At 42.2% G+C, this 115343-nt stretch carries 105 protein-coding genes, 1 tRNA gene and 3 pseudogenes (1 of these 109 cut by a window edge); 46 read left to right on the top strand and 63 right to left on the bottom strand.

Features of this window, described 5'->3' with window-relative positions; translation table 11 throughout:
* A protein-coding gene (locus HCR01_RS12600; protein ID WP_193196501.1) for a PPC domain-containing protein crosses the window boundary here: on the top strand, positions 1-475 show its final stretch. 1013 nt of this gene lie to the left of the window's left edge; only the last 475 of its 1488 coding nucleotides appear in the window; the start codon falls outside the window, past its left edge; its stop codon occupies positions 473-475.
* Between the two features lie 236 nt (positions 476-711).
* On the opposite strand, the gene HCR01_RS12595 is transcribed toward HCR01_RS12600, so the two are convergent.
* The 5 genes from HCR01_RS12595 to HCR01_RS12575 form a co-directional block, all read right to left on the bottom strand.
* Positions 712-2745, bottom strand: a complete 2034-nt coding sequence (locus HCR01_RS12595; protein WP_193196500.1) for a serine/threonine-protein kinase — start codon at positions 2743-2745, stop codon at positions 712-714.
* 480 nt (positions 2746-3225) lie between these two features.
* Entirely contained in the window at positions 3226-4263 is a 1038-nt protein-coding gene (locus HCR01_RS12590) for a serine/threonine-protein kinase (protein WP_193196499.1), read from the bottom strand.
* A 651-nt stretch (positions 4264-4914) separates the two neighbouring features.
* Entirely contained in the window at positions 4915-7149 is a 2235-nt protein-coding gene (locus tag HCR01_RS12585) for a glycoside hydrolase (protein ID WP_193196498.1), read from the bottom strand.
* Positions 7150-7350: 201 nt separating this feature from the next.
* On the bottom strand, positions 7351-7581 hold the full coding sequence (locus HCR01_RS12580; RefSeq protein WP_193196497.1) for a NifU family protein: 231 nt from the start codon (positions 7579-7581) through the stop codon (positions 7351-7353).
* A 190-nt stretch (positions 7582-7771) separates the two neighbouring features.
* Positions 7772-8482, bottom strand: coding sequence for a DUF3386 domain-containing protein (locus HCR01_RS12575; protein ID WP_193196496.1), 711 nt, complete (start codon positions 8480-8482; stop codon positions 7772-7774).
* Between the two features lie 421 nt (positions 8483-8903).
* Between HCR01_RS12575 and HCR01_RS12570 the strand changes: the two genes are divergently transcribed.
* Entirely contained in the window at positions 8904-9731 is an 828-nt protein-coding gene (locus HCR01_RS12570; protein ID WP_193196495.1) for a Uma2 family endonuclease, read from the top strand.
* A 179-nt stretch (positions 9732-9910) separates the two neighbouring features.
* On the opposite strand, the gene HCR01_RS12565 is transcribed toward HCR01_RS12570, so the two are convergent.
* Together HCR01_RS12565 and HCR01_RS12560 are read right to left on the bottom strand one after the other, a co-directional pair.
* Positions 9911-11668, bottom strand: coding sequence for a sensor histidine kinase (locus HCR01_RS12565; protein ID WP_193196494.1), 1758 nt, complete (start codon positions 11666-11668; stop codon positions 9911-9913).
* A gap of 175 nt (positions 11669-11843) precedes the next feature.
* Positions 11844-12077, bottom strand: coding sequence for a hypothetical protein (locus HCR01_RS12560; RefSeq protein WP_193196493.1), 234 nt, complete (start codon positions 12075-12077; stop codon positions 11844-11846).
* Positions 12078-12669: 592 nt separating this feature from the next.
* Here HCR01_RS12560 and lepA point away from each other — a divergent pair.
* From lepA to HCR01_RS12540, 4 genes are all read left to right on the top strand, one after another.
* The gene (gene lepA / locus HCR01_RS12555) at positions 12670-14481 is read left to right on the top strand and encodes a translation elongation factor 4 (RefSeq protein ID WP_193196492.1); all 1812 of its coding nucleotides are present in this window, start codon (positions 12670-12672) and stop codon (positions 14479-14481) included.
* 510 nt (positions 14482-14991) lie between these two features.
* Positions 14992-16179: a glycosyltransferase family 4 protein gene (locus tag HCR01_RS12550; RefSeq protein ID WP_193196491.1), complete on the top strand. Its 1188-nt coding sequence runs from the start codon at positions 14992-14994 to the stop codon at positions 16177-16179.
* A gap of 327 nt (positions 16180-16506) precedes the next feature.
* A complete protein-coding gene (locus tag HCR01_RS12545; protein ID WP_193196490.1) occupies positions 16507-18360 on the top strand; it encodes an alpha-amylase family glycosyl hydrolase in 1854 nt (617 codons plus the stop codon).
* A gap of 190 nt (positions 18361-18550) precedes the next feature.
* Positions 18551-19591, top strand: coding sequence for a cyanophycinase (locus HCR01_RS12540; RefSeq protein WP_413773939.1), 1041 nt, complete (start codon positions 18551-18553; stop codon positions 19589-19591).
* A 76-nt stretch (positions 19592-19667) separates the two neighbouring features.
* Here the strand turns inward: HCR01_RS12540 and HCR01_RS12535 are convergent, their stop codons facing one another.
* The 7 genes and pseudogenes from HCR01_RS12535 to HCR01_RS12505 form a co-directional block, all read right to left on the bottom strand.
* Positions 19668-20834, bottom strand: a complete 1167-nt coding sequence (locus HCR01_RS12535) for a cysteine desulfurase family protein (RefSeq protein ID WP_193196489.1) — start codon at positions 20832-20834, stop codon at positions 19668-19670.
* 7 nt (positions 20835-20841) lie between these two features.
* Complete coding sequence (locus HCR01_RS12530) at positions 20842-21468, bottom strand: type I restriction endonuclease (protein ID WP_193196488.1); 627 nt, start codon at positions 21466-21468, stop codon at positions 20842-20844.
* A gap of 12 nt (positions 21469-21480) precedes the next feature.
* Positions 21481-21696 (bottom strand): hypothetical protein, encoded by a 216-nt coding sequence (locus HCR01_RS12525; protein WP_193196487.1) that lies wholly within the window; start codon positions 21694-21696, stop codon positions 21481-21483.
* Between the two features lie 54 nt (positions 21697-21750).
* Complete coding sequence (gene bcp / locus HCR01_RS12520) at positions 21751-22230, bottom strand: thioredoxin-dependent thiol peroxidase (RefSeq protein ID WP_193196532.1); 480 nt, start codon at positions 22228-22230, stop codon at positions 21751-21753.
* A 104-nt stretch (positions 22231-22334) separates the two neighbouring features.
* Positions 22335-22535: pseudogene (locus HCR01_RS12515) on the bottom strand (IS1 family transposase); the annotation flags it as partial.
* Positions 22536-22638: 103 nt separating this feature from the next.
* Positions 22639-22977 carry a hypothetical protein gene (locus HCR01_RS12510; protein WP_193196486.1) on the bottom strand — a complete coding sequence of 113 codons (339 nt, stop codon included), beginning with the start codon at positions 22975-22977 and terminating at the stop codon, positions 22639-22641.
* 72 nt (positions 22978-23049) lie between these two features.
* Entirely contained in the window at positions 23050-23241 is a 192-nt protein-coding gene (locus tag HCR01_RS12505; protein WP_193196485.1) for a hypothetical protein, read from the bottom strand.
* Positions 23242-23453: 212 nt separating this feature from the next.
* On the opposite strand from HCR01_RS12505, the gene HCR01_RS12500 reads away from it, so the two are divergent.
* Complete coding sequence (locus HCR01_RS12500; protein ID WP_193196484.1) at positions 23454-24290, top strand: alpha/beta hydrolase family protein; 837 nt, start codon at positions 23454-23456, stop codon at positions 24288-24290.
* A 63-nt stretch (positions 24291-24353) separates the two neighbouring features.
* On the opposite strand, the gene HCR01_RS12495 is transcribed toward HCR01_RS12500, so the two are convergent.
* From HCR01_RS12495 to HCR01_RS12445, 11 genes are all read right to left on the bottom strand, one after another.
* A complete protein-coding gene (locus tag HCR01_RS12495; protein WP_193196483.1) occupies positions 24354-25421 on the bottom strand; it encodes an aliphatic sulfonate ABC transporter substrate-binding protein in 1068 nt (355 codons plus the stop codon).
* Between the two features lie 220 nt (positions 25422-25641).
* On the bottom strand, positions 25642-27492 hold the full coding sequence (locus HCR01_RS12490; RefSeq protein ID WP_193196531.1) for an ABC transporter ATP-binding protein: 1851 nt from the start codon (positions 27490-27492) through the stop codon (positions 25642-25644).
* Between the two features lie 34 nt (positions 27493-27526).
* Entirely contained in the window at positions 27527-28525 is a 999-nt protein-coding gene (locus tag HCR01_RS12485) for an aldo/keto reductase (RefSeq protein ID WP_193196482.1), read from the bottom strand.
* A 63-nt stretch (positions 28526-28588) separates the two neighbouring features.
* Positions 28589-29230, bottom strand: coding sequence for a DsbA family protein (locus HCR01_RS12480; RefSeq protein WP_193196481.1), 642 nt, complete (start codon positions 29228-29230; stop codon positions 28589-28591).
* A gap of 93 nt (positions 29231-29323) precedes the next feature.
* On the bottom strand, positions 29324-29989 hold the full coding sequence (locus tag HCR01_RS12475) for a dienelactone hydrolase family protein (RefSeq protein ID WP_193196480.1): 666 nt from the start codon (positions 29987-29989) through the stop codon (positions 29324-29326).
* Positions 29990-30080: 91 nt separating this feature from the next.
* On the bottom strand, positions 30081-30896 hold the full coding sequence (locus HCR01_RS12470; protein WP_193196479.1) for a class I SAM-dependent methyltransferase: 816 nt from the start codon (positions 30894-30896) through the stop codon (positions 30081-30083).
* A 101-nt stretch (positions 30897-30997) separates the two neighbouring features.
* The gene (locus tag HCR01_RS12465; protein ID WP_193196478.1) at positions 30998-32224 is read right to left on the bottom strand and encodes an MFS transporter; all 1227 of its coding nucleotides are present in this window, start codon (positions 32222-32224) and stop codon (positions 30998-31000) included.
* A gap of 272 nt (positions 32225-32496) precedes the next feature.
* Positions 32497-33465 carry a TauD/TfdA dioxygenase family protein gene (locus HCR01_RS12460; protein ID WP_193196477.1) on the bottom strand — a complete coding sequence of 323 codons (969 nt, stop codon included), beginning with the start codon at positions 33463-33465 and terminating at the stop codon, positions 32497-32499.
* 105 nt (positions 33466-33570) lie between these two features.
* Positions 33571-35109 carry an amidohydrolase family protein gene (locus tag HCR01_RS12455; protein ID WP_193196476.1) on the bottom strand — a complete coding sequence of 513 codons (1539 nt, stop codon included), beginning with the start codon at positions 35107-35109 and terminating at the stop codon, positions 33571-33573.
* 59 nt (positions 35110-35168) lie between these two features.
* A complete protein-coding gene (locus HCR01_RS12450; protein WP_193196475.1) occupies positions 35169-36533 on the bottom strand; it encodes an LLM class flavin-dependent oxidoreductase in 1365 nt (454 codons plus the stop codon).
* Positions 36534-36761: 228 nt separating this feature from the next.
* Entirely contained in the window at positions 36762-37583 is an 822-nt protein-coding gene (locus HCR01_RS12445; protein ID WP_193196474.1) for a class I SAM-dependent methyltransferase, read from the bottom strand.
* A gap of 738 nt (positions 37584-38321) precedes the next feature.
* Here HCR01_RS12445 and HCR01_RS12440 point away from each other — a divergent pair.
* The 3 genes from HCR01_RS12440 to HCR01_RS12430 all read left to right on the top strand — a co-directional run bounded on the left by HCR01_RS12440 (position 38322) and on the right by HCR01_RS12430 (position 42219).
* Positions 38322-40121: an iron uptake porin gene (locus tag HCR01_RS12440; RefSeq protein ID WP_193196473.1), complete on the top strand. Its 1800-nt coding sequence runs from the start codon at positions 38322-38324 to the stop codon at positions 40119-40121.
* A 385-nt stretch (positions 40122-40506) separates the two neighbouring features.
* On the top strand, positions 40507-41334 hold the full coding sequence (locus HCR01_RS12435; RefSeq protein WP_193196472.1) for an ABC transporter permease subunit: 828 nt from the start codon (positions 40507-40509) through the stop codon (positions 41332-41334).
* 117 nt (positions 41335-41451) lie between these two features.
* Positions 41452-42219, top strand: coding sequence for an ATP-binding cassette domain-containing protein (locus HCR01_RS12430; protein WP_193196471.1), 768 nt, complete (start codon positions 41452-41454; stop codon positions 42217-42219).
* Positions 42220-42342: 123 nt separating this feature from the next.
* On the opposite strand, the gene HCR01_RS38605 is transcribed toward HCR01_RS12430, so the two are convergent.
* A complete protein-coding gene (locus HCR01_RS38605; protein WP_226889281.1) occupies positions 42343-42534 on the bottom strand; it encodes a pentapeptide repeat-containing protein in 192 nt (63 codons plus the stop codon).
* 39 nt (positions 42535-42573) lie between these two features.
* A complete protein-coding gene (locus tag HCR01_RS38600; RefSeq protein WP_413773943.1) occupies positions 42574-42636 on the bottom strand; it encodes a pentapeptide repeat-containing protein in 63 nt (20 codons plus the stop codon).
* Between the two features lie 369 nt (positions 42637-43005).
* Here HCR01_RS38600 and HCR01_RS12420 point away from each other — a divergent pair, with 369 nt between their 5' ends.
* Positions 43006-43170 carry a hypothetical protein gene (locus tag HCR01_RS12420; RefSeq protein WP_193196470.1) on the top strand — a complete coding sequence of 55 codons (165 nt, stop codon included), beginning with the start codon at positions 43006-43008 and terminating at the stop codon, positions 43168-43170.
* A 121-nt stretch (positions 43171-43291) separates the two neighbouring features.
* Here the strand turns inward: HCR01_RS12420 and ssuD are convergent, their stop codons facing one another.
* Positions 43292-44437, bottom strand: coding sequence for an FMNH2-dependent alkanesulfonate monooxygenase (ssuD, locus tag HCR01_RS12415; protein WP_193196469.1), 1146 nt, complete (start codon positions 44435-44437; stop codon positions 43292-43294).
* A 603-nt stretch (positions 44438-45040) separates the two neighbouring features.
* Here ssuD and HCR01_RS40420 point away from each other — a divergent pair.
* A complete protein-coding gene (locus tag HCR01_RS40420; protein WP_320073108.1) occupies positions 45041-45187 on the top strand; it encodes a hypothetical protein in 147 nt (48 codons plus the stop codon).
* Positions 45188-45335: 148 nt separating this feature from the next.
* Here HCR01_RS40420 and HCR01_RS12405 read toward each other — a convergent pair whose 3' ends face one another.
* From HCR01_RS12405 to HCR01_RS12370, 8 genes are all read right to left on the bottom strand, one after another.
* On the bottom strand, positions 45336-45581 hold the full coding sequence (locus HCR01_RS12405; protein ID WP_193196468.1) for a hypothetical protein: 246 nt from the start codon (positions 45579-45581) through the stop codon (positions 45336-45338).
* A 255-nt stretch (positions 45582-45836) separates the two neighbouring features.
* On the bottom strand, positions 45837-46700 hold the full coding sequence (locus HCR01_RS12400; RefSeq protein WP_193196467.1) for a TauD/TfdA dioxygenase family protein: 864 nt from the start codon (positions 46698-46700) through the stop codon (positions 45837-45839).
* A 61-nt stretch (positions 46701-46761) separates the two neighbouring features.
* On the bottom strand, positions 46762-47865 hold the full coding sequence (locus tag HCR01_RS12395; RefSeq protein ID WP_193196466.1) for an aliphatic sulfonate ABC transporter substrate-binding protein: 1104 nt from the start codon (positions 47863-47865) through the stop codon (positions 46762-46764).
* 46 nt (positions 47866-47911) lie between these two features.
* A complete protein-coding gene (locus tag HCR01_RS12390; protein ID WP_193196465.1) occupies positions 47912-49657 on the bottom strand; it encodes a vanadium-dependent haloperoxidase in 1746 nt (581 codons plus the stop codon).
* A 159-nt stretch (positions 49658-49816) separates the two neighbouring features.
* Complete coding sequence (locus HCR01_RS12385; RefSeq protein ID WP_193196464.1) at positions 49817-51004, bottom strand: acyl-CoA dehydrogenase family protein; 1188 nt, start codon at positions 51002-51004, stop codon at positions 49817-49819.
* Positions 50985-51134: a hypothetical protein gene (locus HCR01_RS12380; protein ID WP_193196463.1), complete on the bottom strand. Its 150-nt coding sequence runs from the start codon at positions 51132-51134 to the stop codon at positions 50985-50987. The genes HCR01_RS12385 and HCR01_RS12380 overlap by 20 nt, the downstream gene beginning before the upstream one ends.
* Before the next feature lie 878 nt (positions 51135-52012).
* Positions 52013-52537: a Rieske (2Fe-2S) protein gene (locus HCR01_RS12375; RefSeq protein WP_226889280.1), complete on the bottom strand. Its 525-nt coding sequence runs from the start codon at positions 52535-52537 to the stop codon at positions 52013-52015.
* A gap of 309 nt (positions 52538-52846) precedes the next feature.
* Positions 52847-53887, bottom strand: a complete 1041-nt coding sequence (locus tag HCR01_RS12370; protein WP_193196462.1) for a hypothetical protein — start codon at positions 53885-53887, stop codon at positions 52847-52849.
* Between the two features lie 90 nt (positions 53888-53977).
* Here HCR01_RS12370 and HCR01_RS12365 point away from each other — a divergent pair, with 90 nt between their 5' ends.
* Positions 53978-54568, top strand: a complete 591-nt coding sequence (locus HCR01_RS12365; protein ID WP_320073107.1) for a Yip1 family protein — start codon at positions 53978-53980, stop codon at positions 54566-54568.
* Positions 54569-54891: 323 nt separating this feature from the next.
* On the opposite strand, the gene HCR01_RS12360 is transcribed toward HCR01_RS12365, so the two are convergent.
* Complete coding sequence (locus tag HCR01_RS12360; protein WP_193196460.1) at positions 54892-55206, bottom strand: hypothetical protein; 315 nt, start codon at positions 55204-55206, stop codon at positions 54892-54894.
* 33 nt (positions 55207-55239) lie between these two features.
* Positions 55240-55710, bottom strand: a complete 471-nt coding sequence (locus tag HCR01_RS12355) for a tetratricopeptide repeat protein (protein ID WP_193196459.1) — start codon at positions 55708-55710, stop codon at positions 55240-55242.
* Positions 55711-55998: 288 nt separating this feature from the next.
* On the opposite strand from HCR01_RS12355, the gene HCR01_RS12350 reads away from it, so the two are divergent.
* From HCR01_RS12350 to HCR01_RS12335, 4 genes are all read left to right on the top strand, one after another.
* Positions 55999-57258 (top strand): GTP cyclohydrolase II, encoded by a 1260-nt coding sequence (locus HCR01_RS12350; RefSeq protein WP_193196458.1) that lies wholly within the window; start codon positions 55999-56001, stop codon positions 57256-57258.
* Positions 57259-57291: 33 nt separating this feature from the next.
* On the top strand, positions 57292-58530 hold the full coding sequence (locus HCR01_RS12345; RefSeq protein WP_193196457.1) for a URC4/urg3 family protein: 1239 nt from the start codon (positions 57292-57294) through the stop codon (positions 58528-58530).
* Positions 58531-58671: 141 nt separating this feature from the next.
* Positions 58672-59307, top strand: coding sequence for a uracil phosphoribosyltransferase (upp, locus tag HCR01_RS12340; protein ID WP_193196456.1), 636 nt, complete (start codon positions 58672-58674; stop codon positions 59305-59307).
* Positions 59308-59643: 336 nt separating this feature from the next.
* The gene (locus tag HCR01_RS12335; RefSeq protein WP_193196455.1) at positions 59644-60048 is read left to right on the top strand and encodes a DUF2294 domain-containing protein; all 405 of its coding nucleotides are present in this window, start codon (positions 59644-59646) and stop codon (positions 60046-60048) included.
* Here the strand turns inward: HCR01_RS12335 and HCR01_RS12330 are convergent.
* From HCR01_RS12330 to HCR01_RS12325, 3 genes and pseudogenes are all read right to left on the bottom strand, one after another.
* Positions 60017-60412: a response regulator gene (locus HCR01_RS12330; protein WP_193196454.1), complete on the bottom strand. Its 396-nt coding sequence runs from the start codon at positions 60410-60412 to the stop codon at positions 60017-60019. The two genes, HCR01_RS12335 and HCR01_RS12330, sit on opposite strands and share 32 nt — an antisense overlap.
* A gap of 255 nt (positions 60413-60667) precedes the next feature.
* Positions 60668-60841 (bottom strand): annotated as a pseudogene (locus HCR01_RS40765) (ABC transporter permease); the annotation flags it as partial.
* Between the two features lie 218 nt (positions 60842-61059).
* Positions 61060-61569: a pentapeptide repeat-containing protein gene (locus tag HCR01_RS12325; protein ID WP_226889292.1), complete on the bottom strand. Its 510-nt coding sequence runs from the start codon at positions 61567-61569 to the stop codon at positions 61060-61062.
* Positions 61570-61655: 86 nt separating this feature from the next.
* Here HCR01_RS12325 and HCR01_RS12320 point away from each other — a divergent pair, with 86 nt between their 5' ends.
* On the top strand, positions 61656-62174 hold the full coding sequence (locus HCR01_RS12320; protein ID WP_193196453.1) for a YraN family protein: 519 nt from the start codon (positions 61656-61658) through the stop codon (positions 62172-62174).
* Between the two features lie 224 nt (positions 62175-62398).
* Here the strand turns inward: HCR01_RS12320 and HCR01_RS12315 are convergent, their stop codons facing one another.
* Positions 62399-62788, bottom strand: coding sequence for a hypothetical protein (locus HCR01_RS12315; protein ID WP_193196452.1), 390 nt, complete (start codon positions 62786-62788; stop codon positions 62399-62401).
* 443 nt (positions 62789-63231) lie between these two features.
* On the opposite strand from HCR01_RS12315, the gene queA reads away from it, so the two are divergent.
* Positions 63232-64482 carry a tRNA preQ1(34) S-adenosylmethionine ribosyltransferase-isomerase QueA gene (queA, locus tag HCR01_RS12310; RefSeq protein ID WP_193196451.1) on the top strand — a complete coding sequence of 417 codons (1251 nt, stop codon included), beginning with the start codon at positions 63232-63234 and terminating at the stop codon, positions 64480-64482.
* Here queA and HCR01_RS12305 read toward each other — a convergent pair.
* Positions 64425-65183 carry a LuxR C-terminal-related transcriptional regulator gene (locus HCR01_RS12305; protein ID WP_193196450.1) on the bottom strand — a complete coding sequence of 253 codons (759 nt, stop codon included), beginning with the start codon at positions 65181-65183 and terminating at the stop codon, positions 64425-64427. The two genes, queA and HCR01_RS12305, sit on opposite strands and share 58 nt — an antisense overlap.
* Before the next feature lie 105 nt (positions 65184-65288).
* Between HCR01_RS12305 and HCR01_RS12300 the strand changes: the two genes are divergently transcribed.
* Together HCR01_RS12300 and HCR01_RS12295 are read left to right on the top strand one after the other, a co-directional pair.
* The gene (locus tag HCR01_RS12300) at positions 65289-66122 is read left to right on the top strand and encodes a sulfurtransferase (RefSeq protein WP_193196449.1); all 834 of its coding nucleotides are present in this window, start codon (positions 65289-65291) and stop codon (positions 66120-66122) included.
* A gap of 228 nt (positions 66123-66350) precedes the next feature.
* A complete protein-coding gene (locus HCR01_RS12295) occupies positions 66351-67457 on the top strand; it encodes a tetratricopeptide repeat protein (RefSeq protein WP_193196448.1) in 1107 nt (368 codons plus the stop codon).
* Positions 67458-67512: 55 nt separating this feature from the next.
* Here the strand turns inward: HCR01_RS12295 and HCR01_RS12290 are convergent, their stop codons facing one another.
* Positions 67513-68208 carry a potassium channel family protein gene (locus HCR01_RS12290; RefSeq protein ID WP_193196447.1) on the bottom strand — a complete coding sequence of 232 codons (696 nt, stop codon included), beginning with the start codon at positions 68206-68208 and terminating at the stop codon, positions 67513-67515.
* A gap of 171 nt (positions 68209-68379) precedes the next feature.
* Positions 68380-69714, bottom strand: a complete 1335-nt coding sequence (locus tag HCR01_RS12285; RefSeq protein WP_193196446.1) for a TrkH family potassium uptake protein — start codon at positions 69712-69714, stop codon at positions 68380-68382.
* 243 nt (positions 69715-69957) lie between these two features.
* On the opposite strand from HCR01_RS12285, the gene HCR01_RS12280 reads away from it, so the two are divergent.
* Positions 69958-70800 carry a methyltransferase domain-containing protein gene (locus tag HCR01_RS12280; protein WP_193196445.1) on the top strand — a complete coding sequence of 281 codons (843 nt, stop codon included), beginning with the start codon at positions 69958-69960 and terminating at the stop codon, positions 70798-70800.
* Between the two features lies 1 nt (position 70801).
* Here HCR01_RS12280 and HCR01_RS40415 read toward each other — a convergent pair whose 3' ends face one another.
* From HCR01_RS40415 to HCR01_RS12260, 4 genes are all read right to left on the bottom strand, one after another.
* A complete protein-coding gene (locus tag HCR01_RS40415; RefSeq protein ID WP_320073109.1) occupies positions 70802-70870 on the bottom strand; it encodes a helix-turn-helix domain-containing protein in 69 nt (22 codons plus the stop codon).
* Positions 70871-70976: 106 nt separating this feature from the next.
* Complete coding sequence (locus tag HCR01_RS12270; protein WP_193196444.1) at positions 70977-71477, bottom strand: fatty acid hydroxylase; 501 nt, start codon at positions 71475-71477, stop codon at positions 70977-70979.
* A gap of 817 nt (positions 71478-72294) precedes the next feature.
* Positions 72295-73497 (bottom strand): PLP-dependent aminotransferase family protein, encoded by a 1203-nt coding sequence (locus tag HCR01_RS12265; protein WP_193196443.1) that lies wholly within the window; start codon positions 73495-73497, stop codon positions 72295-72297.
* Between the two features lie 181 nt (positions 73498-73678).
* Positions 73679-74215: a PadR family transcriptional regulator gene (locus tag HCR01_RS12260; protein ID WP_193196442.1), complete on the bottom strand. Its 537-nt coding sequence runs from the start codon at positions 74213-74215 to the stop codon at positions 73679-73681.
* Positions 74216-74380: 165 nt separating this feature from the next.
* Between HCR01_RS12260 and HCR01_RS12255 the strand changes: the two genes are divergently transcribed.
* A complete protein-coding gene (locus tag HCR01_RS12255) occupies positions 74381-74614 on the top strand; it encodes a pirin-like C-terminal cupin domain-containing protein (protein ID WP_226889279.1) in 234 nt (77 codons plus the stop codon).
* Positions 74604-75014, top strand: a complete 411-nt coding sequence (locus HCR01_RS12250; protein WP_226889278.1) for a hypothetical protein — start codon at positions 74604-74606, stop codon at positions 75012-75014. Before HCR01_RS12255 ends, HCR01_RS12250 begins: the two co-directional genes overlap by 11 nt.
* Positions 75015-75072: 58 nt before the next feature.
* Here HCR01_RS12250 and HCR01_RS12245 read toward each other — a convergent pair whose 3' ends face one another.
* A complete protein-coding gene (locus HCR01_RS12245) occupies positions 75073-76209 on the bottom strand; it encodes a cob(I)yrinic acid a,c-diamide adenosyltransferase (RefSeq protein ID WP_193196527.1) in 1137 nt (378 codons plus the stop codon).
* 195 nt (positions 76210-76404) lie between these two features.
* Between HCR01_RS12245 and fraC the strand changes: the two genes are divergently transcribed.
* The 3 genes from fraC to HCR01_RS12230 all read left to right on the top strand — a co-directional run bounded on the left by fraC (position 76405) and on the right by HCR01_RS12230 (position 78854).
* Positions 76405-76941 (top strand): filament integrity protein FraC, encoded by a 537-nt coding sequence (gene fraC / locus HCR01_RS12240; RefSeq protein WP_193196441.1) that lies wholly within the window; start codon positions 76405-76407, stop codon positions 76939-76941.
* A gap of 66 nt (positions 76942-77007) precedes the next feature.
* Positions 77008-78015 (top strand): septal junction protein FraD, encoded by a 1008-nt coding sequence (fraD, locus tag HCR01_RS12235; protein WP_193196440.1) that lies wholly within the window; start codon positions 77008-77010, stop codon positions 78013-78015.
* Between the two features lie 59 nt (positions 78016-78074).
* Positions 78075-78854, top strand: a complete 780-nt coding sequence (locus HCR01_RS12230; RefSeq protein WP_193196526.1) for an ABC transporter permease — start codon at positions 78075-78077, stop codon at positions 78852-78854.
* Between the two features lie 88 nt (positions 78855-78942).
* Here the strand turns inward: HCR01_RS12230 and HCR01_RS12225 are convergent, their stop codons facing one another.
* Positions 78943-79599 carry a pentapeptide repeat-containing protein gene (locus HCR01_RS12225; protein ID WP_193196439.1) on the bottom strand — a complete coding sequence of 219 codons (657 nt, stop codon included), beginning with the start codon at positions 79597-79599 and terminating at the stop codon, positions 78943-78945.
* Between the two features lie 247 nt (positions 79600-79846).
* Between HCR01_RS12225 and HCR01_RS12220 the strand changes: the two are divergent.
* Positions 79847-80824: pseudogene (locus HCR01_RS12220) on the top strand (ATP-binding protein); the annotation flags it as partial.
* Between the two features lie 31 nt (positions 80825-80855).
* Here HCR01_RS12220 and HCR01_RS12215 read toward each other — a convergent pair.
* From HCR01_RS12215 to HCR01_RS12195, 5 genes are all read right to left on the bottom strand, one after another.
* Positions 80856-82310 (bottom strand): TolC family protein, encoded by a 1455-nt coding sequence (locus tag HCR01_RS12215; protein ID WP_193196438.1) that lies wholly within the window; start codon positions 82308-82310, stop codon positions 80856-80858.
* 79 nt (positions 82311-82389) lie between these two features.
* A complete protein-coding gene (locus HCR01_RS12210) occupies positions 82390-83061 on the bottom strand; it encodes an ABC transporter ATP-binding protein (RefSeq protein ID WP_320073106.1) in 672 nt (223 codons plus the stop codon).
* A gap of 329 nt (positions 83062-83390) precedes the next feature.
* Positions 83391-84662, bottom strand: coding sequence for an ABC transporter permease (locus HCR01_RS12205; protein ID WP_193196437.1), 1272 nt, complete (start codon positions 84660-84662; stop codon positions 83391-83393).
* A gap of 23 nt (positions 84663-84685) precedes the next feature.
* Complete coding sequence (locus tag HCR01_RS12200; RefSeq protein WP_193196523.1) at positions 84686-86245, bottom strand: efflux RND transporter periplasmic adaptor subunit; 1560 nt, start codon at positions 86243-86245, stop codon at positions 84686-84688.
* Between the two features lie 112 nt (positions 86246-86357).
* Entirely contained in the window at positions 86358-86783 is a 426-nt protein-coding gene (locus HCR01_RS12195) for a hypothetical protein (RefSeq protein ID WP_193196436.1), read from the bottom strand.
* Between the two features lie 623 nt (positions 86784-87406).
* Between HCR01_RS12195 and HCR01_RS12190 the strand changes: the two genes are divergently transcribed.
* Positions 87407-88294 (top strand): tetratricopeptide repeat protein, encoded by an 888-nt coding sequence (locus HCR01_RS12190; protein ID WP_193196435.1) that lies wholly within the window; start codon positions 87407-87409, stop codon positions 88292-88294.
* Between the two features lie 177 nt (positions 88295-88471).
* Here HCR01_RS12190 and HCR01_RS12185 read toward each other — a convergent pair whose 3' ends face one another.
* Positions 88472-88876 (bottom strand): response regulator, encoded by a 405-nt coding sequence (locus HCR01_RS12185; RefSeq protein ID WP_191756405.1) that lies wholly within the window; start codon positions 88874-88876, stop codon positions 88472-88474.
* A 464-nt stretch (positions 88877-89340) separates the two neighbouring features.
* Here HCR01_RS12185 and gyrA point away from each other — a divergent pair, with 464 nt between their 5' ends.
* The 3 genes from gyrA to HCR01_RS12170 all read left to right on the top strand — a co-directional run bounded on the left by gyrA (position 89341) and on the right by HCR01_RS12170 (position 92886).
* Positions 89341-91857, top strand: a complete 2517-nt coding sequence (gene gyrA, locus HCR01_RS12180) for a DNA gyrase subunit A (RefSeq protein ID WP_193196434.1) — start codon at positions 89341-89343, stop codon at positions 91855-91857.
* 8 nt (positions 91858-91865) lie between these two features.
* Entirely contained in the window at positions 91866-92324 is a 459-nt protein-coding gene (locus HCR01_RS12175) for a GNAT family N-acetyltransferase (RefSeq protein WP_193196433.1), read from the top strand.
* Between the two features lie 376 nt (positions 92325-92700).
* A complete protein-coding gene (locus tag HCR01_RS12170; protein ID WP_191756402.1) occupies positions 92701-92886 on the top strand; it encodes a chlorophyll a/b-binding protein in 186 nt (61 codons plus the stop codon).
* Between the two features lie 138 nt (positions 92887-93024).
* Here HCR01_RS12170 and rpoD read toward each other — a convergent pair whose 3' ends face one another.
* The 3 genes from rpoD to gyrB form a co-directional block, all read right to left on the bottom strand.
* Positions 93025-94197 carry an RNA polymerase sigma factor RpoD gene (gene rpoD, locus HCR01_RS12165; RefSeq protein WP_191756401.1) on the bottom strand — a complete coding sequence of 391 codons (1173 nt, stop codon included), beginning with the start codon at positions 94195-94197 and terminating at the stop codon, positions 93025-93027.
* Positions 94198-95826: 1629 nt separating this feature from the next.
* Positions 95827-96474, bottom strand: coding sequence for a fasciclin domain-containing protein (locus HCR01_RS12160; protein WP_193196432.1), 648 nt, complete (start codon positions 96472-96474; stop codon positions 95827-95829).
* A gap of 702 nt (positions 96475-97176) precedes the next feature.
* Positions 97177-99117: a DNA topoisomerase (ATP-hydrolyzing) subunit B gene (gyrB, locus tag HCR01_RS12155; protein ID WP_193196431.1), complete on the bottom strand. Its 1941-nt coding sequence runs from the start codon at positions 99115-99117 to the stop codon at positions 97177-97179.
* Here gyrB and HCR01_RS12150 point away from each other — a divergent pair.
* The 11 genes from HCR01_RS12150 (at position 99116) to HCR01_RS12100 (ending at position 108661) form a co-directional block, all read left to right on the top strand.
* A complete protein-coding gene (locus HCR01_RS12150) occupies positions 99116-99331 on the top strand; it encodes a hypothetical protein (protein WP_193196430.1) in 216 nt (71 codons plus the stop codon). The two genes, gyrB and HCR01_RS12150, sit on opposite strands and share 2 nt — an antisense overlap.
* Positions 99332-99369: 38 nt before the next feature.
* Positions 99370-100284, top strand: coding sequence for a tRNA (adenosine(37)-N6)-dimethylallyltransferase MiaA (gene miaA, locus HCR01_RS12145; RefSeq protein WP_193196429.1), 915 nt, complete (start codon positions 99370-99372; stop codon positions 100282-100284).
* Between the two features lie 416 nt (positions 100285-100700).
* A complete protein-coding gene (gene glcD / locus HCR01_RS12140; protein WP_193196428.1) occupies positions 100701-102173 on the top strand; it encodes a glycolate oxidase subunit GlcD in 1473 nt (490 codons plus the stop codon).
* Positions 102174-102459: 286 nt separating this feature from the next.
* The gene (locus tag HCR01_RS12135; RefSeq protein WP_193196427.1) at positions 102460-103695 is read left to right on the top strand and encodes a glycoside hydrolase family 10 protein; all 1236 of its coding nucleotides are present in this window, start codon (positions 102460-102462) and stop codon (positions 103693-103695) included.
* The gene (locus HCR01_RS12130) at positions 103695-104264 is read left to right on the top strand and encodes a hypothetical protein (protein ID WP_193196426.1); all 570 of its coding nucleotides are present in this window, start codon (positions 103695-103697) and stop codon (positions 104262-104264) included. The genes HCR01_RS12135 and HCR01_RS12130 overlap by 1 nt, the downstream gene beginning before the upstream one ends.
* A gap of 375 nt (positions 104265-104639) precedes the next feature.
* Entirely contained in the window at positions 104640-106907 is a 2268-nt protein-coding gene (locus HCR01_RS12125) for a GAF domain-containing protein (protein WP_193196425.1), read from the top strand.
* Positions 106908-106967: 60 nt separating this feature from the next.
* Positions 106968-107039 (top strand) — tRNA-Lys (locus HCR01_RS12120).
* A gap of 334 nt (positions 107040-107373) precedes the next feature.
* Positions 107374-107598: an N-6 DNA methylase gene (locus HCR01_RS12115; protein WP_193196424.1), complete on the top strand. Its 225-nt coding sequence runs from the start codon at positions 107374-107376 to the stop codon at positions 107596-107598.
* Positions 107599-107705: 107 nt separating this feature from the next.
* Positions 107706-107933: a DUF2281 domain-containing protein gene (locus HCR01_RS12110; protein ID WP_320073105.1), complete on the top strand. Its 228-nt coding sequence runs from the start codon at positions 107706-107708 to the stop codon at positions 107931-107933.
* Positions 107933-108085, top strand: a complete 153-nt coding sequence (locus HCR01_RS12105; RefSeq protein ID WP_193196423.1) for a PIN domain nuclease — start codon at positions 107933-107935, stop codon at positions 108083-108085. The genes HCR01_RS12110 and HCR01_RS12105 overlap by 1 nt, the downstream gene beginning before the upstream one ends.
* Before the next feature lie 312 nt (positions 108086-108397).
* Positions 108398-108661: a DUF3146 family protein gene (locus tag HCR01_RS12100; RefSeq protein WP_191756390.1), complete on the top strand. Its 264-nt coding sequence runs from the start codon at positions 108398-108400 to the stop codon at positions 108659-108661.
* Between the two features lie 2 nt (positions 108662-108663).
* Here HCR01_RS12100 and HCR01_RS12095 read toward each other — a convergent pair whose 3' ends face one another.
* From HCR01_RS12095 to ntcA, 3 genes are all read right to left on the bottom strand, one after another.
* Complete coding sequence (locus HCR01_RS12095; protein WP_193196422.1) at positions 108664-109110, bottom strand: pre-16S rRNA-processing nuclease YqgF; 447 nt, start codon at positions 109108-109110, stop codon at positions 108664-108666.
* A gap of 72 nt (positions 109111-109182) precedes the next feature.
* Positions 109183-110673, bottom strand: a complete 1491-nt coding sequence (locus HCR01_RS12090; protein ID WP_193196421.1) for a DUF3084 domain-containing protein — start codon at positions 110671-110673, stop codon at positions 109183-109185.
* 167 nt (positions 110674-110840) lie between these two features.
* Entirely contained in the window at positions 110841-111512 is a 672-nt protein-coding gene (gene ntcA / locus HCR01_RS12085; RefSeq protein WP_010998529.1) for a global nitrogen regulator NtcA, read from the bottom strand.
* Positions 111513-111891: 379 nt separating this feature from the next.
* Here ntcA and fabI point away from each other — a divergent pair, with 379 nt between their 5' ends.
* From fabI to HCR01_RS12070, 3 genes are all read left to right on the top strand, one after another.
* Positions 111892-112668 carry an enoyl-ACP reductase FabI gene (gene fabI / locus HCR01_RS12080; RefSeq protein WP_193196420.1) on the top strand — a complete coding sequence of 259 codons (777 nt, stop codon included), beginning with the start codon at positions 111892-111894 and terminating at the stop codon, positions 112666-112668.
* 87 nt (positions 112669-112755) lie between these two features.
* Entirely contained in the window at positions 112756-113400 is a 645-nt protein-coding gene (hisB, locus tag HCR01_RS12075; protein WP_193196419.1) for an imidazoleglycerol-phosphate dehydratase HisB, read from the top strand.
* Between the two features lie 251 nt (positions 113401-113651).
* Complete coding sequence (locus HCR01_RS12070; RefSeq protein ID WP_193196418.1) at positions 113652-114617, top strand: ABC transporter ATP-binding protein; 966 nt, start codon at positions 113652-113654, stop codon at positions 114615-114617.
* Positions 114618-115343: the final 726 nt, after the last annotated feature.

Below are 115343 nucleotides of genomic sequence, written 5' to 3'. Positions count from 1 at the left end.
AAAAAGAGGTAGTGTGGGGGCAAACAGTACAATTAGAGATGCATTTATATTTGCTCGATTGCCTGTTAAAGGTACTTACACGATCGCAGTAACTAGTCGCAATCCCAAAGATATCGGTCGCTATAGTCTGGCTCTGCGGAATGATAGAGCCAGCTATGCTCTAGACGAAGCAGGCGAACTGACTGCCCAAAGCTCAACTCTCAAACAAAATGGCAGCCCTTACAATGTTTCTCAGTTTCAAGGTAAAAAAAATCAGCTTGTGAGCATTCGTGCAGACAGTATCAATGAGGAGTTTACGCCTTATATAGTTTTGCTAAATTCTCAAGGTCAGAGAATCGCAGCTAATAATGACAAAGATGGAATGTACAGCGCTCTCATTGACAGAGTTAAGTTACCTGAAGATGACACTTACTATATAGTTGTCACTTCAAATAACCCACGGGAACGCGGTACATATCGATTGACTATTTTCTGAGTAGAGACGTTGCAATGCATTGTAGAGACGTTGCAATGCAACGTCTCTACAGGGTTTCGGGTTTTATTTATGTACTTCATTTACCTGAAATCTGCTGTATATAAATAAGACTCAGAACTCCATTAACGAGTCTTTGATACTCATTAATCCACCTTTGAACTCCGTTAGGTTAAAGGGTGAGGAGTAAATTTTCCCCTTTCCCCCTTAACCGAAAGGTATTGCGGCAGCACTCCCCCTCACTGAGACAATCGCCAAATCTTAATAGTATTATCCTCACTACTGCTGACAAGGGTCTTACCATCGGGACTGAAGGTTACAGATGTGATTGTGTTGCTACGCCCCGCCAATTTGACAATTTCCTCGCCTGTTGCTAAATTCCAAAGTCTGATTGTGCGATCGCGACTACCACTAGCAAGAATTTTGCCATCTGGGCTAATGGCTACAGATGTAACTGTGTTGCGATGTCCAACTAATGTTAGAATTTCCTCGCCTGTTGCTAAATTCCAAAGTTTGATTGTGCGATCGCGACTACCACTAGCAAAAGTTGCACCATCTGGGCTAATGGCTACAGCTGTCACTGTTTGAGCATTTCCCATCAGTGTGCGAATTGGGTTTCCATTGCCCATATTCCATAGTTTGATGGTCTTGTCAAAACTGCCACTGACAAGGGTTGCACCATCTGGGCTGATGGCGACAGACCGCACCCAGAATGTATGTCCTGGCAAAGTACGGATTTGTCGTCCAGTTGCCAGATTCCAGACTTTGATGTTGTTATCATCACTACCACTAACCAGGGTTCTGCCGTCTGGGCTAATTGCTAGAGCATGAACAGAGTCGGAATGTCCAATCAAATTACGGATTTGTTGTCCGCTTGCTAAATTCCAGACTTTGATGGTGTTGTCATCACTACTGCTAACCAAGGTTTTGCCATCTGGGCTAAAGGCTACAATATTTACTTGCTGGGAATTCCCGTTGAGTGAAGAGATTTGCTTTCCGGTTGCTAAATTCCACAGTTTGATTGTGCGATCGCCACTGCTAGCAATTATCTGTCCATCTGGGCTGATGGCAACAGATGAAACCGAGTTTTCATGACCTTTAATAGTGTGAGATAAGGTAATATTTCTCAAAGTAGTTTTTGGTGTTTGCCCCAAAACTCCCTCACGGTCTGGTCTATGATTGTGCTGATTCAACCTAGCAGACAAACTGGCGTAAATCCGGCGAGATTGCTGATACCAAGTTTCGCTAAATCCGAATAATAAAATGAAAGCGCTTACTAAAACTAAACTTTTGAGTAAGGTATATTTTATTGGTAAATCTGGTGCTTGTGTTGGTGGGATTTTTCTTGTCAATTGACCAGCTGGTGGTAGTGCCAGTGGTTGTTTGTAAGTCAAGTCTTTAATTACTTCATCGGCTGATTGATAGCGTTCTTGGATATCTTTTTTCAAAAGCTTTTCCAGAACAATTTCTAACTCAGTACTCAATGGAGTTCGCAAATATTGCCGCCAATTTCCTACCCAGGCATAGCCATTTTCCATCCACAATTGAAAGGGAGAAATTCCTGTTAGCAGATGAAAGCAGGTAGCTCCTAAACCAAATAAATCACTGGCTGGATAAGCTTTGCCATCTCTAATTTGTTCAATTGGAGAATATCCATGTGAGCCGATTGATGTGCCAACTTTATTCTGAACTCTAGCTGTAAATTGCTTTGAGGAGCCAAAATCAATCAGGTTTAATCTCCCATCACTTTTACGCCGGATAATATTTTCTGGCTTGATGTCTCGATGAATGACGCCGCGATCATGGATAAATTTGAGTATAGGCAATAAATCTAATAAAATTGCCTGAACTTCCTTAGCAGTATATCCTTTACGTTGCTGCAATTCCTTTAATAAATTCTGCCCATTGATAAACTGTTGCACTAAATACAGACAGCCGTCTTGCTCAAAGTAAGCCAATAGTGTGGGAATTTGGGGATTGACTCCAAGTTCTTGTAGTCGCTTTGCTTCTTCGGCAAACAACTCCATTGCCTTTTTTTGTGACCAAGTTCCTTGAAATTTAGGCGCTAATTGTTTGATAACGCAGTGTTCATTTAGTTTATCTGTATCTTCTGATAGATAAGTTCTGCCAAATCCCCCCTCATCTGAAAGCACTCGGATGACACGGAAGCGATTTCTCAAAAGTGACACCAGCGGGGTGCTACAAGTTTGGCAAATTTTCTTTCCATTGGGATTGAGGGGATTTTGGCAATCGGGATTTAAGCAGCAGATCATGATCTGACAAGCGCGACTGCATGAATATTTATGCTAAGTTTGCCCCTCTCTTACAAAGTTCTGATGGGAGGAAGCTTCTCTACGAGACGCTCCGCGAACCGCTCAGACTTTGCGCTTTTCCCTTAAAATAATTGACTCTCGCGTACTGGTAGGTAGAAAACCCTGTTCTGGGGATTTGGGAGCTACTTAATGTAGTTAGCGTTTGTAGATAGTAGCAAGTCTTCCTCAGCTTCGGAAAACTACGAGAGCCATAAGATTATTTATTTTCTTGATTATATAATAATCTGAATTGAAAATATTTTTAAATTATTTATTCAAGTAGTTTTGCTTATCTTTTAGCAAGTAACGGGCTACTAAGTATTAAGTCAAGCCAGATTATTCAAACATATTTGACTATTAAATATAGTCAAAATTATTACTAAATTTATTTTTGATGTTTGGAATCTATCTTAATTAATTGTTAATTTAATACTTAAGGTATTAATTACGTGATTTTGTTTCTTTAAGTCTTGCTCTCCATTTCCGAATAGCGTTAGCAGTTCTTGCCACAGGAGGAATATATACTTGAGGATTTTCTGTTGTTGTAGTTTGATTTTTGAGGTGTTGTGTGGTTAAACAGTTATTTAAAGTCGGCAAATAGCTTTCCCAGTTCAAAGCTGCGATCGCATTATCAGCAGTCCTAAAACGTTCATCTAAAGGAATTTTCACCATTTTGCTCAAAACCTGGGCAAAATCGTTACTGATATTTACTTCTTTTTGCCAACATATTTCACCTGTATCTGCATCATAGTCAAATTCTAAAGGGCTTTTGCCCGTCAACAAATAAAGACAAGTCATACCCAGTGCATAAATATCACTGGCATAAACTGGACGCAGAGAAAACTGTTCTGGTGGTGCAAATCCCATAGTTCCAATAAAAGCAGTTTTATGGATTGAGTTTTCACAGGCGTCAGCTAATTCCTCTTTCACTGCACCAAAATCGATCAGTACTACCCGTCCGTCGTACTCACAGCGCAGTAAGTTCTGAGGCTTAATATCCCGATGAATTACACGATGTTTATGAAGATACTGCAATACTGGTAATAATTCCTGCAAAAATTGCTTAACGGCGGTTTCATTCTTTGTCCCATTTCGCCGGACTTCTTGCGCCAAAGTGAAGCCTTGCACGTATTCTTGAACTAAATAAAACTCTCCATTGTCTTCAAAGTAGTCTAAAAGCAGGGGAATTTGAGAATGGCTACCGAGTTGACCCAAAGTTTTTGCTTCTTTTTCAAAGCGATCGCACGCTCTTTGCCAACTTTGATGGCTAGTCACTTTCACACAAAGCTGCTTAATTACACACAATGGATTCCCTGGTATTACGGCATTTTTGGCTAAATATGTAATACCAAAACCACCTCTACCCAAAATTCGTAGTATTTCGTAGCGATCGCGAAATAGCTGTTTGGAACCACACATTTGACCAAGTTGATGCTGTGAAGATTCAGGATTCGTGATTTTGGAAGAAAGGCGATTCATTAGCTACACAAAAGCTACTCTACAATGTCTTTAATTTTATGAAAAATATTCTTTGGTGTCAGTAGCATTACTGTATCTTTGTTAAATCATGACCTTTTTCACCCTGCAATTGAAAATTTAAAACATAGAATTCTAAAATTTATGAAGTCAGAATAGACGACAGTAGGGTGGGCATTACAATGCATTGGTGTCAACTTCAGCTCAAACATTCAATTTCCAGTAGTTTCAGATCCCCCAACCCCCTTTAAAAGGGGGCATTCGATTCTAATTCCCCCCTTAAAAAGGGGAGCCAGCGCGGTCTTCTCCCAAGGGGAGACGCAATCATGCGATGGGGTCTCCCCAAGTGGAGCGACTGGCGTGGGTTAGGGGGGATCTCAAGTCTAGGTTGTACATCGAAAAACTTTGAAATGCTTATCAGACTAGGCTTTTACGTTAAGTTGACACCAATGATTACAATGCTCACCCTATAAGCTTGGTATTACACTATTCTCAATGAGGCAACTATCCCACCCGGAAATAAATTTCCGCGCAATAGCCCAACTCCAAACTTTGTAGACTCAAATGCTGACTCAGTATTCTTTAGAAGACTTTAGCTATTAGCCTAGGAATTCATTCCTAGGCAGTTGTGGAGACTGGTGTAATATCTCAGTTTTAAGGCACTTCAATCGGAATCAAAGCATTTTCTGGCAAATAATTGCAAAAACGCCCCTCATCCGCCAGCACCAAAATCAGGCGTAGAGGATAATCTGGCGGAACTTGCAAATCTGCCCACGGTACTGCTAACTCTAAACAATTATTTAAAGCTACTTGAGCACGACTAGCACGGGGATGCCATTGATGATTTTCTCCAGCTTCCCGAAACTGAATTGATTGCGTCAGCAAATTAATTTCTAGAAGATGGTGGAAAAGGTAATTAAGTGGAGCTGCATCCGGCACGTCTGCCAAAGGAACCGGGCTGTTGACCATTGTCTTGTCGGGATAGAACCACAGCAAATTTAATTCTGCTGGCAAATCTCCCCCTGGCGCAACGCCACTTTTAAAGTCCAACCGCAAATAGAAATTTAGGTGATCCACGCCATACCAAAGTCGCTGGATGACACTGCTGTTGTGCATTGTCCCCCGCGCCCCGCCTATTTCTATGCGTCCAGCTTTGTCCCAGTCCTGTTCATCACCTTTGCCATCGATGACGGGGTGAATAAACCCTTCTGGGCGGTGGTCTGCGCGTGCTTGGTGTACCTCTACTGGTTGGCGAATATGTGAAGGTATGGGTTCATTTAACGCCTTGTAAATGCCAAACAAGTGTTCTCGAAACAATTGGTCAAAGATGGCATCCTGATTTGATGAATGTCCTTCACCAAACCACCAGAACCAGTCGGAACCCTCTGCGGCATATAAAGCTTCCCACGCTTCGGGGTTATTGTCTTCTGTGGCTTCGGGATGATTCGCTAACAGGTTTCTGGCTTGTGTCAGATAGTCCCAAGCCCGATTTTTGGCGGGGTCGCCTATCCAAGTAGTAAAGCTGCCATCTACCCAAGAACCGCTATGTAGTTGTTCACCGGGGATGGTTGCTGTGGCGGGAAATTGTTCGAGAAATTCGGAGACAGTAACGAGTTTGAGGTGGGGTTCGTTGCTTAATGTTTGATATAAAGCTTCTAGGAAAGGTTTGCCATCTTGGGGATAAAATTCCCAGCAATTTTCTCCATCTAAAGCGATGGTAACTAACCAAGGTTGTTCGCTTTGGCTGTCTCTTTGCATTCTAGCGATCGCTTGTAGGTGTCCCACCAAGTCCGCTGCTGCCTGTTTTGCGGGCATGGCGCTGTAAGTAAAGCCAATCAAATCCGATAATCTATGGTCACGAAACACAATCGCCAAATCACCTGCTGGGGTTTGCAGGCGGTATGGTTGGTATAGCAATTCTGGTTGCTCCACGTTCCCCGCCCCATCCCGGTGGAAAAAGTGTTTCAGTGTCCATCCCAAAACAGCTTCATCTGAGCAAATCCACTTAAATCCTTGATTAATAATATATGGAAGTATCTCCGGGCTTACTGACTGTTCTGAAGGCCACAAGCCACGAGGTATTTGTCCAAAACGGTCTTTATATAGGTTCCAAGCTTTCTGTAAGTGGCGGGGGATATCTTCTGCCCACTGAAACCGATACTCAGGTAGAGTCATATTTGGCACTGCTACCCGACCGGAGTTTGTATCAGCGAGTAAGGGCAAAATCGGGTGAGTGTAGGGCGTAGTCGTAACTTCCAATTGCCCCGCTTCCTGCATTTTCCGGTGTTGGGGGATGATGCGACTGAGAATTTCGCGTTGTTTGGAATAGATGCGCTGGCGATCGCTTAAAGTAAAATTTCGACCCTGCTTTAACCAAGCCGCAATTTCCGGGTCATCCCAAAATAACGGATCGATCCATGCCAAATTGTGCCAAGCTAGCAAATCACTATAATCTGGCAATTCCCAATTTGCCAAACACCAAGCTGGCCCCTTTTCCTGCCTTTGCTCGTACAACTGGGCATAGCGGGGATGAGGGTCAATCAGGGTGTGGTGATTGGCATCAAAAAAGTGTTCGATAATGAATTCCCGCTGTTGCTGAGTTAGTTGCTCAGTTGGTGTCAGGCTGGCTGTGAGGTAAGGGTCAAAAGCAGTGCCAGCAATATAATCTTCAAGTTGCAATATCAGCGAGGGTACTAGATTGACTGTTTGGTGTAACTTCGGATACCGCTCTAAGAGTAATACCAAATCTAGATAATCCTTAGTACCATGCAACCGTACCCAAGGCAGGCGGTACTGCTGACTAGGAGATAGCGAAACGCCGCTGCCAGGAGATTTGTACAACGGCTGATGTTGATGCCAAATAAAAGCGACGTGTAAGGGATGGGACATAGATAGTGATTGGGGTTAAGGCATGGGGAATTGGACATGAGGAATTGGGCATGGGGAATTAGGTATGGGAAAAAGGGAAAAGGGAAAAGGGAAAAGGGAAAAGGGAAAGAATTATTCTCTTACTCCTTTGCTCCACTGCTCCTCTGCCCCTCCGCCTTCCTGCTCCTCTGCCCTTCTACTCCTCCCCACACTCCCCAGTCCCTAAATTACTTGCTCGATTTCTGCAATTTCGGGAATCAATTCCTTCAGGCGGCGCTCAATGCCCATTCTTAGGGTCATTGCGGAGCTAGGGCAAGAACCACAGGCACCTTGCAATCGTAGTTTGACCACAGGACCGTCAAGTTCTACGAGTTCCACATTGCCACCATCAGACATGAGATAAGGGCGCATTTCATCTAAGACTGTTTCGACGTTGTCAATTGTTAGTTCCATAGTTTTAGACCTGCTAAGTAAACGATGGCGATCGGGAATTAATTTGTAGTAGTGCTGAAGTCTACTACAAAACCATTATCCAAAATTTTGTTTTCCAGCTTTGTTAAGTCGATCCTAGATCTAATTGTCCCTAGATTGCGCTTTGTCCAGTGTACTGAGACAAAAGAGTCATGTGTTGATGACTAAATAACTAAACAACTACTGGTTTTAGCAGCTTGATATTGGAGTAGCTGAACTCAGTTGTCATGCGAGCAACTGACCCTGATGCTACTGACGTTTCTGCTTCTATATCAGAGGCTCCGTCAACGCTAACGCCATCTTCACACTCTTGCACAACCTGTTTGGTCATTAAATAATAATCGCCAAATTTTTCATAGGTGTCTTCAAATTTCAGGATGCTGCTGACTTCATTAGTTTTCGAGTTGCGGAAAACTGCATCGTAGCGACTCGCAATGTAGCCAGAACCAGTATCGAAGCTTTCGTGAGTATTAATTACAAAAGCCATGCGACCCATAACCCGACTGACTTGGCAAATTTCCTTGCCGCGAATTTTATAATTAGAACCCATCGAGTCGCCCTTGACCAGAACTTGCACCGCACCAGTTTCATCTGTTTCACCCAAGGTAAACTCATGCTGGCCATGAGACTGCTCAAAACTGGAGTATTGGCGATGAGTAACTATATCTCGTAATTGGGTATAGATGCCTTCTTGTACTTGTTCATCTGCAATACCGATAACTTCTACGCTCAGGTCGCGGTTAACGCCAATAGTACCTGTATAAACTTCTGAACCCTGCACTAGTTGCACATCTGCACTATAACCAGGAAAGTTTTTGTCCCAAGTGTAACGACTTTCGTAAGCGGTTTGGAACAAAGCGCTTGCTGTTATTGGATCTGTCATATAACCACTTTGACTTCACTTTTATCAGTTTAGTTCAAAGTCTGGAGTGTAAAGTTCAAAGTCTGATAGATGTAATTAATTGCTTCTTTATTATTGGACTAACTAATATATGTAATCAGATGAGTGTGATTGTTAAGCCAAACTATGTTTTGACGATCGCGCTAGGACACAAAATAATAAGTGCGTGCTTTTTTGCACTCACCATAACCCTTCCTTACGGGACGCTGCGCCGACCATAAGAGAGTTTTGATGTTTCCGACAGCCGCTCCGCGTCTACCGTGCGTCTATGGAGGTTCTTAAGCGTTATCGTAGGCTAGCCGCCACACCTTACGGGAAGCAAGCTACAAACTTCTCTTTCGCGTGAGCTAAACGCCGTACCGAGAGCGATAAAATAAAAACAAATCAATAAAAGGCAGTATTTATGGCAACCCAGGTTAGTGAGGCCAAATCCTCAACCAAGCTGGTAATCTCTTGGGAAGCATTGCCCGATGATTTTCAGTTAGAGGATGAACCAGTGGAAAATACAGGTCAGCCAATCTTGGCTGGTGCTTTGCGTGAAAGCTTAGAAATCAGTGGTTTCATCCAACCCCAGATGTTGATAGCCTCAAATTTTGGTCTCTGTGCAACACTTAACGGACAGTTTATTGCTAAAGCTCCCGACTGGGTTTATGTTCCTCGTGTTAATCAGGTTTTAGCTGACCGCAAAAGCTACACACCCAACTTAGAAGGAGATATCCCGGCGGTTGTGATGGAATTTCTATCTGACACCGAGGGTGGAGAATATTCGGTAAAGCGAACTTATCCACCGGGAAAATGGTTTTTCTACGAGCAAATTTTGCAGGTTCCCATTTACGTAATTTTTGAGCCAAATGGTGGTTTACTAGAATTTTATCAACTCGAAAATGGACGCTACGAACTCAAGCAACCCGATGAAAATGGTCGTCATTGGATTGCTTCGATGGGTTTATTTTTGGGAACTTGGCAAGGAACAAAAGAAACCCGAACAGGTTACTGGTTGCGATGGTGGGATGAAGTAGGTAATTTGTTACCGTGGGCAGTAGAACAGATTGAACAAGAACGCCAACGTGCTGAACAAGAACGCCAACGTGCTGAACAAGAACGCCAACGTGCTGAACAAGAACGCCAACGTGCTGAACAAGAACGTCAGCAAAAAGAACGGCTAATTGCCTATTTACAATCTCAAGGTATTGACCCGAATAATTTACCTATAGATGAAATACCTACTTAGTTCAAATAAAGCGAGAAGGAATTTTAAACGCTAGCTAGGCGTAAATGAATTAAAGTTTGTAATGAGGACTTTAGTCCTGATAATCCTTGTTTTGAGCAATGAATCGCTCACTACGAACTAGAATTTTATTTTATATTTAATTATACTTACCTACTTATTTGACTTTTTTGCTCAAAACTCTAACACATACAATCTGAGTCGCTATCACTAGATGAAACAATCACTGGTTGTTGATACAAAGGCACTGTAAATGTGACTGTTGAGCCAAGTCCTTCGCCCAAGCTGTAAAAATGTACTTCACCACCCATAGCCTCTACTAGCTTCTGGGATATTGCTAGTCCTAAACCAGTACCGCCATATTGACGAGTGCGGGAGCCATCTACTTGAGAGAACAATTGAAACAGTTTATCTTGCTGATCTAGGGAAACACCAATGCCCGTGTCTGCCACGCGCACTCTTACCATACCGGGGAATTGCTGATCTTGAAGTTTCGCCTTTTTGAGTACTAAATCGGCGCCAACAGTGACGCCACCTTCATGGGTAAATTTGATGGCATTACCCACTAGATTGAGCATAACTTGGAGCAAACGTTGGTAGTTGCTCTGGACGATAATTTCATCGGAGGTAGCAGGCATTTGCATCCCGAAGCTGAGGTTTCTCATTTCTGCTTGGGGACGCATAAAATTTTCGACATCACTGAATAGCTCATTCAGTTTGACTGGAGCACAAGCTAGCTCCATTTTACCTGCTTCAATTTTGGCAATATCTAAAATGTCGTTGATGATATTTAGCAGGTGTATCGATAATTGATGAGCTTCTGCTAAAAACTGATTTTGTTCTTCTGGGTCGTCTGCCATCCCCTCTAAAATCAGCTTTAAGAATCCAATCATGCCGTTGAGAGGGGTGCGAATTTCATGCGATACATTAGCCAGAAACTCACTTTTGAGGCGGGAGGCTTCTTCGGCTTTTTGACGTGCTGCTTCTAATTCTTTATATAAAGTAGCATGAGCGATCGCTGTTCCCAGTTGATCTGCTGCTTCTTTTGCTAGTTCCAGTTCCGATTCTGTCAACGGGTAGCATTCATCTGGCAGATTCAGAGCCACAAATCCATTCGCTTGGTCTTGATAACAAGTAGCAACTACCAAAATTTTTTGTTGCTGAAACTCAGTATATCCAGACACCTCCATCACTATTGGTTCTAAGGTGGTCAATGCCTGAGCAAAGGCAGGCTCACAAGCTAAATCTATTTCTGAGCCAAGTATTGATTTGAGATCTGACTGGTGATACTCTGCAACCACCTGTACTTTTGAGCTAGAAGAGTGGTAGGGGCAGATAATGCAGCGCTCTAGCCGCAGCGCTTTACCCAGACTGTCAACTGTTTGCTGCCAAATAATGTCTAAATCCAATGTCCCCCGGATATTCTTGGTAATTTGATTTACCTGTTTCCGGTGTTGCTGTGAACGTAAAGTCAACTTTAGCTGTGTGGGCGTTTTGGATACCACTTTTAGCTCTTTTTTGTTGGCTTTAGTTTGTAGTAATCGTCCCATCACTAAAACTGTAGTGGCAGCGGCTCCCAATCTCGGCATAATAGGACTAATTGCCAACTCCAACTCAAACAACTCTTGGCGGTAGCTAAACCAACACTGAAACCTTTCTGGCACTAAATTTGTCAAAATTCGGTGCAACCTTTCCAAATAATTAACCTTATCCACAGGGGCAAAGGTTTCACTCTCGTTTAGCTCGTCAACTATTTTGTCAGGATTTAATCCCAGGAGTTCGCTTTGCTGCCAATAAAAGGTCAGATAGCGCCCTGCCCCATCTTGCACATACACCAACTCGGCTCCCAAAGTTGGTAATGAGCCATCAATCTTACTGGTGATAGATTCCAGATTGGGGGAAAACAAATTAGGCAATTGGGATTTGGCAGTAATAGTCATTAATCGAGTTGGATAGTCAAACGGCATCCTACCGTAGTATTACTAAAGCTGTTTAAATTTTGGCATAAAATTTTACAGCTTTTGTATTTTTGATTGGGTATTTCTTGGCGTTTTGGAATCTAAATTGACAAATTTTACTTTTTCTTTATCTTTTACTGACAGATGAATTTATGTGTCAATCGTTCCATTCACCCCGAGGCGGAATAGGGGTACGTACAGGGGTGCGTGTTAGTTCATCATCTCTGGGTATTTCACCTCGTAACCACTGACGGATCGCCACCTCAATTACTTTACTGGGGTCGTTGGTGAGATGCTGAATTTGCTCTAGTAACTCGGAGTCCAGGCGGACAGCAATTTCTACCTTATCGATTTGTCTTCCCGCTTCGGTAGCTTTTTCTTGCATATTCATGGGCTTTATATACTCTGAATCTGTTTTGTCCAAAGCTTTGTAAAGCAGTTATATTCGCAATTTGGGTTAGTTCACTGAGCAACTTTAAAGGGTACGGTTACATAGTTCCCCAAAATAGCACTAAAGTAACAGCTTCCAGTTTTTCAGTGGCAATTTTCATATAACTCGCTAGACAATAGCTCTCTAGAAAACTTGTGAGAAAATCAGTAGTTCCAAGCAATTACAGGTTGCAATTGCCTATAGTCCCTACATGATCCCTACATGTACTTATTTATATTTATTGTACGCTCCTGGCTGATGAATACTAGCAGCCATAAATAGACTTTCATAATATTCTTAAAAGTCCCCCTATTTATATCTAAAGATAAAGATGGGGTGAAGGGGAGGGCAGAGGGCAGGGGGAGCGGGGGAAGAAAAATTACAATTGACCAATGACTCAGGACTCAGGACTCAGGACTCAGGACTCAGGACTCAGGACTCAGGACTCAGGACTCAGCACTAAAAGCTAGCAGCGTCTTGGCTAAGAAAGCATTAAAATACATGAAGTAAATTGCTTTTTTAACCTTGGTTGCTGCTAAAGCAAAGATAGTATATGACTGACGTTCCCGCAGTTCGCATTCGCAATTTTTGTATTATTGCTCACATCGACCACGGGAAATCAACCCTCGCCGATCGCTTGCTGCAAGCTACTGGCACTGTTGACGAACGGCAGATGAAGGAACAGTTTCTCGACAATATGGATTTGGAACGGGAGCGCGGCATTACAATTAAGCTGCAAGCTGCCCGGATGAACTACACAGCAAAAGATGGTCAGCAATATGTGCTGAACTTGATTGATACTCCAGGACACGTAGACTTTTCTTATGAGGTGTCGCGTTCTCTCGCCGCTTGCGAAGGAGCGCTGTTGGTAGTAGATGCTTCCCAAGGTGTGGAGGCGCAAACTTTGGCGAATGTGTATTTAGCACTTGAGCATAATCTGGAAATTATCCCGGTTTTGAATAAAATCGACTTACCTGGAGCAGAACCAGAGCGAGTAATTAGTGAAATCGAAGAAATTATCGGTTTAGATTGCAGCGGTGCGATTCTTGCCTCTGCCAAAGAAGGAATTGGTATTGATGATATTTTAGAAGCAATTGTCGAGCGGGTACCGCCACCAGCCAACACGGTAAATGAACGTTTGCGGGCGTTAATTTTTGATAGCTACTATGACAGCTACCGGGGAGTAATTGTGTATTTCCGGGTGATGGATGGCACTCTGAGAAAGGGCGATCGCGTCCATTTGATGGTATCTGGTAAAGAATACGAAATTGACGAGTTAGGCGTTCTCTCGCCTACCCAAAAGCAAGTTGAAGAACTGCATGCTGGGGAAGTAGGCTATTTGGGAGCGGCAATTAAAGCTGTAGCTGATGCACGGGTGGGAGATACTATCACCCTAGCTAAAGCCAAAGCAACGGAACCTTTACCTGGTTACACAGAAGCCAACCCAATGGTTTTCTGTGGAATGTTCCCTATCGATGCTGATCAATTTGAAGATTTGCGGGAAGCTTTAGAAAAGCTCAGTCTCAACGATGCGGCGCTACACTACGAACCAGAAACTTCCAGCGCTATGGGATTTGGCTTCCGTTGCGGGTTCTTGGGCCTGCTGCACATGGAAATTGTCCAAGAACGCTTGGAGCGAGAATATGACTTAGATTTGATCATTACAGCCCCATCGGTGGTTTATAAAGTAACAACCTTGAAGGGTGAGGAACTGTACATTGATAATCCCAGCCACTTGCCTTCTCCTAACGATCGCGAAAAAATTGAAGAACCCTACGTCCAAGTAGAAATGATTACGCCGGAAACCTACGTGGGTACCTTGATGGAGTTGTCACAAAACCGACGTGGCATTTTCAAAGATATGAAATATCTCACCAAAGGACGAACTACACTCACTTACGAGCTTCCTTTGGCGGAAGTGGTGACAGACTTTTTTGACCAGATGAAATCGCGATCGCGCGGTTACGCTAGCATGGAATATCACCTCATCGGCTACCGGGAAAATCCTTTGGTGAAGTTGGATATCATGATCAACGGTGATCCGGTGGATTCGTTGGCGATGATTGTCCACCGGGATAAAGCTTACAACGTCGGGCGGTCAATGGCTGAAAAACTCAAAGAGTTGATTCCCCGCCACCAATTTAAAGTACCAATTCAGGCATCAATTGGGAGTAAAGTTATTGCCAGCGAACACATCCCCGCTTTGCGAAAAGACGTGCTTGCCAAATGTTATGGTGGTGATATTAGCCGCAAGAAGAAACTGTTGCAGAAGCAAGCAAAAGGTAAAAAGCGGATGAAATCTGTAGGAACGGTGGATGTACCCCAGGAAGCTTTTATGGCAGTACTGCGCTTGGATCAAGATTAATTTGCATGGGGGCATTGCCCACTGCCAAGTTATGGGGAATCTTAGAAGGGTAAACTTTCCGATTCCCCTTTATTTCATTGAGTATGACAAAATTTTAGGACTTACGCACATGAAGTCTGAAACCCTGATCCCCCCTAACCCACGCCAGTCGCTCCACTTGGGGAGACCCCAAGACCGCGCTGGCTCCTCTTAAAAAGGGGGGAACGTGTAAAGCCCCCTTTCTAAGGGGGTTGGGGGATCTGAGTGCGTAAGTTCTGAATTTCTGAGTTAACAGCCGTCTTTTTGAGGCTGTATTTTTTATTTAGGTGAATGAAAGATGAATTTATAGTTGAGATGTTTCATGAGGTCTTTGCTGATTTGGGTAGTCTTGATAACCTTTGATCAGCTTTATCAAAAAACTGTTAAAAGATTTAAACATTTTAGTAAATATACTCACAGTAATTGCCAGACTTGTATTTTTAGATAAATGTAGTTTTTTAGATATTTGTAAAGCATCGGGGAGTCTAGTCAATGAAAATACTAGTACTGAGTTGGGAGTTTCCACCAAGGATAGTTGGGGGAATTGCGCGTCATGTAGCAGAGTTATACCCGGAATTGGTAAAACTAGGACATGAAATTCACCTGATTACGGCAGAGTTTGGCCACGCATCAATGTATGAGGTGGTTGAGGGAGTACACGTACATCGAGTACCAGTGCCTTATAGTAACGACTTTTTCCACTGGGTAGTAAACCTGAACCAGAGCATGGGAGATCATGGTGGTAAGCTGATCCTAGAAGAAGGAACCTTTGATTTAATTCATGCTCATGATTGGTTAGTGGGAGATGCTGCGATCGCTCTCAAGCATAATTTTAAAATACCCCTAATTGCCACAATCCACGCTACTGAATACGGTCGCTATAACGGTATTCATACGGACACTCAACATTATATTAGTGGCAAAGAAAATTTACTGGCTTACAACGCTTGGCGAATCATCGTTTGTAGTGACTATATGCGACAAGAAGTAGGACGAGCGCTACATAGTCCTTGGGATAAAGTTGATGTCATTTATAACGGTATTCGACCAGAAAAGAAAAAGCACCACGAAGATTTTCATGCTCTGGATTTTCGCCGCCAATTTGCCACAGATGATGAAAAAATCGTTTACTACCTCGGTCGCATGACATACGAAAAGGGTGTACCTGTATTACTAAATGCGGCTCCTAAGATACTTAGACAAATGGGAGGTAACGTTAAATTTGTGATTGTTGGTGGTGGCAATACCGACCATCTCAAACGCCAAGCCTGGGATTTAGGAATTTGGCATCATTGTTATTTTACAGGTTTTCTCTCAGATGAATACTTAGATAAATTTCAAACTATTGCTGACTGTGCTGTATTTCCTAGTCTTTATGAACCCTTTGGGATTGTAGCTTTAGAAAGCTTTGCTTCTCGTGTACCTGTGGTAGTTTCTGATACTGGTGGTTTTCCTGAAGTAGTGCAGCATACCAAAACGGGTGTTGTTACCTGGGTAAACAATCCCGATTCCCTAGCTTGGGGAATTTTGGAGGTGTTAAAGAATCCGGGTTATCGACAATGGCTAATTGATAATGCTTATGAGGATTTAGAGCGCCGCTTTAGCTGGACGAAATTAGCTAAGCAAACAGAGAGTGTTTTTGAGCGAGTTGTGCAAGAGCGATCGCAAATTCTCTGGTAAAAGTCAATTTTTTATAAATTAAACCACAGATGAACACAGATGAACACAGATAATTCATCGGTGTTCATCTGTGTTCATTTTTCGCTTATTCACATTTTGGCAAGAAGTCTAGGAAATGAAGTGAAGAAATGTCAACTTTATTGGAATTTGCATAAATCCTTAATCAAGCTGCGATAAATCTACAGCAGGCGCTACTTCAGTAAACAGTGAACAACTGCTCACTGATTTAATTTTTTCAGCAGAGCAAATTTAGCCTGGTTAAAGATGCTGTTCCCATGACATCATCAATAAAACTAGTAAAAAATTCAATTAATCAAGGATGACCGTATGAAACTACTACCTTTGGACAAACTAGGGGCTAGAGAAGCCAATGGTATTGTTGATTTTGGAATATTTCTTCCTTGGGTTTCTCAAAATGATGGTAATCGGCTGTGGGTTAAAGTAATCCACGAAAAAGACCAATTCTTACAAGACATTCAACCCCTACAATTTGAATTAGAGCATTCTATCGATTCAGAGTATGGTGATTATTGGTCAACTCGGATAAATATCAATACTCAAGCAAAGCCTATCCCTAAATCTGCATGGGGAGAACCAGGTAGATATGTTTATCGTTATTTTTTACAAAATCCTAATAAAGGAGAAATTGATTGGATTATTGACCCGTTCGCCAGAGAATTTGGTACAGGCAAATTATCCGCTTTTACACTAGGTTATCAACCATACGAATGGAGCCAGCTAGAAAAAACCTGGAAAACTCCAAATTTAAAAGATATTGTTCTGTACGAATTGATGATTGATGAATTCGGCGGAAATATTGACGGAACAATTGAAAAACTTAGCTATCTAGCAGATTTGGGAATTAACTGTCTAGAAATTATGCCGCTTTCCAATGTGGCTTTAACAGTAGATTGGGGCTTTTTACCGCTAGGCTACTTTGGAGTAGATGAGCGATTTGGTAAAAGGAGAGATTTACAAAAGTTGATTGATGCTGCACATCAACATAACATTGCTGTAATTGTAGATGCTGTTTATGGTCACACAGGTGATGATTTTCCCTACTCTTATGTTTACAAAAAGCTAGGGTATCGTGATAACCCTTTTATGGGAACATTTGCTAAAGATTATTTTGGTGAAAGTACAGATTATAATCGCAAGTTTACCCAAGATTTTTTCTATACAGTTAACTACCACTGGTTAGATGTTTATCACGTCGATGGTTTTCGCTATGACTGCGTACCCAATTATTGGGATGGTTCTACGGGAGTTGGTTACGCCAACTTAGTTTTTAACACTTACAAAACAGTTAAAGAAAAGAAAGAAGCTGGCGAGTATTGGCAGAGATTTTTTAATAATGACACTATCAATTTGATTCAATGTGCTGAACAATTAGAAGGACCAAAGGAAATTCTTGAACAAACTTATACCAACTCCACTTGGCAAAATGAAACTTTGGGTGCAGCTAAAAGTGTAGCGTATGGAAATCGAGGAGATTTAGCTAACCTTGGCTTTAAGTTGGGTTTAGATGGCTATCCAACAGAGATTACAAACAAAGATGACAAAATTGCCAAAACGGCGCTGCAATATATAGAGAATCATGACCACTCACGTTTTGTCTGTAACTTTGGGGCGATCGCACGTGATAATGATTTATTACAAGAAGGTAATCGCAATTTGTGGTATAAAGTTCAGCCTTACCTGATTAGTATTTTCACTGCCAAAGGTATTCCCATGCTGTGGCAAGGTCAAGAGTTTGGTGAAAACTATTATCTCCCAGAACAAGGTTTTGGGCGCGTGATGTTGCTTCGACCTGTGCGATGGGATTATTTTTACGATGCCATTGGTAACAGTGTTATTACCTTAGTACGGAAGCTGATTAAACTGCGTAAACTGCGCTCGCAGTTTACAGAAGGCAGTCATTTTTTTTACAACAATCATGACCGCTATCACTCAAAAAATGTCTTGCTATTCTCTCGCCAACACGCTAACCAATTTAGCTTAGTCGCGCTTAACTTTGGTGACAGCGATCAGAGTGTACCCTTCTGGTTTCCCATTGCTGGCGATTATCAAGAAGAACTTCACGGTGAGAATAATTTAATCGGCGTTCCCAGCTATTCGGAATATTGGTTAAATATTCCTAAAAACTATGGAAGAATTTGGACGGTGACAACCAACACTTAACTAGGTAGGCATGAATCAATTAAAGTTAGTAGTTGGCGCTTTAGCACTAAAGAGCTAACTACAAGCAAAGAATCATTGATTACTCTGGGTTATTTGGCGTTAAAAAACAGTACAAGCCCTGTACGCTGGAAATTTCACCCTTTCTGGTGCGAGAGTTAGCAGTAATTGCAGTATGCACCAGAAGTTTAGTATGACCACAAAGGCATTCCCAAATATCGCAAGGTACTTGAAAAGTGCAGGAATCAAGTTGTTGGAGATGGGAAGCTTCCTCATAACCAGTTTTATCGCCAGCTGGAAACGCTACTTCCTGGGCGACACTGTTGAAGTTCGCCCCGCCTTCGATGTCCGTCCCACCTTAGCTGGCCCCGTCCTTAGCTTAGGTGGAGGTGGCCCCGATGTAGATGATGCTATTCAATGGATGATCAACCAGGTTAGGGGAGGTACTAGATACGCCAGCAAACTTGATGTTGTAGTTATCCGCACTTATGGTAATCACGATTACAATCGGCTAATTTATGCCATGAAGGGCGTGAATTCTGTGGAAACTCTTGTTATTAGCAATAGACAAGAGGCAAACAAAGCTGAGATTGTTGAGAAAGTTAGAAAAGCTGATGTGATTTTCTTCGCTGGCGGCGATCAATGTCAATATATCCGCAATTGGAAGAACACTAAGCTAGAGACTGCTATCAAGTCAGTTTACGCTAGGGGGGGTGGTATTGGTGGCACTAGTGCGGGTGCGATGATCCAAAGTGATTACGTCTACGATGCTTGTGCTTCTTCCGAAAAAGGCATTGAAACCAGAGATGCACTCGAAGACCCCTACCGGGATATTACTTTTAGTTACAACTTTTTCAACTGGAGCAATTTCAAAGGAACCATCGTAGATACGCACTTTGATAGGCGCGAAAGAATGGGTCGAATTATGGCCTTTATTGCTCGTCAAATTAAAGACGGTGTATCTAGAAGCGTTTTAGGTATAGCCGTTAGCGAGAGTACGTCGGTTATTGTGGATAAAGACGGTCTAGCGAATGTTATCGGTAGAGGTGCAGTATACTTTGTACTTGGCGATCATCGACCTGAAGTCTGCGAACCCCGAACTCCTTTGACCTTTTCCAACTACAAAATTTGGAAACTTCGCAGTGGCGACACCTTCAACCTCAAATACAGACCGACATCAGGCTATTATCTCAGGAGCGTTAAAAGAGGACGAATTGACTCAAATCCCTATTGAGTGCTGAGTCAAGGGTCATTAATTATTCTCTCCCCCACTTCCCCTGCTCCCCCACTTCCCCTGCTCCCCAACTCCTCTACACCAGGGTTGTCTGCTTGCGTAAACTTTGAATAGTAGCGATCGCATGTTTGGCTACAATATCAATTTCCTCTTGAGTATTAAACCGGCCAATACCAAACCGCACTGAGGCATAAGCTAGCTGTTCTGAGTGTCCCAGCGCTGTAAGAACATGAGAGGGTGCAGTGGTTGCCGATGAGCAAGCAGAACCAGAAGAAACTGCCATGACTGGCTGCAATCCTAGCAAAAGTGCGGCTCCATCCACTCCCTCAACACTAATGTTTAAGTTTCCCGCCAGTCGGTTTTGAGGATGTCCATTGAAATGAATTCCCTCCAACTGCAAAAGCGCCTTCCACAGTCTTTCTCTAAGTTCGGTGAGGCGTTGGTTTTCTGTTGCTTGTTCAGCCAAAGCTATTTCTACAGCTTTACCAAATCCGACAATTTGCGGTGTATACAAAGTACCAGAACGCATCCCGCGCTCATGTCCGCCACCATGCTGCTGGGGAGCAAGTTTTACTCTGGGGTTGCGCCTGCGGACGTACAGCGCTCCAATGCCTTTGGGGCCATATACTTTATGTGCAGTTAGCGACATTAAGTCGATTTTCATTGCTTGCACATCTAAAGGGATTTTACCAATAGCTTGGGCTGCATCGGTGTGAAATAGGACTTGGCGATCACTACATATCTCCCCAATTTCTGCTAAAGGCTGCAACACACCAATTTCGTTATTTGCAGCCATCACCGATACCAAAATTGTTTCAGGACGGAAAGCTTTTGCTAATTCAGTTAAATCAATTAGTCCATCTTTTTGAACTGGGAGAATAGTAATTTCAAAACCGAGGCTTTTTAAATAATTACAAGGGTCAATAACTGCACTATGTTCAGTAGCAACAGTAATAATATGCTGTCCTTTTTTAAAGTAAGCTTCCGCAACACCTTTAATAGCTAAATTATTAGCTTCGGTCGCGCCATTAGTGAAAACAATTTCCTCTGGTGTGGCGTTGATTGCTGCTGCCAAAATTTCTCGCGTTTGTTTAACAGCCGCTTCTGCTTCCCAACCGTAAACATGACTAATACTGGATGGATTACCAAATTTTTCTGTGAAATAAGGTAGCATTGCTGCCAGTACTCGCTCATCTACAGGCGTAGTAGCGTGGCAATCGAGGTATATCGGACGAATAGACATAAATTAATTAACTTAATATTTGACTTAATTTTTTTAAGATACTTAAGACCTTGTACAATTCATTTTCTCGTCTGGACAAAGTTAATTTATCAGACAAAGCATACTCAGGTTTATCTTGCTTTATTAGTTTGATAAATTGAAAATCTTCTCCACTAGTTACTAATCCAAACACAGGTTTTGCCGGATGAGGATTTGCAAGCATATAGGCGAGTGCTTGGGGTATAGCTTCTAAAAGAGAAAAACTAGCCCTTTTAGATTCAATGACTAAAAGCCACAATTGTTCTTGAATAACTAAAACATCAATACGCCCTCTGATAATTTCATCCTCATCCTCTAAAGCAATTTCTATAGATTCTTCAGTACCGATCAAAAACGGATCATCATAAAATCCAGCCAAATCTAATAAAGGTGACAAGACTACCATTTTGACTGCATTTTCTAAGATTGGTGGGTGCTTAACCAATCTGAGAAAATTAGCTTTAACTCTGTCTAAATATTGCTTTTCTAAATCCGCGATTTCTGGGAGAGTGTCAAACCACTCTGGAAAAAAATCTTCAGCCTCAGTCTGTTGCAAACCAAATCTTTCTTCTAGATAGGCAAGTCCGATATTCTGTGCTTGGATGACTTGAACCATATTGGCTTTAACTTACGAGAAGTTTGGTTTGTTACTTCGATAATAGATAGCGTTGCTGGTTTCTAGATCGATTTCACCAACTTCGCCATTTAGACCTACTGCTTTATTGAAACCAACTAAATCAAACCCTGCCTGAATGATAGCATTTGCCACTGTACCTTCTAGAACTCTTTGAGGATTGGCTGAGTTCAGAGCATTGGCAATTGTCTGTTCAAAGGGGCTGGTCACATTTTAATTAATGGCTATAAAGATGAATTATATGGCATGACAATGACTATACCCTCATATATTCGCAAATTCCTGCAATTTAGTTAAAACTGCTTGAGCATGATCTTTAGTTTTTACATTTGGCCAAGCATAGGCAATAATCTTATCAGGTGAAATCAGGAAGGTTGACCGAGCAACACCCATATATTCTTTACCCATAAACTTTTTTAATCGCCAAGCTCCATAAGCTTCTATTAAAAGATGTTCTGGGTCACTTAAAAGGGTGATTGACAAGTTATGTTTGTTAATAAATTTGCAATGAGCCTTACCTGAATCTGGGCTAACGCCTAAGATTTTCGCTCCTAGTTGGCTGAAGTCTTGATACAAATCGGTAAAATCTTTTGCTTCTGTGGTGCAGCCAGGAGTATCATCTTTAGGGTAGAAATAAAGGACAACCCACTGTCCGCTGAAATTATCCAAACTGACTAGATTATCGTTTTGGTCAGGAGTTGAGAAATCTGGCGCTGGTTGTCTGGTTTGGAAAATGTTGCTCATGATGGGAGTTTGAAAGATTGCGTAGGCGTAGTAGAGGTAGAGATGTTGCAATGCAACGTCTCTACATGGTCTATCTGTCACATTCTTTTTTTGGCGTTGCTGAATCACAATATGAATTGTGCGATCGCCATATTCTCGCGGGGGCAAAGCCCCCGCAGTGGAATACAGCGATGTTTGAGATAATAAACTAACAATCTAATAGAGAGTCTCAGCATTTCTACGGACTTAGAATAACAAAAGGTTTTCCGATGTAATCGAGCTAAGTAATGTCTTAATCTGCTATTTTCACCTTCTACTCGTGTCATATATGACCACAATCTACACACACGTGGTTTTGTTTACCTCTTTGCTTGCCATTCTTACGGTTATGATGGGAGTTACAACGAGGACATTCCATGAAGATTCACCCTAATTCATATTCTCTTTATGCAACGCCGTAGGAAGACGATCTTGGTCTTTAATACCAGGAAAGCGAAACGTTTGAGGTACATAGGCACTTGTTGCATCGCTTCCTGTAGCATTTCCGTGAACCACTAAAGCGTCTAATCGGATATCTGCATCCCCAAACCATTTTTGGGTATCCAAAATTACAATGTCTTGCAAGCGTACAGCTAAAGTAACTGCTTGTGGTTGACTAAATGACTCCCGACCACCTCGTTGATTAGAGTTAAGTTCACGTTCTATCTGTTCGATAGCCACAGCATCAGGCAGGACAGCCTCATCAATTAACCATTTCTGTTGAGTCATCTATTGCTCCTGGGATAAAAACTATTAGTACTAAGCAAACAAGATTCCGCCATGAACTTACCGCAACTACTCTCAAATCAGTTGTACTACCAGCTTCAATTCACAAACAACAGTTTTTCTAACCTTTAACTCCTTAACAGAGTGGGCTTCATTAGCTAACCACTGCTCAATCATCTCCACTAGAACATGACTCATCTTCAGCCCACGCAAAGCGCAAGCTGCATGAAAGCGTTTCTTCAGGTCGTCTGTGATACTAATCTGCATAATAGCTAGTGTAGATAGTGTCTATACAAAGCTACAAATGTACAGGACAGCTTCAGTAGATTGACGATAGTAGTTCGCTTAAGCAAATTTAAACTCTTTAATCAAATACTCGCTTTATCACCAGCAAAACCCAATCCCCGCACAAGAGGCTACACGTTATAATTCCAGTAGAAGATAAAGGCTTTGTCGCCGGACAAGGAAAGGTGCTGCGGTTGAGTTTAGAGAAGGATACATTCAGCCCCGATTCAATTTATGACCAAGTGAAGCACTACATGATCGCGATTGCTGCCAATGGCGCTCCGGCGGATGTCTACTATCCAGTTTTGCCAAACTCAACTGCCAATCAACTGCCGATCGCGCTGATGCTCCAAGGTGCTTTAGTCGATAAAGCAGACTATTCTAACTATGCACAGAAAGTCGCTAGCTATGGATTTGTCGTGGTTGTTCCGAATCATGAACGAACCAGAACCGGACTAGATGGACAAGCCATTACAGGATTTTTTGCAGATGAGCAGCAAGTGAATGACGTGCTGGCTCAAATGAAACTCGAAGATGCTGATGCGAATTCACCGATCTTTGAAATGGTAGATACCGAAAAGCTAGGACTCTTGGGGCACTCGTTTGGTGCATATGCTGGATTAGCCGCCATTCAAAATATCAATAATCCAAATGTCTCTTGCGGAGACTATACTCGACCGCCTGAACTAAAAGCAGGCATCTTCTATGGTGCCAACTTCCAGACGCCACCCTATAGCGGCACGTTTCCTCTGATCGATAATCAAGGTATTCCCATAGGCTTAATCGCAGGAACGCTCGATGGTATTGCTAATTTTGGTGATGTGGCAACAACCTATGACAAGATTCAAGATACACCAAAAGCGTTGATTGTGATTGAAGGCGCGAATCACTATAGCATTGCTAATCAAGATAGTGACCGCGATCCGAATCGACCAACGCTCGATCAAGCAACGTCAATAGGTGCGATCGGGCGCTGGAGTGGACTGTTCTTGCGAGCGCATTTACTCGGCGATCGGGGGCTAAAATTCTAGCAACTTCACTGCGGTTGCTTTCAGCCCATTGTCTTGGCTTGTCTATTTTATCTTTGTCATCGTCTATTTTTGGCTAATTGTTGAAGGAGTAATGGCGGCATATTGTTCAGGTGTCAACACAGCTGCTTGAATATTTACAGGTTTAGGGAGCAAACCATTCTTATAGAAATAATCAGCAACTCTTTGCTGGTCTTTGATCAATTCTGGAGAAATAGCTCTTAATCCATAGCTACGACGACTTAGTACCAAGTCCATCACTTCTGGGTCTAGTTTTTGATGAGGCATAATTAATTTTGCTGTCTCTTTGGGATTAGCTTCTGCCCAGCGTTGAATTTTATCAATTTCCTCAATCACTATCCGTAGTAGTTCTGGATTATCAACAGCAAACTGTCTTCCACCGATATAGTAGCTACCTGGAGTGTCAAGCCCTTGAGCAGTTTTAATAATCCGCACCTTACCCAATTTTTCAGCTCTCGCTAAATGAGGATCGCCACTTACCCAAACAGGAATCTTACCTTCTAGAAATGCGCTACTAGCTTCTACATTAGGTATACTTAGAACTTGAATATCTTCTGGTTTCAAACCTACGTTTTCCAGCTCTCTAATAATGAAATAGTGAGATGCAGAAGCTTTTTGGAAGACTACTTTTTGCCTCTTAATATCTTTGACGGTCTTGATGAGAGAATTTGGGGGAACAGCGATTGCACTTGCTCTACCACTTTTTTCTGTGCGCCGTGAACCAACCACATAAACAATATCAGCGCCAGCAGCTTGGGCAAAGATGGGAGGAGTTTCTCCCACAGAACCTAAATCGATTTTGCCCACATTCATAGCTTCCATCAGCTGAGGCCCTTGAGCAAATTGCGCCCATTCTACCTTGATACCCAAGGGTTCTAGACGTTTTTCTAATACTCCTGTAACTCGAACTAAATCACCAGCTTGTTGATACCCCATACGAAGAACTTTTGTCTTGATGCTACTGGTAGCTGAGACATTCGTTGTAGTATTAGATTTTTCTACTCGTGCGGTTGTAGGATTGCAACTACTGATAACCAATGCAGTTGATAAACCCAACAAACCTGCTGTACCAAGCCGGACAAAACGGCGGCGAGTGTTGAATATTCTAGTCATACGTGAAATGTGAAATAGGATGTTTTCAATCAGAATTCAGAATTCAGAATGCAATTAGTGGAGATTTAGACCAGCCACCTTGAAGCACTACCAAATCTATGATTTTGTGTGGTGTTTCACCGTTTATTCATCTGCCAGTCGTACAGATAAAAATTCTGAATTCTGACGACTGACACCTTTATTCTTTCTTGTTAAAATGGCCACGATTCGATGCTCAAAGCTATCCTGTTTGTAGTTCAGATACATTCTGATTATTGGCTTCTACAGGTAAGAATCCACCTGCCTGCATTTTCCATAATCTGTAGTAAGCACCATGACGTGCCAGTAGTTTGGTATGAGTGCCATCTTCGACAATGCGACCTTGATCAAACACTAAAATCCGGTCTAGATGGGCAATAGTAGACAACCGATGAGCCACCACAATCACCGTTTTCCCATTCATCGCTAAATCTAGAGTGTCTTGGATGGCTTTTTCAGTGATGGAATCGAGGCTAGAGGTGGCTTCATCTAGAATCAGGATTGGTGCATCTTTGAGAATTACCCGCGCGATCGCAATCCGTTGTCTCTGCCCTCCAGAAAGTTTGACACCACGTTCACCCACCAGAGAATCATAACCTTCTTTAATCTGGGCGATAAAATCGTGAGCATAGGCTTGGCGTGCCGCCTCGATCACTTCCTCGTTGGTGGCATCCAGTCGTCCATAACGAATATTTTCTATCAATGTTCGATGGAATAGAGATGGATCTTGCGGAATCAAGCTGATTTGGGAGTGTAGGGCCTCTTGAGTCATATCTTGAATATTCACCCCATCAATCAGAATCTCTCCCGATTGGGGGTCGAATTGACGCAAAATCAGATTGACGAAGGTGGATTTTCCAGAACCAGAGAAGCCAACCAGTCCGACACGCTGGCCTGGTTGGATGGTGAGAGAAAGATTGTCGAATACTTTTTTCCCAAGGGAGTAGCTAAAATTCACTTGGCGAAACTCAATCTGTCCGTGAGTGATTGAATGGGCGATCGCACTATCTTGATCAATGATTTCGTGGGGTTGAACGATAGTGAAGACACCATTGGCAATATTGCCAATATGTTCAAATAATTCCAGAAAACGTCGGCTCAAATTACGGGCTTCACTGATGATTAAAAGCGATAAGCTAGTTGCTACCACAAAGTCAGCGGTTGCGATCGCTCCTTGACTCCAAAGTGAGAGCGAGTAATACAAAGTGCCAATTTTCAGGACTGCTGCTGAGATAAACTGAAACCAGCGGATTCGCTCTGAGTACCAGTTGGATTTTCTCACCTCTTTGAGTTCGTGCCTTAATTGCTCATTCAAATAGCGTCGTTCAAAACCCAGGCGAGCAAATAGTCGGCTACTGGTGAGATTTGTTACCGCATCTACGATGATGCCAGTTGTCTCACTTCTAGCGGCTGCGGCTTTTCGGGAGTAAATTCGGCAGCGAGTAGCCAGCCAGAACGAAATACTGATGAAGAGAACTGCCCACGCCCCCACGAGTGCAGCCAGCGGAGGATAGGCGCGATAGAGTAACATCGTGGCAACGATATAGACGATGATTACTGGCATAAATTCAGTAATCAGCATTTGCATTGTTTGGGTAACACCCAAAGAGGTTTCGCTAATCCGATGTGCCAATGCTCCGGCAAAACTGCTGCTCAGGTAACGGTGAGAATGGTGCTGTAAGTAGGCATATAGCGATCGGACGATGTGCTGTCGGTGGATCGGATGGAGGATTGTCTGCAAAAGTCCAGATGCTCGCCCGAATACCACTTCACCCACACTCAAGGCAGTGAATAACATCAGGGGTTGGCTCACGGCATCAAAAATCTGCTTACTGTCCCCTGGCGATCGCGTCACGCTCCGAATGATCTCACCAATGGCATAAGGCAACATGATGCCGCAGGTTGCATGTATTACCTCCAGAATCACCATTATCACGTACCACCAGCGAAACTGGTTAACAAAATAGCAAATGAAACTAAAGGTCGTCGCTGGCAAGGCTGGGGCATCGGCAGCACGTTGAAAGGATTTCGCTTGTCTGGACTTTTTGGGCATGAATGCTGAATTAATATTCATTCCTAACGCAGACTTAACGCAGAGAATCTCCCCTGCGATATTCGGCAGTGAGGTCGTCTAGCTTTTGTTTCAAACTGTCGTCGAGTTTTAGTTCTAAAGCCTTGAGGGTGTCAGTCAGTTGTTCTGGACGGCTAGCGCCAATAATGGGGGCAGTGATAATTGGATTAGCCAGCACCCAAGCCACCGCTAGGGTAGTGAGGGATAATCCGGCTAGATCGGCCACTGTGCGTAATTCCTCCACAGTATTGAACTCGCGATCGCGCCAGTATCGTTCTTGATAGCGTTCGGCGGCACTCCCCAAGGTGAAACGTGTACCTGTGGTGGGGCCGTTAGCCAGATTATGTTTACCAGTCAGTAAACCACCAGCCAAGGGATTGTAAGGAATTACACCAAGCCTTTCTTCTTGCGCTAAAGGCAAAAGTTCTCGCTCAATCTCGCGGAATAAGAGATTATAGCGGGGTTGAATCGAAACAAAGCGAGTCAGATTTCGTACATCTGCACGACCCAAAGCGCGGGCGAGTCGGTATGCTAAGAAGTTGGAAACCCCGATATAACGTACCTTCCCAGCCCGCACTAATGTATCTAATGCTTCTAGTGTTTCATCGAGAGGGGTTGAGGCATCATCAGAGTGCAATTGGTACAGGTCAATATAATCAGTTCCCAGTCGTCTTAGAGAAGCATTGATCGCATCCAAAATATGTTTGCGCGAAGCACCCTGATCCCAAGGTGCAGGGCCAACCTTGCCAACAGCTTTGGTAGCCAAGATAAAATGTTCGCGTTTGCCTTTAAGCCAGCGCCCAACGATTTCTTCGGTACTTCCAGCCGTAGCTAGTCCACCCCCCAAAGGATAAACGTCAGCTGTATCCAGAAAGTTGATACCAGCATTGGCGGCAGTGTCGAGGATTACCCTAGAAGTTTCTTCATCTGTCTGCAAACCGAAGGTCATAGTGCCAAGACAGAGGCGCGAAACGGTCAATCCAGTTTGACCGAGTTTAGTTGTGGGTAATGTCATAGATTTGTAGTTGATTGAGAAATTGTTAGATTTATTTTCCAGGGGAATATAGCTATCTAAAATTTAGCTTGGGAGTATTGAGCGCACTTTTTCCACCAACCAATCAACACGGTCTTTACCCCAGAAACGCTCACCTTTAATTACCCAAGTAGGTACACCCGGACAGGCTGCCTTGGTAAACAAATTCATTGAATGATTCAACATTTGAGTAATTTCCGTAGTGAAGGCGAGGTTTAAAATATGCTCACAATCCAAGCCAGAGGAGGATATACAGTGTTTAATAACTTCCTCGTCATTCACATCCATGCCATCTACCCAAGCGGCACGAAAGAGAGCTTGGTCTAATAATGATTCTTTCCCAGATCCAAGTGCTGCATAATAAGCGCGGGCTGGTAGTTCTTCACGATTCAACGATGATGCAATCCATCTCTTGGCACGCTCTTGAAAGAGATCGCGAGTGATTAAATGGAGTTCGATCCCGAATTTCTTTGCCCAACGGATGCAATCTTCCCGATGATAAGATCCTTGAACAGCAGTTTCTTTACTGCCTAATAGGTCTGCAACCATGATTCCCTGTTCTTTGGGAATACAAATTGGGCGACGCTGGACTATAACGGGTATCCCAGATAAAGCACGATTTAACAATGTGATGCCAATATACGCATTAGGTGAGTGATAGATTGTATAGCTGTCAATTTCAATCATCGTGGGAACGTAATTAAGATAAACATACAGACGTAATTAAAACGATTACCAGTTACGCATTCTGCACTGTCGTTTGAATAGACCAAAAAATTTTTAAATTGCTAGAGAAGCTTGACGACGACTTTGTGAAATCAGCCATTGTTGCAATTTCGAGTCTCGATAAACTTCATCAGCAATAAAATGATCGCCTTCAGGTAATACAGTAAAATCTACTGTACCGCCAGCTGTTCGCAAGCTATCGACAATCTGCTGTGTATCCTCAATCGATAATTTTTCGTCTTTTGCACCTTGGAATATTTGGATGGAAATTTCTTTGAGTCCAGCTAGTTGGGTTTCTTCTAATGTCTTGGCTACACGCCCTGATACTGCTACCAAACCAGCGAAGCGACTAGGGTGAGAAGCGGCGATATGCCAAGCTCCAGCTGTACCTAAGCTGAACCCAGATATGATGACACTGTATGGATTGATGGGTTGGGAAGCGATGAGATCATCCAGCAAAGCAATTACATCCGACTCTCGTTCTACCCAAGTTTGTCCTTCAGAAAGTTGGGGAGCTGCAAAGAAGTAAGGTAAAGAGCTGGATTCATCTACGAAACGAGGTAAACCCCATTTCAGCAGCACATTTAAATCATTGCCGCGATCGCGTGCCCCATGCAAAAATAACACCAGGGGCGCGGGTTGGTTGGCATCGGCAGAAACAGGCGAAAACAGATAAGGCAAAGAACCATTGCTGCTGTTCAGACGGTGTTCGACAGTCATACTCTTGACTCCTAAAGTTTGGGGACTGGGGAAAGGTTAAAGGGAAGAATTGTAGTGGCGTAGCAAGGCTAAAATGTTGCATTATTCGGTGTTATGCCCAATTTCGCACTACAACAATTTTGAATTTGGTTTCACTAGATAAGTCATAGTCTAGAGAACCGTAGTGTTCTAAAGCCCATTCGCGTAAATCATCAATGGCTTTGGCAAAGACATCATCAGTGAGATGCCAACTATGACGATAGACTCTGTTTTGATAGTCTTCTAGTAATTTTTTAACAGTTAATTCCCACTTCCATTGAGCTGCAATTACTGTTTCTAAACTTGCACCTTGGGTGCGTAGTTCTGTTAAGACCTCTTCCTCTGTTGCACCGTAATCGGGTAAAGGATAACCATAACTAGCAATGATATCTTCCCAACGTTGCTGAAAAGTCAGCCTACCTTGATTGTTATTGAGATTTGTTGAGATGGAATCGAGAGTGCCGTGAGTATATAGGTAAGGACTACCAGGTTTGAGGATGCGGCGGATTTCGGAGAGTGCTTGCTTCCAAGCAGAAACCAGATGGAACACATGAACCGTCAACCCGACATCAAAGGAGTTATCAAGAAACTGTAAAGCAGTAGCATCTCCTTTGACGGCTATCAGGCGGTGGGAAATACCTTCTAGCTTGCGGTGCAACTCAGTTAACATCTTTTCTGAGACATCTATACCTGTGTAAGAATAGCCTCTTTTGGCAATCGGAATAGCGATTCTGCCAGTACCCACACCAATTTCAAAGAACTTAGTCTCTGATGTCGGTGAAACTATGTTGAGGATAGTGTTAGTTACTTGTTCAGATATTCCTGGTGGTAATCCTCTTGTAGAATCGTAAACATCAAATACACGATCAAATGAAATTGTTGCAGTCATCTTTTTCTCCTTTGTGGATAAGTTAATTGGCGAATATTGAGTCAAATAGATAATTAATAATTTTGCAATTTGCCAAGTTTTTTTAAAGCAAAAAATATATTTTATGAATTATTTGCATTTAAATTCAAGCGAACTAAATTCCGAAAGGTAGAAATTTGCTGCATAAAAATACCTGAACCTGTAATACAAATACTTGCGCCAAGGATGACAGTATTCACAACACCGATACGGCTTGCTAGTGCGCCAGCTATCAAATTGCCTAGAGGAACTGCACCCGTAGATGCCATTACGTAAAGACCTGTGATTTGTCCACGATTTTCATCGCTGACTAACAACTGAAGTAAAGTACGTCCAGCAATTATCTGCAAAATAAAGCCGAAACCAGCCGCTAACAGTGACAGCAAAGAAAGCCAGAACACACGCGATAGGGCAAAAAAAATCAGACTCGTGCCCATCAAACCTATACCTAATGCCAAAATTGTTCCTAATCCATGTACATTTTGATGCCTAGTTAAATAGATACCACCTGCTAAAGTTCCTAAGCTGGATGCTGTCATTAGAAAACCAAAAGTGTTAGATTCACCCTGCAAAATCTCTTTGGCAAAAATCGGCCCCAATGCTAGGTAAAATCCCCAAACGCAGCAGACTAAACTTGAACCAATCAAGATAGAGCGAATTGGCAAAAACCCTATGGCATAGTTAAAACTAGTTTTCAATTCTTCTAGAGGTTGGCGCGTAGAAATGACAGCTTTTTTGTCAGTAGTTCTGATTGCTAAAAGAGCAATAATTACAGCAATATAACTGATACTATCCAATAAAAAACATAGCCCCGATCCCCACGCTGCAATCAACAAACCTGCGATCGCAGGCCCCACCATACTCGTCACACTTACAAGAGAAGAGTACAAGGCAAACGCATTACCGAGATTTTCTTTACCTACTGTTTGGGGTAAAAAAGCTTGCCGAGTTGGAATATCAAAGGCGTTGATTATACCTAACAGTACACCCAAAAAAGTAATGTACCAGACGTTAATCGTACCACTCAAGGCTAACCACGTTAGAGGTAGAGACCGCAACATCCCCAAAATTTGGGTGACAAGCAGAATGCGGTGACGATTAGTGCGATCGGCAATAATTCCACCCAGAGGAATCAAAAGCAATGTGGGAATTTGGCTGGCAAAACCCACTACACCTAATAACAAAGCGGAATCAGTAAGGCGATATACCAGCCAGCTAGTAGCTACCTGAGTCATTGAAGTACCAATTAGAGAAATTGCTTGACCTGTGTAGAACAAGCTAAAATTTCTAGAACTAAAAGCACGGAGCATGACTGATGATTTTTGGGTGTCTGCATCTGGTAATTATAATACGGTAACTTTATAGATTTACCGTATTATAAAGCGTGATTGCTTTGTGCGATCGCCTGAATTTGTGTACAACTTAATTGAGTTGTAGGTTGGGGAGCCACTCACGTGGGCGGGTTTCCCGACTTGAGTGAAGTGGCGTTTGAGGAACGTAGCTTGCTTCCCGCAGGGTAACCCAACATTTACGCGTCGTGGTTGGGTTGCGCTTCGCTTAACCCAACCTACGTTTCTACAACTTAATTGAGTGCTGGTTCTGCTAATACCTTCTCGGCTTTTTGCTTGAGGACAGTGGGTAATTCACCCGTTAACTGCTCGCCTTCAACTATTTGCGAACGGAAACCATCAGGCCCGACTGGAATATCACCTGTAATGGTGGTGCGATAGAGTACGCGCTCAACTTCTATATGATCCAAATCTTGTGGGGCTAAATGCGAGGTGGCGCGGTTATCCCAAAATGCGATATCACCATTGTTCCAACGGAAGCGGGTGGTGTAGGCAGGTTTAGTGATTTGGTTGAAAAACAACTCTAGCAGCAGTTCACTCTCTTGTGGTGACACATCAAGAATGTGCGAGGTGAAGCCAGGGTTCACGAACAATGCACGTTCGCCTGTCTCAGGATGAACGCGTACCACTGGGTGAATCGAAACCTGCGGATTGGCTGCGATGCGCTGGGCATATTTGCTATTGCTGGGTATTCGCAAACGTGCATTGAACCTGTGTTCTGCTTTTAATGTGTCTGCTAACTTCCGCAGAGGTTCTGATAGACCCTCATAAGCTGCCACCAGATTAGTCCATTGTGTGTCACCACCAACGCTAGGAACATTAACTGCTCGCAGAATTGAACCCGCAGGTGGGTTAACAACAGCAGTTACATCAGTATGCCAACGACTTTCATAGCTAGAACGTTGTAGACCGTTACGGCGCTCGAAGCGGCTGCGATCGATTGGTAAGATTTGGGAAAAGCCTTCTATGGGCTCGTCTTCGTGAGGATGCGCGTAAGTTACTTCACCAAAACGAGCCGTGAAGGCAATCTGTGCAGCATGATTGATGTTCTGATTGCGAAAGAACACAACTTTCCATTTCAATAATGCTTGACGAATTTCGGCAACTGCTTCATCGTGCAGAGGACGCGAAAGATCCACGCCGCCGATTTCAGCACCAGTGAAACCAGAAGTCGGTTTAACTTCAATGTGCTTATAGCTCATGTTTATTCTCCAAAGATTGATTTATGGGTGAATGTTTGCGATCGTCAGCTTCCTTTGGAAGATTTTTATTTAGGGCTTGCTGAATAACGGTAAAATCCTCATCTCTTACGCCGTTACCAAACTTTTATCTGCTTGTGGAGATTCGATGTTACCTACCTTAGATGCAACTGCCGTACCCTTGAAGAAGTCGGAATTGGCTTGAGTATAAAACTTGTAAGGATTATGGAATACATAAGCCTTAAAGTCCGCTTCAGAAAGCACACCTTCTTGTACCAAATCCCAGCTTTCCGCTAGTGGGTCGGTCAAATCTGGCACATCCCAGTGACCAACATCTGAGGAATAAATGGCGTTGATTTTCACACCCAAGGGATTGGCTTTGTCGTTGAATGCTGCGGCGATGGTGCGATCGTCAGACTCAGAACCAAAGAAGAAACTATTTACCCAGCGATCGCGGATATCTTCGATTGTTTCAATCCCGGCGGCTGCAAAGTCTTCTAGTTCGCTACCAACGGGTGAGCGGCTATGACGGTTGAAGGAAGAACCCAAGACACTCTTTGTCAATTCTTCTTTATTGAGGGGATATGCTTCTAGGAATTCACTACCGAAACGCTCAAACAACAAGAACAACTCATCAGCATTGGCGAATTCTGGGTTGTAGTTTTGCAGACCTTTGAGACTGCGTTTAGAGAAACGGTCTACCAAATGAATATAGACGTGAGCGCCCCAATCTGCACCACCTTCAAGCATAGCTATACGCAACTGTGGGAAACGTTTGGTCACACCACCAAAGAATAACGCCTTGGCAAATGCTTGTGAGCCATCGGCAAAGTGACCGATATGGTTGTTCATATAGTTACTGATGGAGGAGCGTCCAGTCCAACCTTGACTGCCGTAATGGGTAGTAATGGGTACACCTAATTCAACTGCTTTTGCCCAGAATGGATCATAGTCGTATTCACTATCCAATCCGTAAAAGTCAATGTAAGAGGCATGTTTGGCGATTTCGGGAAATTTATCTGCTGGATATTTATCAGCGATCGCCTTAATTGGCCGTTTCACACCACCAGGAATATTAGCTACTTTAAGCTCCAGTGTTTTCACGGCAAACTCTAGCTCCTCAACAGCTTCTTGAGGATTACCCATAGGGATACCAGCTACAGGTGTGAGGCGATCGCTATATTTCCGGTACAAGTCAGCATGGTAGTGATTGACAGCCCGTTGCAGTGCTTGACGGTTCTCTTTGCTAGCTCCAGCCGGTGCGAGGACATTATTGGGAAACAGTACCGAATAATCTGACCCCTGCTCCGCTTGACGCTCATAGAACAGTTCCGGAAGAGTGTAAGTAGCGAGATCCAACGTATTGCGGGTAACTCTAGCCCACCAAGGCGATCGAATTGTGCGGTTGTACTGGCGTTCTTCTGGAGTTTGTTGATACCAGTCTTTACCATTGCTCTTGGAATTGAGCCGAGAAGCTTCCGCCTTGCGTAATTCATCTACAAGTTTCGAGCCACCATATTTAGCAATGTAATCCTCAAGCGCCGGAGTGAAATCATTAGTATGAACATCAGTGTCAATTATCGGATAATTGAGATTTGCTTTGATTGCAGCCGAGCGAGAAGTTTTTAATCTGCTATATTCAGTCATGATTTTTTCCTTCAAAAAGTGACAAATTTTTCTCACCAAAACCTCTTCGCAATTACGAATTACACCAACACCAATCTCTCATCCACTTGTTTAGCGGCAAATTGATTACCTGGACGACGTAACCCCAAGTTTTCCCGCAAGGTGCTACCCTCATATTCAGTACGGAACAGTCCCCGTCTCTGGAGGATGGGAACGACTAAGTTAACGAAGTCATCTAACCCTGTAGGCAGGATTGGTGGCATGATATTAAAACCATCTGCTGCACCATTGTTAAACCATTCCTCTAACTGATCAGCAATACTTTCGGGAGTACCAAGAATAGTACGATGACCTCTAGCAGTAGCAAGAGCAAGATATAACTGACGCAGCGTGAGAGTCCCACGAGTAGCTAAATCCTTGACTAATTTCAGACGACTCTTATTAGTATTGGTATCACTGGGTAGTTCAGGAGCTACATCATCTAAAGAATATTTCGATAGATCCACACCTTTGTAATAGTTGCCTAAAATACCCCAAGCTACATCGGGATGAATCAACGATTGCAGAAATTCGTATTTCTCTTGGGCTTCTGCTTCAGTCCGGCCGATGATGGGGAAAGCCCCAGGCATGATTTTTAGATCATCTGGCGATCGCCCATATTTCGTCAACCTACCTTTGACATCTGCGTAAAATTCTTGGGCATCAGCTAAAGTTTGATTGGCAGTGAAAATCACCTCAGCAGTACGCGCAGCTAAATCCCGTCCAGCTTCCGATGCTCCCGCCTGCACAATCACCGGATAACCTTGAGGTGGACGACCAACATTCAAGGGGCCTTTGACAGAAAAATATTTACCCTTGTGGTTGAGTATATGTAGTTTATTCTGGTCGAAATAAATACCAGATTCTCTGTCACGAATGAAAGCATCGTCTTCCCAGCTATCCCACAGTCCTTTAACCACTTCCACAAACTCTTCCGCACGTTCATAACGTTGGCTATGTTCTGGGTGATGCTCAAGACCGAAATTACGTGCAGCATTCTCGTTACCCGTAGTAACTACATTCCACCCCGCCCGGCCTTTACTCAAGTGATCCAAAGAAGCAAACTTACGTGCTAGGGTGTAGGGTTCTTCGTAGGTAGTCGAGGCTGTAGAAATAAAGCCAATGTTTTGAGTTACAGAGGACAAAGCCGAAAAGAGTGTCACCGGCTCAAAATGGACAAGTTTACCATTGCGTCTCTGCGTTTGAGGCTCACCACCCCAAACTCCTGGGCTATCCGCTAGAAAAACTGCATCAAATAAACCACGTTCGGCAGTTTGGGTAATTTCTTTGTAATGCTCGAAATTAAAACCCGCATCTATTTGTGCATCTGGATGTCGCCAAGCAGAAACATGATGTCCAGTAGCTTGAATAAATGCTCCTAAACGAAACTTACGTTTTTTGCTCATCTACTTTTCTCTTTTTTGGATAGCTAGATTAATTTACTGTCGAGATATCACACCAGAGAAAGAGCAACCAAATAATTCTCATCACCCCTCTGTCTTGAAAAGTTGAGCCACTGCGTTGGGCGGCTTTGCCGACTTGAAGCAAGTGGCGTTCCTAGGTCGGGCTAACCCTCCTACAGAACTTTTCGCTGCGTGAACCTCCGCGCTCCTCTGCGTTAAAATTTCATCGCATTAATGCTTCCAAACTACTTGGATAGTTGCTGTGAGTTCTTCTGTAAAATGACCAGAAGGCTCAACTGCTAGTAACGCTTCTTTGATATCTGCTTCAAACTCTTCGGCTTTGTCGCCATAAAAAACTTTTAAAGAAAAGGCTGTAGTGTACAAGTAGCCAAGATAGCTAGAGACTGTCCAAGATTTCTCAAACGGCACTTCATATACTTCTTGACGGGCAAATTTGGAATTGGCAATTACGACTTCGTGAGGAGGATCGACTGGTTTACGAATGCCTTGTCCTCGTTGTCCAGTTCGTCGTTCTTCACCTAACCATTTTTTAACTACTCCAACAGCAGCTTGTTTCCAGGGTAAAGAACTTATCCAAGGATTATCACCTGTATTGAGCAATGCGATCGCACCATCATCTGCCAGCAATTCATAAAGACGTTCAAGTACAAGTTCCCGCTCCATCCAGTGGAAGGCTCTGCCAATGGTAGCTAGTTTAAACACCCCTAAACTAGAGTTAATTAGTTCTGCTCCTTGTTCTAGCCAAGTAATATTGTTTGCTCTTACGGTTGCTGCTTGACTTTGCGCTTCTGTGAGCATTTCTGGATCGGGATCAATAGCAACTACTTCCTGAAATTTGGTGCTAAGAGGAATGGCTATTAAACCAGGCCCAGTACCCAAATCAAGCAGTCGTCCCTGACCATTGAGATGAAAGATTTCAGTTAGTTTGTCGAATACAGCAGGTGGGTATTTAGTTCTGTATTGAGCATAAACTTCAGCTGCACCCTCAAATAATGTTGGGTCGTAAGTAGGAAGTGTTTTCAGTTGCGTCATAAGTTGATTTTTTGGTTAATCAATATGTATTTGGGGATTGAGGAAATTATTCTTAATATCTCTCTAGTCTGTCTTGGTAGAACGATTCTAGAAAGGAAAACTTGTAGTGAAAGAATGCTGACATTCTGACCAAGTTTGCTTGAACCACTTAGAGCATTGGTAGGGCGTTTCACTACTGCTTGCATCAGATACACGATTAATCTTTGCCCTATCAATGTTTTTTTGTAGCTCTGGCTAGGCAATCACTTGATAAATGAGATGCTGTAGTTTATTTTAAAGTACTAAAACTTGATTGATTTACCGTAGTTTGCTCATGTAACAGATTTTTCCACACTTACTAGAAAAATGCAAGCACTGCTTAACACAAGTTTGCTAATAGTTCTCTGTAAAAAATGTATCTTAAGGGGCTTGTTTTTTTTATTGTTTTATGCAAACATCCAAAGTTAATGGTAAAACTACTAAATTCCGATAAGCTTTTAGTAGTTTGGTGGCAGCCATAAATTAGGCTAATTCAAATTCTTATAAAGAGAGCATCCCATTTTGTAATTCTCTTGCTTCGTCTGTAATCTTTTCACACCATTTGGTCTTTGCCAAAAGATATTCATTGAAAAATCTTTGTGAGGCAATCCATCTGATGAAATATTTGTCTGCAAAAGGATATGTAATCTGGATGTAAAAATCCTGTGGGGTGCTAGCAATCAAAGATTTGTTGATTTTCTGTGCATAATTCAATAACCAATGTTTAAAGTTTTGTGGAATTACGGGCTAGTTATCCCAGCCCTTTTTAATGTATTTTTCATTCTGTCTTCAGTAGCAAGTGCTGCTGAAATGCCAAATTTACCTGAGTCTAGATCAGAGATTAAGGAAATTTCCCCAAATAGTAGCGCAAACCTTGTCATTAAAACCGCTCAGGCTGAATCGAATCAAACTTCCAACCTAAAAGTAATCGAAACGCCAGACTATTTACCATCCCAAGAAGCAAATCTACTTTCTCAGGAGACTTTCACAGAGCAAGATAACTCCCTAGAGCAAGTTACATCTGTTTCTGAATTATCAGATGTTCAGCCTACAGATTGGGCATTTCAAGCAATACAATCTTTAGTGGAACGTTATGGTGCGATCGCGGGTTATAAAGATGGTACATTCAAAGGCGATCGCGCCCTGACACGCTATGAATTTGCGGCTGGTCTAAATACTGCTTTAGACCGAATCAATCAGATAATCGCTAGTTCTACAGCAGACTTAATCAAAACAGAAGACTTAGATACAATCAAGAAGCTAAAAGAGGAATTTTCCACAGAACTAGCTGCACTGCAAAAACGAATTGATACAGCAGAGGCAAAACTGGGAGTCATCGAATCACAACAATTTTCTACTACAGTTAAACTCACAGGTCGAGCGCAGATTGTCCTTGGCTCACTTCTAGCCGGTAATAATGTTGTAACTGGAACGCCAGCACCCCGCGTAGCCACACTGCAAGATTCATTAACTTTGCGATTGAATGCCAGCTTTACAGGTAAAGATTCACTAGGCATAACAATGGGGGGTGGAAATATTGAATCATTGGGACAAACAAGAGCTGGATTATTAGGTACTTATGATGGCAGAACGGCTGATAACGCCAATATTACAAGACCACGCAACGATTTTAGTCTTACTGGTCTGCGTTATCGGTTTCCAGTAGGTTCAAATACTCAAGTCAATGTTTACGCCTTATCTGATGGAGCTAATGAACTAGGTTTTACTGTACCGATTAATCCATACTTTGAAAGTAGTTTAACAACTGGTTCTAATGGGATTTCCCGATTCTCACGACGAGCTTTAGTCTATCAATATGGAGATAGTGGTGGCGGAATAGCGGTACTCCATAGATTAAATAAACAGTTCCAACTGGGAATAGCTTACAGTGCACCTAATGCTAACAACCCTGGAGACAATACTGGCTTCCTCACAGGTCGATATTTAGCTTTAGGACAGATACTATATACCAGTCCTCAGAATAATTTTCGAGTGGCTCTAACTTACGTCAATACTTATAGTCCACCAAACGCCAGAGGTTTAAGTGGAACTAACTTTGGGCCAGCAGCAGGGAGTAACTTGGTTAATAGCACCGTGGCTGGAACGGGAACTGTAGCTAATCTTTATGGTGTCCAAGCTTTTTATCAATTTAGTCCCAGGTTTGCTATCAATGGTTGGGTAAGTTATGGCGCACACCGCTATTTAGGGCGTGGCGATGGACGTGCTATGGATTGGGCGGTAGGACTGGCTTTCCCGGATCTTGGGAAGGAGGGAAGTTTAGGAGGATTGTTTGTGGGTATGGCACCAAAACTTACCAGTCTCAGCAATAATGTAGATTTAGGAGCAGGTTTAGGACAAGCAGACAAAGATACTTCCTTGCATGTTGAAGGATTCTATCAATATAGAATCAGTGACAAGATTGACATTACGCCGGGTTTTATCTGGGTGACTGCACCAGATTCAAATGCCAACAATCCTGATAGTTTATTTGCATGGATTCGTACTGTCTATCGGTTTTAGGGATGATCAATAGATATGGGGTGGGTTGCTCTGTCGCTAACCCACCGTTATTTCAGGGCTGATAGTGCGTCATAGACTATCGTCCTAACGTATCCTGCAAATTGGAGATTTTTTGAATTGGAAGCCTCTTAAAATCTAGAAAAGTTTATTTGGGTTTGCTTTTTACGTAAATTCATGTACGATCATTTATAATCTACGGCAAATCGCTCGATTTATAGTATTTAGTCTCAACGTACACAATTTACAGGGTAATCTTTTTGATTTATTCTTGACGAATTTCTGCCACTATCTGGATAGAACCAAAAGTTATAGCACCATAGGTACTCCGTCTTATTAAAGAAATAATTGTCAATAAGAAATTTGTAAAACAGTTAACAGGTTAATTATGACTATTACCCTCAAAAAGATTAAAAGTAGCGAAAAATCCCTAGAAGCAGTATTCAACAACAAATTCGCTAATAAAATCATCCCTTGGATAGTGCCTTTTATAGTGCTACTACTTTGGGAAATTGCTTCCAGAACTGGTTTACTTTCCAGCAGAATTCTTCCAGCACCAAGTAGCGTAGTTTTTACGGCATTTAAGTTAGCTTCAACTGGAGAGCTTTTCCAACACATGGGAATCAGTGCCACACGCGCTATATCTGGTTTTATCATTGGTGGTGGAATTGGCTTTATTTTAGGATTACTCACCGGATTTTCTCGCATTGCAGAACAATTATTAGATAGTTCCTTGCAAATGCTACGTACTATTCCCAACTTGGCATTAATTCCCCTAGTAATTTTATGGTTTGGAATTGGCGATCAAGCTAGATTATTTCTAGTTTCTATAGGTGTGTTTTTTCCAATTTACCTTAATACCTATCATGGAATTCGTAGTGTAGATCCTCAACTCATTGAAATGGGTAGAGTTTATGGCTTAAAAACATCTCAACTCTTGTGGCAAATTGTTTTTCCAGGAGCTTTATCTTCAATTTTAATTGGTGTCCGCTTTTCCTTGGGTATTATGTGGCTATCTTTAATTGTCGCCGAACAAATTGCAGCAGATTCAGGCATTGGTTATATGGCAATGAATGCCCGTGAGTTTATGCAAACAGACGTTGTGGTGTTAAGTATTATCATCTATGCACTGTTAGGTAAACTAGCAAATTCCATCGCCAAAGCTCTAGAAAATAAATTTTTATCATGGAATCCTAACTACACATCTGCTGGGTAAAAGCTTAGGTCAAAAATTAAACAAATTTTTAATCTTTGACCTTTATTAATTGATGGCAAAAAATCCAAACTTCAGTAACTTAATCACTCGAAAATCTCTCAGCAAGGAAAAAGTTATATGGTTTTAAGTATACAAGGCTCACAACTCAATATTTTGGGTTTAAGCAAAGTTTTTGGAAATAAAACTGTCTTAAACTCAATAAATCTAGAAGTAGCACCAGGAGAATTTATTGCTATTGTGGGGCGTAGTGGTTGCGGTAAAAGTACCTTACTGCGCCTAGTGTCTGGGTTAGATAAACCTACTACAGGCGGCATATTATTAGATGGAGAACCACTACGTAAGCTTAGTCATTCCGTAAGAGTGATGTTTCAAGACCCCCGGTTACTACCTTGGAAACGTGTGATAGATAATGTAGGTCTGGGTTTGCAAGAAAATTGGCGTGCAAAAGCTGCGCGGGTATTAGAACAAGTCGGACTCAAAGATAGAGCTGGTGAATGGCCTTACGTGTTATCTGGAGGACAACGACAACGAGTAGCATTAGCTAGAGCCTTGGTGAGTCAACCACAACTATTACTACTTGATGAGCCTTTAGGAGCATTGGATGCGTTAACTCGCTTAGAAATGCAACATTTAATCGAAGATATGTGGCAACAGAGAGGCTTTACGGCGTTTTTAGTTACCCATGATGTAGAGGAAGCTGTGGCGCTGGCAGACAGAGTGATAGTAATTGAAGAAGGACGGGTTGCGTTAGATTTACCTGTAAGATTGTCGCGTCCACGAGACAGAGCTAGTGAAGTATTTGTAAATATTAGAGAAGCAGTACTACAACAAGTTATGAATAATGAAGACACTCGCGCACATCAATTATTGCAAATGAGCCATTAATACTTTAGCTTTAAGTGGATATCTCATCTAGTAAATTAACAAAACCCCAACTACCAAGGGTGGTAATCGGGGTCAAAAAGAGAGATATTCACTTAGGTTTTTTGTGCCATAACTAGGCTTTTTTCATTGAGTCGTTAATCCTAGTGGTGCGATCGCTTTTTCCAAATCAGCCCCTTGGAAGTTTGCTCCGACTATATTCGCTCCCGTGAGATTGGCCTTTTCTAAATCCGCATCAAATAAGTTCGCATTCTCTAAGTTTGCGCCTATGATGCTTGCCTTGCTTAAATCAGCACCTTGAAGATTTGCACCTTGCAAGTTAGTTCCTTGTAAGTTTGATCGTTTTAAATCAGCACCTTACAAGTTCGCATTCTCTAAATTTGCATTTTGTAGGTTTGTATCCTTGAGTTTTTCTCCTATTAAGTTACATTCAATACACTCATTGGCTGCTAGTAAATGTCTAACGTTGTCTGTTACAGATGTTATGGAAGCAGGTGCAGATTTTACTGTTGTGGTTTGTGTTAGCGATTGATATCATGTTCGGCAAATTGCCCATAATTAAGTCGCTAATTTGGGCCACCAGTGAAAATTGGTTAAGCCATATACAAAATCAGGCTGGTCAATAATTTGACGACAACGTTGAATTAAAATTTCCTCAACTTCATCAAGGCTTTCAAAACTCCGATTAGCATTGCAGGTCGTTACACTTATCTAGCTGCACAGTTTCGTCGTCTCAGTGCACGACGTGGGGCTAAACGCGCTGCGGTTGATGTTGCTCATTCGATTTTAGTGATTGCTTACCATCTGATTCAACGCAATACTCCTTACTCCGAACTGGGTGTTTCTTACTTTGACCGTCTCGAAAAACCACAACTCAAGAAAAAACGTTTAGTTAAGCAATTAGAGAAACTCGGTTTTCAAGTATCCCTTACTGAGATTGCAATTGTTTCTTAATTGAAGAACCGTTATTGTTTGTCAACTCTCTTGCTGTACGAAAAATGTATCCCCTACAGCCACTTTCTCTTGCCTATCTCCTCCACCTCCATTTTCAAGCTAGAGGTACGCGGAGTGTTTTTTAATCTACGGTGGCGATTTGCTGTTTGGGGAATTCTTGGTTGGCTACAACTTCGCCAAAGGGACTCAATAGTTGCGGTTCTAGTATTGGCTGATTGTCTAGGGGTAAATGAGGGAAAAGTAATTCTGCTACCCGATATGCTTCTTCTAAATGAGGATAACCAGAGAAGATGAAGGTATCGATACCTAATTTTTGATATTCCAGCATTCTCTGAGCAACAGTATCGGCATCGCCTACTAAGGCTGTGCCAGCACCACCACGCACTAAGCCAATTCCTGCCCATAAATTCGGGCTAATTTCTAAGGCTTCACGAGAGCCGTTGTGTAATTCTTTCATGCGGTGTTGTCCTTCGGAATCCATGCGTGCGTAGGCTTGTTGGGTTTTGGCGATCGCATCTTCATCTACGTAACGAATCAAATCATTAGCTGCATCCCAGGCTTGGCTTTCAGTCTCCCGCACAATGACGTGGAGACGAATCCCAAAACGTAATGTTCTCCCTTGGGCTGCTGCTAATCGGCGTACAGAGGCAATCTTTTGGGCAACTTGTTCTGGTGGTTCGCCCCAAGTTAAATATACATCTACGTGTTTGGCTGCAATTTCTTGAGCAATCAGGGAAGAACCTCCAAACCACAGAGGCGGATGAGGTTTCTGGATTGTGGGAAATAACAGTTTACCACTTTGGATATTCAGATGATTTCCCTGGAAGTCGGCAGTTTCTCCGGCTGCTATCTGTCGCCACACTGCTAAAAACTCATCTGTTAATCTGTAGCGATCGTCATGAGAAAGATGTAAGCCATCCCCTGCCAATTCCACCGGATCGCCACCTGTAACCACGTTAATCAGCAATCGTCCGCCAGAAATGCGATCAAATGTTGCTGCCATCCTTGCTGCTACTCCCGGCGACATCAACCCCGGACGTATGGCCACCAAAAACTTCATTTGCTTGGTATGTGTTACTAAAGTTGATGCCAAAACCCAGGCATCTTCACATGAACGACCTGTAGGTAGTAATGCGCCTGTAAAACCTAAATGATCTACTGCCTGGGCAATCTGTCGCCAGTAATCAAAGTTGACTGCCCGCCCGCCTATGGCAGTACCAAGGTAGCGCCCTTCACCGTGAGTCGGAATAAACCAAAGTAGCTGCATGATTATGTCAGAGTAGCTGCAATATTTCCTGGTTGTTTAAATACGGTAATTCTATCAAATTACCGTATTATTTGAATTACTTTTAGACTATCGCACAGCCAGTTGAGCAAAGCAATACCTTTACAAAAGTAAACACGGTTAATTGGTAAAGTTACAGTAGTTTAATACTTGCGGTTTTTTGGTAGATATGACATACTCTGGCTTTCAAGCCCATTATTTATATAGACTTACCGTAGTTTATAGTTTGCTTCACAAATCTTGCTGCAAGGAATTGATCATGCTTTAAAGATGCACAAGGATTAGTAGTTACGACAGATTCAGCCCAGGCGATCGCAGCTATTAACTATTTTATCGATCAGCACTTTGCTATGGCAAAGGTGCAGAAACAGCAGTTTTACAAGCAATTGCGGCAGATTCCACTTGTGTATTAGCTCATGCTTATGCGGCTGCTCATTATCTCATCCAAGAAAATAACAAAGCTTGGCAGTGAGCTTTACCATATGTGCAAACTGCACAACAGCATTGCATTAAGATTACCGCCAGAGAACAGTTATATGTGCAAGCAATTTCAGCTTGAGCAAATCAAGAGATTGAGGTAGTGAAGTGATCGCCACTCATGAAGAGATTGGCAATCAATTTCCCCGTGATTTGATTTCCGTACAGCAGGGACAGTATCACTATTTTTATATAGGCAATAAAGAAAAATTACTGGAAATTGCTCGGAAAGTTTTACCTAGCAATCCCCAATAACATTATTTATATAGCATGGTGGCATTTTGTTTAGAACAATGTCATCAACTCCAAGTAGCAGAAAAGATGGCACGCCAAGCGATCACCTGATAGAATCCGAACCAATTGTGAGCTAGATAAGATGTAATTTGCAATCTTTTATATATAGTCATTTTTGTTCTACAACAGTTTCATTTTGAAAAAATTGAGTCAACTTTTTCCCAGACAAATAATGTATATATAAAAATACGAGGCTGGCAAAGGTCAACAACATAATACCGAAAACTGTCGTATACGCTTTAGTGTGCCACCATAGCTGCTTTAACAAATCTGTACCAAGTTGTAATATCTTCAACAAAAAATAATTATTTACTTTTTTAGCGTCTTGGATATTGATGTGTTGAGCTAATGCCATTTTGATTTCTGCCTTCAATTAAACAAAAGAACGATAACTCGATAATCTTAGTGTAGATTATATTATATATTATCTAAGTTCGTCAAAAATATGAATAGTTAGCGTTAATAATTTTGAAGGTATAATTCAAATATTCTCAATCAATAAAATTTAAATCATCACAAAGTAAAAACCCCGGTTTATTCAAGAAAACGGGGTTCTTCTAGCTCAAATTATCTTTTCAAATAAATGGAATTTTTGAAATGGGATTTTTCCTCAAAATGGACGGCTACCCGCTAAACTTATCCGTTTCATCACCCGGCGTTGATTGGGGTCAAATGCTTGACGATAATGTAAAGTCGCTTGATTATCCCAATAGACAATATCGCCTACAGACCATTTGTGTTGATAATAAAACTGAGGTTGATGTAAATGCGATCGCAGATGTTCAATTAATTCAGATCCTTCTTGCGGATCTAAACCAATAATTTCCACTTCTGTGGCGTAATCCAAATATAAAATCTTTTTCCCACTTTCTGGATGTGTTCGTACTAGTGGGTGAGGAAATACAGGACTAATTAGGGGAATACTCTTGTCTAGACGGTATTTAGAACGAGGTGTATTTGGTTTATTTAAAAACGGATTGTATGTAATCAACTGCAAATCTGCTATTCGACGCTTTATAGACTCATCAAGAGATTCATAAGCCAAATTCAGATTTAACCAGTAAGTATCTCCACCTTCCGAGGGAACTTCTAAAGCATAGAGTAAAGAACCACTAGAAGGATAAGGAGTCCACTTATGATCAGAATGAAAAGTTAGTTCACCAGTCCCAGTATAGCCACCATCAACATTAGAAACAGGAATTATTACGGGTGTGACTCCTGGTTGAGAAGCAAGAACTGGGATGTTATCTGGTGGGACAAATAGAGAACCAAAAATAAAAGCAAAGTTTAAGAATTGCTCATCGGTCAGGTTTTGGTTTTTGAAGATAAGGATGTGGTGTTCAAGTAATGCTTGTTTCAGTTGTAAGATGACTTCCGGTTTAATCGGCTGACTAGCATCCAGTCCAGTTACTACAGCGCCTAGAGGTGCATTAAGGTCAGTAATTTGAAAGTTAGTTAAAGTGAGTGTAGACATAAGTGATTGTTAAAATCTCCCACAATTTCTAAAGAACAACTAATAGTTAACATCCCAAATATTATTTTTTTGCAAGCACTTCTTGAGGAGTAATTTCGGCATATTGTTCAGGAGTCAAGAAGCCATCTTTCACATTTACCTTCTTAGGTATGAGTTCTAGGCTATACCATTTGTCAGCAACTTCTTGTTGTTTATTAATAATTGCTGCGGTAATTGGAATCAGGGTAAAATCATACTTTTTGTGCATAATCTCTAACGTAGGTGTATCAAGTTGAGTTGTTGCAGAGAGTAATTGGGAAATTTCTTTAGGGTTATTTTTTGCCCAATTTTGGGCTTTTTGTACTTCTTCTAAAAAGACTTTGATGACCTCTCGATTTTCTTCATAGAATTTGCGGTTTGTGGATATAAAGTTGTTAGTATCTCGCAAACCATTCCCACCATCAGTTAAAACACGTCCCGTGTTATTTTGAACATTTCTTGTAACAAATGGTTCCCAGATAAACCAAGCATCTACTCTACCTTGACTAAATGCCACATTAGCATCTGGAGGTGGTAGGTAGACTGATTCTATATCACTGAGCTTTAAACCTTCTCTTTCTAAGGCTCTAAGTATCAGATAATGACCGATTGATGCTTTTTGAAAAGCTACTTTTTTCCCTTTTAAATCTTTGACACTTTGAATAGGAGAGTTTTTAGGGACTAACAGTGAAACTGATTGACCATCAGAAGAATTAGCCGCTAGATATACAAGAGGTGCGTCGGCTGCTTGAGAAAAAACAGGAGGAGATTCGGCTGTGTAGGCAATATCAAGTGCGCCTGCATTTAAAGCTTCTAATTGTTGTGGCCCGGCAGCAAACTCTGGCCACTCTACCCTATATCCTAAAGGTTTTAATCGTTCTGCTAGAATACCTTTTTGTTCTAAGACGGCTAGGGCAGTAAGTTGTTTAGAGCGGACAATTCTAATTACTTTATCAGCAGTAGTATTACTACTACTAGCTACATTAGAAGCTGATGAAACTGCTTGTTGCTGAGAATTATTAGGTGAATTGCTGCAACTAAATAATGTAGTGGATAATACTAAACTGTAGCCAAAAGCAAATAAAGCGTGACGACGAGTGATGCGTCGGTTGTTCCAGAATGCAATTTGTTTTCTAAAATCTTTCATGAATTAATTCACCTCTAATTATCAAATAAGTTGTGAAATTAAAAATTTAAACTGTGACTTTCATCCCATCAAATTTTGTGAATGTGAAGCCATTAAATTTTTCGTTGTAACCCAACCTTTCATCTTTCAGGATGCTGATGGCAATTTCTTCACCCAAAGCTATGCCAGCAGAACCATCTGTGCGCCAGTGAATACCACCATGACCACGACCAAGAGTATAATTAGCTGCCAGTTTATTTAATTCTCCACCCACAGTTAAAGGCTCTCCTGTATAGGGAATTACCTTAGTGGGGTCATTAGGATCAGGGACTACAGGATTAGGGATGACAAAATCTTCGTCAAAGTATGCTTTTAACAATGTGGCACTGACACCAGCAATAGAGGCTGCGCCACCAACATAAGATGAATGGATGGGTGAGCCTTCTGGGTATCCATGCGGTAAGAGATAAGAACCAAATTTACTGAAACTCCGAGCTAAAGCTTGGGAGTTTAATATGTCTCTATGAGTCGGATATTTAGTTTTATTGACAATGTTGTTATGGACTAGCCCACCATAAGCCTCTGGACGCAGAGTGCGGTGTACATAAAACTTCTGCCAGTAAGCAGCTCTAATAGCGCGGGATCTACCCAAGGACAGTAAGGCTTCTAAATGTCCGAGGGCAAATGACCCATTGCCCCCCTGTTGGGTTTTTGATTTAATAAAGGGATTACCTGAATTAAACGGTGCGCCAATTCCACTACTTAAAGGGTCGTTAGCGTTGGGACTACTACCCAAAATGAGAGCAGCGCCAGAAAATGCCGCCCCCGGTGCATGGGAAAATTCTGATAAGTCACGAATTGTCGATACGTAACGACGCACTGGGTCATACTGAATAGCTCTAGGAGTACCGCCATTCTGCACATTCAGCCATTCTTCATAATCAGTGAGGAAATCATTACCAGGTAAAGCCGTCCGAATCACAGGCGGAATAAACTGAACGCCCCAAGGAATATTCAACAATGCAAACTGGGAGATGTGAGGCCCCACTAATACCCCTGGCGGAGTTACGTGTTTTGCTGTCCTGCCAGATTTGTCATTTTGATCAACGTAGGTGACAGTACCACGAAATAGAGTTTGGGGGGTGACACGTCCATTTTGTTTTGGCCCTTTGAACGTTAAAAGCTGATTAAGTTCTTCAACAGCTGTCAATACCAGAGGTTCGTCAGTGTTGTTCTGTAATTTATGAAAAGGTACGTCCCGCAATAGGGCTTGCCAATAAAGTTCAACAGCTTCTACAGCCCGTTCTGAACTAGCTAGAGTTGGTGGCGGCGGTACTGCTACCTGCTCTCCATGACATCCTTCTAAACTGGCCGCGAGAGGTCCCTGAGCATTAACCAATTTTCTGGTTCCACCCAAAATGACCTTTTCAAAGTCATCATGATCATGGGTTGTTACTGCTTTAGTCAAAGAGTCATAAGCTTTTAGGTCAACCTCACCCTGTTTGTTGTGTGGTAGTCCCTTAGTATCAGAGCCAATTTTATTAGGATACCGTCCCTCATCACCATTAGTAGGATTGGACGCAATAGGAATTTGACGATTAGCCTCGGCTGCGGCAACACGTATGTGATAAGCCTTTTCCGTAAACTTGTTCTTAGCAGAAGATATCTGCTCTTGTGCCTGACCTTTTTGAGCAGAAAACTTTAAACCTATTGCCCCTGCTACAACACCACTTGCAGTAAAGATACTAGTGTGTAACAAAAAAGACCGTCTACTAGCTGCACTCACAATAACTTTGGATTTTCTCTGATTCATAACTGTACATCTCTGCGCTTCTGCGCCTACTCTTTGCTATGCAACGCGAACGAGGACGCCTAACAGCGAATGGGTGAGATTTAACTCATTTCATTATTGGCACTAATGACTAATGACCAATGACCAATGACCGATTAAACGTTTACTATGGCGGAACCTTTAGGAATATTGTGTGACTAAGGGTAATTCTTCATTCAGTACCCAATTGCCAATATCGCGCAATTTATAATCTACAGGGTCATGAAGCGTGAAAGTACGTAAATCTCGCCAGTAACGGTCAAAGCCGTATTTAGTCCCTGTAGAACGAGTTCCCATAACTTCAAAAATACCTGTAGTGAGATTCAAACCAACACGAGTAGCAAAACCCTTGGCTGCAAAAACGGAAATTGCTACCTCTCCCCTCTCTTCAATAGTTAGGTTAACTTCTTTGTCCCATGCTTGTTGCACTTGGGTAGCAGCTTTGTCAGCTAAACTAATTGCTGCTTGCAGTTCTGTCCACAAGTTTCCATAGTGATGCAAAATATAGGGGTCTTGAGTAGCACTATCAACACCAGACGTAATCCAAGGTTTTGTTTGAGTAATAGTGTATTGTTTAGCTGCCTCTAATGCGCCTGCGGCAATTCCCAAATAAACATAGGTTTTCGTCAGTTGGGCGATGATTCCCAAAAATGTACTAAAAGCACCATCAGGAGGATGAGGATATCCCAAAATTTCATCTTTTTTTACTACAACATCGTCAAAAGTGAATGTATCGCTATCCGTGCGCCTTTGCCCAATATTGTCCCAGTCTTGATTAGACACAATACCAGTCCTATCTTTGGGAATGACGAACAATAACGGCAATTCCACACCATCTTGAACGGCAGAAAAAACACGTAAATCTGCAATGGCGACACCTGTACCGAAACTTTTCACGCCACTGACGCGAAAGTGTTCTCCATCAGGAGTAATTTTTAGTCTGTTATCTCTGGTATTAATGGCATTAGCCCAAAAAAAAATTTTCTTTGCAGTCTCCCGATAATATTTTTCCTTTTGCTCTAGTGTTCCCGAAACATGAGCCAAGGCAGTTAAATTAAGATGGTTGCCATACAACTGTCCAATTGAACCATCTGCTTTCGAGAGTTCTTGGACTATTTTTAAAGCTTCTGCCCAAGTCGCACCAATACCACCATACTCTTTTGGTACAACCAAAGGTAGTAAACCAGTTTCTCGCAACCGTTGGATTTCTATATCTGGCAGCCCTGCCTTGTTATCTCTTTCCACTGCGGTGGCTGCCAATTCCGTAGATAAAGAAGTAGCAACATTAATCCAATGTTTGGATTCTTCTTTAACTAATAGTTGCACCATTATCTATTTTTCTCCTTATGGTGAGTATGGATGGATGAGGAAATGGGAATTGGACAATGGTGAAAGCAGAATTCAGTTGCGACACGATGAGGTATAGTTCGCCCAATTCCCAAGATTCAATCTTTGGCATTGCTGATTGAAATTATGAGCTAGTCTCGCGCAGAGAGTAAGAGTTTAAGCCAGTGATTTTTCAGTCAACTGGACAACAACATTTTTGAATTAACATTGCTTCTCCTTAAGTTCTGTTGAGTCTGCTTAATATTAAAGCCTTATCTGGCAAGCACTTTTACAAAATAACTACCTTGGTAGTAACAAGATCAGTTTAAGTTAACTACTGTAAGTCGGTAGAGATTTAGTACTTTCTTCATAATATAGCAGTGTTGCATGGTTAACTATAAAAGGCAAGTACATTTTGTAAAAAATTCGGCGTTGCTGAGTGGAAATATAAATTTGGTTCATGCAGAGGCGCAGCGAAAAGTATGTAGCTTGCTTTCCGTAGGGTGCGCCGGCTCCCGGCGATAGTTTTTATCGCTGCCGAGAGGCGCAAAGCCTCGCGCCTCTCCCTTGTGTCCAAAGAAGGACACAAGGCAACCGTTCTGAAAGAACAGTTGGGCAGTAAGACCCGCATCGCGATCATAACTTTTCAAGGCAGAGTCGCAGAGAGTAAGAGTTGAGAAAAGTTAATTTTTAGTTTCGTATTCAATTCAGCAACACTCTTAATTCAATTAGGTTCAGTCAGAATGCCCTTCGGATTCCTAAAGCCACTACGATATGATGAACTATGCTTTAACAAAGTCATGAAAATTTGACATTGCTCAAATATAAGAAAATGTACTCATAGCATTTTTTCAGCTAATGAGTTTTTTCAATGGTGGATATAGCTATAACCTTCACTAGACAAAGCTTTTGACGGTTTACAATCTAGAATAATAAAAGTGGTATTATCCTCAACTGTTTTTCGATTTAGTAGGCGGACAAATCAAACAAACCAGCAGTCAATTCTGGATATTAAGGGATAGCTGACTTCAATGCTTTGTTGTAACGAGTGCCAAATTCGAGTCCCATCTGAAATGGTTTAGTGGGATCTGCTCCCATATCTAGTAAGGCGATCGTTGATTTAGCAATAACTAACGAGATACTCTGTTCTAAGCCATCTTGAAGACGCTGATAATGATGAGCATGGAGGTCAACTGGGGGATCTAGATTTACCCAAACTTCCCCATCTCGAATTTCTACAGAAAAGGAAGGCACATCATCTGCCCAAGAGTCAAAAGTTCCGCCACTGGCGAGGTCGAAGCGGGCATAATGCCAGGGACAGGTAATAATGCCATCTTTGCACGTGCTGCCGTGGAGCGGAAAACCCATGTGAGGGCAACGATTATCAATTGCATAGACTTGATTATCTGAGTAAAACAAAGCAATAGTATGTTTTTCACTCTTAACCAATAAACTACCCGTTGCCTGAACATCTGCAAGTTTAGCAACACAGACATAGTGGTCTATTTGGGTTGGGGCTGCAAATATTTGAGTCATTTAAGCTTTATGAAAAAGTGAGATAAAAACTTCTATCTCCACTCTGACGAAATTTTAACCAGTTGAGCGGCTGTCACACCCTAATTTTTGTTAAGTGAGGGACTGGGGAATAGGTGAGTGTACCCTTACGGGGAAGCAAGCTACCCGTAGCCTTTCAGTAGAGAAGTCGTTGGCGCAGCCTCTCGTAGAGAAGTATGGGGAATAGGGAAGAAGAATACGGTTTACTAATGACCAATGACTTTTGACCTTTGACCTTTGACCCTTGACCCTTGACCTAAAATAAAGAGCGCTGTTTTCCGGGGGATGAGCTTAATCACCTTGTTGGTTAGACCAAATAGGGAGTTGATTAACTTTCTGTAGCGTTAATTCAACGTAAGTGGTTTTGCTCGTTCCTACAAATGCTTGACCAAAATAGCCTTCTGCTCCATCGTGAGCGTGAGGGCCGCTAACTTGAACAGTGTAACGCCCTTCACGACGGGCTTGATTAAAGGGAGAGCCAACCGTCAAAGGCCAACGCGAGGCAAACAGTAAGCGGGTAATGTCCTCGACCCAATCTCGACGACCTTGGAGGTGATACATGTGGTCAACCTCATCAAAACCAGTGTTTCCATCGAAGCTACCTCCAACCGAAATTACAAAAAGCTCTGCATTAAGCCTCTGTTCAAGGTAGGAAACTGCTCCAAGTGCCACCTGTGCTCCACCACTAGTGCTAATTAAAACTAGCTTGAGAGGTTGGTTGGAGGATTGCGGCATCGGATGTGCAGCATTCATGCGATCAATGATCGCATTAGCAATACCCAGATTATAAATAGGGCCGTAGCGTTCATCCGCAGAAATGGCAAACCGCCAAAGATTGCGAATTTTAATCAGAATATCTGCATTGGATAGCCAACCGTCTGCATCCTTAGCAGCACGCCACAAGGGAGCCAATAATCTTTGCCCTCCCAAACTCTCATTAGCAACTGAATAGGGGAACACATCCGAAACCGCTACACAGTTGGGATGAAGTTCTATGAGATGTTTGAGAAAAAATTCCTCGCCAGGAGTTACCTCATTGGCAGAAAAATCTCCGACTCCTGGTAGATAAATAAGGTAGCAGTCAATTTTTGTAGATTTAACAGCTTCGGTAGAGCGACCTCCTACACGGTACCGCTTGGTGTTTACTCCAGATGGTAACTTGCGTTGGTTCTTGTTCAACCCCAAACTTCCGGCACTTTGACTTAGCCACCACACTAATGTTCCCACAGGCGATAGCGTTCCCCAGACAAGAAGTAATACCCCTGCTAACAATAGCAGCTTTAAGGTTTCACCTCGTAGCCATACTAGTAGCCGCTCAATAAATTGAAGCATTGCATTAGCAAACTCTTATTAAAAAAAGATTAAAATGTTACCTATATTGTGTTTCATATAATGAAATTCTTTCACTTATTTTCATCCATCGTGAGCGATAAGCAAGTTCGCATTAATAATAAAGAAGTAAAACTGGGAGTTCGTAAGACGCTTAAAAACGCCTTGACGCTTAATTCCAGCCTCTACAAAAATACTCGGAATACACGAAAAAGTCGTCGAATAGCTTTAACTATCGTAATTTTGGCAGCCTTTTCTCACGCTTTGGGAAGTGCTGCAATTTTGTTAATTAATCGTGCTACACTCCCTATACTATTAGTAGCGCTTTTGATTGATGCCCTAAGTATTGTAGCAGGTTACTATTTGTGGACGTTCTCGATTTGGAAAATTGGGCAGTGGTTAAAGCCAATAGACCCTACTTATGGAGATTTACTTAATCCCATTGGTTTTGCCTATGCACCACAAGTGCTAAATTTTTTAACTCTAATTCCTTTACTGGGACGACCGATAGAGTTAATACTGGCAGTATGGAGTTTGCTGGCGGTAATCCTAGCAGTCCGCCAAGGTTTAGATATTAAAACTCGTCAAGCCGCGTTCATTTGTTTAATAGGTTGGCCTCTGATTCAGATTGCGATTGGTTCTGTACAAGTTTTGCAGCAAAGATTAATAAACTACTCACACTAATCCGAAGCTGGTAAAGTGTGAGCTGTTAGTAGCTCTAAGATCTTTGTTTTGTTGGTTGTGCGATCGCATGAATTGCTCATCTTTTTTATGCTCTTTTTTTCCCTCTTAATATTTTTCAGATGACTTGTTTGGAGTAAAGACCAATAGCTGATATTAGCAACAATAATATAAATTAGTTTGCCTTTGAGTTCGGCAAAGGTTTTAGTTACTGTGTTGGGATGGGCGATAAGACACTGGGGATTTTTCTAGGAGATTGCTGCTACCCTAATTTAGGGAATTTCTTGCGCTATGGCGTTCACAACATCACTGCAATAACCCATAAATCAATCTACCGCATCCCCCATCAAAAATTGAGTACCACTGGAAACTTGAGGTTCACCCATTTTAATAGTGACATTTAAACTGTGGTTTTTGTAAGTATCAGTGGCAATCGCTTGATAAAATTCGCCGTGTTTAGCTTTTACTATCCACTTTGTACCAAATGTAACTTTATCCAGATGAGAACTGGTGGTTAATACTTGGTTGTAATTGCTACAAGTAGCCCTGATGTTGCTACTAATGCAGACAGAACTGTATTGAATAAGATTGCGGCGACTAAGGGGATGAATTGCTGTTGATGAGGGTGGAAACAGATTCATAAAACAATAAAATGCTTTCTCCTATCTGCTGTTTTAGCTGATTCTAAATGTACATTCTAGAATCAACTTTTGATTCACTAGTGAATAGGGCTGGATTTCTAGAGCGCGTTGAAAAGCTTGGATAGCTTTACCATAATCTCCTAGTGCCCCATAACACAAGCCCATACCGTGAAGCGCACCAAAATGTATTGAATTTAACTGCACTGCTTTCTGACAATCCGAGAGAGATTTTCGATAATTACCAATACTGTAATAGAGAAAAGCTCGTCGATTCCAAGCTTCTGCAAAATCTGGCTGGTCTTTAATTAGCTCTGTTAGAGCTGCTTCAGCTTCAGTAATCTCCCCCGCATCTAGTAATTTTTGACTGTGGTCGATTCTTTCTAGCCCATATATTCCCTTTTGCTGAAACCAGATCCGCCAAAGTTTTCTGGTTGCCTGCTCGCGGACTATGACATCGGGATTTTTCAACTCTTCAAGTAAGGAATTAATAGATAAAGAATCCATGAATTTCAAGTTGGGTGATTTATCTTTACTATCAACTTTCTCACAAAATATATCTCATAAGTCATTTTTAAAGTCATCTTTAAATTCTTTTGCAACATTGCTAATCAGGTAATTGATGTGCTATTTTTTATATTTACCAATATTATTAATACTTTACTCAGGATGTAAGGTTATAACTGACTGATTATTAAAATACCAAAACTTTAAAAATAAAAAGTGACTATAGATAGTTGACAGATACTTAGTGACAAATAGTTCATATAAACATAGTAAAAAAAACAAATGATTATGCCAAAACAAAACAGCGTTTCCAGGCATATTGTTCTCACTTCTCATCCTAGTAGCTTTGGCCCTAGACCGATCGCAATTAACTGGGGAGCAGCCGACCCCATACAACGCGGCCCCATTATTGCAACGCTGACTAAACATGCACACCGTAACGTGATTGGGACTCACTCTGGCAGTTATGCTGTTTATCGTGCTTTAGCAGTGGCTAGTGGTGCTTTGCAGTCAGATCACCGAGCGGATTTGACGAACACATCCCCGGTAGAGCGGATCGGCCCCTACCCTAGCTGGGCTGATCCTGATAAGATCGTCTCTATTGACCCATTTGGAGCGATCGCATCTGAGGTATTTGCATCCTATTACCAACAGGGCTATGACATCCGTCCAACGATCGCCATCACTCAAGCTCACATCAATATGCCCGAATTGCAATATGCTGTAGATAAGGGGCGTTTGCAGGTGGATGGCAAAATTATGAAGCCCGGTGGTGATTTGGTAGTTACCAAAGCTGCAATTGAACCGGTCTGGTATTTACCGGGAATTGCTAAACGCTTTGGCATCACAGAAGCAGATTTGCGTCGCGCTTTATTTGAGCAAACTGGGGGGATGTTTCCAGAACTGGTAACGCGATCAGATTTGGAAGTCTTTTTACCACCAATTGGGGGCGTTACAGTGTATATCATCGGTGATATCGCTGCGATCGCCGATCCCAATAAACCCCTAGCCGTGCGCGTACATGATGAATGCAACGGTTCCGACGTGTTTGGCTCGGATATTTGCACCTGTCGCCCTTATCTGGTACATGGAATTGAAGTATGCGTGCAAACAGCACAGGAAGGCGGTGTTGGTGTAATTGTCTATTGTCGCAAGGAAGGCCGTGCTTTAGGAGAGGTGACGAAGTTCCTAGTTTACAATGCTCGGAAGCGTCAAGAAGGAGGCGATCGCGCTGATGCGTACTTTGCTCGCACAGAATGTGTCGCGGGAGTAGAAGATATACGGTTCCAAGAACTAATGCCAGATGTGTTGCATTGGCTGGGTATTACCCGCATTGACCGCATGATATCGATGAGTAATATCAAGTACAACGCCATAACTGAAGCAGGAATTGAAATTGTGGAACGAATCCCCATCCCAGAGGATTTAATCCCCCAAGATGCACGGGTAGAAATTGAGGCGAAGAAAGCCGCTGGATATTACACGACAGGGGATGTATTGGATACTGGTGGTTTGGCTGAGGTGAAGGGGCGAGACTTGGTAGATTGAGGGACAGGGAGTGGGGGACTGGGGGAGTGGAGAGTGGAAATACAAACCGCAGAGGCGCAGAGAGCGCAGAAAGAATTGATTGCATATCTTCATTCGCCAGATGCGATTCGGGAGCGTTGTGGGCAACTGTTTGCACTGGTGAGTGTGGGAGAGTCGCGGCATTTTAGTTGTGATTTAACGCAGTTGGGACGGGTAGCAGATTATATAATTGAGGTGATGCGCTGCGAATACCCCGATTTACAAATTCCGTTTCATAGTCGTTGGCGGCATTTTGAGGCTGGGAATGTGCCGCGATTAGCCCAGTTAGATAGTCAGTTAGCAGGACTAACACCTCTGGCTAAAGCTGCTGCTAAGTTTGATTTAGCAATTGTCAGTGTGTTGTTAGATGCAGGTGCGGGAAATAATTGGTATTATTATGAGCCGGAAACTGGGTTGAGTTTGGGGCGATCAGAAGGGTTAGCCATAGCCAGTTTTCGGATGTTTTGTCAAGGGGCTTTTTCTCGTGAGAAGTTACTGCAAGTAGATACTCAAAGATTACAAGCATTTACAGAAGCAGAACTAGCAAATGGGTTTCAGGTAAATGCAGAAAATCCGCTGGTGGGAATTTCTGGGCGGTGGAAATTATTACAAAAATTAGGTCAAGTTCTACTCTCTTCACCTCATCTTTTTGGCAATGAAAACCCTCGTCCAGGGAATTTGGTAAATTATCTTTTGGATCAATCTCAAAACGGGCAGTTAGCAGCTACGACTGTTTTCAGTGCTGTTCTGGAAGGATTGAGTGATATCTGGCCTGGAAGATTAGAAGTTGCTGGGGTTAATCTCGGTGATGTTTGGCAACATCCAGAGGTTGCAGATGATGGTTTAGTTCCCTTTCACAAACTGTCCCAATGGCTAACATACTCTTTGTTGGAACCACTACAAGAACTGGGTTTGGCAATTACTGGTTTAGATGTCCTGACTGGATTACCAGAGTATCGCAATGGGGGATTATGTCTCGACTTGGGACTAATTAGTGTCAAACATTCAGATATTTTGCGATCGCCCCACTCGGTAGCATCAGAAGTTATAGTTGAATGGCGTGCCATCACCGTGATTTTACTGGATCTAATCGCTGTTACAGTGCGCGAAAAGTTGGGTCTGAGTACCGCAGAACTACCACTAGTAAGAATTCTGCAAGGGGGAACCTGGACAGCAGGGCGCAAAATTGCTGCTGAACTCAGAACGGGTGGTAAATCCCCTATCCAAATCGAAAGTGATGGCACTGTATTCTAACTGTCATTAGTCTCCGTATCCCTTCGGGGAAGCAAGCTACGCGCAGCGTCTCCTTTAGGAGAAGTTCTGTTCGCCGGGAGCCGGCGCTCAGACTTCTTATCATTTGATAACTACTAATGACAAACGACAAATAACTAAAATATGCACAATCAAGTAACGCTAATTGAACATCCATTAATTCAGCACAAACTCACGCTGATGCGTAGAGATGAAACCAGCACGACAAAATTTCGTACTCTCCTCAAAGAAATTAGTCTGCTGTTAGCTTATGAAGTAACGCGGGATTTACCACTGAAATATGAACCGATTAAAACACCACTAGCCCCCATGAATGCGCCAGTGCTTGCCACTGATAAAAAGTTGGTGCTAGTTTCGGTAATGCGTGCAGGACAAGGAATTTTGGATGGGATGCTGGAGTTGATTCCATCAGCACGGGTGGGACATATTGGTCTATACCGCGATCCGAAAACTCTGATTCCTGTTGAGTATTATTTCAAAGTCCCTCAAGATGTTGACAAACGGGATATGCTCGTGGTAGACCCGATGTTGGCAACTGGTAATTCAGCTGTAGCCGCTGTAGAACGGCTCAAATCAACTAATCCCTTATCAATTAAGTTTGTCTGCTTGCTCGCTGCACCAGAAGGTATTGAGCATTTCTGTAAGATGCACCCAGATGTGCCTCTATATACTGCTGCTATTGATAACCATTTAGATGAACACGGCTACATTATTCCCGGTTTGGGAGATGCAGGTGATCGCTTGTTTGGTACAAAATAAACTGACAGGAAGTATAGAGAATAACCTGATTTTTCCTTTCATCTTCCTGCTAACTGATGAGGGATATACTCATTGAGTAAATTAGGAGACAAATAACAAATTATTGATTCAAATACTCAAAAGCCCAAGACATCAGCGAAGTAATTAACCGGACATTACAGGCATGATTAAATCTTTAAGAGCTTGAGGAAAATCTATAGCGAATACATTGTATTGAAATGCAAACTTAATATTCAATAGCAATAATATCCTAAGAATATTCTACTAGATAGTAAAAGATTAACAACTCTTATTTCACTACTAAAAACTGGAATTTTGCATTGATTGTAATCGATAATGATACAACCTACTATTGGACAACTAGAAAGAGAAATATCGCAGCAGATCAGAAATTTATATCATGAAAAACTGGGTCAACGTCCTAGTCAAATAATTTGCCATTTTTTTGATACTGAAATCGTCATTTCTTTAGAAAACTCTGTAACCCAAGCTGAGACAACTCTGCTGAATGGAGGTTATGATAGCCTAGCTGAACAAATACGATTATATTTAGACAAAATAATTAAACCACAATTAAAAAGTTTGATTGAACAAATTATTAGTCAACCTGTGATTGACCTGATGACAAACACAAATTTGGCAACAGGTCGTACTGGGATTATTATAATCTTAAATCAGTTGCCTGAAGTTCGTAATCCCGAATCTATTCCTAAGTCGAATGTAAGAAACTTATCTGATTGAGATGACGGCAAATAACCACTTCTAATTGATTAAAATTATAGGGTTTAGTAATGCAGTCATCAGAGCCTACGATCATCTTACAAGGGTACTCGTGTAGCCTTATTAAGGGTTTTACTGCAATGATTGGGATAGCAGCAGTTTTTGGATTGTGTTTGAGATAATTAATAACTTGGTTTGCACTTAAATCAGACAGTATCATATCTAGCAGAATTAAATCTGGTTGATAATTTTGTGCCAAGATCACAGCCCTCACCCCTTGTTTGGTACAAATGCATGAAAAATTTAATATTCCTAGGTGAGAATTAAGCAGTTCTAAATCATGTAGATTTTTTTCTACAACCAAAATTAAAGGCTGTCCATTCATAAACGATTAGTCGTTGTCCAAGAAAGGCTAGGCATCAAGACTTTACCCACTAGGAAATACCCAAGGGTTTTTCTTTGGTAAGTATTTAGGCGGATATCCGAGGCTTTTTCAGCCGACTACGGCTTGAAATTAATAGGCTCGTGTGTAGCTCACTAGGTTGTCTGTCTACGCTGAACTTCAAGGAAGAACATAACAAGCTAGTAATAACATCAAGCAAATAGTAGCATAGTAGATGCGTAGATCTGCGAATATTGACTAACGGCGATCGCGATTTCTTGAAAAATAGGGGACACCAGCTAATTTCACTAATATCAAAATTGCGATCGCATCGGGCCGCATCACTAGAAATTGATCAGGTATATTTACACCTAGATCTATATTAGTATGCCACCTACCAAAAATTAAAGCAGCGATCGCAATAAATCCTTTGTTTTAACGCTCAATTTTTTAAACCCAGAGAAACCTTTGCGCTATTGCGTTTTTAATCGCATTTCTCTTTCCAGTGCGACTTAAACAAGCTGCCAATAGCGCCAAAAGTACGTGAATCCCAGTAGGTAATCCTTGCATATATAACCCAATCAAAGCAAATTGTGGAGAAGTGGGGTTAACTGCGGGCAATATTACACCTCTCCATGATTTATCACTTCTTATGGGCAAAACAACGTCTCACGCGTGTCTCGTCCTGTAGTAGGATTAATGCCTTGAGCAAATTGGCACAATTTTTTTTGCTCATCCTGACGTAGTAGCACATCGGTAAAATCTGCTCCCTCAATCATCGCACCATCAAACTTAGCATTAGCAGCAAATGCACCCTCTAACACCGCATTTGTCAAATTTGTTTTAATTAAGCGAGCAGAGTCTAGAGTAGCATTTGTCAGATCTGCTCCTTCTAAATTTGCTGACTCCAAATTTGCGGCAAAAAAACTAACACCTCGTAAATTGGCGTGACTGAAGTTGCTCTGGCGGAGATTAGCTTTGGTAAAGCTAGAGTCTGTTAAATCACGTCCTGAGAAATCAGCCTCAACCAAAATTTCTTTATTATATTCAAGTGCCAAAGCTGTTGGAGTCAAAGCCACATACGCCGTGATCCCAACTATTGCCCAAAGCAATAAGCTGAGTATACTTGCCCAAATCCGATAGTCTGTTTTACCCTTCATCCCCGACAAACGGGATGAACAGAGCGTATTACTCGCTGTGCGATCGCTTAACCTAGAATTCATTGAATTCATGCTATTTTTAGTCAATGGCGAACCTTCCTCCATCTCATTATCCTGATATTGGTCAGTTAGGAGAAGACCTAGTAGCCCAATGGTTGCAATCTACAGGTTGGATAATTCTGCACCGTCGCTTTTCTTGCCGCTGGGGAGAAATCGATATAATAGCCCAATATGATGCGACAGGGGGAGTAGGGGGAGCAGGGAAAGGACTCTTTACTCAAGACTCTATCTTGATATTTGTAGAAGTTAAAACCCGCAGTTCAGGCAATTGGGATGCTGGAGGAAGAAGCGCAATCACCCCACAAAAGCAAGCAAAACTTTGGCGTACAGCTGAAATATTTTTAGCTCAGTACCCTGAAAAAGCAGATTACCCTTGCCGATTCGATGTTGCTATTGTCTACTGTCAGCGAATTTCAAAAAATCTGACTGGGGCTAAAGTTTCCCAGGAAGCTCTGGCTACTTCATCAGTAGCCGGATACAACTTGAAGCTGCAAGAATATATTCCAGCAGCTTTCGACTGTTCAATTGGTAATGGTGATGGCTAACAGGTAATAAATAAAATATTGCAATAACTAACTACACTCTGGCTGACGCTCGTAACTTCGCTACTACTGACGAATATCCCTAGGGAGATAAGCTATGCCTAGCTAGCTTGCCGCAGCCAGGAATCGCTAACGCCAGTGGTTCATGGTGGGAAGCTAATGCTGGACTTACTATACCGACTCACCATGAACCAATAATTTTGTAGTGGCATTACTCGCAAACAGGATCACGCCAAGGTTTCTGGACAGTAGCCCAAACCTCGGACAAACTGTTGCCGAAAAGCCTCGATTTCCTCTCTTTCTGGACTACCGTGAGAGACTATCGCTACTTGATAGCGACGCATCACATCTACAGGGCACTGTCCCGCTTCCAAACTCCAAAGTGCCATTTGTACTCTCATTGGCGGCTCATAGCTAATTCCTAATTCACTTAGAAACGCGCGAAAGTCGCCATCTTCTTGAGACGAGACTTGACCCTTGAGTTTGATCCTAACCACCCAGCCATCAATCTGATGAATTACGGTGACGAATGAAACTGGCGTCTGGGGTCTAGCGTGCAGGTGTTGAACGACCCTCAGAGTTAAACTGGCATTTGCCAGGTAATACAAGTATTCCATGTTTGTTGGTGCTTGGGATCAAAGCCAATCCTACATTTCTATATTCCTAAATAGATGCCTGTTCCCGGTAGGGTAAATGTCCCCGTTTTTAGATGGGGAGGTTTACCCAATTTTCATATTGGTGTTTCCGTGTCACTTAATAGTACCAATCTTATAGCCCAGTGGAAAAATTGAGCGATGATGCCTTAAAGTTCCTTTATGAAGGAAAGCCCAAACCAGCTTTTTGAAGGCAGCTCTGTAGAGACGTTGCATTGCAACGTCTCTACATCAAATTTCCACCAATAATCCTTAACCCAAGCGTATTGAGACAAGGAGGAATTATTGAACAGGTTTTTCTTTTGTCTACCTTGTTTCTTCCCAATCACGCCACTTGCTTTCCGACGCAGGGCGACAGGAACGCAGTGGCTCCCCAGTTCCTAATTCTCAATCTCTAATAAATTTAAATGGAGCAACAAATAACACAAGCCAACTTTAATGACACCCCGAACCAGCGGCCAAAAGACGTTGAATTAGATTGTTCGGTAGCTGGGTATGACTACGAACTACCTCCAGAACTCATTGCACAAAACCCAGTAGTTCCCAGAGATAGCTCACGGTTATTGGTGGTAAATTCTCGTACTACAGGTGACAAAACAGCACCCATACATCACATTTTCCGTGATTTACCCGAACTCCTACAAGCTGGTGATTTATTAGTAATGAATAATACTAGAGTCATTCCAGCGCGGCTTTATGGTCGTAAATCTACTGGTGCTGAAATTGAGGTTTTGCTGTTAGAGGAGCAGCAGTATAACTGTTGGTTAGCCTTAGTTAAACCAGGAAAACGCTTCAAACGGGGAGCAAAGATTATTTTTGAAGCTAGGGAATTAGGAATTGGGGAGCCACTGCGTTCCTGTCGCCCTGCGTCGGAAAGCAAGTGGCGTGATTGGGAAGATTCCTACCCAGTACCCAGTCCCCAGTCCCCAGTCCCCAGTTCCCAACTAACGGCTACGGTTTTGGAAACAGACGCGGCGACTGGAGGGCGTCTATTGCAATTTGATGTACCAGAAGGAAAATCTTTGGTGCAGCTTTTAGACGTATTTGGTGAAGTACCTTTGCCGCCTTATATCACTGACTCGGAAGCTGTTGATGAGCAGTATCAGACAGTTTATGCTAAACAGCCAGGAGCGATCGCAGCTCCGACGGCAGGACTTCACTTTACTCCAGAATTATTACAAAAGTTGCGCGATCGCGGAATCAATCAAGCTTTTGTAACCCTACACGTTGGTGTCGGTACATTTCGCCCCGTGGAAGTGGAGGATGTAACTACCCATCAGATGCATGAAGAATGGATTGAAGTTCCTACAGCTACGGTAGAGCAAATCCGCGCCACTCAAGCCGCTGGTGGTCGGATTATTGCTGTAGGTACAACAGCAGTACGCGCTTTGGAGGGAGCAGCTAAATCCGGCGATTTGCAACCATTTTGTGGTAAAACAGACTTGTTTATTTACCCTGGCTACCAATGGCGAGTCGTAGATGGTCTAATTACCAATTTTCATCTACCGCGTTCTAGTTTATTAATGCTGGTGAGTGCTTTAATTGGGAGACAGAGGTTGTTGAATATATACAACGAGGCGATCGCTTGTGGGTATCGCTTTTATTCCTTTGGCGATGCTATGCTCATTTTGCCAGAGGGGACTGGCGTTCCTGAGTAGTCAAGAGTAGATGATGTGAAACTGGGTGGTAGCAGCTTTGCAGATGATAAAAGCTGCGCGACCATCTCAGCACGAGATGAAACCTCAAGCTTACGAAACATCCGTTTTAAAGCTTGTTTAACAGAATTTTCTTGAATCCACAAGGCTGTACCGATTTCAGCATTTGTTAGCCCTTGTGCTACCAGTTCCGCAATTTGAATTTCGCGCGGTGTTAAACGACTAATATTTAGAGAATTGAATCCTGCTGAGCGTCTTGCTAGCCAAGTTGACAGATGTAGGCAAAGGGCACTCAAGTCAGCTAGATGCTGAGTATTAAAAGCAGGGGCCTCTCGAATGCGGGTAAAACCGATTGCACCCACAAGACGGCCATCACTAACTATCGGCCCAGCCATCACATGTCCGTGATCAGAGCGTGGACAAATCACCTGCCATACTCCAGGTGGTAACAACAGTTCTTCGTGGACGGGAGCATGATGGTCAACTAAATAGCGCAAGACTGGATTATGTTCTATCGATAATGCTAGCTGAAACATACTTTGAGCTTTTGTCTCAGGAGGAAACACCTGATCAAAGAAGAATAGTGCCCAGCGGTAAGTAACAAAATACTTACCTATTTTTACCATGACATGCTTTTTGAGTTCGTGTTGATCACGAGCATGAGCGATCGCCTGAAATAAAGACTGTAAAGAGTTCACGGTCATAGTTGAGCAAAGTGTACTCTATCGAGGACTAGGCTTAGCCAAGGAGTCAATCTTAATCTAGCTTCATCGCCATTGTAGTTTGAATTCCTAGGGAGTAAGACACTCATGTTTAGTTACGCACATCCTGAAGTAATCGTCGATACACAATGGGTTGCTGACCATTTAAGTGACCCCAAGGTACGCTTGGTTGATGGAGATTTGGGTTCTCAGGCATATAATGTGGAACACATTCCTGGCGCAGTCTTCTGGAACTTTTTTACCGACATCATGCTTCCCGATGGTCATACTAATTTTGATACAGATAGCTGGGAACGATTGCTAGAGCGTTCCGGTATTGCAAACGACACCACCGTGATTGTATATGGTGATCTCCCTGCTGCTGGAGGATGGATCTTTTGGTTGTTGAAAGTCTTGGGTCATCAAGATGTGCGTGTTCTTAACGGTGGTCGCCGGAAATGGATCGCCGAAGGACGCCCACTAACAACGGAACAGCCAACTGTGACACCGACTCAGTATCACGTGCAGAACCCCGATGCAGGCCTGCGGGCATTGCATAAAGATGTAAGAGAATACATTGGAAGGACGGATCGCGTATTAGTGGATGTGCGATCGCCTCAAGAGTATAATGGCGAATGGTTTTACAACAAACCCCCCGAAGGAACCGAACGCACAGGACACATCCCAAGTGCGACGCATGTTTATTATGAACTCACTTTGAATGACGATGGAACCTTCAAACCAATCAATGAATTGCAGGCGCTTTACGGTGGTAAGGATATCACAGCAGATAAGGAAGTAATCACCTACTGCGCTGTTGGAGCGAGATCAGGGCATACTTGGTTTGTCTTGAAGTATTTATTAGGCTATCCGCATGTACGGAACTACGACGGTTCATGGAATGAATGGAGCCGACTGCCCAATACACCCATTGAGAAATAATCATATCGACATTTAAGACTTTGATTTAGCGCTTTGCTCTAACCAATTTACAAGAAATGCGTAGGCGTAGCCCGTCGTAGACATCGCACTGAGTCCTAATTAAGGAATTTTGAGAAAAGTCTGGGCGCTAGTTTCCGAAGTTCATAACTTCATTAATTTTGAATTTTCTCTTTCGTGGTGGGTACTCTGACTTATAAGGAGCTAACAATAAGTAAAGGGCTGCCATTCATGTCTAAAAAATATCCATTTCCTCAGTGTTTACATCTATTTTCTCAGATGACACTGCTTTACTCTTCGGCATTTTTGCTCTTAGCCGCACCGACAACTACTAATTTCCCAGAAAGCAAGTTGCTGGCCGAAACTGTGATTTCTCAGGATCTTCAAGCGGCTAGCTTTTACCAACAGGGAGTCACGCGTTATAATCGCAAAGATTTCCAGGGTGCAGCTTATGCTTTTCGCCAAGCGTTGCAGCATGACTCCAATCTAGGGCCAGCAAGGAATTATTTGGGTAATATTTTCATGCAGCAAAATCGCCTGGATGTAGCTGTACAAGAGTATGCAGAGGCGATTAAGATTAATCCGAATTTTAGTGAGGCTTATTACAACTTAGGGTTTGCGTTGCACCAACAAGGAGATAAAGAAGCAGCAATTACTGTATACAAACAGGCCCTTGTAATCGACCCCACAATGAAAGCAGCCCAATATAATCTGGGTTTAGCACTGTACGAACAAGGACAGCTACAAGAAGCGATCACTGCATACCAGCAAGCAACTAAACTAGATAGTGATAATGCTAATGCTTACTTTAACTTAGCGATCGCCTTACAAGACCAAGGTCAAATAGAACCTGCGATCATTGCTTATCGGCAAACTTTGCAGTTAGATCCGAAAAATGCTATGGCCTATAGCAACTTGGGAAGTTTGATGGCAATTCATGGTCAAGCCTCTGAGGCTATTGCTGTTTATATGCAAGCTATTCGCCAGAATCCCAAGAATGCCTCAGCTTACTATAACTTGGGAGTGACTTTATACAATCAGGGTGATATCAAAAAAGCCAGTGCAGCATTGAAACGCGCCCGCAACGAGTATCGTGAGCAAGCAAATCTTGAGCAAGTTGAAAAAATTGAGCAGCTAATGCAGCAAATTGCCCCAAAGGGAAAACAACAGCAACCCCAAGTTAGTCAAACAGCTACTACCTCCCCGACTCCCACCAGTACTAGTAATTCCCTAGCACCTGGACAAGAAATGCCAAATCAACCAGAAACGTCAGTAAATTCTCATAATTCGCCAGTCTTCGTTGAACAAAAGCCTACTTCAACAAATCCCAGCCAATAAAAATTTCAGAGTTAGAAGTGAATTTATAACTCCTAACTTCTAACTCCTGATTCTTTTAAATCGGTAAGCGATTAATATCTTTGTTGCAGCCAATAACTACCATTGCAGAACCGCGTTCTAAACGCTTGGTGGAGTCAGGATTGATTTGAAATTTACCATCCTGACTTACCGCCAGCAAATTTAAACCATAACGGTTACGAAGTTGAAGTTCGGTGATCGTTTTGCCGTGAAATTCATCAGGCACGATCACTTCTACAATACTGTTATCTGGGTCGAGGTCAAAACGATCTATGATTGATGGTTTAGTAAGTGTACGTGCTAGGGCACTGCCTGCCTCATACTCAGGAAAAACAACATGATCTGCTCCCACTCGTCGTAATAGCTTGCAGTGAACTTCACTAGAAGCTTTAGCAACCACGTGGGGTACACCACCTTCTTTGACATTGAGGGTAGTTATAATACTTTCCTGAACGTAATTTCCAATCGCTACTATTACCGTATCAAATTCAAAAATTCCAGCTTCTCTGAGTGCAGCTGGTTCTGTAGAGTCTAGTTGTAAAGCATGACTAACAATCTCTTCAGTTAAGGCTTCTGAAACCCGTTTTTCATCAACATCTGTTGCCAACACTTGATAGCCAAAATTGTGAAGTGTTGAACAGACAGCTCGACCAAAACGACCTAAGCCAATCACAGCAAATTGGTGATTATCTTTACGTAAACTGCGAAGAAAACTTAATGATGACAGATTCACAGTTGTTATCCTTGTTATGGCTCCCTAGATATAGGGTGAAAACAGTTATATCTAACGTATTAAAAACTTTATTTTTTGCTTGACCACGTAGATTTTATCATTTTAGTCATTGCTCATTAAACTGCTTATGAAAATTATTTTTTTCTCGCGCTTCTTTGCGTCTACCTGAAACTATCCCACAAGTAAGTTTTCTTCAGGATAGTGAATTCTAGTAGGGCGTGGGTCTCCTAATATAGCTGACATAAGCAGTAAAATACCTACTCTTCCAATATACATTGTGGCAATTAAAATAAGCTTTGCTCCTGTAGATATACTTCCAGTGATTCCTGTAGAAAGACCCACTGTGGCGAAGGCTGATACTACTTCAAACAGAATTTTAATAAAATCCAATTCTGGATCTGTGAGGGCAATTAAAATTGTAGACAAGATTACGGTTGCTACTGAACCAACTAGCACACCAACAGCCTTGAGAATTAAAGATATTGCTATCTTGCGCTCATACAATAAAACTTCTTCTTTACCTTGAAGAATTGCTTTGGTACAACTAGTTAACACCCTCAGCGTTGTTGTTTTTATCCCACCTCCTGTACCACCTGGACTTGCACCAATAAACATGAGCGCAATAGTAATAAATAGACCAGCAGTAGTCATTTTGCCTATATCAATGGTATTAAATCCAGCAGTTCTGGGAGTAACCGATTGAAACCAAGCTACTAATAACTGGTCACGAAAATTCAGAGAACCAAAAGTTTCAGGATTTCTGATTTCTATACACAAAAAAGTAAATGTACCTAATGCTAACAGTATAACTGTTGTACTAGTTGCAACTTTAAAATCCAGAGAAAATACTTGAGCATTAGTTTTTTTTGCCATGCGATCGCGCAACCAAATATACATCTCAAAGATTACCTGATAACCAATTCCCCCAAAGATAATTAATATTGTGACAGTGAAAACTACTAAAATAGAGGACTGATAACCAATTAAGTTATCTTTAAACAAACTGAAACCAGCATTATTCCAAGAATTAATACTATGAAAAATTGCTAACCATAGTCCTTTATCCCATCCATATCTGGGTACAAAAGCTGGTAGAAGTAAAAATATGCCAGTAATTTCAAAAATCAGTGTTGTAGCAATAATGGAGCGGATAACTTGAGCGCTACCACTCATTCCTGGTCGGTCTAAAGATTGTTGAATCGCTATTTTTTGTCGCAAGTCAAATTTGCGTCCAATCAGCAGAATCAAAAAGGTAGTGCTTGTCATGTAGCCCAATCCGCCAATCTGAACTAATAGCACAATAAACAACTGACCCCAAAAAGAAAAATAAGTGCCAGGGTCAACTACTGATAAACCAGTAACGCAAACTGCGGATGTCGAGGTAAACAGCGCCACAATTGGGTCATTCCAAGTACCATTGCTAGTCGAGAAAGGCATCATCAGTAGGATAGTACCTATAGTGATGACAGCCAAAAATCCCAAGCAAACTGTACGAGCAACAGTCATAAGCAATTCAAAATTTTTAAAAATGAAAAACTCAATTATCGCAGGTATCTAGGCAACATAGGGTAGATAAGTTGAAGCAAGAGCAACTTAGTTCAGGTAAGATACACGAATTTTTCCAGCGAGGATAAATCGGGGTTGACCCTCCCTGGAAACAAAAACACCCTAATTTAATTAAAAACATACATGGTAGCCTACCAATATGTTTTTTTTTAAATTCTGCTTCGTCTCAATACTGGTTTTTTCATGAGTGCAACACTTTACCAGCAAATTCAGCAATTTTACGATGCTTCCTCTGGTCTGTGGGAACAGATTTGGGGCGAACACATGCATCATGGCTATTACGGGTCTGATGGCAGTGAGAACAAAGACCGCCGCCAGGCTCAAATTGATTTAATTGAAGAACTGCTTAAGTGGGCAGGGGTACAATCAGCGGAAAATATCCTGGATGTGGGTTGTGGGATTGGTGGCAGTTCTTTATACCTGGCAGAAAAGTTTAATGCTCAGGCTATAGGAATTACATTAAGTCCGGTGCAAGCCGCTAGAGCCACAGAACGCGCTCTAGAGACTGGTTTAAGCCTGAGAACACAGTTTCAGGTGGCAAATGCTCAAGCGATGCCCTTTGCTGACAATTCTTTTGACTTGGTTTGGTCGTTGGAAAGTGGTGAACATATGCCAGATAAAACCAAGTTTATGCAGGAGTGCTATCGAGTGTTGAAGCCTGGCGGCATTTTTATTATGGTGACTTGGTGTCATCGACCGACTAATGAATCACCGCTGAGCGCCGATGAACAAAAGCATTTAGAAGATATTTATCGGGTGTATTGTTTACCGTATGTGATTTCTTTACCAGAGTATGAAGCGATCGCACGTCAACTACCATTAAACAATATCTGCACCGCCGATTGGTCAAAAGCTGTTGCCCCATTCTGGAACGTAGTGATTGATTCCGCCTTCACTCCCCAAGCACTTTGGGGCTTACTAAATGCCGGTTGGACTACCATTCAAGGAGCATTTTCACTGGGGTTGATGCGTCGCGGTTATCAGCGCGGGTTAATTCGGTTTGGCTTGGTGTCTGGTATTAAGTGAACTACCTAAACCATCTTGTATTGCCAAAACATTGAGTAAGATATGACTCTTGTTCATCAGTGGGATAGATCCTAAACTAACAGCGATCGCTCTGTACATGGTGAGACCACTTGGCGGTGTCGGCTTCCGTCCCGCCAAAGTGGCTGACTCTATAAGCAACGAGCTGATAAACCTAGCTAGACACGCGAATAACGCAGATGAAGCCTTAGCAGCCGTAGCCAACGCATCCATGCTTTAGAAGGTTGCTCAAAAAATGTGAAAATATCGCCGAAACCCAGGTTAGTTTTTTGATGGTGTAGCCAATGTCTCTCAGGAGTTGTGATGAATAGAAGTTGGCACAAAATAGTTACAAGCTTTGGAGTTTGCCAACCCAAGACTATAATGTGTCTCCACCATACGTGAAACTGACCAAACAATAGTCCACAGACAACGCCAATTGGAGAGAAAGACCATAGAACCAGTGACACAAGCAAATATGGCAGCGCACCCAAAACACCATCTAAAAGAACCTGGGTATTGAACGTTAAAATAGCATAGTGGCGGAAGTCCTTCTTCCAGGAGTGGTGCGTTTTCAGGTGGAGGCTACCAAAAACATGCTCAGGTATGTGATAAACAAAAGTAGAAAGGAAATCGCCAAGAAACAGTAATAGCCAAGCAACAGCGATAGCCTCAAGCATTTGTACTCCTCAATAGTAAAAAAACTCCACAAAGAAAATGATTAAATGTCATGCTGAAGGCGATCGCGCGTATATTGTCCAACCTGGTTTGAAAGACCAAGTTGCAACCGAACGAAGTTTGCTTGAAGATGTGCAAAGCACCTCTGGATAACAGCGCCCGCTAAGCGATCGCGTCAGTTCAGCATCTCTGGGCCAAAGCTGCTACAGAAAACAGAAGATGCTCCCGAAGTTCTGAGTGCTGAAGTTCTGTTTACGTTCTGTGCGTCTACGTTTCACTCAGTTATGTTCAGAATCTATATATGCAGGGAAGTTGCAGTTTCATTGTTACTGCGAAAAACCCAATCCTCTTGTAGACGGGGAAGTTTATGAATCTACGCTCCTTAATTGCAGTCAACTGCAACTTTTGATAGCTTTCAATCTGGGTTTCGGCTCTAGGTTGATGGAATTGATACATCTAAATTCCGACAAAACTACTGTACTTTACCGTTGTTACCTCACAATCTTCTTACCAAGGCACACGGCATTAGCAAAGGTTGAGTTAATATTTGTACAAATTTGGGTTAAGCTTTTTTGCTAAACAGATATGTGAGTTAAATAATGCTATTAAAACTAACCTAATACTTTTTGGTTAAAGGTGGAAAGGAAAAAGACACATGTTTGAATTTAGCCATTACCCTTTATCAAATACATAATTCATAATTAAATAATGGGTACAGAGCAAGTGCTAATGAGCCAATTAATCAATCGGCAATTGCAATTCGCAATTTCTTAAAATGCGAATTGCAAATTGTTTGGTCAACTTTAAATACGATTATCATCACTGGCGAAGTTCGCGCAGTACAGATCCCAAAGTGGCAATTCCTTCGACAATCTTTTCAGTTGGCTGAAAGCTAAAAGCCAGCCTGATTGCATCATTCCCCTGACCATTGGCATAACAGCGAGTACCTGGTAAGAAGGTGACGCCGTGTTCACTGGCAGCAGTCAGGAGTGTGCTAGCACTGATATCTGGTGGTAATTTACACCAAACAAAGAAGCCACCATCGGGACGTAAGGCGACCACATCACTAGGAAACTCGTGAGCGATCGCCTCTAACATCAGATTACATTTATGCTGGTAACAGGCGATTAGATCTTGGATATGATTGTCTAGTTTGCCCGTAGCACAGTAGTGGGCGACCACATGACTAACAAACGGCCCAACAGGCCCCTCGCTTTTGAACATTGCCAGCCGCTCAATGATTGCTGGATCGCCACAAGCCCAGCCCAGACGTATACCGGGAGCGATAATTTTTGAGAAGGTACTCACGTATAACACCCACCCTTCATCACTTAGAGTTGCCAGGGGAGGTATATCTTCCCCTCGAAAGCGCAAATCAGTGTAGGCTTCGTCTTCCACTACTAGGACGCCATACTCTGCTGCCAGAGCTACCAACTTTTTGCGCCGAAACAGCGGCATAGTAACGCCTGTAGGATTGTGAAAGGTCGGGATGGTGTAAATAAATCGGGGTCGGATGCCCTGTTTTTTCAAATCAATTAAAGTTGCTTCCAGCACATCTACATCCATTCCTAACTCATCGACAGGAATCGTAATTAAGTGTGCGCCAGCGTTGGCGAATCTGTTAACTACCCCTAAGAAGGTCGGCCCTTCAACAATCACCACATCACCAGGCTCGACAAACACATCTGGCAGTAAACCGAGGATTTGACTGGAACCATAGCCGATGATGACGCGATCGCGATCAGCAGCGATCCCCCTAGCTCGTAAACGGAGGATAATCTGCTCATAGAGTTGATCTGAAGGTGGGCCATAGTTAAGGGCAGTGGGAGCCTCTTGTGCCAACACAGTCGCACTTGCAGCAGCTAAGTCAGCGTGAGGAAAGAGAATTGGGTCAGCTAGACCATAGGCAAAGCTAACGGTGATAATCTTGGTTAACTCTGTACCGTAGGTTGGTGGTGTCAGGTTTCTAGCTCGTTCGGCAAACAAATCAGCAATTCGGTAACTAGGAGTAGTGGAAGTCATAGGAGCGAGTTTTATTCTAGTTTGACGCGGATATCTGCAATTAAGCTGTTGCACTTTTTTCTGTGTACCCCTGCGCTTAAGCAAGCTACGTACAGCTTCGACCACAGGAGAAGGTCGTCAATATTTAAGAGTTACTTTTATGGATTAATAATTATGACTTAGGCTCATTCGTCTAAAAAGCTTATTGGTGGCAAAGGACATCAATAGCTATCTTTAACCAGTTAATGTAAGTGTGTTCTCTTTGGATTACCAACTCTAGTACGAGCCTTTGCATAATCTGCTCACGACTTGCAAACTGATCACCTAGCACGGGTAACTTAATATTTTCACATGTGGCCAGCTTTTCGCTGCGTGCCGCTAGCTGCTGTTCTAGCAATTGAATAATGGCCTCATTTGGTAACTGTGCGGCAAAAAATAACTGAACGAGCAAAGGTTCTCGTACTGTTGGTAAGGGCTGAGGGCATTGAAGCCACCGGATTAATTCGGCTTTTCCTGCCTCAGTCACACTATAGACTTTACGGTTAGGGCGATCGTGTTGAATCTTGACGGTACAAGTAATCCAACCCTGCTCGACTAGTTTATCAAGGGTTCTATAAATCTGTGCCTGGTCAGCAGTCCATAAGTGAGCAATGCATTGATCAAAGCAACTTGTTTTTAGGTCGTAACCTGTCATTTCTTCTTGCTGAAGCAGACCTAGAATTGTGTGTGCTAAAGACATAGGCGGTTTTCCGAAACTAAAAGTAGTAGAAATTACATCTGTCATTTCTTATATGGTCTAATGTTAATATATGAGTAATCATATATAGGAACTATATAACAAAGTCATGTTAAGTGCTAAGTTCTGAGAAAGCCTTTATATTTTTGCTTGATGAGAAAGGCTTATTTGGCGAAGATAAGAAATATGTGGGAGATGTTGCTGTTGACACAAGACGGTGAAAAAGCAATGGTCGCAAATCCATCAGATGCAAAATCACCATTAGATGTGCTGCTCATCGCTGGCTTACCACTCAACGAACCAATTATTCGCTACGGTCTATTTGTGATGAATACCGAAGCCGAAATTATTCCAGCCTTTGCAGGTTATCGTAACGGGAGGATAGGTTCCATTGACTTCTAACATACTTTTACAACGGATACATCAACATCAACATCTACGTGATTTGCGAAACAAATTCCTCCGCCTTCACAAAGTGTTGCTTGAAACAGAACGCATCGCCTACGAACAAGTTCAGGGACGAGTATCGAGTAGAGAACTTCTGCAACTCGTCATCAATCACGAACAATTTGCTTGGCTACATCGCATTTCTGAGCTTGTTGTGCAAATTGATGAGATGCTCGAAGCAGATGAACCAGTATCAGCGGAAAATGTCGAAAATTTGATTGCCGATGCCCGCCAGCTGATTGTACCGTCAGAGGTCGGCAATGTGTTTGCAAGAAAATACTATGCGGCTCTCCAACGTGAACCCGATGTGATCTTGGCACACGCAGAGGTATCAGGGTTGCTTGCATCCAAGTAAATTAGGCGAAATAAACAAAGCGCACCGTGAGACATCTTACGGTGCATTTTTATTAAATTTAATAATCTACCCCTCGTTTAAGTTCTACACCTTGATTGGCATAATGCTTGTGGCAATAGACCTCAGAGTGAATGCTAGCTAAGTCGAAGTATGCAGGTTGATTTTGGCAGCGACCGGTGATGATGATTTCGGTGTCGCGGGGTTTGCGGAGCAAAGCTTGAACAATGGGTTCAACGGGGAGTAGTTCCAAGTCAACGGTGGGATTGAGTTCATCGAGGATGATAGTTTTGTATAATCCAGAGGCGATCGCAACTTTTGCGATTTCCCAACCGCGTTCGGCTTCTACGTAATCTAATTCTTGCCGCGAATTGCGCCAGACGATCGCATCTCGACCACAGCGCTGATGATCCACCACTTCTGGATATGACTGCTGCAAAGCGGCGATCGCGGCATCTTCTGTATAACCACTACCACCTTTGAGCCACTGCATAATCAATACACGGGTGGATCCTGGATGATTGATCCCTCTACCAATTGCCTGTAAAGCTTTACCCAAAGCACTAGTAGACTTGCCTTTCCCAGCACCAGTATAAATTTCAATCCCCTCAAGTAATAGGGCTTTTGCTGTTGGGTGGTGTTGGGGTTTCATTTCTGAGTGTAAATCCGCAATATCAAGCAACTGTTGCGGTGCAGCGCGTCCAGTGGCGATAATCTCCAATTCTTGGGGTTTGGATTTTAATGTCCGCACTACCTCATCTACTGGAAGCAAACCCAAATCCAGCACCGGGTTAATTTCATCCAAGACTACAACTGAATATAAACCGCTGGCGATCGCACCTTTGGCAACATCCCAACCCCGCGCTGCTTCAGACCGATCAAAAGAGGTAATTTCCTCTGGGCCAAAAAATTCGGCACGACCTGTGCGAACCTGATCAATTAAATGCGGAAAACCGCGCTGTAAAGCTGCGATCGCACCATCTTCGTCGTAGTCACGTTCTGGCCCTTTCAAAAACCGTAGTAATAAAACGCGATTGGAATAGCTAGGTGTATTTATCCCCAAGCCTATCGAGCGTAAAACCACCCCTAAAGCTGCTTGGGATTTACCTTTCCCTACACCATCGTAGACGTGAATTTGACCAGTGAGCCGTTCAGGACGCACTTGCGCCGTGCGAATACCGATGCCGTTCCTTGTCATCTCTCGAAAAGCTGTAACGTGGAAGTCTTTCATCTTACCTAACGTTATGTACTCTTAGGTAGGGATAAAAAATTATCATTGGTCATTTATACTACAAAATACAAATAACAGTCCTAACGCAAAATGTGCAATTTGTACGCACATCAGCTGATCACAGTTATACTCTCTAAAGTTAACCCTTCCCTTTGACCCTTTATGCTGGAAAACTTGACACTTCCTACAATTTTTCCTATTGGTGCAATTCTGTTTGACTTTTTATTTATACTGATGGCTATTCCCATCGAAGCTTATGTTTTTAACAATCGGCTAAAATTTGACAAAAAGACTAGCACTTTTTATGCCGTTTCTATAAATTTATTTTCCAGCGTACTTGGTTGGTTTATATTTTTTGTATCTGAGCCTATATTACCAATACAGTTTAAATCTGAATTAATTAATTATGTATTTTTTAATAACTTTAAATCAGCTAGCGCCCAAACTTTACTAATTTTAACTGCTTTTATAATTTTCTTTGCTACTTTTTTAATGAAGTTTTTCCTGTTAAGAATTTTACTTCTATCATTAACTGAAAAACCTTGGAAACGAGAAGAAGAACAAACAATTCCGCGACGAAAATGGCGTCGTTTAAGCAGTGCTAAATTGCAAAATACAAATTTGGCTACCACTACATTAATAGCCAATTCATTGAGCTATAGTGCGATTACTATTGTTTTGTTTATTAGTTCAAGGTAGTAAAATTTAAATCATTTTTGTTAAAAGATAAACAGTGATTACTTAATTAATATAGAGAGGAAAATTATGAACGTATTGTTTAAAGATGCATTCGGAGTATTTAAATTTGTTGAAGGGCTTTACGCAGGAGTTAAAAAGGTATTAGTTCCACCTAAAGCTTATTCTTGGCAAACATTTATTTACTTGAGTGTTTTTTCTTGGGTACTGTCATATTTTGCTACTGGTTATATAAGAGATATAATTGCATTTTGCGGTTGGTTATTTTTAATTTCCGGTACAGCTTGGTATACCACTGAAGACCCGTTGAGGGTTCCTGGTACTTTTATGCCAGTAGGAGCAGTAATTACCGGATTCTTAGTTAGTGTTTTTGCTTTTGGAAATCAAGAGGATGTAATTACGCCAAGAACAATTGTTCTTTGGCCGACAATTTCAGCATTAATTACAGCAATTCCAGAATTTATTGAAGGAACTGATACTGACGCTAAAGCTCAGATTCCTAAACCGGAAGATCGCCAAAGAATCCTAATTTTAGTTGCTAGTTGTATGTTGCTAAGTTGTTGGATTCAATTTTACTTTGTGATGGATAATTGGTTACGAGAATATCCCAGTTTACAGGCAGATAATTTTAAGCGCAGTAACTTTGTTGTGAGAACACAAGGCCCAGAAAAAATCCCACAAAACGGTGTTGTAATTATCGAAAAACTTCAACCACTGATAGAAGAACAAATAGCTGAAAGACCTTGGTCGGAAGTCGAAAGATGGCTATTAGATGCAAAGCAACAAGTAGGAAATGCGGGTAGGCAAGTAATTGCAAATAACTTAGCAGAATATGAAGAGAAAAATCTATGGCTTGTTGAACCGCGTGTAACCAATATTAAGTCTGGGTATATATTAGATTTACTAAGTATTTGGATAGGCCCTAGTTCTAATCCACGCGGGTATTACCTCAAGAAATCTTGTCGAGTCGAACCAGTTGCAGCAACCACCAATTCTGGGGAAAATATCACAGTTGCAGAAATTGAATGCGATCGCCTCAATAAATTTATTGCAGGGCCACCGCCTCCACAGCAGTGAAAAGGCAGGGAGCAGGGAGCAGGGGGCAAGGAAAGAAAAATGAGAAATGACAAATGACTATGAACTTAGGCAGAATTTTTGTACTAGCAAAGAATGTATTTCAGGAAGTGGTACGCGATCGCATCCTTTATATTATCGGTTTTTATGCAGTAATAATTGCGATCGCTTTCCGCGTACTACCTGAATTTGCAGCAACGACCGAAGATAAAATGTTTTTAGACTTCGGAATGGCGGCGATAAGTGCAATTGGTTTAATTGTTGCAATATTTGTAGGTACAGGATTGGTTAACAAAGAAATTGAAAAACGCACTGTTTTGATGTTAATTGCAAAACCTATCAGCCGTAGTGAAATTATTATCGGCAAATATTTAGGCTTATCCGCAGTGCTAGCTGTACTAGTCGCTGCAATGACAACAATTTATCTGGGATTTTTGCAATTTGGTAATATTTCTAAACCGACGGAGAGTATTCTGATTGCTGTAATTTTCTTATTTTTACAGTTGTCTTTAATCAGTGCTATGGCTATTGCCTTGGGTGTTTTTACTGGCTCACTGTTAGCAACTGCTTTAACATTCGCTGTTTATTTAATAGGGAATATTACCCAAGACTTAGCACAACTCGGTCGTCTGAGTCGTAATCCTGGTATGGAACGCCTCACACAAGGTTTGTATCTCATTTTGCCAGATTTATCTCGATTAGACTTGAAAAATGACGCGGTTTATGGCTTGCAAGCACTACCCGACGCAACTGCATTGATTACTAGCGCTGGTTATGGCGTATTGTACAGTGTCATGCTCTTGGCGATCGCTATTCTCATCTTTTCACAACGAGAGTTTTAGTTATTTGTCAAGAGTCAAAGGTCAAGGGTCATTAATTATTCTCTCCTCTGCCCCTCTCTGCTTCCTAGCTTCCCCCAATGCTCCAATTTCAAGAAACTAGTATCTGAGGTTGCTCAATTGTGCCGTCAGGCATGATGGTATCCCGAAACTTTGCATAAATCAGGTTTGTTTCCCACAGGTTGGCTTCACTTAAGTTTGCTTTAGTTAAATTGGCCCATGTGAGGTCTGCACCATTTAAATTAGCTTCGGTTAAATTAGCTTCTAGTAACATTGCTCCACATAACTTTGCTCCTGCGAGATTTGCTCTTACTAAGTTAGCTTCAATCAGCGATGCTTCAATTAATATGGCTTTGCTCAAGTCTGCTTCACTCAAATCCGCTCCACACAAAGAAGTACCCCAAAGTTTACTACCTATAAATTTCACTCGCCATAAGAAAGTTCCACACAAATTTGCTTGCGTTAAATCAGCATTCATCAAATTAGCTTCACACAAAGAAGCTTCATTCAAATTAGCTTCACGCAAATTAGCTTCCATTAAATTTGCATTACTTAAATTGGCACGAGTTAGAACACAACCACATAGATCTGCACCATGCAAATCTGCTCCTATAAAGTTAACGCCACTTAAATCAACTCCCCTGAGGTCGATTCCACTCAAGTCACATCCACTTAAATCCCGTTGATCAAAACATTTATTTGTAATTTGACTTAATATAAATTCCTGTTGGTCAGCATAATTTCTCATGGCATTCACCTCAGGGTGTAATTTATTTTAAAGACTGTTTTTGAAAGCTACCGTATATTGAGAGTACACCTCAAAGTAAACGAACTAAGCAAAGAATCGCTAATAAATTCCAGAAAAATCGCTAAAAACTTAAAAATACGCCTTTACAGTGGTTATTCAAACAAAAAACGCTGACATAGGTCACGAAATATTGATAAAAGGGATTAAAGATTAGAAATTGAGATGAGCTAATATTTATCAGGCGTAACTGATTGAAGACTTGCTGAATGTCTCGCGTATTCTTCAGGGCAAACTGACGTTAAATGTTGGCAAGGTAAACCTGGTATCAACTGTTTCGGCTGCACTGGAGACAGTACGTTTAGCAGCGGAAGCAAAATCCATCAATATGAAATTGTCGCTTGTTCCTGATGATCAGATTCATCCCACATTCTTAGTGATAGGTGATTCCAACCGTTTGCAACAAGTTCTCTGGAATTTACTTTCCAACGCCGTCAAGTTTACGTCTCCAGATGGGCGAGTAGAAGTTAGGCTAGAGCATGTTGACTCTTGCGCTCAAATCGAAGTCATTGATATGGGTAAGGGAATTAATCCTGACTTTTTACCTTATGTATTTGATTACTTCCGCCAAGCAGATAGCGCTACTACCAGAAAATTTGGTGGACTAGGATTAAGGCTAGCGATCATCCGACAGATAGTAGAATTCCACGGTGGTACAGTTTTAGCAGCAAGTTCTGGCGAAGGGCAGGGAGCGATATTTACAGTTAATTTACCACTCTGGCACGCAAACGCGATTGCACAAGAAAGCCCACAAGAGGACGAAATAGACTCTAACTTGGGCAATCTTCAAGGATTTAGAATACTGGTTGTCGATGATGACACCGATTCACGGGACTTTATCAGCTTCGTGCTGTCAGAGGAAGGGGCAGAAGTAATAGCAGTGTCATCGGCTATAAAGGCATTGCAAGCATTAGCAGAATCCAAGCCAGATGTTCTATTGAGCGATATTAGGATGCCGGACATGGACGGCTATATGCTGATTCGCCAATTTAGAACCTGGCTACCAGAACAGGGGGGACAAATACCAGCGATCGCTCTCACTGCCTATGCTGGAGAGTATAATCAACAACAGGCACTCTCCGCAGGTTTTCAGATGCACGGCACTAAGCCAGCAGAACCTTCTGAGCTAGTTACAGCCGTTGTCAGACTGGCTGGTAAAAAAGTTTAGTAGTCATTGGTCATTTGTTAAAAGTCAAAGATTAAGGTGAATTTCTAGAAGTGACGGAGCGTTGCAAATTAGCTAGAGCGCGGTTGTAATCTAAAATAGCTGTGACTCGATTACCTTCTGCTCTTGTCAGGTCGTTTTCAGCAGCAATCACCTCTGTTTGAGTGCCTACACCAGCTTGAAACCTTAGCCTAGCTAGATTCAGAGATTCTTTAGCTTGATTTAAAGCTACAGAAGAAGTCTGCACATTATTCCGGTTGGCTTGCAACTGAGAATAGAACTGTTCTACATCAAAGCGAATTTGGTCGCGCTGGTTAGCAAATTGATTTTCGGCGATCGCAATATTAGCTCTCGATTGAGCCGCACGCGCTCTTGCTGCTCCTCCATCGAATAAATTTTGATTTGCTTGAACTCCTACTGAGTAACCATCAGTAACGCCGACGCCATCGTCAAAACGATCTAGCAGGCTATAACTACTAGCCAAACTAATTTGCGGCCCCAAAGATGAAAGTGCTTGTCGTCGCTGTTGCTCGCTAATATTACGTTGTGCTAAAAACTGTTGTAGTTCTGGACGGTTTTGAAAAGCTTGGATGATAGTTTGTTCTACTGTTGGTTGCCAAAGACCCGCTAATTGTACGGGGTCTGCTGCACTGATATTCACTGACTGCGCCAAACTTAACCGAGTTGCTAACCGCCGACGGGCAATTTCCTGCTGCGAGAGAGAATTAGTTAGAGTTTGTTGGACATTTGCTAAATTTACTTGAGCTTGCAGCACATCAAATCGCGTACCTACTCCAGCTTGTTCTCTAGCTTGAGTATCCCGTAAACTAGCTTGGGCATTTTCCACAGCAGACCGATTAATTCGTACTTGTTCATCTGCTTGTTGCAAATCGTAATATTCAGTTGTGACATTCAGCTGAATTTCCAAAGACCTGTTCTCAACATCTAACTCATCTACCCGTAGCTGTTCCTCAGCTGCTCGGATTCTAGCTTGCCGACTACCAGAAGTATAGAGGTCATAATTCAGTTGTGCTGAACCATTAAAAGATGTACTGGATGAAGATGAATTGCTACCAGGAGGTGGACTTGTAATCAGATTATTACCACTGTTGGTAATACCGCTATTAACACCAAGAGTAGGAAACAAAGTAGCTTGAGACTCGCGTAGCGCCGAGCGACTGCTTTCTAATTCTAACAGAGCTACCTGTAACTCTCGATTGTTGCGTCGTGCTAGTTCCAAAGCTTGCGCCAGACTAATTGGCACAGTTGCCTGAATCGTTACTTCTTGTGACTTGGTAGGAAACTGTAGAAGATTAGGGTTGGGGTTGAGGAAATTGGGAACTTGTACAGAACCAGTACCCGTGACGCTTGGGGATTTCTGAGTTGGTGGGGGAGTTGTTGCATCTGCACTTCTGGCTAAAGTTGGGATGAGAAAAGCTATCGCCACGGTAATCCAGGTAGAATGCACAAAGAATAAGATAAAATTCATATCTGATGCGGTAATTAATTGTTCTCTACAACTTTGAGGATGCGATCAAAAATTACCCTTCCGAGTTTAATTTACAGAATCAGTTGACAATCATACCATCTTGGACTCGAATAATTTTTTTAGTTTGGGCTGCGATATCTGGTTCATGAGTAACAATCACAATTGTGATGCCTTGTTGATTAAGTTCCGTCAGTAAACTCATCACCTCGTGGGAAGTCTCAGTATCTAAAGCTCCCGTTGGCTCATCAGCCAAGACTAATGCAGGTCGGTTGACCAAAGCGCGAGCAATGGCTACCCGTTGTTGTTGTCCGCCAGAGAGTTGACTAGGACGATTGGAAATACGTTCCCCTAAACCCACTCTTTCTAAAGCTTCTAATGCTCTTTCACGGCGTTTTGGCTTTGGTAAATTGGCGTAAACCATCGGTAACATAACATTTTCCAGCGCTGTTGCCCGCGCCAACAAGTTAAATTGTTGGAAAACAAAACCTATTCTTTGGTTACGAATATACGCTAATTCATCATCGTCAAAAGTAGTCAGGTTTCTGCCTTCAAAAATATAGTGTCCAGTAGTGGGACGATCCAGACATCCCACAATATTCATCAACGTGGACTTACCCGAACCTGACGCACCCATAATAGAAACATATTCTCCCTCTTCAATGGAGAGTTGAATTCCTTTGAGTATAGGAACAGTGACTTCTCCTAAATAGTAAGTTTTAGTAATGGATTCCAGCCAAATCATCGTTGTCATAATTGAGTGCTGAGTAGTAAGTGCTGAAGCGCGGTAACGGGGCGTTTAGCCCGTGCTGAACGGTATTTCTTGAATGAATTGAACTATGAATTTGTGTCACGCAGAGCCGCAGCGAAAAGTCGGAGCGCCGGCTTCCGGCGATCTGAACTTTTCAAGACAGAGGCACAGAGAAGAGGAGTTTTAAAAACTGAATTTTTGAAAGTTTCATTCAGCAACGCCAATAAATTTCTCATTACTCTCTGCGTCTCTGCGCCCACCGAAGTTTTGAGCGGCGGAAGCCGCCGCTCAAACTTCTCTCTGCGTGAACCTTAAAATTCTTATTGCTAAGCTTAATCACTTCGTAAAGCCGTAATTGGATCTAATTTGGCGGCGTTTCGTGCTGGAATCACCCCAGCAATTAAGCCAACAGTCAACGAAAGTCCAAACCCAACAATTACTGACCATAAAGAAATGACAAACGGAAATTTAAAAATAGTTGCAGCAGCAAAAGCAATTAAAATGCCACTTACTATACCAATGCCTCCGCCAGCAATTGAAATTACGATCGCTTCGGCTAAAAATTGATTGAGGATTGCTGAATTGGTAGCTCCTACTGCTTTACGAATGCCGATTTCTCGCGTTCGTTCCACAACGGAAACCAGCATGATATTGGCAATACCAATGCCACCGACGACTAAAGAAATACCAGCGATCGCCACTACCATGACTGTAAATAAACCCACAACATTAGTGAAGGTGCTAACAATATCTGCTTGATTAGTCAGGCGGAAATCATCAGCTTGTGGTGGATAAATGTTATGACGCAGGCGTAAGAGATTGGTGACTTGAAACTGAGCAGCTTCTAACTGTTCTTGATTGGCACTTTTGACTAAAATGCCGCTTACAGAAACGCCCACCAGCGCATTGTTACCAACCAGTCTCTTCGACATACTAGTCAAAGGAATGAAAATTTGATCATCCCGATCCATCGGGCCCTGAGAACCTTTAGGTTCCATCACCCCAATCACTTCGTAAGCCTCTCCCTGAATCCGAATTTTCTCGCCGATAACATTACCACCCTGTCCAAAGAGTGTGCTTTGGACTGTAGGGCCAAGAATGGCAAACTGTGCAGCAGTATCTAGTTCTTCTTGAGTAAAAAATCTTCCTTGTTGGGGGTGAGTATTTCTCACTTCTGGGTAATTCAAATCTGTGCCATAAATGATTGTTGATGTGTTCTGTCCTGCATAAACAACTTGGGCGCTGCGTTGGAGATAAGCAGAAACAAGTTGAGCGGATGGTGCTTGTGTGGCGATCGCTTTAGCATCCTCCCAAGTTAAGGTACTGCTAGAACCTATCCCTTGACGGACATTTCCACTTCTGGCCGCCCCAGCCAAGATTTGCAACACATCTGTCCCCAACGCTTGTATTTGTTGCTCAACTCCCTTTTGCACACCCTGACCCACAGAGGTAATGGCAATGACTGAAGAAATCCCAATAATTACACCCAGCATAGTTAGTCCTGTGCGTAATTTGTTACTCCACAAAGTCTCTGCTGCCATTGTCAATATTTCCAGCAACGGCACTGTGCGGGTGTTTTTAACTTTGTAAAAGCCCTTAAACATATTGTTGTATTTAAAAAATAACTTTAAGGAGAACCACCGCGTTGAGAACGACCACCGCCTGATGAACGGCCACCCCCTCCTAAACCAGGAAAAACTCCTCCTCGTGGTGTTGATTGTGGTCGTGACCCTGGTGGGAAGCTGAGCAGCACTCTTTCGTTTCCTTGCAATCCAGATTTAACTTCAGTAAAGTTATTCGCGGTAACGCCAGTTTCGATGCGAGTGAACACAGGTCTATTATTCTGTCCAGCCACAAATACGCCTGTGGCATTTTCTTGGCGCACCACCGAGGCTGTTGGCACCACTAGGACATTTTCCGATTGACCGACTTGAAAATCTGCTGCTACATTCATCCCAGACCGCAATATATTTTGTGGGTCTGAGAGTGATACTCTGATTTCAAAACTGGTAACGTTTTGCTCCACTACAGATTGGGCAGCAATTTGGCTGACTTTACCTTCAAAGATTTTTCCTGGATAGGCATCTGCTTTAATCTTGACTTTTTGACCAAGGCTAATTTTAGAAATATTTGTTTCGGCTAAGTTGGCTACAACTTCATTTGTCGAAGCTAGAGACAAGATTGAAGAAGAAGTGGCAGAAGATACGTCACTACTAGCAGTTGTGGGAGTCACGAAAGCGCCTGGATCAGCATACTTCTTTGTCACCACACCATCAAAGGGTGCGCGAATAATTGTGTCATTGATTTGGGATTGGATATTTTGCAGCGAACCGCGAGCAGAAGTTACCTGAGCACGCGCAGCATCAATATCTTCTTGGCGCGTTCCGGCTTTTAGGAGTGCCAAAGCTTGCTGTCTCTGGTTCACTACAGCTCGTGCTTGCTCAATATCTTCTGGACGTGACCCGGCTTTTTGCAGAGCCAGTGCTTGCTGTGCTTCATTTACCTGCGCTTGAGCACTATCACGATCTGCACGGGTTTGATTAAGAGTCTGAAGGGAAATTCCTCCGGCATTGTAAAGTTGCTGATTGCGACGGAAATCATCTTCGGTTTTACGAAGGGCAGCTTGAGCGCTTTGTAAGCGAGCCTGTGCTTGGGCAATATCTTGAGAGCGATTACCTGCTTGTACCTTTTGCAGATTTGCCTGGGCTTCGTCCAGTTGTGCTTGTGATTGGGCAATATCTTGAGGGCGATTGCCTGCTTGGGCTTTTTGCAGATTCGCCTGGGCTTGTGCCAATTGTCCTTGAGCAGAGGTGAGTTGTCCTCGCAGATTGGAATCATCCATGTTAGCGACAATCTGTCCTTGTTTGACGGTATCCCCTTCCTTAACTAAAAGTGTCTTCAGGATGCCGGAGTTTTTCGGGCTGAGGTTGATTGACCGCTCAGGCTTTACTGTTCCGTTTGCTGAAACTGTAATTGTTAAGCTTTGCCTTTCTACAGGCTGTGTCAGTACCCGGCGTCTGGCTTCTTGGCGGGGAAGCACAGCTATTTGGTAATAAACTGCGTAGCCAATTCCACCCAAAAGGCAAAGAGCGATTAGCCAAGACAGCCAACGATTCTTTTTGCCTTTTTTTTTGACTTCGGGAATCAAAGCTGATGAATCTACAGGGGGTGATGTATCAATTTTCATATCCATATTTTTATTTTTAGTCGTAGAAGGAACGGCTACCAAGTTCGTTCATAACAGCTAGAACTATCAACTGGCAGCCTTATACTTATTATTTTTTTCAGTTTTTAATGTTTTAAAGGTTTATTTGGACTACTACCCCATTAGGAAGTCTAAAGTGACCATCGCGCACTCTAACTAATCTCCTTGCAGGAACAATTTCCTGAGTAGGAAGAAGAATATCCCCATTAGGAAGTCTGAAATAACCTTGATTACGCAATCTGACTATCCTCCTTGCAGGAACAATTTGCCCATTGGAATATCTGATGTCACCATTCCGAAGTCTAACTATTCTTGCTCTAGGTTCATTGTTGCGGTTCCAATTATGTCTGTTTATAGGAGTTCGATTCCTATAGTTGCGTCTGCCGTCGCGATCCCAATTTTGATCGCGTTCACCAACAACGTAGACTTTTGTCTGGGCATTTGCAGGCATAGACAAGATAGTTGGAACAATGATTAAGGCAGCAGCTAAGACTAAGGATGCACGGTTTCGTTTCAACATAGAATTGACTCCTTATTTGCACTAAAGTTTTATTGTGCTGAGGTTTTGATTAAGCAATCTTCCTATTTATTAATAGAATCCTCGTATAAATTCATACAATATAATTATCTGTTAAAAAGTCAAAACCTATGTATGACCAAAGTCACTAGTAATTGCCAACTCATATATGACCAAAGTCACCAATTTTGCTCAAGCGATAGTCACAGACTAATCTACGTTGTGTTTTGCAATTTTTGATAAACTTGATGATGATTAGTTAATGTGATCGCTCTGCTCAGTTTTATAAGCAAAACAATCAAAATTTAGCTAAAGCATATTGCCAAAATAATTCAGACAAATCTATCTAAAAATAGGTTTTAGAAGTATTAATCAGGTTCACTATCCTAGGTTGGGATATCCACGTCTCCCAACAAAGACGCTCTTGCTAGCTTGCTTCCCCGTAAAGGTGCAAGACAACACTCAGCACGGGCTAAACCATAGCTATCCGTGCTTTAGCACTCAGCAAGCCAGTCTCAAGATGGTGGATTTTTCCTCCAGAAGTTATAAAATTTTGATGCGGTCAACAGCGGAGATCGTTTAAGCTAACTGAAAGATTCTTTGATTTGTGGCTAAGAGGCGGTAGTGTGCCCAAACATGTTCGTTTGATTTCTCTTCTGGTTGTCTGTAGTTTGTGGAGTATGCCAAAATCTGCTCACGCACAGGCACTCATCCCTCATACACTGCAACTTGATGCAGCGAAGTTGGAGAAGCAGGGGTTGAGTCTAGCCCAGGAGGCGGCTCAACTGGCTCAGTTTCAACAGGTTGAGTTAGCTATGCCACGAGCGCGGCTGGCCACTCAACTGGCTCCTAAGAATGATAAAGTATGGTTGCTGTTAGGTGGATTGCAATTGCAAACTAAAGAGTTTGATAGTGCGATCGCAACTCTGAAAAAGGCCCAATCTCTCAACCCCAAAAATCCTGACATTCTGTTTGCTTTAGGCTCAGTTAGTTTTCAGCAGAAAAATTACCAAGCGGCGGTTGATAATTACCAAGCGGGTTTGAAGTTAAAACCCAACGATCCAGAAGGGTTATTTGATTTAGGTAATGCTTACTATTTGTTGGGTCGATTGCCTGACGCGATCGCCCAGTATAATAAAGCCGTCTCACAAGATAAAAAATTCTGGCCAGCACTTAACAATATTGGTTTAATCAACTACGAGCAAGGCGATACCCAAGCGGCGATTAAGCAATGGCAAACTGCTGTTACGCTTGATAAGCAAGCCGCAGAACCTTTATTAGCATTGGCAGTAGCACTATATACTAAAGGCGATCGCCAACAAGGACTAACTTTAGGAGAAGCTGCACTTCGTATAGATCAGCGCTATGCTAATTTAGATTTTCTGAAAGAAAATCTCTGGGGTCAACGTTTACTTACTGATACGAAGAAATTCCTAGAATTACCCCGTATTCAAGCAGCCCTACAGGAACGGGAAAACTCATCATCAACCCCAAGGCTTCAGCCTACTCAATAGGAGAGATACAAGTCAGGAGTTATGAGTTAAACATTTCAACTCATAACTCAGTCAGAGAACTTTTCTATTAATACTTGCCTAATACCACCTTTTCATAGTACATATATACTGATAAAGAGAGGAAATAGTCACCTAAAAGATTTGCGGGGGATTATTCCTGAAATAAGTCGTTAATTCTCAGTGGTCGTCTTTGGGTAGAAGTGCGGTGATTTGGTCAACAAACTGTTGATGGTCAACAACTGGCTTAGAAATGTAGCCATCAGCACCGCTTTGTTTAAGGAAGTTCTCGCGATCGCCTTCCATAGCGTGCGCCGTTACCAAAATAACAGGTAAATTTGCTGTTTTTGGATCGGATTTCAACATTTGTGTAATCTTGATTCCATCTACAGACTTACCCTGGTAAACACTTCTGGACAGAGAAACATCCATCAAAATTAGGTCGGCTTCTCCTGATTGGGCAATTTTTATTACTTCTTCAACATTTTCTGTGTGTTTCACATCCAAGCCACCGCGCTTGGACAAAATCTTGGAAAAAACGCGAGCATTAATCAGATCGTCTTCAACAATTAAAACGGTTTTCATGAGAATTTTATTTATAGAGGTGAGGGGGATTCAAGGATTTCCAAAGTTCTGAGCTTAGAAAGTCTCTGCACCCAGCGGGATCTTGCTACAGAATTTTCTGAAAATCACCAAACTTCTTTTCGCCCTGGGAATTAGCAAAGCTATTACCGTCCTTCGGTGTTCAGAGTTTTCGGAAACTGCCACTCCGATTTATTTCAAAATCAAACAACACAATCATGGAAATTATTCTGGTAACTGACTATGTGCAATCTTTAAGCAAGAGCAGATTACCACTTGATCAAAAAATTTATTTGCCTCCTTTTTAATAGTGAATCTATATCCCCGTCATCAAGGATAATACTACTGCTTTTTATCATTTGACTATCAAGATTGTTTTAGGAATCCCATTTCATCCGTTATGCTGTGTTTGCTACAGTGTTCAGTTGCAGCGGTTTTTGTGTAGTTAAAATTCAGGGAAAAAACTCATGGCAAAACAGTTAAACCTTCTCCCTACGGGACAGGTCATTACAACAGCCCTGCACACCGAGATGCAACGGTCTTACCTAGAATATGCCATGAGTGTGATTGTTGGGCGAGCGTTACCAGACGTGCGCGATGGCTTAAAGCCAGTTCACCGCCGCATTTTGTATGCGATGCATGAACTCGGTTTGACACCAGATAGACCATATCGGAAATGTGCCCGTGTAGTGGGAGATGTGCTTGGTAAGTATCACCCCCACGGCGATCAAGCAGTTTATGATGCCTTAGTCAGGCTAGTGCAGGAATTTTCTAGCCGCTATCCCTTGCTGGCAGGACATGGTAACTTTGGCAGTGTCGATAATGACCCACCAGCGGCGATGCGCTACACAGAAACGCGTCTCTCACCCATCAGCCATGAGGGAATGCTGGCAGAAATTGGGGAAGAAACTGTAGAATTTATTGGCAACTTCGATAATTCCCAGCAAGAACCGACAGTTTTACCTGCTCAGTTACCGTATCTGTTGCTCAATGGTTGCACTGGTATTGCCGTAGGGATGGCGACGAATATTCCACCGCACAACTTGGGGGAAATAGTCGATGGCTTAATTGCCTTAATTGATCAGCCGGATTTGTCAGATGAAAAATTATTCGAGCTAATTCCAGGGCCAGATTTTCCCACTGGCGGAGAAATTATCAGTGAGGTGGGAATTCGTGAGGCATACACCACAGGGAAAGGTGGAATTGTGCTGCGGGGAGTTGCCAATCTAGAAGAAATTCCAGCCACTAGGGGAAGCAAGCGGCGGACGGCAATTATCATCACAGAATTGCCTTATCAAGTAAATAAAGCAGGCTGGATTGAAAAAGTCGCGGATTTAGTAAATCAAGGACGCTTGCAAGGAATTTCTGATCTTCGGGATGAAAGCGATCGCGAAGGTATGCGAGTAGTAATTGAACTAAAACGCGATGTTAATCCTCAAGAAGTTCTCCAGCATTTGTATCACCAGACCGCTTTGCAAATAAATTTTGGGGCGATTCTCTTAGCTTTGGTGAATGGACAACCACGCCAGTTAAGCTTACGGCAAATGTTGCAGGAGTTTTTGATTTTCCGGGAGCAGACGCTTAACCGCCGCTACAGTTACGAGTTAGGTAAAGCAGAAAGTCGGTTGCACGTAGTGGAAGGTTTGCTGAAAGCGCTGTCTCACCTGGATCAGGTAATTGAAATTTTACGGCAAGCTGCCGACGGCAGTACGGCAAAAATTAATCTTTGTAGCCGACTGGATTTGAGTGAGGTACAAGGAGATGCAATTCTGGCTATGCCATTGCGCCGCCTCACCAGTTTAGAACAGCAAAACTTGCAACAAGAATTTGAGCAACTCAGCGAGCAAATTGAGTTGTTACGTCGATTACTGGATGATCGCCGAGAATTACTCAAAGTCCTGAAAAAAGATTTGCGATCGCTCAAGCGCAAATACAGTGATTCCCGACGTACTAAGCTAGCGCTTACCAGTAGCGAGAAGTTACCGAAAAGTAAAGAAGCCGATATCGTCGTTGGGCAAAAAACTAAAGGAGCCGAAGCTGAGCCGGAAAATCTCCAATTTGCAGAGCCTCCAGAAGAGACAGTTTTAGAATTTACCCAACGAGGGTATGTACGCCGCACTCTACCGTCTGCTAAAAAGCCGAAAGCAGAAAATGGTCTGCACGATAATGACTTTATTATCCAAAGCGAGTTAACTGACACACACAAAGAATTGTTAATACTAACCAGTGGTGGAAAAGTCTATCCTGTCAAAGTAGGAGAAATTCCCCCAACAACTGGACGTTCTCCAAGAGGAAGACCATTGATCACCATGCTTAGTACTACTGCTCAAGGTGCTCAAGAACCAGTGATCAACCGCTTTTTGCTGCCGGAAAATCTTGAAACTAAACAGATGATTTTCCTGACAAAACAGGGACGAATTAAGCGCCTATCTCTTGGGGAATTTACTAACTTGACTCGTCGCGGCATTACAATTTTGAAGCTTAAAGAAGATGATGAATTGTTATTTGCCCAATTCACTACTACAAAGGAAAATCTAATTTTAGCCAGTTCCGGTGGACGCTTGTTGAAGTTCGCGGTGAATGATGAACAGTTGCCTATTATGGGTCGTACTGCAATGGGTTTGCAAGCATTACGGCTACGGAAAAATGAACAAATGATTGGTTGTGTAACCGTGAGCGGGGAAGATCAATTGTTACTCGTTACTCAAGAGGGATACGCCAAGCGCATCCCTGCGAGTCAGCTAAAACGGGCTAATCGTGGTGATTTAGGCACGCAAGCGCTAAGATTTACCAGCAAAACCGATAACTTAGCTGGTATGGTAATGGCCACCTCCGGTGAGATAGCCCTACTAACGAATAAAGAGCGAGTAGTGCGGATACCCGTGGAAACAGTGCCGATCTTAGGCAGAGATGTTAAAGGTGAAAGCATGCTCCAACTCAACCGCGATGAAAAAGTGATCACTGTTGTCGAAGTGCGCTCATAACAAGAGTTATGTTCAATCTACGACAAGCCAACTTGCAGGATTTAGAGGCACTTGTCGATTTGCGCCTTGAACTCCTGCGCGAAGTTGGAGACATTAAAGGTGACACTGACACAGCAGCGTTAGCACAATCAACTCGAAATTATTTTGTAGAAAAAATGCCCCAAGGTGAGTTTTTGGCTTGGGTGGCTGAGGTGGATAATCAAATTGTTGCCACTAGCGGCTTGGTATTTTTTCAAAGACCTCCGCACAACGGCAATTTATCAGGATTAGAAGCTTACGTCATGAACGTTTATACAGTTCCTCCGTGGCGCGGTAAAGGAATTGCTACAGCACTCTTAAAACAAATTAACAGCTTTGTCAGGACAACTGAGGCAAAACGTATATGGCTTCACGCTACCCAGGATGGTAAGCGTATCTACGAAAAGCTTAGTTTTGCTTCAACGACAAAAGAGATGGAGATTGTCTGATACTAATCTAAGTGTTTTTGAATCTAGGCATTTTCATTAAATGCTAAAAATTTTAAACTACAGCAGGTTTTAGAAGAATAGACCACAGTAGGGTGGGCATTGCAATACCCACCCTACAAGCTAAAGTAGTTGATAAATAATATCAATAAAGATATATTATTGTATTGCTGATAGCAAAAGTCTGCATACTCTTTATTTAACTTCAGCAAATCCACCTGGAGACTGATGTTTAAAACAGAGTTTGCAGTTAATTCTCTTTATGTCAAGCAATAGCAACAAAAGTATAAAAAACTTGTTGCAATTATAAAATTTTTTGTTATATTAGTTTACAGAAAGCAATAATCCTTAGCAAATTTAATTTGGAGCGCCTACCACCATGACAAATGCAACTACAACAAAAGTTACCACTCCTGTAATAGAAGATCGCAACGCTTGGCGTTGGGGCTTTACCCCACAAGCAGAAGTTTGGAACGGTCGTTTGGCAATGATTGGCTTTTTAGCAGCCGCTTTAATTGAGCTTTTCTCTGGTCAAGGCTTTTTACATTTTTGGGGCATCCTGTAGATTTTAAAATGTCAAGATGACCTATAAATAAAAAAACCTGGAGTGCTGATTCACTACCAGGTTTTTTATTTTTTGTCCTTTGTCATCTGTCCTTGGTCATTTGTCTAAAGCTAATGACAAATGACAAATGACTCTTAACTACCGAATATATTCCTTGAGAACGCTGTTACGATTCGGATGGCGTAACTTGCGGAGTGCCTTCGCCTCAATTTGACGAATCCGTTCGCGAGTAACATTGAAAATCTGTCCAATTTCCTCAAGAGTTTTCATCCGTCCATCATCCAAACCGTAGCGGAGTCTGAGAACATCACGTTCGCGGGGACTGAGGCTATCGAGGACTTTTTCAAGATCTTCGCGCAGGAGGTTTTTAGATACTTGATCTTCTGGTGTCTCGCCATCAGATTCAATAAAATCGCCCAATCGAGAATCTTCTTCTTTCCCAATGGGCGTTTCTAATGAAATAGGTAACTGGGCGGACTTAGCAATAAACCGCAACTTCTCAATGGTCATTTCCATGCGAGTGGCGATTTCTTCTTCAGTAGGTTTGCGACCCATTTCTTGAGATAGTAGCTTGGTAGTTTTCTTAATCCGAGAAATGGTTTCATAAAGGTGAACCGGAAGACGAATAGTGCGGGATTGGTCTGCGATCGCCCTGGTAATTGCTTGACGAATCCACCATGTAGCGTAGGTAGAAAACTTATAACCTTTTTCGTGGTCAAACTTTTCCGCAGCGCGAATCAAACCAAGACTACCTTCTTGAATTAAATCTTGGAAGGATAAGCCACGATTCATATACTTCTTAGCAATTGAAACCACAAGGCGCAGGTTCGATTGCACCATCTTATCTTTCGCTCTGCGACCAACATGCAGGCGATAACGAAAAGCTGGCAATGGCAATTGTACCGCTTCTGCCCATTCACTATCTTTAGGATCGCGTTCCAACTGTTCGCAAAGTCGTTCCCGCACCCTCTCTAATTCAAGTAAATCGGCTATTTTCCGCGCCAATTCAATTTCTTCATCTGCCCGCAACAGCCGAATTCTACCAATCTCTTGCAAGTAAAGCCGAATCGAATCTTCGGTATAGTGCTTTTTCTTGCTTTGTGTCCGACGACGCGATTTAGCGGCTTTTCCAGACTTTGCGTCGTCCTCATCAGACTGAGGCTCTAAAAACTCATCAATTTCGCCATCATCCGTGATCAGCAAGTCCTCTTCATCTTCGATTAAGAGTTCTTCTAACTCGAGCTCAGGCTGATTTATTATTTCTAGGTCAGGCTGATATATGCTTTCGAGTACGTTGTTAGCCTGGTTCATGCCGCGTTCCTCATGCTCCTTGCAGAATCAATTACTCAAGATGTGTTTACTGCTCTTTTAATCGAGCTGGTTGCTAACCGAAAATAGATTTTTTGGCTGATTTGCCAGAATTATTTTCGGAACTTTTACGCCTCCCGAAGGAGGGGTTTTTCACTTTATTTTAAGCTACTGCTGAAGGTGACTGGCTCACCTTAGTCAATATTGTATGTATTGCTCTCGCACACACATCCTAACTGACTAGTCAAAAAAAAGCCTTGATCAAAAAATTTGCCACTCCATACAAACGTATTAAGACTGATGGCAGATTTCCCTATAAAGACTGTTCCGATTGTAGCCTGTTTCACAGAAATTGCACTCTCTTTGTGTGTTAATCATGAAGTCATTAAGCAAAGTAAAGCCCCTTTTACCAAAAAGATATTAAAAAGAGTAGGTATATCCTTAAATTTTTTCTCAACCTTTTCGGAATTGCAGTGGCATTTTCATTACATTAATAAAGTATCTACACTTGGTTCTAGGCAATCTCAGGTTTTATATAATACCTGAATTACTTAGATTCAGCGCATTTTATGTTAACTCAGAAGAGAAGCATTAATGCACACATTTTTACGTTTCCTTCATAAATCACTCAGTCTGTAGAGTAAAGTGTTGCTCTCCCTTGAGCGAGATCTCATGGGGGTAATAGTGCGGGTGCCAACCTTTTTTTTTTGCTAATTACCTTAACTGAGGAGTTGAGGCTGCGGCATAATATGCCATTGAGCAGATCAATTTAGATTTAACTAATTTGGTCTTATCCCCAGGTTAGCGCACTGCTGAGATTTCAGCCCTATGAAACTTGACAAACTCTTATTATTGTATCCAACGATATTTTAATCAATTCAGAAGCGATTTGACATTAGAGATCATCGATATTAGCCTACTTAAGGCAAAAGTACATTGGATACATGCAACATAATAGCTGTTGCCACAGGTATGAGAAGATATTAGCAAGTTTTCAGCTTGATGTTATCTGCTTCAATCTGCGATCGCTTTTGAGTATAGAAAACTTAGAGTATTAGGTTTTAACTTAAGGGCAAAATTTTTGCGTAATTAAGCTGTAACCTTTAATACTTTTAATCCAGTAAGTTGTTGTCATCTCACGATGATAAATTCTTAAGTTACTTATTAACTGCTATTTGGTAAATGATATACAGCTTTGTTCTTCAAGCATAACAAATGCGTTTCTAGCTAATGCGCGATATTAATTACAAAGTTAGCGCCAGGACTTGTTACCTACTACTCAACTTTTGCTGGAATTGACGCATCTGTTAGTGTCGATACATTAGTTTTTCAAAAACATTGACAAAAAACGAATTTCATGAATTTTATCTTACTAAGAAATATAAAATTTTTGTAATTAATATTTATGTAATTTATTTGAATAGGCCACACCTAGGCGCAGAATATATTGCATTAGTGTCAACTTAAGCCGAAATCCTTTTAAAATCTCGTTGCCAGGTATAACCCGGAAATGTTCCTCATGGCGATGCTGTGAATTCGGGAGTTTCTACCTCCCAAATAGGTATTCCCAGTTTAAAACTGGGAACAAGATAATCTCTCAAAGCTTTCTGGTTTAATAGCTTTTGATAAAAACTACCTTGGTGTTGGGGTAGCGTTTAAACTTGCAGGAAAATTGGATGGCAGAATTACCTTATCTACTACGTGGACAATGCCGTTGCTAGCTGGGATGTCTGGCTGAGTCACTCTAGCATCGTTGACTGTGACTGTTTTGTTAGCAGGATTAACCGTTATTTTAACGGGAGTACCCTCAACTGTTTTGACTTGTCCAGATGTCAATTGCTTAGAGGTTATTCGTCCAGGTATAACGTGATAAGCCAGAAGCCTGATTAATTGTTGTTTGTTTGCTGGCTGTAAGAGATTGTCTAAAGTACCTTTTGGTAAAGCAGCGAAGGCAGCGTCAGTAGGCGCGAATACTGTGTTAGGCCCTTGTGCAGCCAATTGTTCAGTTAAGCCTGCGGCTTGCACTGCGCGTGTAAGGGTTTGAAACTGTCCTTGATTAGCTGCTGATTTTGCCAGTTCTGCGAAATTTTGGTTGGTTGTTGCACCAGTCGGAGTTGGCGTAACCGGAGGAATGGTGGCTGTCGGAGTTGGCGTAACCGGAGGAACGGTTGTTGTTGGTGTTTCCGTTACAGGCTGAGCACAGGCAGACAGAGCAACAAGACTACCTACACTAATAATATTGAACAATGTTTTTCCTACTATGCCTTTGCTCGCTTTCATACTTTTGCCTACAATCGAGTTAAATAGAGAATTATTGACAATAATTAACGAATTTCTGGATATAGTCACTAATCTAGCGACGTAGTTTTGTAGAATGAGAAATATTTACACAAGGATTTTGCTATTTTGCTATTTTGTCATCTGCTAAAAGAGGTAGGTTTAAGTTATGAAATTTTTCTGTTGAAGTAGATTGAGCAGATCTCTTGCATAAATGCTTAAAATGTCATGTTGAGCGGAGCGAAACACAAGAGTGAGATTCTTTCTTGCGGAACCAAGGCGTAGCTTGGCTTTTGCGTAGGGGGGTACTCTCCACTGCGTTCCGCACACTGCGGAATCTTGCTACAGAATGACATTCCTGACTGATATTTGGACTTTTGCAATAGACTCCATAAGCTACGCTCACAAGGAACAATGAAAGTAGACTTTTAAGGCAGGTCTAGTATAAAAAAGGTAATGCTTAACAGGTTTTAACCCATTAAGCATTACTAAGCTCACAGAGCATCAAAAGTATTGAGAGAATAATTAGTAATTTGTAATTGAAGTGCAGAGCAACTAAATTTATTGATGTAGAAGAGGAAACTCTTTCCATATCTCAAGCTACCAACTGTCTTCTACGGAGTAATAATTACGAATTACATAGCTTGTTTCTCACGCCTAGACGAGTACTACTAATTACAAATTATTTTGACAGGAAATTGATATTTAGATATCTAAATCCGTGAAGTTGAGTTTAGAACCATAGGTTTCGATGAATTCACGTCTTGGTGCTACACGATCGCCCATTAAAATTGTAAAAATGCGATCAGCTTCGGCTGCATCCTCAATTTCCACTTGCTTGAGGGTACGGCTTTCTGGGTTCATTGTAGTTTCCCAGAGTTGTGTTGGCATCATTTCACCCAAACCTTTGAAGCGTTGAATGTTGTAATTAGCGTTGGCAGGCAGTGTGGCGAGGTGCTGTTGCAGTTCGCGATCGCTATAACAATACTGTGGCATACTGCGTCCCCGTTCTACTTTAAATAGTGGTGGACAAGCAATATATATGAAACCTTGTTCGATCAGCGCTCGCTGATACCGATAGAAGAAAGTTAACAATAGTGTACGGATGTGCGCCCCGTCTACGTCAGCATCAGTCATGATAACTATGCGATGATAGCGTAGCTGGGTGGAGTCGAATTCATCACCTTTGACACCCAAACCAAGGGCTGTAATTAACGCTTGGACTTCATTATTTTTGTAGATTTTGGCGTCGTCAGTTTTCTCAATGTTGAGAATTTTACCACGTAGGGGCAGGATCGCTTGAGTTCGGCGATCGCGTCCTTGTTTAGCACTTCCGCCTGCTGAGTCGCCTTCCACAATATAGATTTCCGACTCGCTAGGATCACGAGAACTGCAATCTGCTAACTTACCTGGTAATGGTGAAGATTCTAGTACAGATTTGCGCCGTACTAACTCCCGCGCGTGGCGAGCTGCTTCTGCGGCTTTAAAAGCTTGGATAGCTTTATCTAAAATTGAGTCTGCTATGGCAGGATGAAATTCTAGATATTCGGTTAATACTTCTCCCACTAAAGAATCAACAATACCCCGCACTTCAGTATTGCCGAGTTTGGTCTTAGTTTGTCCTTCAAATTCGGGATCGGGAACTTTGACGGAAATAACAGCAGTCAGACCTTCACGAACATGTTCCCCGCTGAGGTTAGGTTCATTGTCTTTTATTTTATTGCGCTTGCGGGCGATCGCATTTAATGTTCGAGTTAGAACCGCTTTTAAACCTTCTAAGTGCGTACCACCATCAACCGTACGAATATTGTTAGCAAAGCCCAGCACATTATCCGTATAAGCATCAGTACACCACTGCAAGGATACTTCTACTTGTACGTTATTGCGTTCTCCCTGCACATAGATGATTTCTTCATGCAAGGGCTGCTTCTCACGGTTCATGTAAGCAATATACTCTTTGATGCCACCCTTGTACTCGTAGGTTTCTATCCTGGGTGTATCGCTTTTTAGCAGTTCCAGACGGTTGTCAGTAAAAGTAATTCTGACACCTGCATTCAAATACGCCAACTCTCGCAGGCGACCTGATAAAGTTATGTAATCAAACTCAATGCTATTGGTAAAGATTTGAGTATCTGGCTTGAAGGTGACAGAAGTTCCGGTTCTAGCCTCTTTGTAGGGCTTGACTTGCAGATCCGTAACTGGAACACCCCGTTCATAGCGCTGGATATGAATCTTTTTATCTCGCCAAACTGTAACTTCCACTACCTCAGAAAGGGCGTTAACAACAGAAATCCCAACCCCATGCAATCCACCAGAAACCTTGTAGCCACCGCCACCAAACTTACCCCCAGCATGGAGTACCGTCATCACCGTTTCTAAAGCCGATTTCCCTGTTCGCGAGTGAGTATCGATAGGAATACCGCGACCATCATCTGTTACAGATACGGAACCATCAGCGTTGATCTCCACCTCTATATGAGTGCAGTAACCCGCTAAAGCCTCATCGATTGAATTGTCCACCACCTCGTAAACTAAATGGTGGAGTCCTCGCGGCCCCGTAGTACCAATGTACATCCCTGGTCGTTTACGGACGGCTTCCAGACCTTCCAGAACTTGAATCTGATCGGCACTGTAACTGCTCGTCATGAAAATTCTCCTGATGCGTGGGGTTGAACTCGCCAAAAGGCAAACAAAAGTCAAAACACTCCAAAATTGTAACACAAAAGCCTTGGTGGCGACTGTAGGGCAATTTAAAGAGAAGTTTATCTGGGGGTTGCACTCTAGTATAGAGATGGCTGGGGGAGCAGTGGGGACTGAGGACTGGGGACTGGGAGGCGTAGCCCATTGCGAATTGGTTTGACTCTTGACCCTTGACAAATGACCAATGACTAATGACTAATGACTAAATTGATTGTAATTTGTGGTGCAACAGCAACAGGTAAGTCAGGGTTGGCTTTGGCTTTGGCTTTGCGGTTGGGTTCTGTCATTCTCAGTGCAGATTCTCGTCAAGTTTACCGTGAGTTTGATATTGGTACGGCTAAACCAACTTTGGCTGAACAGAAATTAGTGCCGCACTACTTAATAGATATCTGCGATCCGAGAAACATAATGACGGTAGCAGACTACCAAGAACAAGCACAAGCTTTAATTAATTTCCCCCCTCATCTTCCCTACTCTCCCCCTCTGTTGTTGATTGGTGGCACAGGTTTGTACATACGTTCCATTGTTCAAGGGATGAAGATTCCTAGGGTTGCACCACAAACGGAGTTGCGATCGCAACTCGAATCTTTAGGTCAACCTCAACTCTATGCGATGTTACAACAAGTTGATCCAGTTGCCACACAAAAAATTCATCCCCATGATTCAGTGCGAACTTTAAGAGCATTGGAGGTATATTATGTGACTGGGCATCCGATTTCAGAACAGCAAGGGGAGAATCCACCGAATTATCCGATTTTGCAAATTGGCTTAGATTGCGATGTACAAAGGTTGGGCGATTATATTAAACACCGTACTGAGCAAATGATAACAAACGGATTGGTTGCTGAACTAGAGTATCTTTGTCAAAAATATGGTGCTGATTTGTCTTTGTTAAATACTTTAGGATATCAAGAAATCAAGCAATATTTAGCTGGGGATATTTCTTTAGATGAAGCGAAAGAATTAATAGTTTTGCATACCCGGCAATTTGCCAAGCGACAACGCACTTGGTTTATAGCATATCCACAAATTGAATGGTTTAATGCGGATGCTCCTGATTTGTTAGAGAAAGTTTGGCAGCGTGTGCAGGATTTTATAGAGAATACTAACTAATAGTGTCAGGATCAACGCCCATTGCTCGTAGTCTTTCTGCTAGTAATTGGGCGCGTTGTTCAGCTTGTTCAGCAGGTTGTCTTTCTTGCTCTTCATCCGGTATTTAAAAGCGTTATTTCTAGATTAGTTGATTATCCCTTAAACAAACAAATACAAGTGATGCGATCGCTCTTTACTCACCCTTGACTGCTATTGTTGCAATAATAGAGATTACAGCCGTCTAACAAAGCCTGCAAAATGCCATGACAGACGCAGCAGTTAGCATTTCCCCCGCCGGTATCGAAACTCTTGAGTAGTTTTACACCTTTAGAGAGCGAACCGAGGTTTTAGATTACAATAATAACTTTAGATTTATCTGAGAAAATAATTTCAATATTAAGCAACCTGTAAATATTTACCTTTAACAGTGAAAAAATATGCTTACCCAAGATAAAAAACAAATCAACTGGAAACCCATTATCAAAGCATTTGAGGCAGCGTTAGGTAAAAATGGCGTGGTGCAACGTCGTGAAGAACTTATTACTTATGAGTGCGATGGTTTAACTGCCTATCGTCAACGTCCCGCTGTGGTGGTGTTGCCTAGAACTACAGAACAAGTTGCCGCTGCGGTGAAGGTATGTAACCAATATTCTATCCCCTTCATAGCACGCGGTTCTGGTACAGGTTTATCTGGTGGCGCTTTACCGTTGGAATATTCTGTTTTGATTGTTACTTCATTAATGCGGCAAATCCTTAGTATAGATTTGGGAAATCAGCGAGCAGTTGTGCAACCTGGGGTGATTAATAGTTGGGTGACACAAGCTGTTAGTGGTGCTGGTTTTTACTATGCTCCCGATCCCTCTAGTCAAATTATCTGCTCTATTGGGGGTAACATTGCTGAAAACTCTGGTGGAGTGCATTGTTTGAAGTATGGTGTCACCACTAACCACGTTTTGGGATTAAAAATTGTCACGCCTGAAGGAGAAATTATTGACTTGGGGGGAAAAATCCCAGAAATGCCTGGTTATGATTTAACGGGTGTGTTTGTTGGTTCTGAAGGCACTTTAGGTATTGCCACAGAAATTACTCTACGAATTCTTAAAAGTGCAGAATCAATTTGTGTGCTATTGGCAGATTTTACCAGCGTTGAAGCTGCTGGAGCCAGTGTTTCTGATATTATCAGCGCCGGGATTATTCCTGGTGGGATGGAAATGATGGATAACATCAGCATCAACGCGGTTGAAGATGTTGTAGCAACTAATTGTTATCCCCGCGATGCGACTGCTATCTTACTAGTAGAAATCGATGGTTTAGAAATTGAAGTTGCAGAAAATAAGAAGCGGATTAGCGAAATTTGTAAAAAGAATGGTGCGCGTAACGTCACCACTGCTAATGACCCAGAAACCAGATTAAAATTGTGGAAAGGTCGCAAAGCTGCCTTTGCCGCCGCTGGACATTTAAGTCCAGATTATTATGTCCAAGATGGTGTGATTCCTCGTACTCAATTGCCTTATGTTCTTCAAGAAATTGAGGCATTAAGTCAAAAGTATGGTTATCAAATTGCAAATGTATTTCACGCTGGCGATGGGAATCTCCACCCGCTTATTCTTTTTGATAATTCCGTGCCTGGAGCATTAGAAAAGGTAGAGGAAGTTGGGGGAGAAATTCTTAAACTTTGTGTAAAAGTTGGTGGCAGTATTTCTGGTGAACATGGTATTGGTGCTGATAAAAAATGTTATATGCCAGATATGTTTAGTAAGGCTGATTTAGAAACTATGCAATGGGTGCGTCAAGTGTTTAATCCTCAAGGGTTAGCAAATCCTGATAAGATATTTCCGACACCGCGCACTTGTGGTGAAGCAGCAAACGCATCAAGTATCAAGCAGTTTGAAGGCGTAGACCAATTTTAGTTTTCCGCCAAAGTACAAATACTAACTTATAGCCTAAAAGCCTGCTTTAGACAGGCTTATTTTGCCTTCGGATATATGCACTTGTTGCGTCTTTACCGCTGTTGGTAATCTTTGGAATTGGAAGAAGTGAACAGATTTTAATTTTGCATCAAAGTATAAAGATATAAAGTCTTAATTAGGTCTTCGTCACCTGGCTGTAAAATCAGCATCCCTTTATATAATCCGGAGGGTTATAACTTTATTTTGTAGTTATATCTATTCTGATCGCACTAGGTTACACTTACAGATGAATCGGGTTGCTCGCCGTTGGTTTTATTACTTGCTGTGTTTGGGATTAGTCGTCAGTTTAACAATATTTTCACTCTATTCACCTCCCGTTTATTCGCAAAAAGCAACCGTAACTACTGAAATTCGCGGCGTTTGGATCACTAATGTTGCTAGTGGAGTATTATTTGTTCCTTGGGGTATTAACCGTGCTTTAAATCAACTATCGGCACTCAACTTTAATACAGTTTATCCTGTAGTTTGGAACCGAGGACAGACTTTTTACAAAAGCGCTGTATCCAAAAAGTTTACAGGTTCAGATATTCAACCTTTCCTCAAATTAATGCATGGTGGACGGGATACTTTAGCAACATTGGTAAAACTTTCTAAAACTAAAGGTTTAAGTATTATCCCTTGGTTTGAATACGGGTTTATGACGCCGCATAATTCACAATTGGCAAAGCGTTATCCCGACTGGCTAACAATTGGTCGAGAAGGGATGTATATCCAAGACAACCTTCCAGAAGAAATCGACAACGGCTTAGTTACTAAGCAAGCTTGGCTGAATCCTTTACATCCAGAAGTTCAAAACTTTATCCAAGCACTAATTGTGGAAGTGGTCAAGAATTACGATGTAGATGGCATTCAACTTGATGATCATTTTGGAATGCCAGTACAGTTCGGCTATGACCCCTTCACTATCGATCTCTACCAGCAAGAACATCAAGGCAAAAGTCCCCCAAGTAACCCTTTTAACTCAGAATGGATGCGTTGGCGAGCAGACAAAATTACTGATTTTATGGCAGAAATCTATCAAGCTGTAAAGGCAGTTAAACCTAACGCCAGAATATCTCTGTCTCCCAATTATCAAGCTTTTGCCTACAAATATTATTTGCAAGATTGGGAAAGTTGGGTGAAAAAAGGTTTAGTTAATGAATTGATTTTACAGGTATATCGAAATGATCAAAGTAGTTTTATCGCTCAATTAAAACAACCAGCAGTAGAATTTGCTCGTAGTCAAATTCCTGTAGGAATTGGTATATCAACAGGAACACCGCGTAATCCTGTAGAAATCGCACAAGTTAGAAAACAGGTGCAAGCAGTGCGCGATCGCAATTTTAACGGTGTATCCTTTTTCTACTGGGAAAGTTTATGGGGTTACATTACACCTGAATCACCGCAACAGCGACGCAAAGTTTTTCTTAAAATGTTTGATGCCAAAGCTGTCAGACCTTCATTACCACTAGAGAGAGTTTGATGCCATTAGCGCCTGGAGATACAAGATTTAGCTTTGCATTGCTGTGGACTTTCGCTACTTTTGGTGGTTTTTTACTGAGTTTGTTGTTAATTGAAGTTGGCGAAAAGCCAGATATTGGAGTGGTAGAAGCTGCTATCGGCGGATTTGCGATCGCACTTCCTCAAGGCTGTCTGCTCAAACAACCTATTTTCTGTGTCCGGTGGGTTTTGTCAAGCCTTTTAGGCTGGGCTGTGATCACTGCTACTGGTATTGGTGGTATGGGATGGATTGTACCTAGCACTCAGCTTCTACCCCTGAGACTCCTGCATGGGGTAATTTATGGGACAATTGGCGGCTTTGGAATTGGACTAGCACAATGGTTAGCAATTCCCCAGCCATTTCCTTGGGCATGGCGATGGATATTCGTCAGTTCAGCAAGTTGGGCGGTTGCTCTACCTCTAGGTTCTTTTGTCGGGAGCGTCTTGCGTCACCTGACGCAGTTATTCTTAGGCGAAGTTATGGGATTAGCTATCACCTGGCTTGTAGTTGGTATCCTCACAGGAATTGATGCTCATAAATTGCGATCGTGAGTCATCAATAACTCTGACCAAGTTGCGGCTCAATCCTCAGCACTTGTTAATCGTATATTAATAATTATGAAATTTTATGAAGATAATGATCGACTGTGTTTAGGTATATGCAACAATCCAAAGATATTATTAACAAAAAGTTTTTTCAGTAACTTTGCGCTAACCTGCAAATGTATTTTCGCCTTCAAAAAGCAGGATTTGTTAAGCTGACTCCTTTTAGCTTTCCTAGATTTCTGATAAGAAGTAGAGAAAGATCCAACTTTTAATGAGCAACGGCTGACAATTCTTTGCTTCAGGCGCTAAGGAGCATTTTCTACAAGCATAATTACATGTGAGCGCCTAGAAGAGTCAGTAATACCAGACAGGGACTCTCGCATGACTATAAATCCAGCTGAATCAACCCTAGAGTTGACACAACTATCACCTCCTCAGATTCTTTTCGGCACAGAAGTAAATAACAAAACAAGTAGTGAGCAATTTCTACTGAGCATGTACGATTCTGTGCAAGCATCCATATTTGTAGTGGATGTTCTGGAGGATGGAGATTTTCGATATGTGGCACTCAATCCCACCCATGAGCGGTGGCTAGGCATTCGCTCAGAGGAGCTTCGAGGCAAGAAACCAGAGGATATTCTCTCCCCAGTCGATGCTGCTAGAGTGCGTCAGCATTATGTTGATTGTGTGCGCTTTGGCAAAACCATTTCCTACGAGCAATGCTTGCAATTCCAAGGAATTCCCACTTGGTGGAGTACGACTTTGACTCCGTTGCGGAATGCTAATTCTAGGATTTATCGAATAATTGGCACGAGTAGTAATATCACTCCAGCTAAGCAAGCCGAACAAGCCGGAGGGCTTCAAGCCGAGCGAGATCAATTACTAGAAGCGATCGCCGGGCGGATTCATCAATCTGTAGAATTAGAGACAATTCTCCATCAGACAACAAAGGAAGTCAGGCAGTTTCTAGAGAGCGATCGCGTACTAATTTATCGCCTAGAGTCTGATGGTAGTGGAGTAGTTATTGCAGAATCAACGGTAGTTGCAACTGGTTCACTGTTGGGAAAAACCATTACCGATCCCTGCTTGAGTGGTAAATATCGAGAACACCATAACCGGGGTTGCATTCAAGTTGTCGAGGATATCTATGCAGCAGGACTGCACCCTTGCCAAATAGACTTACTCGCCTCTTTACAGGTCAGAGCTAATCTAGTTGTGCCAATTTTCTTAGGGCAAAATGTCTGGGGGCTATTCATTGCTCAGCATTGTCGTGAAACACATCAATGGCAGCAAACAGAAATTGACCTACTTAAGCAGCTAGCAACCCAAATTGGCATTGCTGTTCATCAGGCAGAACTTCATCAGCAAATTAAGGATTTCAAAGCACAGTTGGAGTTGCACAAACAGAAGCATATAGCTCAGTTGCAACAGGTGCAGGACTTTGAAGCCCTAGTGCGACGCATGACAGAACAAATCCGCGACAGTCTAGATGAAAGTCAGGTGTTGCACACAGTTACTCAAGAATTGGCACAGTTACTAAACCTTGACCGTTGCCAAATCGAACTCTACGACACTTGCCACACACTGGTAACTATTGCCTACGAACACACTACTACCCTACCTCAGTGCCAGGGATTGACCCGACAGATTGCAGACTCGCCTGAAGTCTATCAACCACTGTTGCAAAAACAACCCTTGCAATTTTTGGAAATTGTTCCTGGATGGCAACCAAAGTTAGTTGTAAGCGCACAAATGGCTTGTCCAATTTTCGATACTCAAGGGATTTTAGGAAATATTTGGCTGATCAGAGCAACTCAAGAGGCGTTTGAGGAATTTGAAATTGGGTTAGTGCAGCAGGTAGCAAATGAATGCGCGATCGCCATTCGCCAAGCCCAGCTTTACGAAAAAAATCAGGCACAGGTGAGAGAATTAGAAAAACGCGATCGCCTCAAAATCGAATTTCTCAGAACCTTGTCCCAAGAACTGCGGACACCAATAACTAGCATCAGTCTCGCAGCCCAAACTCTCGAAAGTGTCCTCACACCTGAAGAAATCTCAGATATAGAGATAGTTCCCCAACTCTTGCAAATTCTACATAACGAGTGCGGACGAGAAAACAAGTTAATTAACGATCTGCTGACACTCACATATCTAGAAGCCGAACCCGAACCCCCAACTTTGATTGCCATTGACTTACAAAGTTGGCTTCACCCCATTGTCGAATCATTTCGTGACCTGACAATCTGCCAGCGACAGCATTTAAACCTGACTGTTGAAACTGCACTCCCGCCTTTAGAGACAGATATTACTGACTTAGAGCGAATTGTCAGTGAATTGTTAAACCATGCTTGTAAATACACCCCAGCAGATGAATCAATTACGGTGTCTGCTTACCAGACAAGGAAAACAGTAGAGTTTAGTATCAGCAATTCTGGAGTAGAGATTACCACCGATGAACTTTCTCGTATTTTCGAGCCGTTTTATCACCTTTCTAAAAATGATCCCTGGAAATATAGTGGTACTGGGCTAGAACTAGCGTTAGTGCAGAAAATGGTCAGACATTTAGGCGGCGCAATTGATGTAGAGAGTACAGCCGATCAAACTACCTTCACTGTTAAATTTCCCAGAGCAATTTCACCGTCTATTTGAGTAGTTTACAGCTGATTGCTAGCAAATACGACAGAAATGTGCTAAGATCATCTTTGCTGTGGGTGACTAGCTCAACGGTAGAGCAGTAGACTCTTAATCTATTGGTTGCGGGTTCAAATCCCTCGTCACCCACTTTTTAAGTATTTTTGTACATTAATTAATGATTTGTTACTGTTCACAGATTAGTATCATTTTCACTAATTAATATCACTGTTAATATATTAATGTCACGTTAGAGAACTAGACTATAGCTTCTCTAGAATATTACTCCACCTATATCTCACTTTTAGGTGATTACAATGCCCTAAAAGAAACTGCTTAGAGTGCGATCATGAGATACCCATTTCAGCAGCTTTAGTGCGAAGACTATCTAAGCTGACACCACTGGCTTCTAACAATTCAAAATCACTGTTGAGCATTTTGAACTAGCGAATGTTGTCTTCTAATTGGTAGTGCGATCGCTAAAATGAAGAATATTTTGGCGCAGGAAGGGATTAAGGCGGTTGCTGAGGTCTATCGCAATTGGAAAACGCGAGAGAAGCTGAGTAAAGTTGTTAAGTTAGAAGAGTTGAGGGAAGCGGATTATAATCTTAGTCCGTCGCAGTTTGTGGATATTAGCGATAAAGTTGTGCATCGTGCGATCGCTGATATTTTGACATATTTGGCGATAGCAAGACAAGAAAGGGAATGAGCGGATAAAGATTTAGCTGAGGTGCTTTATCGTTTGACATTTTAGATTTTAAATTGGTTTTTTCAGGAGGATAGGATAATGACTCAAGCAATTGATAAGAACAAATAGTGATTGATGAATTTAAAAAGTTATCTCCTGAGAAGCAGCAAGAGGTATTAAATTTTATTGAATTTTTGCAGTTTAAGGAGATACAAAAGCAGCAGACGCTTCAGGATAAAGAGAAAGAAAAACAAATTTCATTTTTAGAAGCTGCTAAGAAGTTTATTGGATGTGTTGATGGAGGCCCTGGAGATTTAGCTACCAATAAAAAGTATCTAGAAAGATACAGTAGGTAATGAAGCAAAATATCATTATTGATACTGGCCCCTTAGTTGCTTTAATTAACAGTCGAGAACAACATCATAGTTGGGCTATTAAAGAAGTCACTAATCTAGCTTACCCTTTCTTTACTTGCGAAGCAGTAATTAGTGAGAGTGATTATTGCTGATGAAATATGAGATGGGTAAGGACAGTAAAGGCTCTAAATATATATTTAACTCTGGGGTGAAGTTTTAGGCTAGCCAATCTTTTATAATCAGGTATCAAAGTTTCTTAGCCAAGACCAGGTTTGTTTTCTAACATTCACCCTTCTCAGCTTGCGTAGACTGGCTTTGTTCATATAACCGCGATTTCAGCCGTTTGGCTTATCTAATCAACTACAAATACTCATTTTGTCAGTTTGTCTATTTATGCTATGTCTGGTAAATAAAATAAATAGCCTACATGGTCGGCTGTTATTCTACACTTGACACAAAGCATTGTGAGTGCTAAACGTCTGCCAGAAACTATTGCCCATGTCAGAATTACCCGCCAATCTTGGCAACACGGCTTCCTTGAGGGCGAAGTGAGTGCAGGTGACTTTGAGTGGCATTTCCAATGGCATTTTCGCCGGGGAGAACTTTCCGTTAAGCCTTCCCAAGGCCGTGCCTTAATTAAAGAACCCCTCGGTCGCTTCTTGGAGAAACAAGATTACCAGCTAGAGCCTGGAGGAGACTATGCTTTTACTATTCGGGCTGAGCTTTAGGATTAGCTGTTAACTGATTCAGTTAGGCGATTTAAGTATCTTTCGATCAAGAGAATGGCAACAATGTCGTCTATTGGGCGTGGTGGCTGTCGCATACTCTGTGGCAATAGCTTTGTTAGTCCTTTGGGCGGGTACATCTGCCAATAGCGATCGCGTGCTTCTAAAGTTGTATAGCGCTCATCTACTAAAATAATATTCAGCGGTTCGGCTAATTCCTGATATATTCGCTGTTTCCACTGCTTGGCTGTGGTTTGGTCGCCCATGACCATCAAGGAGATGGGAAACTTTTGACGCAGTGTCTCAATGGTAGGGATCGCTTCTTTTGCAGGTACAACTTGATGATAGTGGAGTTGCCGATCCAGTCCCATCACTGCTAAACCACACTTATCTCGACCTGGATCAAAGCCCAAGATGACTGGTTGTGTTGGCGAAAATTCACGGAAAGTCATATAAAATTAGCTGAGATCCTAACTAATAATAGTGTGTAAACATTTTTAATATCACGCTGAATTTTTAATTTTTTAAGTACTAAAAATAACTTGTCCGTTGACTATTGCCACTAGTTTTACTCTCAACGGCCCGGCTGTATAAGTATTGCCTGCTGCGATCGCTTTGATTTCCAATGGTTGCTGGTATTGCCCCAGTTGGCTAACAAAGCGCAAGAAAGTACCTTCTATTTGCACACTTTCTACAATTCCGGCATTACGCGCCCGAAATTGAGAAGCAGAAATCAACAAATCTAGCCGCTGTCTCAGTTGATAAGATGTCATGGTTTTAGGATCAGCAGTAGTTGTAGCTAATATCTCGCCTCCCGAAAACACTAGTTCATTTCGCGCAGTATCAGCAAAAAATTCTATCTGCTTTTCTCCTCTAACGTAATTGCCAGCGGAAAAAATTCGCATTACATATTCCCGACCATCCTGAATTTGCTTGCTCAATAGCTCTACCCTCTCCTCGGTAACACGTAGTAGCTCTACATTTCCAGGATTTGCACCAGGCTCACTTAATTCGAGGTTGGCATTTCGGTTAGCTTCTTGTAAAAGTCGGATTACAGCCTCACGGGCTGCGGTAGCTTGATTAACTCGAACTACGGCAGCCGCAAGAACTTGACCGCGAACTATAGCCAGCTTACCCAGACGCAGATCGCGGTATGACTGATAATATTTTTCTAGCCTGGCGACTTCTTCTTCTAGATAGTCTTGTTGTTTCTCTAATTCTCGAAGGCGAGATTCTCGTTTGGCAATAACTTGCTCTCGCGCTGCAACTTCTAAATTACGTTTTTGAATCAGTTGATCCAGTTGGACAATTTTTTGATCGCGCTGTGCAATGGCTTGTTGACGATTGGCAAGTTCGCGATCGCGTTTTTGAATGGCTGTTTTGGCTTCGTCAATCGCTTTTTTAGCTTCAGCGTACAGTCGTTGCCTTTCTGCTTTGAGTTGTTCAACTGCCGCTTGCAGTTCTTTTCTTTGATCGTAAAGGCTTTGCAGCTCAGCTATAGCTTGTTTATATTGAGTTACCACCTGACCCAGCTGGCTTTGAGTGCGTTGGAGTTGAGCTTGGGTTTGAGCTTGTTGGCTAATAGTACGGTTCAGTTGTGCTTGAGTTTCCCTTTGTTTAGCATTTGCCGCTTGCAAGGATTTATTAATTGCTTGCAGTTCTTGCTGTGCTTTTGCTTGTTCAATTTTTGCTTGGTTTAACTCAGTCTCTACTTGGCTTCTCTGAATTTCTGCGGTTTTTAGCTGCTCCCGCTTTTGCCTAAGATCTCTTTGAATATCCTCTAACTCAAAGACTCCCTTTCGCAATCCTTCGTCGGCAGCGAATAAAATTCCCAAGGTTGATGCTGAAATCAAACCGCCCGTAAAAATAGTTACCAGTACCGCAGTGTTTTTCGGACGTAGGTTAAATAGTGAGAGGCGTGCCTTGCCAACTCGTGTGCCAATTCGATCGCCCACGGTTGCAATTACGCCTCCCAAAATTAAAATCGCTGCGATTAGGATGTACCCGGTGGTCATCTTCAGCTACCAAAACGCTTCCAGATACAGCCTACTACTTTCAACCATTTTCTGTGGGGGAGCCAAAATTGGCAATAGCTGAAGTTACTCAATTTTTAGATTTACCTCCAATTGTTGGTGTTATTTCTAAAAACACAACATGCACCACATATATCCCCCAATTGCTTTTAAGTAAATTGCCGACTCAACGTAACAGGTTTATGCACAGTAATCTTCTTCTTGTGGATAGAAATCATCTTTTTCTCACGCAAATCTCCCAGTAACCTAGTGACGGTAACGCGAGTAGAACCAATTGCTTCAGCGATCGCCTGATGAGATAGTTTCAGATCAATTGTGATCCCATCTGCACAAGGAACACCAAAATCACGACAAAGAATTAATAAAAAACTCACCAACCTAGAACCCATATCTCGGTGAGCAAGAGTTTCAATCATCATCTCTGTCTGTAAAATCCGCGAAGAAAGACCCCGCAGCATTAACATAGATAATTCTGGGTTTTCCTTGAGAGCTTGCTCAACCTGTTCAATTGGCGCCGACAACAATTCTACAGGGGTAAATGCAACCGCATGGTAAAACCTATCTGACTTATTTCCCGTCAACAATGACAACACACCAAAAACACTATTTTCCCGCAGCAGTGCTACCGTTATTTCTTCTCCTGCCTCGTATACCCTGGAAAGTTTCACAGCACCCTTGAGAAGAAAATAAACTCGTTCGGCAGGATCGCCGGGAAAAAAGATCGTTTTGTTGCGTTCAAACGTTTCCACAACTGGCGGAAACGCCCCGGTCGCCATCTGACGAAATACATTTGCTAGGGCTTTATCTTGTGTCACGATCATCTCCCTTCCCCTACCCAATGCCGGAAAAACAAAAACCAATTACCTAAGAATACACCTGAAAAATCAATAAAACACCGTCAACCTTTCTGTACTTTCCTATACTCCAACTTATTGCTTCATAACTCTTTGTTTATAATGATACATAATAGTTGAACGTTTGAGCTAGTAATTGTTGATAACTAGTTACATCTAGATGTATTAAAAAGGTTTTTTGAAGAACAATTTAAGGTATCTTGAGAATATCTTAAGAAATAAACAAGAATTTTCTGACTACAAAAACTCTTTCCAATATTCATTTTTACAAATAGTGTGCAAAACAAAGACAAAGTAGCCTCAGATTCTAGTATGCTCCTAGTGATTGATCGCATTCACAATTTTTATGCTTAATCTAACTGGAAAAAATGCCCTTGTTACAGGTATTGCCAATAACCGCTCGATCGCCTGGGGTATTGCCCAACAATTACACAAAGCAGGAGCCAACCTGGGTATTACTTACCTACCAGATGAACGCGGCAAAATGGAGAAAAAAGTTGCAGAATTAGTAGAACCCCTCAACCCCAGCTTATTTCTTCCCTGCAATGTCCAAAATGACGAACAGATTCAGTCTACTTTTGAGACAATCCGCGATCAGTGGGGAAAGTTAGACATCCTCATTCATTGCCTAGCTTTTGCCAGCAAAGACGATTTGACTGGAGATTTTAGTCAAACCTCTCGTTCTGGCTTCAACACAGCTCTAGAAATCAGCACCTACTCGCTTGTGCAACTAAGTGGCGCAGCTAAACCGTTGATGACAGAAGGAGGTAGTATCGTCACCCTCACATATTTGGGTGGTGTCAGGGCAGTCCCTAACTATAACGTCATGGGAGTTGCTAAAGCAGGGTTGGAGGCAAGTGTACGTTACTTGGCATCTGAACTTGGTTCACACAATATCCGCGTGAATGCCATCTCTGCCGGTCCCATCCGCACTTTGGCATCTTCGGCAGTTGGCGGCATCTTAGATATGATTCATCACGTGGAGCAAGTAGCTCCCCTACGACGCACTGTGACTCAGCTAGAAGTGGGTAATGCTGCGGCTTTTTTATGTAGTGATTTGTCCAGCGGAATCACCGGACAAGTCCTTTATGTAGATGCAGGATATGAAATTATGGGAATGTAATACGATTTGAGAATAGGGCATAGGGCATTGAGTATTAGTAAAGTTCTTGCCCATTCCCCATTCCCCATTCCCCATTCCCCATTCCCCATGCAAATTAGCGACCGCCAAGTTAATTCTTTAAACTACGACCAGTCAACTAGAGCTTCTCGGATTGCCACTGTTCACCGCACCACTGGTGAAACCGATGTACAAGTTACCATCAATTTAGATGGTAGAGGAACCTGCAAAGCAGCAACAGGTGTTCCATTCTTGGATCATATGTTGCATCAAATTGCCTCTCACGGACTAATTGACTTGGATGTCCAAGCCAAAGGAGACTGGGAAATTGATGACCACCACACTAATGAAGATGTAGGCATTACCTTGGGACAAGCTTTAAATCAAGCACTAGATGATAAAAAAGGTATTGTCCGCTTCGGTAATTTTCTCGCGCCCCTGGATGAAGCTTTAGTTCAGGTAGCGCTAGACTTTTCTGGGCGCCCTCACCTCAGCTATGGCTTGCAAATTCCTACCCAGCGTGTGGGAACCTATGATACCCAACTGACACGCGAATTTTTTGTAGCGCTGGTGAACCATAGCCAAATGACACTGCACATTCGGCAATTGGATGGCATTAATTCCCATCACATCATTGAGGCTACCTTTAAGGCGTTTGCAAGAGCAATGCGGATAGCTGTAGAAATCGATCCTCGTCGTGCCAGTACGATTCCCAGTTCCAAAGGCGTTTTATGAAGAAGATGTGGAAAGTGGGAGCAGGGAGGAAGTTGCAGCAAGTCTTTCTCCTCCGCACCTTTGCCTCTTGATCCTTGACTCTTGACCCCTGTTTACCTTTCTCTAAAACTAGTTATAATTACTTAGTAAAATTGATATTTTTAGTGTCAATTAGCTACTCAGTTTGCGATAATTGACAGACTAGGCAGTGATGGTTATTATCAGCCTACTGAGTAACTTGCAATCAATACCAAGTAGGTAATTAAAACGAGATGAAGTCTGTTGCAGACGACGCTGATTCTCAACTGAATATTAAAGATACTCCGCCAGTAGTCCTAACTTCTGAGTTGCGAAAAGTTTATCGCACTGGCTTTTGGCTGAATCAAAAAGTCATATCTCTCAAAAGCTGTTCTTTAAAAGTTTACAAAGGGGAAACATTTGGGTTGTTGGGGCCAAATGGTGCTGGTAAAACCACTCTTTTAAAATTGCTGCTGGGTATTATTCGTCCCACCTCTGGACAAGGATTATTGTTGGGTAAGTCTTTAGGCGATCGCAGCATTAAGCAACACATCGGCTATCTGCCAGAAAACCCCTATTTGTATGACTATCTCACAGGCTGGGAATTTTTACAGCTAGCAGCTGGGCTATTCCAAATCCCCAAAAAGGTGCAACGCCAGCGCATTCCGCAACTGCTGGAATTAGTGGGTTTATCTCAAGCCGATGCTCAAAAAAAGCAGATTCGCCGCTACTCTAAGGGAATGTTACAGCGTGTCGGTATGGCGCAGGCACTAATTAACGAACCAAAATTGGTCTTTTTAGATGAACCAATGTCTGGCCTTGATCCGGTGGGACGTTATCAAATGCGGGAAATTATCCTGGCGTTAAAAGCCGATGGTAAGACAATTTTTTTTAACAGCCACATTCTCAGTGAAGTAGAGCAGATTTGCGATCGCATTGCTATCCTTGCTCAAGGTGAATTAATTTGCTCCGGTTCCCTCAATGAACTCCTAGGCTTAAAAAGCATATATCACGTCAAAGGTCAAGGTGGTGATTGGGAAATTCTCAAGAAATGGATACCTAGTCTGGTATTCGAGCCGGATGGTTCTTGGCAAGGTACACTACAAGATAACTACTATGATTTTCTTGCCAGTCTTCGTCTCATGGAAGGACAAATTATTGCGATGAAATTGTCTCGTCACTCCCTAGAAGAATTTTTTATCCAACAGATCCAAAAATAAAATAGCTCATCTAATATCAAATTGTCAGCGGTTCCCATGTGTATGAAGTACATATCAAAACCTCACCCTAACCCCTCTCCTTGCTAAAGAGTCGCGGGTCTCCAAATGCTTTTCCCCCAACTACTTGAGCGTGTATTCTGATTGGATTTTCCACCACCTTCTTCTCCCCACAACTCCTTCCCTTATTACTTTACTTGGACTTGTGTGTACACCGTAGCCTTAAAAAGGAGAGGGGAGATAAAGCACAGCTTTAGCGGGGTGAGGTTAAGCTGTACCCCAATAGATTAGGAAACGCTGTATTTTTTCAAAAGCTAACTAAGTATAAAAAAGGCTTGCGACAAAGCTTTTTATGTGTGTCTTCGTTACAAAGTACTCTAGCGTACTCCTACTCTTAAGCAAGCTAAGCAAAGCGTGTTGTAGAGAAGCAGGGCGTAGTCCCAGAGCGAATTACTATAAATAGTCTTGTTGTCAAATAGTTTTCTGTTTTAAAATACAGGTTGTTCAATCTATACTTCCTTATTTCACATGTAAATTTAATTAATGGTGTTAATAAGAATTTTGCCGAGAATAACTACTCATAGCGTATTTGAAATTACCGTTAATTTATCAGAATATTGATTTAGCTTAGAAGTTTTTGTTTACAGGTATATGGTTACACAATAGACCGTTTGTTATGTAAACTAAATTTCTTTGCGTAAGTCCTATATTCCTTCGGGGCTGCTATAT

This window comes from Nostoc sp. MG11 (assembly GCF_014904695.1).
GTDB lineage: Bacteria > Cyanobacteriota > Cyanobacteriia > Cyanobacteriales > Nostocaceae > Komarekiella.
The sequence above is the reverse complement of the archived record's forward strand: the minus strand, read 5'-3'. Positions and strand labels throughout refer to the sequence as shown.

What these genes read in the sequence shown, in the direction of transcription:
- HCR01_RS12595 (WP_193196500.1), bottom strand. Translation starts at nt 2,745, where the DNA reads ATGATCTGCTGCTTAAATCCCGATTGCCAAAATCCCCTCAATCCCAAT.
- HCR01_RS12590 (WP_193196499.1), bottom strand. Translation starts at nt 4,263, where the DNA reads ATGAATCGCCTTTCTTCCAAAATCACGAATCCTGAATCTTCACAGCAT.
- HCR01_RS12585 (WP_193196498.1), bottom strand. Translation starts at nt 7,149, where the DNA reads ATGTCCCATCCCTTACACGTCGCTTTTATTTGGCATCAACATCAGCCG.
- HCR01_RS12580 (WP_193196497.1), bottom strand. Translation starts at nt 7,581, where the DNA reads ATGGAACTAACAATTGACAACGTCGAAACAGTCTTAGATGAAATGCGC.
- HCR01_RS12575 (WP_193196496.1), bottom strand. Translation starts at nt 8,482, where the DNA reads ATGACAGATCCAATAACAGCAAGCGCTTTGTTCCAAACCGCTTACGAA.
- HCR01_RS12570 (WP_193196495.1), top strand. Translation starts at nt 8,904, where the DNA reads ATGGCAACCCAGGTTAGTGAGGCCAAATCCTCAACCAAGCTGGTAATC.
- HCR01_RS12565 (WP_193196494.1), bottom strand. Translation starts at nt 11,668, where the DNA reads ATGACTATTACTGCCAAATCCCAATTGCCTAATTTGTTTTCCCCCAAT.
- HCR01_RS12560 (WP_193196493.1), bottom strand. Translation starts at nt 12,077, where the DNA reads ATGAATATGCAAGAAAAAGCTACCGAAGCGGGAAGACAAATCGATAAG.
- lepA (WP_193196492.1), top strand. Translation starts at nt 12,670, where the DNA reads ATGACTGACGTTCCCGCAGTTCGCATTCGCAATTTTTGTATTATTGCT.
- HCR01_RS12550 (WP_193196491.1), top strand. Translation starts at nt 14,992, where the DNA reads ATGAAAATACTAGTACTGAGTTGGGAGTTTCCACCAAGGATAGTTGGG.
- HCR01_RS12545 (WP_193196490.1), top strand. Translation starts at nt 16,507, where the DNA reads ATGAAACTACTACCTTTGGACAAACTAGGGGCTAGAGAAGCCAATGGT.
- HCR01_RS12540 (WP_413773939.1), top strand. Translation starts at nt 18,551, where the DNA reads ATGACCACAAAGGCATTCCCAAATATCGCAAGGTACTTGAAAAGTGCA.
- HCR01_RS12535 (WP_193196489.1), bottom strand. Translation starts at nt 20,834, where the DNA reads ATGTCTATTCGTCCGATATACCTCGATTGCCACGCTACTACGCCTGTA.
- HCR01_RS12530 (WP_193196488.1), bottom strand. Translation starts at nt 21,468, where the DNA reads ATGGTTCAAGTCATCCAAGCACAGAATATCGGACTTGCCTATCTAGAA.
- bcp (WP_193196532.1), bottom strand. Translation starts at nt 22,230, where the DNA reads ATGAGCAACATTTTCCAAACCAGACAACCAGCGCCAGATTTCTCAACT.
- HCR01_RS12510 (WP_193196486.1), bottom strand. Translation starts at nt 22,977, where the DNA reads ATGACTCAACAGAAATGGTTAATTGATGAGGCTGTCCTGCCTGATGCT.
- HCR01_RS12505 (WP_193196485.1), bottom strand. Translation starts at nt 23,241, where the DNA reads ATGCAGATTAGTATCACAGACGACCTGAAGAAACGCTTTCATGCAGCT.
- HCR01_RS12495 (WP_193196483.1), bottom strand. Translation starts at nt 25,421, where the DNA reads ATGACTAGAATATTCAACACTCGCCGCCGTTTTGTCCGGCTTGGTACA.
- HCR01_RS12490 (WP_193196531.1), bottom strand. Translation starts at nt 27,492, where the DNA reads ATGCCCAAAAAGTCCAGACAAGCGAAATCCTTTCAACGTGCTGCCGAT.
- HCR01_RS12485 (WP_193196482.1), bottom strand. Translation starts at nt 28,525, where the DNA reads ATGACATTACCCACAACTAAACTCGGTCAAACTGGATTGACCGTTTCG.
- HCR01_RS12480 (WP_193196481.1), bottom strand. Translation starts at nt 29,230, where the DNA reads ATGATTGAAATTGACAGCTATACAATCTATCACTCACCTAATGCGTAT.
- HCR01_RS12475 (WP_193196480.1), bottom strand. Translation starts at nt 29,989, where the DNA reads ATGACTGTCGAACACCGTCTGAACAGCAGCAATGGTTCTTTGCCTTAT.
- HCR01_RS12470 (WP_193196479.1), bottom strand. Translation starts at nt 30,896, where the DNA reads ATGACTGCAACAATTTCATTTGATCGTGTATTTGATGTTTACGATTCT.
- HCR01_RS12465 (WP_193196478.1), bottom strand. Translation starts at nt 32,224, where the DNA reads ATGCTCCGTGCTTTTAGTTCTAGAAATTTTAGCTTGTTCTACACAGGT.
- HCR01_RS12460 (WP_193196477.1), bottom strand. Translation starts at nt 33,465, where the DNA reads ATGAGCTATAAGCACATTGAAGTTAAACCGACTTCTGGTTTCACTGGT.
- HCR01_RS12455 (WP_193196476.1), bottom strand. Translation starts at nt 35,109, where the DNA reads ATGACTGAATATAGCAGATTAAAAACTTCTCGCTCGGCTGCAATCAAA.
- HCR01_RS12450 (WP_193196475.1), bottom strand. Translation starts at nt 36,533, where the DNA reads ATGAGCAAAAAACGTAAGTTTCGTTTAGGAGCATTTATTCAAGCTACT.
- HCR01_RS12445 (WP_193196474.1), bottom strand. Translation starts at nt 37,583, where the DNA reads ATGACGCAACTGAAAACACTTCCTACTTACGACCCAACATTATTTGAG.
- HCR01_RS12440 (WP_193196473.1), top strand. Translation starts at nt 38,322, where the DNA reads ATGTTTAAAGTTTTGTGGAATTACGGGCTAGTTATCCCAGCCCTTTTT.
- HCR01_RS12435 (WP_193196472.1), top strand. Translation starts at nt 40,507, where the DNA reads ATGACTATTACCCTCAAAAAGATTAAAAGTAGCGAAAAATCCCTAGAA.
- HCR01_RS12430 (WP_193196471.1), top strand. Translation starts at nt 41,452, where the DNA reads ATGGTTTTAAGTATACAAGGCTCACAACTCAATATTTTGGGTTTAAGC.
- ssuD (WP_193196469.1), bottom strand. Translation starts at nt 44,437, where the DNA reads ATGCAGCTACTTTGGTTTATTCCGACTCACGGTGAAGGGCGCTACCTT.
- HCR01_RS12405 (WP_193196468.1), bottom strand. Translation starts at nt 45,581, where the DNA reads ATGGCATTAGCTCAACACATCAATATCCAAGACGCTAAAAAAGTAAAT.
- HCR01_RS12400 (WP_193196467.1), bottom strand. Translation starts at nt 46,700, where the DNA reads ATGTCTACACTCACTTTAACTAACTTTCAAATTACTGACCTTAATGCA.
- HCR01_RS12395 (WP_193196466.1), bottom strand. Translation starts at nt 47,865, where the DNA reads ATGAAAGATTTTAGAAAACAAATTGCATTCTGGAACAACCGACGCATC.
- HCR01_RS12390 (WP_193196465.1), bottom strand. Translation starts at nt 49,657, where the DNA reads ATGAATCAGAGAAAATCCAAAGTTATTGTGAGTGCAGCTAGTAGACGG.
- HCR01_RS12385 (WP_193196464.1), bottom strand. Translation starts at nt 51,004, where the DNA reads ATGGTGCAACTATTAGTTAAAGAAGAATCCAAACATTGGATTAATGTT.
- HCR01_RS12380 (WP_193196463.1), bottom strand. Translation starts at nt 51,134, where the DNA reads ATGCCAAAGATTGAATCTTGGGAATTGGGCGAACTATACCTCATCGTG.
- HCR01_RS12375 (WP_226889280.1), bottom strand. Translation starts at nt 52,537, where the DNA reads ATGACTCAAATATTTGCAGCCCCAACCCAAATAGACCACTATGTCTGT.
- HCR01_RS12370 (WP_193196462.1), bottom strand. Translation starts at nt 53,887, where the DNA reads ATGCTTCAATTTATTGAGCGGCTACTAGTATGGCTACGAGGTGAAACC.
- HCR01_RS12360 (WP_193196460.1), bottom strand. Translation starts at nt 55,206, where the DNA reads ATGAATCTGTTTCCACCCTCATCAACAGCAATTCATCCCCTTAGTCGC.
- HCR01_RS12355 (WP_193196459.1), bottom strand. Translation starts at nt 55,710, where the DNA reads ATGGATTCTTTATCTATTAATTCCTTACTTGAAGAGTTGAAAAATCCC.
- HCR01_RS12350 (WP_193196458.1), top strand. Translation starts at nt 55,999, where the DNA reads ATGCCAAAACAAAACAGCGTTTCCAGGCATATTGTTCTCACTTCTCAT.
- upp (WP_193196456.1), top strand. Translation starts at nt 58,672, where the DNA reads ATGCACAATCAAGTAACGCTAATTGAACATCCATTAATTCAGCACAAA.
- HCR01_RS12335 (WP_193196455.1), top strand. Translation starts at nt 59,644, where the DNA reads ATGATACAACCTACTATTGGACAACTAGAAAGAGAAATATCGCAGCAG.
- HCR01_RS12330 (WP_193196454.1), bottom strand. Translation starts at nt 60,412, where the DNA reads ATGAATGGACAGCCTTTAATTTTGGTTGTAGAAAAAAATCTACATGAT.
- HCR01_RS12325 (WP_226889292.1), bottom strand. Translation starts at nt 61,569, where the DNA reads ATGAAGGGTAAAACAGACTATCGGATTTGGGCAAGTATACTCAGCTTA.
- HCR01_RS12320 (WP_193196453.1), top strand. Translation starts at nt 61,656, where the DNA reads ATGGCGAACCTTCCTCCATCTCATTATCCTGATATTGGTCAGTTAGGA.
- HCR01_RS12315 (WP_193196452.1), bottom strand. Translation starts at nt 62,788, where the DNA reads ATGGAATACTTGTATTACCTGGCAAATGCCAGTTTAACTCTGAGGGTC.
- queA (WP_193196451.1), top strand. Translation starts at nt 63,232, where the DNA reads ATGGAGCAACAAATAACACAAGCCAACTTTAATGACACCCCGAACCAG.
- HCR01_RS12305 (WP_193196450.1), bottom strand. Translation starts at nt 65,183, where the DNA reads ATGACCGTGAACTCTTTACAGTCTTTATTTCAGGCGATCGCTCATGCT.
- HCR01_RS12300 (WP_193196449.1), top strand. Translation starts at nt 65,289, where the DNA reads ATGTTTAGTTACGCACATCCTGAAGTAATCGTCGATACACAATGGGTT.
- HCR01_RS12295 (WP_193196448.1), top strand. Translation starts at nt 66,351, where the DNA reads ATGTCTAAAAAATATCCATTTCCTCAGTGTTTACATCTATTTTCTCAG.
- HCR01_RS12285 (WP_193196446.1), bottom strand. Translation starts at nt 69,714, where the DNA reads ATGACTGTTGCTCGTACAGTTTGCTTGGGATTTTTGGCTGTCATCACT.
- HCR01_RS12280 (WP_193196445.1), top strand. Translation starts at nt 69,958, where the DNA reads ATGAGTGCAACACTTTACCAGCAAATTCAGCAATTTTACGATGCTTCC.
- HCR01_RS12270 (WP_193196444.1), bottom strand. Translation starts at nt 71,477, where the DNA reads ATGCTTGAGGCTATCGCTGTTGCTTGGCTATTACTGTTTCTTGGCGAT.
- HCR01_RS12265 (WP_193196443.1), bottom strand. Translation starts at nt 73,497, where the DNA reads ATGACTTCCACTACTCCTAGTTACCGAATTGCTGATTTGTTTGCCGAA.
- HCR01_RS12260 (WP_193196442.1), bottom strand. Translation starts at nt 74,215, where the DNA reads ATGTCTTTAGCACACACAATTCTAGGTCTGCTTCAGCAAGAAGAAATG.
- HCR01_RS12245 (WP_193196527.1), bottom strand. Translation starts at nt 76,209, where the DNA reads ATGACAAGGAACGGCATCGGTATTCGCACGGCGCAAGTGCGTCCTGAA.
- fraC (WP_193196441.1), top strand. Translation starts at nt 76,405, where the DNA reads ATGCTGGAAAACTTGACACTTCCTACAATTTTTCCTATTGGTGCAATT.
- fraD (WP_193196440.1), top strand. Translation starts at nt 77,008, where the DNA reads ATGAACGTATTGTTTAAAGATGCATTCGGAGTATTTAAATTTGTTGAA.
- HCR01_RS12230 (WP_193196526.1), top strand. Translation starts at nt 78,075, where the DNA reads ATGAACTTAGGCAGAATTTTTGTACTAGCAAAGAATGTATTTCAGGAA.
- HCR01_RS12225 (WP_193196439.1), bottom strand. Translation starts at nt 79,599, where the DNA reads ATGAGAAATTATGCTGACCAACAGGAATTTATATTAAGTCAAATTACA.
- HCR01_RS12215 (WP_193196438.1), bottom strand. Translation starts at nt 82,310, where the DNA reads ATGAATTTTATCTTATTCTTTGTGCATTCTACCTGGATTACCGTGGCG.
- HCR01_RS12210 (WP_320073106.1), bottom strand. Translation starts at nt 83,061, where the DNA reads ATGACAACGATGATTTGGCTGGAATCCATTACTAAAACTTACTATTTA.
- HCR01_RS12205 (WP_193196437.1), bottom strand. Translation starts at nt 84,662, where the DNA reads ATGTTTAAGGGCTTTTACAAAGTTAAAAACACCCGCACAGTGCCGTTG.
- HCR01_RS12200 (WP_193196523.1), bottom strand. Translation starts at nt 86,245, where the DNA reads ATGAAAATTGATACATCACCCCCTGTAGATTCATCAGCTTTGATTCCC.
- HCR01_RS12195 (WP_193196436.1), bottom strand. Translation starts at nt 86,783, where the DNA reads ATGTTGAAACGAAACCGTGCATCCTTAGTCTTAGCTGCTGCCTTAATC.
- HCR01_RS12185 (WP_191756405.1), bottom strand. Translation starts at nt 88,876, where the DNA reads ATGAAAACCGTTTTAATTGTTGAAGACGATCTGATTAATGCTCGCGTT.
- gyrA (WP_193196434.1), top strand. Translation starts at nt 89,341, where the DNA reads ATGGCAAAACAGTTAAACCTTCTCCCTACGGGACAGGTCATTACAACA.
- HCR01_RS12175 (WP_193196433.1), top strand. Translation starts at nt 91,866, where the DNA reads ATGTTCAATCTACGACAAGCCAACTTGCAGGATTTAGAGGCACTTGTC.
- HCR01_RS12170 (WP_191756402.1), top strand. Translation starts at nt 92,701, where the DNA reads ATGACAAATGCAACTACAACAAAAGTTACCACTCCTGTAATAGAAGAT.
- rpoD (WP_191756401.1), bottom strand. Translation starts at nt 94,197, where the DNA reads ATGAACCAGGCTAACAACGTACTCGAAAGCATATATCAGCCTGACCTA.
- HCR01_RS12160 (WP_193196432.1), bottom strand. Translation starts at nt 96,474, where the DNA reads ATGAAAGCGAGCAAAGGCATAGTAGGAAAAACATTGTTCAATATTATT.
- HCR01_RS12150 (WP_193196430.1), top strand. Translation starts at nt 99,116, where the DNA reads ATGAAAATTCTCCTGATGCGTGGGGTTGAACTCGCCAAAAGGCAAACA.
- gyrB (WP_193196431.1), bottom strand. Translation starts at nt 99,117, where the DNA reads ATGACGAGCAGTTACAGTGCCGATCAGATTCAAGTTCTGGAAGGTCTG.
- miaA (WP_193196429.1), top strand. Translation starts at nt 99,370, where the DNA reads ATGACTAAATTGATTGTAATTTGTGGTGCAACAGCAACAGGTAAGTCA.
- glcD (WP_193196428.1), top strand. Translation starts at nt 100,701, where the DNA reads ATGCTTACCCAAGATAAAAAACAAATCAACTGGAAACCCATTATCAAA.
- HCR01_RS12135 (WP_193196427.1), top strand. Translation starts at nt 102,460, where the DNA reads ATGAATCGGGTTGCTCGCCGTTGGTTTTATTACTTGCTGTGTTTGGGA.
- HCR01_RS12130 (WP_193196426.1), top strand. Translation starts at nt 103,695, where the DNA reads ATGCCATTAGCGCCTGGAGATACAAGATTTAGCTTTGCATTGCTGTGG.
- HCR01_RS12125 (WP_193196425.1), top strand. Translation starts at nt 104,640, where the DNA reads ATGACTATAAATCCAGCTGAATCAACCCTAGAGTTGACACAACTATCA.
- HCR01_RS12115 (WP_193196424.1), top strand. Translation starts at nt 107,374, where the DNA reads ATGAAGAATATTTTGGCGCAGGAAGGGATTAAGGCGGTTGCTGAGGTC.
- HCR01_RS12105 (WP_193196423.1), top strand. Translation starts at nt 107,933, where the DNA reads ATGAAGCAAAATATCATTATTGATACTGGCCCCTTAGTTGCTTTAATT.
- HCR01_RS12095 (WP_193196422.1), bottom strand. Translation starts at nt 109,110, where the DNA reads ATGACTTTCCGTGAATTTTCGCCAACACAACCAGTCATCTTGGGCTTT.
- HCR01_RS12090 (WP_193196421.1), bottom strand. Translation starts at nt 110,673, where the DNA reads ATGACCACCGGGTACATCCTAATCGCAGCGATTTTAATTTTGGGAGGC.
- ntcA (WP_010998529.1), bottom strand. Translation starts at nt 111,512, where the DNA reads ATGATCGTGACACAAGATAAAGCCCTAGCAAATGTATTTCGTCAGATG.
- fabI (WP_193196420.1), top strand. Translation starts at nt 111,892, where the DNA reads ATGCTTAATCTAACTGGAAAAAATGCCCTTGTTACAGGTATTGCCAAT.
- hisB (WP_193196419.1), top strand. Translation starts at nt 112,756, where the DNA reads ATGCAAATTAGCGACCGCCAAGTTAATTCTTTAAACTACGACCAGTCA.
- HCR01_RS12070 (WP_193196418.1), top strand. Translation starts at nt 113,652, where the DNA reads ATGAAGTCTGTTGCAGACGACGCTGATTCTCAACTGAATATTAAAGAT.